Genomic DNA, 113,357 nt, shown 5'->3' with positions numbered 1-113,357 from the left:
AAGAAGCGCGAGCAGGAAATCCGCCAGCTCAAGCGCCACCTAAAGGCTGAGGCCGAGTACCTGGCCCAGGTGCTGCGCCTGGTGCGGGAGCCGGAGGGGCTGCGGCAGGTGCTGCGGGAGCTGGCCGCCGAGGGCCACGAGACGGTGTAGCCCCCTACCCCTGCGGCTGGTACAGCGGACTGGCCGTAAGGTGAAACACATCGTGCAGGGCCTGGCGGGCGGCGTGGTAGCCGCACATGCCGTGCACGCCCCCACCCGGCGGGGTAGCCGACGAGCAGAGGTAAAGCCCCGGCCTGGAGGTGCGGTAGGGCGAGGCGCGCAGGGCCGGCCGGGTAAAGAGTTGAGTTACATCCAGCAGCCCCCCATTGATGTCGCCGCCCACGTAGTTGGGGTTGTAGGCTTCGAGTTGGCGGGGGTTGAAGGTGTGCCGCCCGATGATTCGGTCCCGGAAGCCGGGGGCAAAGCGCTCCACCTGTTGCTCAATGGCCGCCGTCATATCTACTGCGGAGCCGTTCGGTACGTGGCAGTAGGCCCAGGCCGTATGCTTACCGGCCGGGGCGCGGGTAGCATCGAACAGGCTTTGCTGGGCCAGCAGCACGAAGGGCCGCGCCGGGTGGCTGCCGCGCGCGGCGGCGGCTTCCCCGGCCGCAATTTCCTCCAGCGTACCGCCCAGGTGCACGGTACCAGCCGCGCGGCACTCCTCAGCCGTGAACGGAATCGGCCCGTCCAGCGCCCAATCGACCTTGAACACGCCCATACCGTAGCGGTAGCGCCGCAGCTGCCACTGGTACACCGTCGAGAGGCTGTGCCCGGCAATCTGCAGCAGCTGGGCCGGCGTCACGTCCAGGAGCACGGCGCGGGCGGCGGGCAGCTGGCTGAGCGAACGAACGTAGGTACCCGTTTCAATCCGGCCCCCCAAGGCCCGGAAGTGGGCCACCAACGCATCGGCAATGGCCTGGGAGCCGCCTTTGGGTAGCGGCCAGCCCCGGCGGTGGGCCGCCGTGAGCAGCACCAGCCCAATGGCCGAGGTGGTGAGGTTGGATAGGGGCTGAATGGCGTGGGCGGCCATGCCGGCAAACAGCGCGCGCGCCTCCTTGGTCTGGAAACGCTTTGTGAGCCAGGTAGCCGGCTGCAGGGCCGCGAGGCCAAACCGGGCCATATCCAGCGGGTGGCGCGGCAGTTGCAGGGGACCCAGCACGTCGTTGGCCAGGCCGGGCCAGGCGGCTACCAGGGGCTCCAGCAGCCGCCGGTAGGCGCGCGCATCGGGCCCGAGGCGGCGGGCCGTGTCGGGCAGACTGTTCAGGACTGCGGCAGCTGTGCCGTCATCGAAAGGATGAGCCGCGGCCACAGCCGGGGTAATGTACTCCAGGCCGTACCGGTCCAGGGGCAGGGTCTGGAAGAAGGGTGAGCTGGCCGCCAGCGGGTGAATGGCCGAGCACACATCGTGGCGGAAACCGGGCAGCGTCAGCTCCGTGGTGCGCAAGCCGCCACCGAGCTGCTGGCTGCCTTCCAGCAACAGCACCGCCAGGCCCGCCTGCTGCAACTCAATAGCCGCCGCCAGCCCGTTGGGCCCAGCGCCCACCACCACGGCGTCGTATTCGGGGTTGCTCATGTATAGGGAAGGGCTAGCAGCCGATGTGCTTCAGCCGGGAAGGTCACCGGTCATACACAGCGAGAGAAGGTAGTATGCCTACGCAAAAATCCGGCAAGCAGAGGTTAAGCCAGAAACTCTGTTACCTGCCGGATAACTGCCGGGTCGCGCATGATGCGGTTGTGGCCCAGGCCGGTGGTAGGCCGGAAGTTGAGGCCGGGCCAGTTGACCGCTATTTCCTGGGCTTCGGCAAACGGAATGCTCTCGTCGTCGTGGTCGTGCAACAGCAGAGCGCGGCCTACCGGCAAAGTCCGGCCGGTGTGGATCAGGCTGAAGCTCTCGGCGTCGCGGCCGTGCTGCTCGCGTACGTAGCGGTTCATGCGCGCTACCACGGCCGCAGGCAGCTGCAGCAGCTGAGCAAAGCGCCGGGCCACGGCCGTGGTGCTACCGGGCACGGCTAGCAAAACCAGCCGGGGCAGCACGCCGCCCTTTTCCTTGTTGAAGCGCACCGGCACCCCGGCCGTGGCCGCCCCGCCCAGGGAGTGGGCCACTACCCCGTACACTTCGCCCAGCTCATCGGCCACGGCCTCCACGGCGCGGGCGTAGGCAGGCAGGGTCACGCGCGTACCAGCCGAGGCTCCGTGCGCGGGCGCATCCAGGGCCACCACCCGAAACCCGGCCGCCGCCAGCTCCCGGGCCATGTAGCCCCAGAAACTGGCCCGGTGCTCCCAGCCATGCACCAGCAGCACAGTACGATGACCCGCCGGGTTCCACTCATACGCCGCCACATGGCCGCGGGCGGTGGCTACCCCAAAGTGCCGGGCGCCGACCAGAGCAGCCGGCTCCCACTTTTTTTCCGGCAACCGGCGTGGGGAGGTGAATAGCTTCCAGGCCGCCCCGAAGGCCAGTTCCGTGGATATAGCCGCCAGCAGCCGGAACTTCAGGCGCAGGTAGCGGATGGCAGGCGGCGGCGAAGGGTAGCGCGCGGGGGCCGGGGGGCCGGGAACAGATGTCGTCATCAACCGCAAAGATGCGGCCCGGCGACGAATTGGAGCATCAAACACCCGCCCGCCCGGATCACAATAGTGGTTCCTCCTGTAATCCGTTTGCCTGGTTTTAACGTAAGTGGCTCCCCGGCCTCGGTATACCTGCTGCCCTCTATGATTTTATCTCTGTTCGATTTTATTGCTCAGTATTCACCGGAAGTAGCTTTCCTTCGAATTCAGTGGCGGGCGGGCACCCATAGCATGGCGCGCTTTCAGGCCAGCCTGAACTCGGTGGCCTACCTGCTGGAACAGGGCGACGTCCGGGATTTTATTATTGACCTGCACGAGTTGCCTTCTATCAGTATTGAGGACCAGATGTGGCTGACAACCCAGTGGATTCCGCGCGTGTCGGTGCCGGCCCTGCAGCAGGTGGGCCTGGTGTTGCCCGCCCGTGACGTGTACAACCAGCTGGTGGTGGAAAGCCTGATTCGCCTGGGGCGCCATTTTATGCACTACGACATTCAGTTCTTCCCTCACCTGCCGCCCGCTCTCGACTGGCTGGTGGGCCAGTACAACCCGGTGACTGAGGCCGAACTAGAAGCGGAATGGGCCGCCGGCCCGCTGCTCGACGCCGCCGAACGCCAGCGTTAGAGCCTGCGCGCAGCTACCCCAGCCGGGCCAGCAGCTCCTCTACCTGCCGCTCCAGCCGCGTCACGCGCTCCTCTACCAGGGCCGGTGGGCGCAGGTGGGTACTAAACACACCCTGCACTTCCCATACCTCCAGTACCTCCACAAAGGGTATATCCTGCACCGGGTAATCGGGGTTATCGGCGCGCAGGCGCAGAACGTTGTTGGGGCGGTGCTCCTGCAGGCGGCGTACCAGCAGCCGGTTCTGCAGCACCAGCGCGTACACCCGCCCGGCCTTCAGGCGCAGGGTTGCCTTGTCCACGGCGCAGGTTAGCAGCACATCCTGGTGGCGCAGCGTGGGCTGCATATCGGCCCCATGCAACTCGAAGGCCCGGGTAGTTGGCCCCAGCTGGTGCGGAAACGTCAGGGCCGGTAGCGCGTCGATATAGGCCGCGTTGTGGTGGCGCACAATGTATTCCAGCAGCTGGGCGGCGGGCACGTAAGGCGTCAGGCGCTGGTCCCGGTCGGCGGCCGATGGCGCCGCCGCGGCCGGGTCCGCAAGCAACGTCTGCTGGTATTGCTCAAAACCATAGAGGTCATTTACGGTGAGTTCTTTGGTCAGTAGCAAGTCAACAGAGAGGCCAAAATGTTGAGCAATCTGAATCAAAGTTTCCATTTTCGGCTCCGACCTTCCCTCCTCGTACGCGCCCACACTGGGCCGTGCCAGGCCAAATAACTCTGCGAAATTCGCTTGGCTCAGCTTTTTAACTGTTCTGATCTTGCGGATATTTTTACCTACGTACGACATGCAGTCAAAAAAATTATTCGCTCAAAGTTTGAGCACATCTTAAACTTTGCGTATGATTGCACCGTAAAGCTACTACAAACCCTCGCACTCTGGCTTCGAAACCTGCTATTTTTTTGAGCCATCCGAGTTTCTGCGGTGTCTGTTCCTACCCTTCCTACTCCTGCTACTATGACCAACCGCTACTATCATCTTGTCCGGACCTATATGCTGGAGCTGGGGTTCGAGCTGCGCCATCAGCAGGAGAGCAGCTGCCTGCTGGTGGTCAGCAAGCCGGAGCTGGGCATCGAAAACCTGGTGCTGAGCTGCGGCGACCCGCTCCTGATTCTGGAGCAGTACCTGCTGGAGCTGCCCGCCCCCAGCTGCGAGGTGTACCAGGCGCTGCTGCAGAAAAACCGCGACATTATTCACGGCGCTTTCGTGCTGGATGAATCGGGCCGCAAGGTTATCTTCCGCGATACGCTGCAGCTGGAACACCTCGACCGGCCCGAACTGGAAGCCGTGCTCAACTCCTTGGCCCTGCTGCTGAGCGAGTTCAGCGACGAACTGATTGCGTTTTCTAAACCGGGACGTGGGGAGGTGGGGGCGTAGCGATTTGGTTGATGTGCAAATAGGCTTTCGTCGTGTCGGCGCATCAACCAACCAAGTCCCTGAGTCCCCAGGCCCCCCAAGTCCTTAATCCCTACCCCTATGAACCTTTTCAACCGCCTCTTCAAGCTAGGGCAGGCCGAAGCCCACTCCGCCGTCAATCAGCTCGAAGACCCCATCAAGATGACCGAGCAGGCCCTGCGCGACCTGCGCCAGGACCTGGACCAGGCCCTGCACGCCCTGGCTGAGGTGAAAGCCCTGGCCATCCGCAGCCGCAACGACGGCGAGACGGAGCGCGCCCGTGCCCTCGACTACGAAAATAAGGCTGTGCTGCTGCTGCAGAAGGCCAGCCGCCAGGAGCTGGAAGCCGCCGAAGCCGACCGCCTGGCTACCGAAGCCCTGCGTCAGAAAACCCAGCACGAAGCCCAGGCTGCCCGCGCCAGCCAGGACCAGGCGAAGTTTGAGGCCTCGGCCCAGCAGCTCGACCACAACGTGCAGCAGCTCAAGCAAACCATTACCCAGTGGGACAACGAGTTGCGTACCCTGCGGGCCCGCGTAACGGTGAGCACGGCCACCAAAACCATCAACCAGCAGCTTACCCAGCTTGATTCGTCGGGAACCGTGGCCCTGCTGGAGCGCATGAAGGAGAAAGTAGCCACCGAGGAGGCCTTGGCCGAATCGTACGGGCAGCTGGCGCAGCAGGGCAAGTCGCTGGATCAGGAAATAAACCAGGCCCTGGGGCAGAGCGGCAGCGCCCAGGCCGCCACCGATTTGCAGGCCCTGAAGGCTAAGTTGGGGCTGGAATAAGCTGTTCGCACCTGTCTTTTATTCAGATAGTGCCTCGCGTTCTAGGACTACGCGAGACAATGCCCTGAGAATTCTGTCGGTACTGCTTGTAGCTGGGGGCATGGGGCTGCAAGCTGCCCATCTTTCTACCCATACTGGTGGCCGCTGGTTCGCGGTACGTGGCTTCTTGTTGAGTCTGATAGCCTACATTACCTACCTGAGTAAGCTGAACGCGAAAAACACCGAGCTCCGGCCGCCACCAGCTACTCGTCAGTTACAGCCTCGCTACTAATTTTCCTATCCTCGATTTAGCTTTCGCTTTTTCCCGATGACTGAATTGCTGCGCGCCGCTGCTTCTCCGCCCAACCTGCTGCCTACGGCGCTGCTGGTGTTCGTGCTGCTGTACTGGGTTACGGTGATTGTGGGCGTGCTTGACTTTAAAGCCGTAGATCTGGATACAAACCACGATTTCGACGCGGGCCACCACGGCCCGCCCGCCACCGACACGGGCGGCGTCATGTGGCTAAATCAGGTGCTGGCGTTTTTCAACCTGGACCAGGTGCCCCTGATGGTGCTGACGAGCCTGGTGGTGCTGCCGCTGTGGGTGGGCAGCATCCTGGCTAACTATTACCTCGGCAACACTTCCTTTTGGCTGGGGCTGGCCCTGCTGATACCGCTGCTGCTGGGGAGTCTGTTGCTGGCTAAAGTACTTACTATGCCTTTCGTGCACGTGTTTGCCCGCCTGGAGCACAACCACGACGCGGGCCTGCGGCCCGTGGGCAAGGTGTGCACCGTGCTGCTGCCCACGGGCCGGGAGCGGCTGGGCCAGGCCAGCGTGCCGGTGCGGCACGGCGCTCCGCTAGTGCTCAATGTGCGCCTGGCCTCTGCCGCTCCTGAGCTGCAGAAAGGCGACTCGGCCCTGGTTATCGACTACGACGAGCCGGGGCGCTGCTACCTCATTGAGGCCTACGAGGTGGGCTGAGCCACCCCGCAGAAATCAGCCGGCCGCTGGTAATCGTCGGCTTTTTCGGTTACTTGCGCTTCTACTATGAATCAGATATTTAAATCAGAAACCAGCTGGTGGCTGCTCGCTCCTCTCCTGCTGCTACTGCTGAGCATAGGAGACGATGCGCGCCGGCACGGGCAGTGGGCGACGGTTCTCCTGCTGGCCCTGCCGCTGGCCTTTATTGCATCCTTACTGCTACCAACCCGCTACATCATTACGGAAGCAGAACTAGCTATTGCGTGCGGCCCGCTGACCTGGCGGGTGCCCGTGCCCCAGATTAACCGCCTTACCCACAACCCGCTCAGCTCCCCGGCCCCGTCGCTCAAGCGACTGGAAATTCGCTACGGCAAGTATGACTTCGTGCGGCTCTGGCCGGCCGATCAGGCCGGGTTTCTGGCCGCGCTGCACCGGCTTAATCCTGCTATTCGTCATGATTGATTTGCTGGGTACCCTCAAAGCGTTTTGGCACTGGCTGGGCAGCCTGCTGCTCGACGGGCTGCTGGCCGACCTGTTTGCCTGGCTGGCCGAGTGGCTGTTTCCCTGAGCGGCAACCGGCCCGATCTGCGGCCCCCATCATCCACTATTCCCTACCCCCCGCCCGGGCCCGAAACCCGGTAGGCTCCCTGCCTTTGCCTTTTGTTAACCGGCGCCCCGCCGTGGGTGCTCTTTCTTTCCTGAGTCTATTTCCTACTCCTACCCCCTATTTCCATGCTGGAACAACTTTCCCTGGCGGTGATTGTCATCGTCGCCCTCCTCGTATTGGGTTTTCTGGCCCTGGTGGCCCGCATGTACCAGAAAGCGGTGCAGGGCGAAGCCCTGGTGCGCACCGGCCTGGGCGACACCAAGGTATCATTCAGCGGCATTCTGGTGGTGCCCGTCCTGCACAAGCTGGAGGTGATGGACATCAAGCTCAAAACCATTGTCATATCCCGGGCCGGCTCCGAGGGGCTGGTGTGCAAAGACAACCTGCGGGCCGACGTGAAGGTGAACTTCTTCGTGCGGGTCAATAAAACCGAGCAGGACGTCATCAACGTGGCCCAGAGCATCGGCGCCCACCGCGCCTCCGACCCCGCCGCCCTCGAAAATCTCTTCGATGCGAAGTTCTCGGAAGCCCTCAAAACCGTGGGTAAGCACTTCGATTTCATTGAGCTCTACAACTCCCGCGAGCAGTTCAAGCAGCAGATTCTGACCATCATCGGCACCGACCTCAACGGCTACGTGCTCGACGACTGCGCCATCGACTACCTGGAGCAAACCCCGCTCACGTCCCTGAATCAGGATAATATTCTGGATGCCGAGGGCATCAAGAAGATTATTGCCCTGACCTCGGAGCAGAAGATTCAGGCTAACCTGATTCAGCGCGAGCAGCAAAAAACCATCAAGAAGCAGGACGTAGAGGCCCAGGAAACCATTCTGCAGCTCGACAAGCAGCTCACCGAAAACCAGGAAAAGCAGAAGCGGGAAATTGCCAGCATCCGGGCCCGCGAGCTGGCTGAAACCGAGAAGATTCAGCAGGAAGAGCGCCTGAAATCAGAGCGCGCCCGCATTACGACTGAAGAGGAAGTACGCATTGCCGAGCAGAACCGCGACCGGCAGGTGCTGGTGGCCGAGCGCAACAAGCAGCGCACCGACGCCGTGGAGACCGAGCGCGTGGCTCAGGCCCAGGCCTTGGAAGCCAACGAGCGGGAGCGGATTGTAGCCCTGGCCCAGATTGAAAAGGAAAAGGCCCTGGAAGAAGAGAAAAAGAACATCCAGACCATCATTCGGGAGCGAATTACGGTGGAGAAGGCCACGGTGCAGGAAGAAGAGAAAATCAAGGACACCCGCGCCCAGGCCCAGGCCGACCGCGAAAAGCTGGTAGCCCTGACCGCTGCCAAGCAGCAGGCCGAAGCCGCTACGGTGGCCCTGGTAGGCAACGCCGACATGGAGAAGCAGGCCGCCGAGTTCCGCGCCAAGCAGGCCCTGATTGATGCGGAAGCTGAAAAAGCTGCCGCCGAGTTTAAAGCTCAGGCCATCCGGACCCTGGCCGAAGCCGAAGCCAGCAAAGCCGCCGCCGTAGGCCTAGCCGAAGCCCAAGTGATGCAGGCCAAAGCCACTGCCCGTCAGAAGGAAGGCGAAACCGAGGCCACCGTGCTCCAGCTCACCGCTACGGCCGAAGCCCAGGCCATTCAAGCCAAAGCCGGCGCCCAAGCCGAAGCCGACGAGAAGCTGGGTCTGGTAGCCGCCAAAATAAACCGCGAAAAAGGCCTTGCCGACGCCGACATCATTCAGGCCAAAGCCGACGCCGACCAGAAGAAAGGCCTGGCCGAAGCCGCCGTATCGGAGCAGAAATTCGCCGTCGAAGCCAAAGGCATCGAAGCCAAGGCCGACGCCATGAAAAAGCTCGACGGGGTAGGCAAAGACCACGAGGAGTTCAAACTGCGCCTCGACAAGGAGAAGTCGGTGGAGCTGGCCCAGATCAGCATCCAGAAAGACATTGCCGCCTCCCAGGCCGACGTTATCGGCGAGGCCCTCAAAGCCGCCAAAATCGACATTGTGGGTGGCGAAACGATGTTCTTCGACCAGATCATCGGCTCCATCACCAAAGGCAAGATGATTGACCGTGCCGTGCAGAACTCCGAAGTGCTGGGCACCGTGAAAGACGCCTTCTTCCCCCTCGACGGCGGCGGCGACTTCAAAACCAACCTCCGCCGCTTCGTGGACCAGTTCGGCCTGAGCAGTGAAGATATGAAGAACCTCAGCGTCTCGGCCCTGCTCTTGAAGATGATGAACCAAGCCGGCGACGACGCCACCCGGGCCACCATCACCCAGCTGGCCGGTACCGCCACGGCGCTGGGCATCGGGGATAAGCCAGCGCGGATGCTGGAGCTGAAGTAAGCGCTTACGGCGCTAAGGGGCGCCTCACCCCCTAGCCCCCTCTCCGAAAAAGGAGAGGGGGAACTAGCTCTATTTTTTATGGCATATCGGTTTTGGTTTGTACTGCTGATATTAATAGGAAGCTCCTACACTGTCCGTGCGCAGAAACACCCTCGTGCATCAGCAGAGGATAGCACCTTAACTGCATCCATCCACTGTGGGCCTCTTATTTCGCCTTCAAAAGTTATAACCTCGCTGAGTGAGCTGCCGGCCAACGTCCGCTATAAGCTGGCCTACTATATGAAGGACCGTCTGGGCGAAGCCGCCTATTCCCAGATCAGGTTTTTAGAAGGACGAGCTGTTGACATAGACAGCGTGTTAAGCCAGCCCAACGACATCAAGTGGAATGTGTGCAGCTATTATCTCTGCTTTGCTTTTCAGGATGCTATTGCCCAAGTGGGACTAGATAAATGGGGCCAGCCTGTTAATGACCTTACACTACCGGAAATAAGCCGACATCCGGAAAGAGGCCACTTGATTTCGAGAAGCGCAGCACTTCAGGTAGCACGGCGCAAAAAGGTACTCCGCAAAAGCAACCGGCCAGAGGACATTCGAGCTGAACTAAGCTATTCCTCCGAGTTGGGCGTGCTACGGTGGATCATCATTGTGCGTCAACGCAAAACTGACTTTGCGTCCAACGTCAGAAAAATTATTCTAAACGCTCACACCGGCGAGATACTACGCACCCGGAAATACAATTCTCGCTCGAACTTCTGATCATCTACAACTAGATTCTAGCCCTAATTACTACCTCTAAAAGCTACAACTAGAGCCCCCCTCCTTTTCGGAGAGGGGTTGGGGTGAGGCAACTAGAGCTAGGCCCCTACCCCATGGAACAACTCGAAACCGGCACCTACGAAATCCTCCGTAACCGCCTGCTCAAGAGCAGCACCGACTTGCGCCAGCGCCTCGACAAGCTGAACACCGAGCGCAAGCAGGTATTTGGGGCGGTGGATACGCGCCTGATCGGCACCGGCCGCATTACCACCGAAAACAACTGTGTACCCTGGGACATGGTGCCGGTGGGGCAACGGTTCATCTTCGGGTATAACGTGGTGCTGGGGCTGAAGGCGGAGCCGGACTTGGCCGACGTGTTTGGGGTGTATGAGTACGCGGAGCACGATTTCCGGCCGCTGGGGCTGGGGCTGCTGCAGAATCCGCAGTTTCTGGAGGAGTTTCGCAACCTGTACCGCTACTACAAGAATACCCAGTTCGTGAAGTTTGCGGTGCTGGGCACCCACCTGTTCATGGTGTTTCGGGTGGGCAAGAGCGCCTCGGATGTGAAGACGTTCAAGTGGCTCCTGCAGGGCGACACGCTCACCTACCTCGACAACCGCTCCGACCACGAGTACACCTTCCCGCCCCAACACGAGTTCCAATGGAAGCGCGCCACCCGCGACATGCAGCGCGGCGGCAAGCACCCCCACATCAGCATCGAGGACAAGGTGTTCGTGGAAACCATCGGGGGCGACCTAACCATCAAGGTGGAGGACAACACCAGCACCGGGCAGGGCATTCTGAGTGAGCCAGTCGATAACAAGGACCAGACCCTGGACGACTCCGAAATCTACTTTGCGGTGGTCGGCAACCTGATTCTGCTCAAGATCCGGCCCTACCAGGAGCAGCAGTACCGCTACTTCATCTTCAACCACAAGCTCAAAACAGCGCAACGTCTCGATGCTCTGGCCGATGCCTGCGTGCTGCTGCCCGACGGGCAGGGACTGATTTTCCCGCACGGCTTCTACCTGCAAACTGGCGACAACAAGCTGTTCGACAACGGCCTGCGGGAGATGCTGTTTGAAAAGCGCGTCGTGTCGCCGAACGGGGAGGACTTCCTGTACGTGTTCTACAACAAGGACCAGGGCACCTACCTGCTGCTGAGCTACAACCGCATTGCCCAGCGCGTCGATAACCCCATTGTGTGCCACGGCTACGCCCTGTTCGAGAACGGGGAGCTGTGCTACTTCCGGGCCGACGACGAGCCCAAGAAGCACCACGCCGTGCAGATCTGGCAGACGCCCTACACGGCCCCAGATTTTGAGCTGCCCGTCACCTCCGATTCCTACCTCTACAAGCTGGGCAACAAGGAAATTGTGCGGGCCATGAGCGAGGTGCAGGAGGTCCTGACGCTGACCAGCAAGGACGACTCCTACGCCGGCCTCTACCTCGACCTGATCCGCCAAACGACTAGCCTCACCGACGCCTACCACTGGCTGCGCGAGCCCGCGGCCCAGGCCCTGGCCGAGCCCCTGGGCGAAATCCGGCAGACGGCTACGGCCGCCGTGGAGGAGTTTGAGAAGGTGCAGAGCATCCGCAAGAACACCGCCCAACAAACCCAAACCGTTTTCCAGAAGGCCGACGAGCTGATGGGTCGTATCCGTCGCTCGGCGCCCGATACCGTGACGGAGTTTGTGCAGCTGCTGGGTGAGCTGCGTGGGGTTCGGGGCGAGGTAATTTCGCTCAAGGAACTGCGCTACGTAGAGCTGCCAGCCGTGGAACAGCACGCCACTGGCCTAGAGGAGCTGAGCAAGGAAGTGGCCACCCAAACCGTGGACTTCCTGCTCAAGCCCGATGCCCTGGCGCCTTACTCCCAGCGCGTGCAGGCTATTGCCGACGGCGTGGAACAGGTGCAGAAAACTGTGGAGGCCGACCAGCGCGAGCAGGAAGCCACCGCCGTGGCCCAGGAGCTGGAGCTGCTGATTGAGGTGGTGAGCAACCTGCCCATCCCCGACCCCACCCAGACCACGGCCATCATCGACAACATCTCGACGGTGTACGCCCGCTTCAACCAGATTCGGGCGGCGCTGAAGCGGCGGCGGCAGGCCCTGGCCGGCACCGAGGCCCAGGCTGAATTCACCGCCCAGCTCAAGCTGCTGGAGCAGGCCCTCACCAACTACCTCGACCTCTCGGACACGCCCGCCAAGTGCGACGAGTACCTGACCAAGCTCATGGTGCAGCTGGAGGAGCTGGAAGGCAAGTTTCCCGACTTCGACCAGTTCATTGAGCAGCTTACCACCCGGCGCGAGCAGGTAGTAGAAGCTTTCGAGTCGAAGAAAACGGCCCTGGTAGCCGCCCGCAACCAGCGCGCCACGGCTCTGCTGCAAAGTGCGGAGCGGCTACTGAAAGCGGTGCAGAGCCGCCTCACCCGCCTGGAATCGGTGGCGGATATCAACGGCTACTTTGCCGCCGACGTGATGGTGGAGAAGGTGCGCCAGACGGCCCAAGAACTGCTAGGCCTCGGCGACTCGGTGAAGGCCGACGACGTGCAGAGCCGCCTCAAAACCCTGCGCGAAGACGCCGTGCGCCAGCTCCGCGACCGGGCCGACCTGTTTGCCGACGGCGGCCAGACCCTCAAGTTCGGCCCCCACGCCTTCACCGTCAACACCCAGCCCCTAGAGCTGACCGTGGTGCTGCGCGACGGCGACCTGCACTACCACCTCACCGGCACCAACTTCTTCCAGAAAATCAACGACCCCGCCCTGCTGGCCGCTAGGCCAGTGTGGGAACAAACCGTTGTGTCGGAAAACCAGGATGTGTATCGGGCCGAGTTTCTGGCCTGGCGCATTCTGCAGGCGGCCCAGCACCCTACGCCCGCCGATGCGGAAGCGGGCCGCTCCGCCGTGCTGTCCGTAACGGAGCTAGGCCACCTCAGCGCCGCCGAGCTACTGGCCTACGTGCAGCAGTTCATGGCCGCGCGCTACCAGGAAGGCTACCTCAAAGGCGTGCACGACCACGACGCCGCCTTGCTGCTCACGGCCCTGGTGCGCCTCACCCGCACCGCCGACCTGCTCCGCTACCCCGCCGACACCCGCGCCGCCGCCGCCCTCTACTGGCTGCGCTTTGCCGACCCCGACCAGCGCGCCCACTGGGAGCGGCAGCTGCAGGGCATCGGCGTGCTCCTGCAGGTGTTCCCCGATTCCCAGGAGTTCTACGAGCTGAAAGCCGAGCTGCAAGCCGCCGTGGAAACCTTCGCCCAGCAAACCGGCCTCTTCACCCCAAGCCAGGTAGCGGAAGCCGGCGACTACCTCTTCGCTTCGCTAATTAAGAATGAAGAATTAGGAATTAAGAATTCTCTAACGCCAGAACTAACCAGCAACCAACAACTAACAACCAACAACAAATTCATCATTGCCGCCGAAGCCGCCGAGCTGTACCAGCAGTTCCAGAAGCAGCTGCAGGAGCGCCAGGCCACGGAGCTGTTCCAGCAGTCCATCGACCAGCTCCAGGACCAGCCGGTAGCGCAGTTTAACCTAGTACGGCAGTGGGTAAATAGCTGCCTCACCCCCCGGCCCCCTCTCCTTCAGAGAGGGGGAGCCACGGCGGCACAATCGACTGTTCCAATAGTCCATCCTCACCCAAAGAGTCTGGAGCCCCAATCGTCAGGCCGCCCCTCTCTGAAGGAGAGGGGGCCGGGGGGTGAGGCACTCGAATGCGCCGTCCTCCTGCTCACCCAAACCTACGACCCCGCCCGCGTCGTGCACACCCCTACCCTCGAAACGCTCACAAACCTCCAGGGCAGCCACCCGCGCATCCTCGAAAACCGCAGCTACCAGCTCAACTTCCCCGACTTCCGCCGCCGGCTTCTGCACTATGACCGGGTGCTGGTGCCGCAGTTCGAGCAGTTTCAGGAGCTGAAGAAGCAGCTGCTGGTGCGGGCCGCCCAGGACCTGCGCCTGGAAGATTTCCGCCCGCGGGTGCTTACCTCCTTTGTGCGCAATCAGCTGATTGATAAAGTATATCTGCCGCTGATTGGGGCCAACCTGGCCAAGCAGATCGGGACGGCGGGCGAGGGCAAGCGCACCGACCTCATGGGCCTGCTGCTGCTCATCTCGCCGCCCGGCTACGGCAAAACCACCCTCATGGAGTACGTGGCCAACCGGCTAGGCCTCATCTTCATGAAGATCAACGGGCCGGCCATCGGGCACGCCGTAACCAGCGTTGACCCCGCCCAGGCCCCCAACGCCGGGGCGCGGCAGGAGCTGGAGAAGCTGAATCTGGCCTTCGAGATGGGCGACAACGTGATGATTTACGTGGACGACATCCAGCACTGCAACCCCGAGTTTCTGCAGAAGTTTATCTCCCTCTGCGACGCCCAGCGCAAGATGGAGGGCGTGTACGAGGGCCGCGCCCGCACTTACGACTTCCGCGGCCGCAAGGTGGCGGTGGTGATGGCCGGCAACCCCTACACCGAAAGCGGCGACGTGTTTCAGCTGCCCGACATGCTGGCCAACCGCGCCGACATCTACAACCTCGGCGACATCCTGAGCACCGGCTCCGAGGAAGCCTTCCGCCTCTCCTACCTCGAAAACGCCCTCACCAGCAACGCCGCCCTGGGTCGCCTCGCCACACAAAGCCCCCAGGACGTGCCCGCCCTCATCCGCCTCGCCGAAACCGGGCAGCAGGACGGCCTGAGCTTGGAAGGCAACCACTCGCCCGAGGAGCTGAACGAGTACGTGGCCGTGCTGCAAAAGCTGCTGCGCCTGCGCGACGTAGTGGCCAAGGTAAATGCGGCCTACATTGCCAGCGCCGCCCAGGCCGACGCCTACCGCACCGAGCCGCCGTTCAAGCTGCAGGGTTCCTACCGCAACATGAACAAGCTAGCCGAAAAAGTGCGCCCCGTAATGAACGACCAGGAAATCACGGACCTGCTGGCCGCCCACTACGAAAGCGAAGCCCAAACTCTCACCAGCGCCACCGAAGCCAACCTGCTCAAGCTGCGCGAGCTGCTGGGCTGGCTCACCCCCAACGAGGAAGCCCGCTGGCAGGAAATCAAAGCCACCTTCCGCGACAACCTCCGCAACTCCGGCGCCGGCCAGCTCCTGCAGATGCTCGACAAGCTCGAAAGCATTGCCGGGGGCCTGAGTGGGATTCGGGAGGCGTTGAAACGGGAATAAGCACCACAGATGTCATGAAGAGTACTGATATCGTAGGTTTCATTCTTGTAGCGGTTCCTAGTGTGATTATCACGCTGGTTTCCCTGTTCAGAGTGCGTCAAAAGTTTCGACTACAAAGAACCGGCAAAACAGCGGCCGGCATAGTAATTTGGATTGAGCACGAAGCAGGCAAGTCCCCGGCCTTCTATCCGGTAGTCCGTTTCCAGAATGCTCAGCAGGAACTGGTAACAGTCCGCTCCAGCTTTGGCATCACGGCGGACCGCTATAAAGAAGGCGACCAAGTCACAGTGCGTTTTGATCCGGCCGACTCAAACAGCATGAGTATTGATGGAGAAGGACTAAGCTTCGGTGACTGGATGACTGTTGCCTTCGGTATTAGCGGTTTGGTATACGCCGTATGGAAATATTTCCCTTAGATAGCCTCCGCAACTCCGGCGCCGGCCAGTTACTGCGAATGCTGGATAAGCCCGAAGGCATTGCCGACAGGTTATGTGGCGTTCGAGGAGTGCTAAAAAATAAATAGATAAACCACTCTAAATATGTCAAAAGGCTACGCTGGCTTTTTCGTACTTATTCTGGTAATACCAGCAGCAATCTTGTACTACATCTACCAGAGAAAGCAGTGGTTTCAGAGGAATGGCTTTTTTGCTTCAGGTATAATAGTCAGGCTAGTAACAGATGAGAATGATGATGAGCCAGTTGCCCTTTATCCAGTGGTGAGGTTCCTAACCTCTCAACGAGGGTGGATAGAAGCACGATACGATGCTGGGCAATATCCTGCAGCCTATCATGTGGGTCAAACCGTTGAGCTATTGTATGACCCGGCGGACCCTAAAAAATTCATTATTGGGGCCGAGCCGTTTGGTATAGCGGATTGGTGGCCATATGCCGTAATTTTAGCAGTAATTGCTTATGGTATGTACATGAATATATAGCATCTGTTTTCATCCTAGACTCCACGCACTTGCAAGCCTATGCGCTATCCTAGCGCAGTCTATCCTTTGAAGATGTTTGGTAACTCAACATGGATCCTCTCGACGTAATAAAAGCGAAGCGTGTGCACCTAGCACGCTTCGCAAATCAGCAAGGTGCCGCTGGCGAAGTTCGTGCGCTGGATGATATGAGTAACTGGGTTTCTAGGCCTCGTGGCAAAGGATTAAAGGTGTTGTTAGCAGCTCTCCTTGAAATTGGTATTCAAATTAAAGCGAGCAGCTTTGATGCTATTGAGCTACCGCAAGCCCAGAACATAGATTTCATGAATGTAGACCAAGTGCGTGAGCTACTTCCACACATGATATTCATTGAAATAAAAACGGCCAATCAAGCACGTGTCAAACCTGACTTTTCGGGATTCTTTTTTGCTCTAACCGAAAGCGAAATAGCTGCTGCAGACGCACTAGGTTCCCGCCACCGGGTGGCGCTACGCAACAACCTTACAGGTGAAACTTACATGACCTCAGTGCCGGAAATCATTAGCCGAGCCAAGTCCTCCAGTTGGCAGTTATCAGTACAGCTTTAAACCTAAGTACATTAATCATAACAGGCTGCCCTCATAGTGATATCAACGGAAGCTCAAGTGGCGCTAGCGCTGTTGCTGCTGGGAGGGCTATTTCTGCTTAAAGCTAGACGTTTGCAACAACGGCTACAGCACTTGCTCGACCACGGCTTGGAGACCACAGCAACCATCATTCGTTTGGAGGAAAACCCTACCACCGACCACCGCACATTTTACCCAGTCCTGCGCTTTCAGACTACCAAAAAGCAGACGATAACAGCCAGTTACCCGCATAGTAGGGAGCGGCGCAACTTCCGGGTCGGTGATAAACTGTTGGTACGGTATGATGCTACTTCGCCCGCGCAGTTCCTCGTTCCCACATTTGTTGCCTCCGATATGCGTATTTATCAAATCCTAGGCTATGGCGCTGGTAGCGGGGGCATACTGCTGGCCTTGGCCGCTATAGTGTAATTGGATATCCAACAACGCCTTTCGCAATAATCTGCTGAACTCTTGTGCCGTGGCAGGCTTGATATCGACCTGACACGACCCTACCTTGCTACCCAGCTAACTCCTTTTCCAGATGGGCAAGCAATACCCCGCCATCAGCGCCGACATCGAGGCCTTTATCGAACAGCAGCACCTGTTCTTCGTGGGCACGGCCGCCGCAGATGGGCGCGTTAATATCTCGCCCAAGGGCCAAGACACCCTGCGCGTGCTCGATGCCAACCGCGTGGCCTGGCTGAACCTGACCGGCAGCGGCAACGAAACCGCCGCCCACCTGCTGGAGGTAAACCGCATTACCCTGATGTGGTGCGCCTTCGAGGGCCAGCCCAACATTCTGCGCCTCTATGGCACCGCCACCGTGTACCACCCCCGCGACGCAGAGTGGGCCGAGTTGCTGCCGCTGTTCCCGCCCCTACCCGGCTCCCGGCAGATAGTGATGGTAACGGTGGATCTGGTGCAAACCTCCTGCGGCATGGCCGTGCCCTTCTTCGACTACCGGGCCGAGCGCGACGAGCTGAACGACTCCATGGAAAAGCGCGGCCCCGAGCAGGTAGCACAGTACTGGCACAACCGCAACGCCCGCAGCCTCGACGGCAAACCCACTGGTATCTAAATCAGCCGCTTTGGTGCGCCTCTGCTGGCGCCAGATGCGGCTCGGCCGTAGCCTAAAACTCGAAAGTTTCGCAGTGCAGCACGGTGGGCTCGAACTCCAGCAAGTACTGCGCGTCTTCGGGGTAGTAGCGGGCCTGCTCGTACTGCTCGCCGGCAAAGCGTTTAATGCTCTCGTAACTGTCCTAGCGCGTTACCGTCCAGAAGTGGCAGACCTCCGCCTCTACCCGCCGCAACACCTGCACGCCCCGGTTGCCGGGCGTATTTTTATAGTCGGTAATGCCTGATTGCTGCAGGTACTGCAAATATGAATCGGCGTGATGGGCGGCCGTAACGCCGTGCCAGATACGGGTGATAAGCATACTACAAAGGGGTAGCAGACCAGAAGTGAGGCTCTGTCTGGCTTACTTACGTGAGTTGCCCGGCTGGGTAGCACCGCACGGTTGATGCGAGCCGGCCCCGTTCCTGGGGTTCAGGAGTTCATACCGGGGTAGCAGGCTTTCGGTAGCGCAGCTGCCAGGCCAGGCCTCGGCATCCCTGATGCTGGCCGCCCACCACGAAAAAACGCCCCGGTAAGTGCCGGGGCGTTTCGGGTTAAAATAAGTGTTCTGGCAGCATTACGGCATCCCCTTGCCGCCGGCGGCCCCGTACACCTGCCCGGTGGCGTAGCTGGCCTGTGGGTCGGCGAGCTGCACGTAGATGGAAGCCAGCTCCACGGGCTGCCCCGGCCGCTTCATGGGCGTGTCGCCACCGAACTTCTGGAGCTTTTCCTGGGTAGCGCCGCCGCTTACCTGCAGGGGCGTCCAGATGGGGCCGGGAGCTACGCCGTTCACCCGGATGCCCTTCGGGGCCAGCTGCTTGGCCAGGGAGCGGACGTAGTTGGTGGTGGCCGCCTTGGTCTGGGCGTAGTCGTAGAGGTCCTCGGAGGGGTCGGTGGCCTGCTCGGAGGTAGTGCCAATGATGGCCGAGCCGGGCTTGAGGTGGGGCAGCGCCGCCTTAATAGTCCAGAAGGGGGCGTAGATGTTGGTTTTCATCGTCGCGTCGAAGTCCTCGCTGGTCAGGTCCAGAATAGACTGGCGCTGCTGCTGCCGCGCCGCGTTATTCACCAGAATGTCCAGGCCGCCCAGCTGACGCACGGCTTCCTCCACCATGCGCTTGCAGAACGCCTCGTCGCGCAGGTCGCCGGGAATGGCCACGCCTTTCTGGCCGGCGGCCTTAATCAGGGCTATTACCTCCTTGGCGTCGGCTTCCTCGGCGGGCAGGTAGTTGATGGCCACATCGGCGCCCTCGCGGGCGTAGGCAATGGCGGCGGCCCGGCCCATGCCGGAGTCGCCGCCCGTAATCAGGGCTTTGCGGCCCTTCAGGCGGCCCGAGCCTTTGTAGGTTTTCTCGCCGTGGTCGGGCACGGGCTCCATTTTAGAAGCCAGCCCCGGCCAGGGCTGGGTCTGGCTTTTGAACGGGGGCCGGGGGTAGGCGGTGGTGGGGTCCTTGAGGGGTTCGGGGGCCGCATCAACGGCGGCGCTGGCCTCGGCCGGCAGTATGGGGCTCACAGCCGCTACGGCCAGGCTGGCGCTTAACCCGCTGATTATCTGACGACGGCTGAGTTTGTTTTCTTCTTTCATATCCACTTGCAACAGCGCTTTTTTAGATAGGTTGCCCCGCGGCAGGCGGCTCAGCCCGCTGGGTGGTGGTTTCGGTTCCGGGCGCCGGGCCGAAGGTTGGCGGGCGCTCCTGCGGCGGCAGCCGAAAGGCTACCCCTTTGCCAGGCGCTAAACTCCAGGAAATAGGATTATTTTCCTCGGCTCTTTCCTTCTGCCCAAAAACCAGCTACAACGGTGAGCAAGTCATCACTCATATTTCCATAACAATATTTTATCAACTTTTTATATACAAACGTTTCCGGTAACGTTTTCGGTCTTTTCATTTTATCTGGTTCCCGCCAAAGGATTTCTACCCCTTGCCTGGCCTGCTATCTTCCGGAGCCAGCACGCCAAAAGCCGCTCAGGGCCCTGTACGGGCCCTAGTTGGCTTATCGGCGGCCGGCATTCAGCTGATTGGATTTTTTTGATGAAAGGCCTGCCCCACCGATCTGTCTCAGCTTCGCTTCGCCATTCGGCGGAGTCTGTCGGCTGCTAGTTACTGCTTCACCTCATCTCCTGCTGCCTATGCCAACAAGCGCCTGACCTACCCCCTCCTTCTTTCCAAACTCCCACCGCATGAAAACAATGACTTCCTCTTCTGGTAATACCTCTACAAGACAAGCCGCCCCGGCGCGCAATGCAAAAACGGCCGTTGCTACCCTGCTGCTGAGCGTGCTGGGCCTGAGCTCTTTCGCCCAGCAGATTCCGCTGGTGTATTCCGCTGAAAACACCGGCACTACCTGCACCGCGCCGCCCCTGCCCAGCTTCGAGCAGCTACCCGCCATTGCTCCCCTGCCCGACCCGTTTATGTGGTCCGATGGCCGGGGCCGCTCCACTGCCTTCAGCGACTGGGAGTGCCGCCGCAACGAAATCAAGGCCGAAATTGAGAACTACGAGATAGGCCGGAAGCCCGCCAAGCCCGAAACCATTACGGCCAGCTACGCCGCCGGCACCACGGCCGGTACCGGCGTGCTCACCGTGAACGTGACGGTAAACGGGCAAACCCTGGTCCTGACCTCGCAGGTAGCCTTGCCCACGGGCACTGGTCCGTTCCCGGCCATTATCGGCATGAACAGCGCCAACGGCAGCCTGCCGGCCGATATTTTCACCAGCCGCAACGTGGCCCGCATCACCTTCAGCCACAACCAAGTAACCACCTACGGCAACCCCCTCATTACGGACCCTTACTACAAGCTCTACCCCGAGCAGAACCTCGATAACTCGGGCCAGTACAGCGCCTGGGCCTGGGGCGTGAGCCGGATTATTGACGGGCTGGAGCTGGTACAGGCCCAGCTGCCCGTTGACCTGAAGCACCTTGGCGTGACGGGCTGCTCCTACGCCGGCAAAATGGCCCTGTTTTCCGGGGCGCTCGATGAGCGCATTGCCCTCACCATTGCCCAGGAGTCGGGCGGGGGCGGAGCGCCGGCCTGGCGCGTTTCCGAAACCCTGGGCGCGGTAGAGAAGCTGGGCGCCACGGACTACCGCTGGTTTAAGAACGACATGAAGCAGTTTGAAAACACCAACGTGAACAAGCTGCCCCACGACCACCACGAGCTGATGGCCATGATTGCGCCCCGGGCCCTGCTGATAACTGGCAACACCGATTTCGAGTGGCTGGCCAACCCGGCGGCTTACGTATCGGCCCGGGCGGCGCACGAGGTGTGGAAGACCTTCGGTATCGGCGACCGGTTTGGGTTCTACATCGACGGGGGCCATGGCCACTGCGCCATTCCTGCCACCCAGCGCCCGGCCATCGAGGCCTTCGTGGACAAGTTTCTGCTGGGCAACACCAGCGTCAACACCAACATCACCACCCACCCCTACCCCGCCCTCGACTATCAACGCTGGTACAAGTGGTGGGGCACCAGCAACGCCGTGCTGCCGGCCGAGCCCCTGGGCAAACGCCTCTGGCTGGAAGCCGAATGCGCCACGGTGGGCTCGAACTGGGAAGTTATGTCGAGTGCTGATGCGTCGGGCGGTAAGTACGTGCGGGTGAAAAGCGGCCTGACCAGCCCCACCACGGCCCCTACCGGTGCCATTTCCTACCTGACTATCCCCTTCACCATCGACAGCGCCGCCACCTACAATTTGGTGGCCCGCCAGAACGTGCCGGCCGGCGAAGAGTACGGCTACTGGCTGAAGGTTGATAACGAGGCGTTTCAGTCGGTGGGCAGCCAGCTGGTAAACAACGGCGGCTTCGAGAACGGCCTGACCGGCTGGACGGCCCTGAACACGACGGGCGCGACCATCACGGCCAATACTGTGGCCGCGGAGGCTCACAGCGGCACCGGCTCCATGAAAGTAGTGAACCCCACCGCCCAGCCCGGCAACCAGTGGCGGGTGCAGGTAACCAGCGCCGCCTTCCCTACCACCGTGGGCAAACAGTACACCATTTCCTACTGGGTGAAGGCCGCCACTGCCGGGGGCTCCATCCGCCTGTCCACGGGTCCCTCGGGTGCCCAGTACCAGGCCGACCAAACCATTGACACGGAGTGGAAGCAGGTTTCCTGGACCATCGCGGCTTCTATAGCTTCCACTACTTTCCTGTTCGATATGGGCCAGGTAGCCAACACGTACTATATTGATGACGTGAGCGTGAAAGAAGTGAATGCCGGCGGCGGCTGGAGCTGGACCAAGCTGAAAGACATGGTACTGCCCGTGGGTCCGCACACGCTCACCATCGCCTACAACACCGGCGGCGGAGCCCAGCTGGATAAAATGGTGCTGGCTACCTCCATGGCTTCCATCAGCGGCCTGGGGTCAACGGCCATTAACTGCACCGTTAGCTCAAACGCCAGCAGTCTGGCCGGCATCGGCATTGACGTGTACCCCAATCCGGCTCACGACAAACTCACGGTGAAGCTGGGCACCAACCAGCTCCACATCAGAAGCATTGAAGTGGTGGACCTGATGGGCCGGGTTCTTTCGCGGGTGAGCGTAGGCAAGCAGAGCCTGCTCAGCATCCCCAGCGACAAGCTGAAGCCCGGGGTGTACCTGATGCGCTTTACCGGCGACAAAACCAGCACCCAGCGCATCGTGATTCAGTAGAAAGCCGCGGCGACTGGCTCTCCTGGCTTTTCTGAATTATCCCGAGAAGCAGAGTTACCCTTCGTTTCTCTGCCAACACAAAAAACGGCCCCGATGTAGTATCGGGGCCGTTTTTTGTGTTGGCCCGGGCTTGCTCCGGCGGCCGGCCAGGTTAGCGGCCGGCGCGGTGGCCCCGCAGCCGGTGGCCCAGGCGCCGAAACCACAGTCGGGCTTTGGTAGGGCGCTGCTTTCGGGGGCGGAAGTGGCGCAGGCGGGTTGTGGCCGTTGTGCGGCGGGCCTTGCGCAGGCGGGCGGCCTGGGCTGCTGCGCCGGCCGCGGCCGCCTTGCCGGCGCCGGTAGAGCCCGTGGGCGCCAGCACGCCGGCCGGTAGGTTGCCCACGAATTGCAGGCTCAGGTAGGGCTGGTAGCTGTTACCGGCCTCATCGGTGGCCGAGGATAGCTCCGGCCGCACCTCACTGGCCCGCACTTGCAGGCGGTTGTTGGCTATGCCAAACTCCCGCAAAGTTTGCACGGCGGCCCAGGCCCGCGACTCGCTCAGCCGCGGGGGGGCATGGTAGCCGTCGAGGCTGTCGCTATAGCCCTTCACCTGGAAGCGCGCCCGCGGGAAAGCCCGCAGAATGCTGGCCAGGCTCTGCAGTTGCTGCCGCGCCGCCGCGGGTAAGGTGGCCTGACCCGCCTGAAAATAGGCCCGGTCCACCGGAATCCAGCGCGAGTCGGGCCCCAGGGCTTGGGCTGCTTGGCTGGTGCCGGCCAGCAGACGGTAGAGCTGGTACTCCGTGGAGTGGGTGGTTACGCGCTGGCTGGTTCCGTCGCCGAGCAGCAGCAGCACGGGCTGGCCGGGGGCGGCAGGGTAGTCGAGAAAGTGGTGGGGCCCAACGGCGTAGGCGCCCGGCGTAGCAGGCGGAGGCGGAGCCGCCGCGGCGGGCAAGTCCACGTACTTCGCGGGAGCGGCCGGCAGGGCTTCGCCGGCCCGGGGCGTGGGGAGCAGCGCCGGCTGCAGGCCAGGGGCCGGCGCAACGGCAGCGGCAGCCGGCCCGGAGGCAACGGCCGGCGAGGAATTCAGCCGTCCTATGCCAAACCCCAGGGCCACCGCCGGCAGCAGCAGCAGCACCCAGTTCTGCGGAGCGGCGGCCTGGCGCCGCATCACCCGCCACGCGGAGCGGAGGCTGGGGCGGCTTGCTCCGGGCGGCAGGGCAGCAGCGTCCGGCGCCGAGGCGGCGCGGGGCGAAGGGGGCAGCTGCGGCACGGCGCCCGGCTGGCTCTGCAGCCACTGGCTGAGGCTTGCTGCGTTTAGTTGCCGGGCGGAGGCCTGTTCGCGCAATACCCCCAACGTAGCCACCACTACCACATCTACCAGCCTGGGCATGGCCTCTTGGGGCAAGCCGCTCCTCTGGCTTATAAAGGCCGTGCGGCTGGCGTAGCTGGGGCCCAGCAAGGCTTCCAGGAGGGTAACACCGCGCCCCCGCCAGCCGGCCGCTCCGTCGGCCGACAGCACTACCTGCCAGGTGGGGGTAGGAACTCCCTCCAGCCAATTCCAAAGGGCCTCGGCCCCACCCGGCTGCTGGCTACGCCCCGCAAAGGCCGGAATGACCAGCTTCAGCAGCTGTGCGGCGGCTTGCTGAAGCGCCGGGCCCTCCGCCTGCACAGCGGCACCTAGCGCCCCCAGAACCGGGCCGGCCAGGGCTGATTGGACAAGAGCTTCGAGCGTTTGATCCTGATGCATGTGCACTACTACTACCCGCTCGCGCGGCCGGTATAAGACTATTTTAGCTAAATATCGCAATACATTCCAGTATAAGCAATAAATAATCCTTGCATAATTATCATTCAACCCAGTACAGCAGCCAGCGTTCCGGTTTCACTTTCCCGCCTTATTTCCCCCAAAAGCTGCAGAGCGAGCGGACGCGTAGCCCAGCCGGTTCACGGAGCGCCTTACAGCGCGGGCTGAAACACATTGTGAAAGCCATTGGGGAGTATTCTCGCCTCCGCACGCGAGAGGTACCAACCCGCGCCGCACAGCTCTGCGGCCGAGCTTCCACGCGCTTTACCGGGAACCGTTTTGGGCGCTTGCTGATTTCTGCGCACCCTCTATATTTGTCGTAGGCGGGCGCATCAGCCCCCTTATTTTCGTCTCATTTTCCAATACTACTTCCGGCTGCTGTAACTCCCCTGATTCTACTAAACCTAGAGGACTGGCAGCATCATCCGTCCCCGCGGAAAGCCTGTCGGTTCCTGGTTACACCCGGAATTCTATTCTTTCTACCGTCCTTGCACGCTAGTCCACTTTTCTACTATCCGATCAGATAACATCCGCCCAACTTAATGTATACCATTCTTTTTATCCTACTTGCCCTTCCCGGCTGATACGGCCGGACTGTAACCAGCCCCCGCATTTCCCCGGCTCCAGAGGCTTTGCGGTGACCCGCACGGGGTACTCCCATCCTATCTGCATTCAGGGCAGGGGCCGTACCCCGGCCTGGTTCTGCACACGCTAAAGTCTGCCAGATTATAGCTTCTCCTCCAGGCATATTTAACCTAACACCACTTCTCCATTTTTCACCAGTTACTCTATGGAGCATATGCTACCCCCTGCATTTTCCCGATTGCGCAAGCAGCTGTTCGGCTACCCCCTCCGGCGCATAAAACAACCCCGGCATTTCCGCCTGGTAGCCAGCCTTCTGGCCGGGGCTGCTATGGCCTTGTCCGCGTCCACGGCTTTGGGCCAGTGGCTACCCGATAAGGAGTGGGACCGGGTGTACGGCGGCTACGAAACCGAGCGCCTCAACGTGGTTATCCCAACCGCCGACGGGGGCTACCTGCTAGGACAGCATTCCCAATCGGGCGCAGGGGGTACACGCACGCAACCCTCCCAGGGGGAGGCCGACTATTTTATCGTGAAAATAGGCCCCAACGGGGTAAAGCAGTGGGACCGGCGCTACGGAGGCACCGGCCAGGACAACATCACCTGCATCAAACAGGCTCCGGATGGCGGCTACTTTCTGGGCGGCACTACCTGCTCAGAGAAATCGGGCGACGTTTCCCGGCCGCACGTAGGGCACCTGGTTCAGGGTGAGTCAATCGAGGATTTCTGGGTAGTGCGCATTGATGCCCAGGGCAACAAGCTCTGGGACCAGCGCGCCGGGGGCGTGGCCTACGACATGGCCCGGGCTATGTGCCTGACCCCCGACGGGGGCGTGCTGGTGGTGGGCTCTTCCAGCTCGAATTTTCAGCAGGTTTTCGACTTTTATCTGGTCAAATTCAATAGCGAAGGCATCGTGGAGTGGGAAGAGAAATTTGGCGGCCCCGACGAGGATCAGGCCTTTGACATCCAGCCCACTGCCGACGGTGGGTACCTGCTGGCTGGCTACTCCGACTCGCCCCCGGGCGCGCACAAGACCTACTCCAGCCAGGGCAAACACGATTACTGGCTGGTGAAGGTATCGGCCGATGGCAAGCGGCAGTGGGACCGGGGCTACGGCGGAAATGACGTTGAGCATCTGACTAGCCTCACCCCGATTTCCGATGGGGGCTGGCTGCTGGGCGGGTCCTCCTCGTCCGGAGTTTCGGGCGACAAAACGGAACCCTCGCGGGGCAACACCGACTACTGGGTTGTGCGCCTGGATGCCCAGTACAACAAGGTTTGGGACAAAACCCTGGGCGGGACCGGCGACGACCGCCTGACCACGGTTGCCCTGACGCCGGGCAACGGGTGGCTGCTGGGTGGCACCACCAGCTCGGAGACATCGGGCGACAAAACCCAGGCTCCACGGGGCATGCGCGACTACTGGGTGGTGAGCCTGGCGCCCCAGGGAACCAAGCGGTGGGATGCCCGCTACGGCGGGGACTACGACGAGCTGATGACCGGCATTCTGACTACCCCCGACAACGGCATCCTGCTTAGCGGCACGTCCCTGTCAGCGCGCTCGGGGGACAAGTCCATCAATAATATCGGGCTCGGCAGCGGGTGGCTGGTGAAGTTATCGGGAGGCGGATTCGTGACTTCCACCCGGGCTTCTCACCACGAAGCCAACGCTTGGCAGGCCTACCCCAACCCCGCGCAAAAGCGCCTCTACGTCCGGAAAGCCCACGGCAGCGCCGGGCCGGTAACGCTGGAACTGCGCGACCCCACGGGCCGCCTGCTCCGGCAGCTTACTACGCCTGCGAGCAGCCTGGTTCCGGCCGAAATACCCCTGACGGACCTGGGACCGGGAATGTATTTGGTGCAGATCCGCAGCGCCGACGCCCCCGCCCAGACGCTCCGCGTCACGGTGCAATAGGGCGGTCGGCACCGCCCTCACTTCCCATAAAAAAAAGCTCTGGCGGTTGCCAGAGCCTTTTTTTATGGGGAGCAGCCCTTTTGGTTGGGCTGAGTGGACGCTTCCGGAAGGCAAGCAACGCTTCCTGGCCACTGACCCTAGACCAGGGAGGCTTCGCGCTGGCGCAGGCGGCGGTGCAGGGCCGTGTTGCCTTTGCGTAAGGCGGCCTGCAGACCTTCGGCGGCCAGGCGGCCGGTTTCGGCGGCGCCGTTCATGAAGCCCTGGTACCAGGCGCTGCAATGCTCCCCGGCGAAGAACAGGTTACCCACCGGCCGACCCTCAGCGCCGGCAATGGTGCTGTACTGGCCCGGCAGAAAGCAGGCGTAGCTGGCCAGGGTGTGGGGGTGGGAGGGCCAGTGCATGCGCTCGGCGCGGCCGTTGTAGTGCCCCCGGCAGGCCGGCCAGGCGGCTTCCAGCACCGGCAGATACCGGCCGGCCTGCGACTGGGCCGTGCCCGACCCCAGGCGCACACCTTCCTGCCCGCCCAGGTACACGGTGTACGCCGATTTGGTGGTGGGCTGCAGCTGCCCGCTGTCCCAGCCGCTTTGCGCGGGCAGATCCGAGAAGAGGTAGCCTGTGTAGCCCTCGGTGCGCCAGGGGCGCCCGTTGAAGCCCAGAAACAGCTTGGCGTTGGTGCCGTACCCCAGGTTCTGAATGGCGTTGGTTTTCCAGGTGGGCAGGGCTACCTGCAGCTCTACCTTGCGCAGCACGGTGAAGGGCAGGGTCAGCACCACGTAGTCGGCGGTAACTTCCAGGCGGCGCCCACCGCTCTGCTCAAAGGTGAGCACGTACTGCTGGCTGGAGTTCTGGGCCAGCTTCACCAGCTTGTGCTGCAGCGTAATCTGGCCGCTGAGTTGCCGGGCCAGGGCGTCGGTAAGCTGCTGGTTGCCGCCTTTTATCTTGTACCGCTCGTCGCTGATGCCGAAGATATCGAAGGTGCCCTTGTGCGTATCGGCCGAAAACAGCCACAGGAAGTTAATGGCCGACTGCTCGTGAACCTCGCGGCCGTACTCCGTAAGGTAGGCTACCTCCAGCAGCTCCCGGATCAGGCCGCGCAGGCCAATGGAGTCGAAGTAAGCGGCAATGGAGAGCTGATCAAAGCGGGCCGCGGCGGGCGTCAGGTTGTCGAAGGTGATGGTGCCCGGCAGGGCCCGGATGTCGGTGTCAATCTGGCGGGCGTAGGGCCGGAAGGCCTCAATCACCTCGGCCACGGTGTACTGCCGCCCGCCAAAGAAGTAGGCGTCCTTTTTAAGCACGGTTTCACTGGGGGCCTCCACATCATAAAGGGTCAGGCCAAACTCCTGGGCCAGCTGCAGCATGTCGCGGTGGCCGCTGTCAATGAACTCGCCGCCCAGCTCGGTAGTCAGGCCGGGGGCCATCAGGTCGGAGGCCGTGAAGATGCGGCCGCCGGCGCGGTTGCTGGCCTCGTAAACCGCGGCGCGCACTCCCGCTTTTTTAAGCTGATAAGCGCAGTTGAGCCCGGCCACGCCGGCTCCTACCACCACAATGCTGGGCTGAGTGCTTTTGCCATCGAGGCTGCTTTGGCCCCCGGGGGTAGCGGGTGCTACTACCTCGGCCTCGCAGGCCGTTAGCAGCCCCCCGGCTCCCACCAGCAGGCCCATTTTGGCCGTGCTGGCCAGAAAGTCGCGGCGGGTGTGGGTAGTGGCCAGGTCGGCCAGCTCTTCGGCCGATGGGGCACCGGGCTCATTAGCCGCGACGGCCAGCCCGAAGGCGCGCTGCAGGGCGCGGAGCAAGGGCGTGCGCGCTTTGAAAAGAGGAGTAGGCGTGTTTTGCATATAAGAATGATACAGGTGGATACATTCGCTAAACATAACCATTCTCTATTAGATAAAATCAAGACCTCACCATTTAATTTTGCAGCCCGCTGCTGCGCTGGCTTCCAGCATGGCGGCGGGCTACATAGGCAGCACTTGCCCAGGGCGAGCGGGGCAGTATTTCTCCGGGGTTGCCACGCTCCGGTGGGGTAGGCAGGCAACGGTTACCGAGGTTAAGGGCGTCTGCAGGGATGTAATCTGTTTTCCTTTTCCCTTTTGCGCTTATGCTCCATCTGCTTCGCCTTGGCTTTTTCGTTACGCTGCTGCACCTGCTGTTCCCCCAGCCGCTGGCTGCCGTTCCTACCCCCACCCGACTAGCCAACGGTACCCCGCTTCTTACTACTACCGACGGGGTGCGGCTGCACGCCAACATCTCGGGCCGGGGCCTGCCCTGCGTGTTTGTGCACGGCGGACCGGGTGCCTGGAGCGGTATGCCCCAGGCCCTGGCCGGCCCCAGCCTCGAAGACCGGCTCCAGATGATCTGGCTGGACCAGCGGGGCAGCGGCCGCTCCCAGAATGCGCCCGACCATAATTACTCCCTCGACCGCATGGTGCAGGACCTGGAAGAGGTGCGCCAGCAGCTGGGCCTGGAAAGCTGGGTTGTTATGGCGCATTCGTTTGGGGGCACTATTGCCACCGAGTACGCGGCCCGCTACCCCCAGCGCGTGCGCGGGCTGGTGCTCATCAACTGCACCCTATACCTGCACGAGGCCATGACCAGCACCCTGACGCACGGCCTGCGGTTTGTGCAGGTGCCCGACCCCGCTTTCTTCCTGGATGAAAGCAAACCGCTGGATGCGCGCTTTGGCGCGCTAATGCCTCATCTGACGGCCCAGCAGGGCTGGCAGAAGCTACAGTACCAAACCGAGGCCGGCCACCAGAAGGTAACCGCCGCCGACCAGGGCAACCCCGGCACCGGCGAGTTTGGCGGCTACGGCTTTCGCCTGCCCGACTACCATAAGGATTTTACGTTGCTCACGCCTGCCATCAGCGCCCCCGTGCTGGTGATTACGGGCACTACCGACTACTGCGTGGGGCCAGAGCACTACCGCCTGTTCCGCTTTCCCAACCAGCAGGTAGCGCAGCTCCAAACCGGCCACGTCCCGTTCGTAGAGGCGCCCGCCGCCTTCCGGAATGCTGTGCAGCGCTTTGTTAAGGGCCTGAGCCGCAAGGGCGCCTAAGCATTTTCCCTACCCCCCTTTCGCCCGCAACCAGCGCCGGCACTTGCCGGGCTGGTTGCGGCTTTTTGTTGGTGGCTGGAGTGGGGTGGGGCTTCGCCCACACCGGCCCCCGGGTTGTCTTTACCGCCTAACAGCCGGGACGCTCCCCACTCGTAGCCGGGCCAGGGACGCCTTTTTTGTGCACGATTTCAGGAAGGTTACCGCAGAAAAAGCCAGGATGAAAATTTCTTTTCGTCACTCAAGGGTCGTTTACCCGTATGTACTGCTGGCTGGTAACTACCGCTTAGCTAGCCGTTTGGCGCCGGTGCCTACTACGGGCGGCGGGCGGCCGAAGCACACGGCAAGGAGCTCCGCCACGCGTGCCGCCCTACCGCTGGGTCAACATCTGGTGGATGTTCTGCGTAAAACGCTTCAAAGGAAAGTATGACTATTTCATTTCTTTCCCGAAGAACCAACGCACCACATGATTGATATTCAAGATACTATATACACCAAGGAATATCTTTCTTTTATAAATAAGAAAGAATTTCCGTGTGTAGCGGCCAAGACCGCCCTGACCTGGAATCAGCTTCACTGCCTGGTGGTTGACCACCTGGCCTGCCCCAAAGACGACGCCGCCATCCTGGACTTTATTTACCAGTTTGTGGATGACTACCGCCAGTCGGACAATCTTTACCACAGCGCCGCCGTCATCTTCAAAGGCCCCGAAGCGCCCAACGAGGCTTTGTTCGAGGAGCTATTCTGGCAGCGTCTGCAGGCGCTTTCCAACCTGGATGCCCAGCGCTACCACTACGACCGCCGGGTAGTGGCCGACCCCGCCTCGCCCGATTTCAGCTTCAGCCTGAAAGAGGAGGCGTTCTTCGTGATTGGGCTGCACCCCGGCAGCTCCCGCCCGGCCCGGCAGTTTTCCTACCCTACCCTGGTGTTCAATGCCCACGCCCAGTTTGAGCAGATCCGGGCCAACGGCCGCTACGAGAACCTGCGCGACACCATCCGCACCCGCGACGTAGCGTACTCCGGCTCCATCAACCCCATGCTCCAGGATTTTGGCGAGGCCTCCGAAGCCTACCAGTACACCGGCAAGGCCTACAACGAAGCCTGGAAATGTCCCTTTTTAAGTCAGCATGAATCAGTTAACCATCATTCCGCCGCGTAGCGGCACCGCCTTTGTGCTGCGCAAAGGCCAGAAACTGAAAGTAGTAGATATTGAGGGCGAGCAAGTATCGGACTTTGTCTGCTACAACCTCGCAGACCGGGCCGAGTACCTGTCCTCGGGCCGCACCATCGACTATGCCGAAACCATCTTCCTGACCAAGGGGCACCCTTTTTACTCTAACCGCAGCAACATTATGTTTGAGCTGGTGGAGGACACCGTGGGCCGCCACGATTTCCTGCTCACGCCCTGCAGCGCCGACACGTTCCGCATCATTTATGGGCATCAGCACCCGCACCGGGGTTGCTTCGGCAACCTCTGCGAGGCCCTGCAGGAGTACGGCATCAGCCCCGATGCCATTCCCATCTGCTTCAACATTTTCATGCACGTAACCGTGGACGGCACCACGGGCAAGGTGGATGTGCTGCCGCCCAAAAGCAAAGCCGGCGACTACGTGATTCTGGAAGCCAAAACCGACCTGCTCATCGGCATGACGGCCTGCTCGGCGGAAATGTCGAACAACTACGCCTTCAAGCCCATCGGCTACCAGATTCTGGATTAAGCCGCCATACAACCCGCAAAGCCCGGTGAGCAAGCTCCCGGAGAAGGTCAGGAATCTGCTTCAGCCCCGTAGCTGACGTAGAATTCTGCCTCTCTCCGGAAGCCTACTCACCGGGCTTTTATTTTGGTAGGCCGGGCCGGCGCCTGGTAGATGCCTATGCCGCGTAACTCAGGCCGACAGGTTACTCGGTCCGGAGCTGGTAGCAGCGGCCGGAATACCCGTCGTCAGGAAAACCCGGAACGTGGTGCCCTTACCGACGGTACTTTCTACTTCAATGCGGCCCCCGGCCTGGTTTACCAGTCGGTTTACCAAGTACAGGCCCATGCCCGAGCCCGCCACCTCCGGATGAAACCGCCGGAACAGCTGAAACAGCTCCTGCTCGTAGCGCACCAGGTCAATTCCGCGGCCGTTATCCTGCACACTCAGTACCAGCGCATTGCCTACGTGGGCAGAGCTTACCCGGACATGAGGCGGCCGGCCGGGCTGGGCGTAGCGCAGGCTGTTGCTGAGCAGATTATAGAGCATGCTGTGCAAACTGGAGCGGGTCATGCGCACGGTGGGGGCAGCCTGGAAATCGAGGGCAAACGTGGCGGCGGGCTCCGAGAGGCGCTGCTGCAGGCTGCGGACAATTTCCTCGGTGAAGGACCGTAGCTCTATGGTTTCGGTGGGCACCTGTTCCAGCTGGCGCTGCAGCTGCACTACCTCCGTCAGCCCCTGAATGGTGCTTAGAATCTGCTGCAGGGCCTCGGCAAACATATCCAGCATGGGTACTGCCTCGGCGTCAGGAAACCTAACGGTGCGTCGAAGCTCCTGAAACAGGCCGGTCATGTTATCAATGGGCTGCTTTAAATCGTGGGAGGCCGTGTACACAAAGCTGTCCAGATCGGCATTGATGCGGCTGAGCTGCTCGTTTTTTCGGGTGAGCTCCTCGTTGGCCCGGGCCAGCTGCTCGCGCTGCTCATCGGCGTGCTGGCGGGCGCGCAGCAGCTCCTGCTCATACTTGCGGCGCTCCGTAATATCAAACAGGGTTACGCGCACGACCAGGGGCTGGCCGTTGGTATCACGCAGCAGCACGGCGCTCATCAGCACGGGCAGGGTCGTACCATCTTTGCGCCGCAGCAGGTAGCTCAGCTCGCGCACCTGGTTTTGCAGCAGCAGCAGGGGCGCGCAGTACATTTCGTAGTGCAGGCGCCCCCCCACCGTAAACAGCTGCTGCAGGCACTGGCGGGCTACCAGCTCGGGGGCAGTATAGCCCAGCCAGCCCAGCAGGGTTTGGTTGAGCTTGACCAGCGTACCATCGGGCAGGCAGCTGCAGTAGCCGCAGGGCGCGTGCTCGTACAGGTCTTCCAGGTTTTCCTGCGTCAGGCGCAGGTCCAGCTCGGGCAGCGGCTCATCGGCAGCGGCGGCGGTACTCATTGGCTGGGGGCGGGCGCCGGGCCCAAATAGTGGTGAATGGCCGCCACGGTGGCCTGTGGGGCGCTCAGGTGAGGGCAGTGGCCGGAAGTGTTCAGTACCACCAGCTGACTGTTGGGCAAGTGCTGCTGCAGATAAGCCCCCACGGCCAGGGGAGCCAAAGCATCCTGAGAGCCCTGCAGAATAAGGGCCGGCGTACGTAGCTGGGGTAGCTCGGCCCGGTTGTCGGCCAGAAACGTGACCCGCGCGAAATGACGGGCAATGGTGGGGTCCGTTCGGCAGAAGCTGGCATTCAGCTCCGCCGTCAGCTCGGGCTGCTCGGGGTGCCCCATAATAACCGGCGTAATGGCCCCCGACCAACCCAGGTAGTTGTTGTCCATGGCTTCGAGCAGCTCGTCAATATCGGCCTGCTCGAAGCCACCGGTATAGCCAACATCATTGACGAAGCGGGGCGACGGGGCAACCAGCACCAGATGCGAAAACCGGTCGGGCTCCCGAATGGCGGCCAGCACGCCAATCATGGCACTCACGGAGTGGCCCACCAGCACTACCCGCGTCAGCTTCAGCGCGGCCAGCACGGCCAGCACATCCTCGGCATGGGCGGCCAGGGTACTGTAGCGGGCGGGGTTGTACGCAGCCAGATCGGAGTGCCCGGCCCCTACCAGGTCCAGCAGCACCGTCTGGTAGCTTGCCTCAAAGGCCGGCGTCACCATCCGCCACATTCGCTGGTCGCAGCCAAAGCCGTGCACAAACACAATGGCCCGTTGCCCAGCCCCTGAAACCGTGACGTTGTTGCGTCGGAGAACATCCATAGCCGAGAAATCAACCCAGTAAAAAGGCAGGGCCGGCGCGGTGGCCGCACTGGCTCCGGCCTCTGCCTCCGTCCTCTAAGGTAGCAGTTCCGGAACAAGGCCATCGGGTTGGCACCGTTTTTTGCTGCCTGGGCCCGGGGAAAGCGCCGGAATCTTGGCCGCAAGAAAACAAAAGCGCCCCGGCGGCGGGCCGGGGCGCTGGGTGCGGGCATTACTGCGGGCGGCCTAGCTGGGCATGGTGCTGTAATGGTTATCAATTGCCTGATCCATTGCGTGCTGGAAGGTGGTCAGGAGCTTGCTGCGCTCCACATCCGGCATGCTTTGCAGCATCTGCTCAAAGGTGGTTCGGTACACGTGGGCCATGAAATTGGCGCCGTAGGTAGTAAAGAACCCATCATGAACTTTGCTGAACGCCTCCTTTTCGGCCGAAGATATTGAGAGCGACAAGGCCAGCCATTCCTTGGCGTTGTTAGCAAGGCTGAGTTGTAAATCCTGGTCCATAAAACCGGTTGTAAAGTAAACGAAAGCAGCAAAACCTACTCCTGCCGCCGGTAGGGTCGGTACGTGGAGGGCTGCGGCCGGGGAGCCAGCGGCCCTACCCCGCCATGCGCCGCGTAGTAGGCGGCAATGGCCGTTTCCAGGGCCGCTTTGTCGTGCAGGGGCAGGGTAGCAAATACATCCTGCGCGGCCAGCGGAGCTACCACGGCGCTCAGCCGGCAGCAGTCTATGCCCAGCGGATGCTCAATGAAGAGCCGGGCACCATCCTGAGCCACACGTTGGTGTTGGTAGCGCCAGGCCTGGCTGAAACTGGGTCGGCGGGCCTGACTGGTTTCGTCGGTGGGGGCAAAGCCTAGGCCTCGCAGGTACAGATCGGTCATGAGGATACAGAGAAAGAAATCAGTCGGAAGAAGATACGTCTGCCGCCCAGTTCACTTGGCGGAATAAAACCAGGAGCTCCGCTTCGGAAGCCACCCGGCCCTGGAAATTGTACAGCAGCTGGCCGTTTACTACCTCCAGCAACGTCAGCTCCTGGTCCTGCTGGTAGAGCACGATGGTTTCGTGGCCGCAGGAACTAGGGCGGCTGTACCGCTGCTGGCCGGGCGGGGAGGAAAATGCCACGAAGCCAAGTGCCTGCAGCAGCGCAGCCGTGGGCTGATAGAAAGTCATAACGGGGGCGAGGTCAGGAGGAAAGGCCGCGGGAAGGCAGGAAGTGGTACGCCCGGAAAGCAGATAGGCCCGCTGAATAGGATACTGCTCCTGTATGCAAGCAGTAGCACAGCACTTAAGTTCAACTTTTTTCGGCGGCCCTGTTATTCAGAGAAGGATTGACAGGCTCCGCCCGGGTCCCGGCCCCACCCGGCGGGCCGGAACGGAGCCCGCCACTACCTATCCCGCAAAACTCACCCGCCGCGGAGACAAGTACGGAGCGCAAATTCAGTATTTTAACCCTATCTACTTGATTTCTTGACTACTAGATTTACAGAACTGAGTTTCCCAGCGCATAGCTTCTGCTTTCGCACCCGGTGATTGTGCTGTTTGTGTACTCCTAACGCGACTTGTATGCACACGATACCCCAAACTTCTCTGCCGACTGGGGCGCACGGCTTCACGGCCGTCAACCTCGATTCGATGACGGCTACTCAGGTGGCCGGCACCCTCCCGGGCCGCGGCCCGCAGCCCCGCCCGCGCCTGCTCATCGACTGCGGCACGCTGCAGTGCCTGCGCACGCTGGGCGTCAGCTACGTGGTTTCGGAGCTGCTGGTGCTGCGCAAGGCCGGTGCCGATGTGTGGCTGCACAACGTGGGGCCGGTGCTGGCCCGGTGCCTGCACCTGCTGCAGCTCAGCCGCCTGTTTCCTACCGCCGGTACCGGGGTCTAAGTCCTGCCCTCCTGCTCCGGCCCTAAGCGCCGCTCAGGGCCTCCATGGCTACCCCCACCCCGGGCCGGAACCGCCACGCCGCGGCCCTTACATTGCTCCAACGCCGCCTTCCTGCTCTGCTTCGGCCCTAATGAGCTGCAGCTCCAGTTTATCCAGGGGCTTGTGAATGAGGCGCGTTACCAGCGGGTTCTGCTCCGCCCGGGTCATGTCAGTCTGGGCCAGGGACGAGGTCAGGATGTAGATGCGGGTGTGGCTGAGCACCTGGGGAGCCGCCGGCTGCAGGGCCTCCAGAAACTCCCAGCCGTTCATGACGGGCATGTTCAGGTCCAGCAGAATCACTTTGGGCAGGTGGGCCGGGGGCGCCTGCTGCAAATAGCCCAGCGCCTCCTGCGCCGATTGGAAGGCCGTAATACTATCCGCAAATTCCTCGCGCTGCAGCAGCAGGCGCATCAGGAAGATACTAGTCGAGTCGTCGTCAATTAAAACAGTGTGCATACAGAATGCCTAGGGTAAGCGTAAAACGAAGCGGGTACCTACCTCTACTTCGCTGTGCACGGAAATATGGCCGCCCATTGCTTCTACGTGCGTTTTAACCAGATACAGGCCTAGCCCGCGCCCGCCAGGCTGGGTGTGGAAGCGTTTATACAGCCTGAAAATATCAGGGCCGGCCTTCTGCGCATCAAACCCGGAGCCGTTATCGGCCACCACTACCTGCACGGCCGGCTCGGGACCGACGGCGGCAACCGCCGTAATATCTACGCGCAGGGGGCGGTGCTCTGAGCGGTATTTTATGGCGTTGGACAGCAGGTTAAAGAAAATACTGTACAGATACGCCCGGTTGCCACGCACGCATAGCCCGGGCGCAATGGCGCAGTACACCTGCCCCCCGCACTGCTCCAGCAGGTCCTGCAGGTTGGCAACCACCTGAGCCACCGCTTCGGCCAGGGGCACCGGCTCCGGCTCCGACACTTCCTGCTTGTCGCGGATGCTCAGAATGGTGTTCATGTCGTGCAGAACCGTGTCCAGCTGCTGGGTGCTCAGCTGCAGGTGGCTGAGCAGGGGGGCATACTCGGGCGCGTTGCCGGCCTGGGCTACCAGCAGATCCAGCAAACCCAGCATGTTGGTAAGCGGGGCCCGCAGGTTGTGCGACACAATATAGGCGAACTGCTGCAGATCCTTGTTCTGGCGGTAGAGCTGCTCGTGGGCCTTCACCTTGTCGGTGATGTCGGTGAAATAGACGGATAACCCTTCCTGCGAGGGAAAAACCTTGATTTCCAGCCACAGCTGCCGCGGCTCGAAGAAAGCCTCAAAGTGCACGGCCTGGCCCGTAGCCACGGCGTGGCGGCACTGGCGGTAAAACTGGTTGAGGTCTTCGTTTTTGAATACCTGCCAGATGATGCGCCCCAGCAGCTGCTCGCGGCCCAGGCCCAGCAGGCGCTCTACTTCGCTGTTGATGAAACTGAAGGTCCAGTGCTTATCCAGCAGAAAAAACGCATCCGTAATGCTTTCAAAAACGGTGTGCAGGCGTTTGGCCTGCTGCTCAATAATGGCGCGGGAAGTGGCTTCGGTAGTAATGTCCTGGGCTATCATGTGCACGCCCGCAATCTGCCCGTTCACCCATAGCGGCACCTTGGTAACGTGCAGCACCCGCGGCTCGGCTCCCAGCAGCTGCACGCTCACCTCAAACACTACCTTGGTGCCCCGAAAAGCCTCAGCCAACTTTTCCTGAAACAGGGGCGCTTTATCAGGTGGCAGAAAATCCCGGAACGGCCGGTCCAGAACCTCCGCCCGCGTTCTGCGGACAGCTTCCAGAAAAGCCGGGTTGGCATCCAGAATAACTCCGGCCGCGTCCTGAAAAAGAATAAGATCGGGGTTGTGCTCGAACAGCGAGCGAAACCGCTCCTTCCCTTCCAATAGTTGTCGTACGCCGCGGTTCATAAGTCCCAGGACAAGTAACTAAAACAAGATACGGCAGAACTTTAGGGTTTTTTTCCGGAATAGCAAATGCCCGGTCCGGGCGCCAACGCACGCGGCCCGGCAAATTGTACAGCAGTGGCCCTTTCGCGGCCTGCGCACGCCCGGCTGCTACTATTCCCCGTTTGGCTTCCCCACCCGGCCCGGCCGGAGCTGCACCACGGCTCGCCCCGTACCCCCGTAGCCCCGTAGCCCATACGTTTCCCTGGCTGCCAGGGCGAAGGCGCCGCCCAAAGGTTCAGCAAAAACTGTGGGGCCACTACCGCCGGGCCCGCGGCAGCTACCTCCACCATAACTCCGGAAGCCGCCCCCGGGTATAGCTAGTCTGGTGTTCCTTGTCGGTTTTTTTGGTTCCTGTGTATGACTCACCCCGCTCCCGCTTCCGCCACTATTGTTATTACGGGCGCTTCCAGCGGCATTGGCCGGGCCACGGCGCTGGCTTTTGCCCGCCCTGGCATCCGGCTGGTGCTGGCAGCCCGCCGGGCGGCCGTGCTGGCTGAGGTGGCCGCGGAGTGCGCCCAGCGGGGCGCCCGCACACTGGTAGTTCCCACCGACGTAACCGATGCGAGGGCCGTACACCACCTGGCCGAAGCCGCCGCCGCGCTGGGCGGCGGCCAGATTGATGTGTGGGTGAACAACGCCGGCAGCGGCGCCATTGGGGCGTTTGAAGCTACCCCGCTGGCCGCCCACGAGCAGGTGCTGCGCGTTAATCTGTTCGGCTATCTGTACGGGGCATATGCCGTGCTGCCCTACTTCCGGCGGCAGGGGCACGGCACGCTCATCAACGTGGTATCGTTGGGGGCCTGGCTGCCGGAGCCGTACACGGCGGCCTACAGCGCCAGCAAGTATGGCCTGCGCGGCCTCCTGGACGCGCTCCGGACGGAGCTCAGCGCCGAGCCCCACATCCACGTCTGCGACGTGCACCCGGCCTATATTGATACGCCCGGCTTTCAGCACGGGGCCAACTACACCGGCCGCCTGATTAAGCCCGCCCCGCCCGTGTTTCCGGCCCAGAAAGTAGCCGAGGCTATTGTGAGGCTACCTTACCGCCCCCGCCCGAGTACCATGGTAGGCTGGTCGGGGCCGGCGCTGCGGCTGCTGTACACCCTGGCCCCGCGGGCCACCCGCTGGGCCGGCATGCGCCTGTTCCTGGGCTACCTGCGGCAGGCCGAACGGGCCCCCGTGTCCGAAAATAGCTTGTTCAGCCCCCTGCCGGCGCCGCACGGCGCCTCTGTTTCCGGGGGCTGGCGCAAGATGGCCGCGCCGCGTAGCCGCCGCGCCTGGTGGGGGGCAGCCGTAATAACCGCCGCCGCGGGCCTGCTGGCCTGGCAGCAAGCCAGGAAGTCCGGTACTGCGGAGGCGTGCCCCCCGGTTTCCTGAGCCGGCTGACACTACGAACCTTCCTCCCCCGCTGAGGGGGAGGCAGCTGGTGCGTAGGTCAGCACGTAGGCCGGGGGTAGATTCAGCAGCACGTGCTCTTCGCGCACAGGCCGGAAAAACCGCTCGAACAAGCGCTTGTTCTGCAGGGAGTACTGGAACAGCACCAGCTTGCCATCGGGCCGGAGCAGCTGGGCAGTGTGCTCCAGAATGCGCCACCCCAGCCGCCGGGGCAACGAGGAAAACGGCAGGCCGCACACCACATAATCGGGGGGGGCTACCCCCAGCTCCTGCAGATACTGCCCGGTTTTATCGGCGGAGCCGTGCACGACGTGGACGCCCGCGTGGCCGGCGTAGCGCTGCCGCAGCAGTTGAGCAAACCGCCGGTTGGCTTCTATCAGTACCAGCACCGTTTCGGGCCGACGGCGGCACATGAGTGCATCGGTAAAAACGCCCGTGCCGGGTCCGTATTCTATAATACAGCCGGCCGCGGCGAAGTCAATGGGCTGCATCACCTTACCCGTCAGGGCCGGGGAGCTGGGGATAAGGGAGCCCACAGTGGCCGGGTTCCGGAAGAATTCTTCAACAAAAGGGGAAAGCATGACTGGCGCTGGGAGGGTTTGAAGGATGTAGGGGGGTAGGAAGTTAGGTGGCGTAAGGGGTTGACAGCTTTCTGTTGCAGCGCATAAACAACTTGTAGTCAGAACTCAACAAACAAAGTGCGGCATCTTGAGTGCTTGCCCGAATGTCATTCCTCGGCCCCTGGCTTGATGCGCCACATGCTCGGAATGACGTTCTTTTACCTACCCCCCCGCACCTTCCATGAACCGCGCCAGGTAGGGGCCGGTGCGGCTTTGCTGGTGGCGGGCTACCTCGGCGGGCGGACCGGCGGCTACCACCTGGCCGCCCTCGTCGCCGGCGCCGGGCCCGATGTCCAGCACCCAGTCGGAGGCGGCTACCACGCGCATGTCGTGCTCCACCACGATGACGGTGTTGCCGGCTTCCACCAGGCCGTCGAGCTGAACCAGCAGCTTTTCCACGTCGGAGGGGTGCAGGCCGGTGGTAGGCTCATCGAGCACGTAGAGGGAGTTGCCGCGCTGGGCCCGCTGCAGCTCCGTGGCCAGCTTGATGCGTTGGGCCTCGCCCCCACTCAGCTCGGTGGCCGGCTGACCCAGGCGCAGGTAGCCCAGCCCTACCTCGCGCAGCACCGTAAGGGCCCGCTGAATAGTGGGCTCCTCCTCGAAAAACTTCCAGGCCGCGTCCACGGTCAGGCCCAGCACCTCGGCAATGTTCTTGTCGCGGTAGGTTATTTCGAGGGTTTTGGCGTTGTAGCGGGCACCGTGGCACACCGGGCAGGGCGCATACACGCTAGGCAAGAACAGCAGCTCCACCATCACAAAGCCCTCGCCCTGACAATTCTCGCAGCGGCCCTTGGCTACGTTGAAAGAGAAGCGGCCGGCATCGTAGCGGCGCTTGCGGGCGGCGGGGGTAGCGGCAAACAGCTTCCGGACGTGGTCGAAGAGGCCGGTGTAGGTAGCCATGTTGGAGCGCGGGGTGCGGCCGATGGGCCTCTGATCGACGCGCACCAGGCGCTTGATGTGCTCCATGCCGCTCACGATTTTGCCACCGGTTTCGGGCGGCGCGGCCCGCTCCAGCGGGTCGGCTTCTTCCTCCTCGGCTTCCACGGTTTGCCCCAGGCATTCGGCCACTAACTCTACCAACACCTGACTTACCAGGCTGGATTTGCCCGAGCCCGACACGCCCGTAACGGTGGTGAACACGCCCAACGGAAACTCCACCGTCAGGTTGTCGAGGTTGTTGCGCCGCACGCCCGCCAGGCGCAGCCAGCCCGTGGGCGTGCGAGGCGGCGGGGCCTCTACCCCCTCCCCTGTCGCAAACAGGAAACGGCGCGTCTGGGACGCGGCTACCTCCGCCAGCCCGGCGGGCGGACCGCTGTACAGGATTTCCCCGCCCTGCTCCCCGGCCGCGGGGCCCACGTCCACCAGCCAATCGGCCTGCCGGATGACGTCGAGGTTGTGCTCCACTACGAACAAGGAGTTACCGGCCTGCTTGAGGCTGTGCAGGGCTTTCAATAGAGCTTCGGTGTCAGAAGGGTGCAAGCCGGCCGAGGGCTCATCGAGCACATATACTACCCCAAACAAGTTGGAATACAGCTGGGTAGCCAGCCGCAGCCGCTGCAGCTCCCCCGGCGAGAGAGTGGGCGTGCTGCGCTCCAGCTGCAGGTAGCCCAACCCCAGCTCCAGCAGCACGCTCAGGCGAGCACACAGGTCCTGGGCGATGCGCTGGGCCACAATGGCCTGCTCGGGGTGGGCGGCATCCTGCTTTTTGCGCCCTGTGGCGTTACCCTCGGCATAGGGCTTCAGCAATTGAGCCACCCGCTTCAAGGGCAGCCCCGACATATCGGCAATATCCAGCCCGGCAAACGTCACGGCCAAGGACTCGGGCCGCAGGCGCTTGCCCTGGCAGGTGGGGCACTCGGTGCTGAGCATGTACTGCAGGGCGCGCTTTTTCATGAGCGGGCTCTGGGTGTTGGCGAAGGTGTGCAATACGTGGCGCTTCACCCCCGTGAACGTACCCATGTAGTTAGGCGGCTCCTTGCGCTTAAGGGCCCGCTGGGTTTCCTCGGGGGTGTAGCCGGGGTACACGGGCACCACGGGCTGCTCCTCCGTGAACAAAATCCAGTCGCGCTGCTCCTGGGGCAGCTCGCGCCAGGGCACGTCCACGTTGTAGCCCAGGGTCACGAGGATGTCGCGCTGGTTTTGGCCGCCCCAGGCCTGGGGCCAGGCCGCAATGGCCCGCTCCCGAATGGTCAGCGACGGGTCGGGCACCATGGTTTGCTCCGTCACCTCATAGATGCGGCCCAGGCCGTGACACTGGGGGCAGGCGCCTTCGGGCGTGTTCGGCGAAAAACCCTCGGCGTACACAATAGGCTGCCCGGCGGGGTAGTCGCCGGCCCGGGAGTAGAGCATGCGCAGCAGGTTGGAAAGCGTAGTAACCGAGCCCACCGACGAGCGGGTGGTAGGTGTGCCGCGCTGCTGCTGCAGGGCCACGGCTGGGGGCAGACCCTCAATGGCATCTACCTCGGGCACGGCCATTTGGTGGAACAGCCGCCGGGCGTAGGGCGAAACCGACTCCAGGTAGCGGCGCTGGGCCTCGGCGTAGAGCGTGCCGAACGCCAGACTGGATTTGCCCGAGCCCGACACGCCGGTAAACACCACCAGCGCATCACGGGGAATTTCTACATCAATGTTTTTGAGGTTGTGCTCCCGGGCGCCGCGCACCTGCACGAAGCCAGTAAAGGATGAGTCGGGGGTAGGAGTTTGCGAAGATTTCGCCATAGCGGAGGAGTAGTAGGCAGCCGAGCCGGGCCAGCGGGCGCCAGCTTCGGCCCCAAGCGCGGTCAGTCTCTGCTGTTACCTTTTTCCGGCCCGCAGGGTTGTAGCCTGCTTCGCGGCTGTTCCTGGTCAAGACGAAATGCCTGAAGCCGCTGAAGCGCCCTTGCGGGTTTAGCCTGGCGTTCTAAAATCATCTGAAACGCTTGCTTTCTACGCCGCTGGCAGCACCCGGCCCAGCACCTGCTCCAGCACGGCCAGGGGTACTACCTCGCCCTGCAGCAACACCCGGTGCGCCTGCCAGAGCAGCAGCTGCCGGGGGTAGCCGCCTTCGCTGGTCAGGCAGTACAAGGGGCCGCCGGGCGCGGCGGGGTAGAGGTAGAAACCCGCGCGCTGCTCGGTAAAGCCGTAGCGCAGCAGCGCCTCGTGGAAGTAGCTCATGGGGCTGACGGGGGTAGGAAAAGTGCGAAAGATGCATACGCACCCGGTTACAAGATGATGGCATCGGAACCGGTGATGAAACTTCGCCGCCGCCGGATGGGTATAGGCAGGTATGATGACCCAGCACTCCACTTCCGCCCTTGCCGCTGCTGAGCTCATCCTGATGGACGAGTACACGCAGTTGGATTTTGAACTTCTGGAACAGCTCGAGTACGAGCTTCACCCGGCCCTCGATGAGCAAGAGGACCAGGACGACCGGATAGCAGCCTAACGGTTTTGGTCCGATAGCGGGGGTAGCCCGCGTGGCCACTACCCACATCACCTTGCCCTGCCGTGCCTACCCGCGCCGTAGGCTATTTTTCCCTGTCCCTTGGTTTGATGACGAGCAAGGACTGATACTACCCTGGTAGCATTGCCGTGCTACACAGGGCAGCCGGGTGCTGGCAACTTTAGCTTACCCGGTGCTGCTTTTCAATGAGGAACGAGCCGAGGCAGCCGTACAGAAAGGCTGGCTTACTCTGCAAACTATGGATGGAAAGGTACGGGGCAGTGTGCCAGAGCCGGATGTGTATAGTGCTGCCGCTATGACACTGCTTATTGAACGGAAACAAGGCACATACAAAATAACGTCAGTAGCTGTCTTCGACTGATTTAATGTTAGTCAAGCAGGCCTCTAGCCCAGCGACAACCGCAACAAACTCTCAGAATTCAGGCAGTAGCGCAAGCCGCTGGGCTCGGGCCCGTCGGGGAAAACGTGGCCCAGGTGGCCGCCGCAAACGTTGCACAGGGCCTCGATGCGCTCCATGTGGTAGCTGGAATCGAAGGCGTAGCGGATAACGTTTTTGGCCGCTGGCTGGGTGAAGCTGGGCCAGCCCGATATGGCGTGGTACTTCGTGGCCGAATCAAAGAGCACGGTGCCGCAGCCGGCGCAGGTGTACACGCCCGGCTCGTAGGAGCGGCAGTAGGCGTTGCGGTAGGGCGGCTCGGTGGCTTTCTGGCGCAGCACCTGAAATTGGGCGGGGCTTAACTGCTCCTGCCACGCGGCCTCGGGCAGCTCCAGGCGGCGCGGGGGCTCGGGGTTGCTGTATTTGGCAAATTTCAGAACGTCTATCCAGCGGATCATACTACCTTTACGTTGAGGTTACAGCTTAACCTGCTTACTTTCAGATGGTAAGCGAGGCACACCCGCTACGCTCATTCTGTCTGTGCATGGAACTTCTCTACGACTCGCCCCCGCTTTCCATTTCCTTTGACCCCGACCATGCCTGGCTATACGTGGAATGGCGCGGGGTGCACGACGCGGCCTCGGCCCAGTCGGGTGGCCACTTGGTGCTGCGGCACTTACACCAGCGCCCCTGCCACAAGATGCTCAACGATAACAGCCAGGTAACCAGCAGCTGGGAAGAAGGCGCCCGGTGGGTAGGCGGTGAGTACTACCAGGCCCTGGCCGATGAAGGCATGCAGTTTGTGGCCTGGGTGTGCCCGTCCAACTGGTCGGCGCGCAAGTCTATGGATACGGCCATGCAGTTTGTCACCAGGCCCATGGTAGTACTGTTCGATGATGTAGCCACGGCCTACGCCTGGCTGCTGCGCCAAGCGTAACGGAGGGTGGCCGCCCCACCGGGGGTAGGTCCTACCCCGCTTCTGCCGCCGAAACCTCGGCCAACACGTCCATCACCTCCCGAAACAGGGGCCGGGCCCCTACGCTGGGCTGCACGCACTGCTGCTGCAGCGCCCACAGCGCCTGCGCCGCGGCTGGCACAGCGGCAAAATCCGTGCGCTCCAGCAGCTCTTCCAGCAAACACCCGAAGGCCCGCACCTCCAGGCGCTGCAGGGCCAGGGCAACAGCTGGCTGGCCGGCCGTGAAAAAGCCAGCCGCGCCGAAGTCGCTGAGCAGGGCCTGGCCGGCGGGACTAGTGAGGATGTTGTGGGCGTACACGTCGCCGTGCAATATACCGCGGGCGTGCAGGTGAGCCACTGCCCCGGCTACCCCTTGGGCAATACGCAAAGCCGCTTCGGGCGCGAAATGGGCGCCGGGGGCGTACACGTCGCGGGTGCAGGAGGCGAAGCTGGGCGGACCGGCCAGGATGCGGAAGGCTGGGTCAATCAGCGCCAGCACCAGGCCTTCGGTGCCGGGGGAGTTGGTTAGCCGGCCCTTCACCCCAATCAGGTTGGGGTGGGTGCCGGCGCTGATGCAGGCCACCATTTCGCTGTGGGGGAGCCCGTCGCTGGTTATCTGGCCCTTGAAGACCTTGACGGCTACGGCCTGCGGAGCAGAAGCCGCCGGCTGCCACTGCGCCCGCGAAATCACCCCCGAAGCGCCTTCGCCCAGCTTGTGCTCTATAATCAGCTCATTCCAGTTGATGGCCTGAATAGGACTACGCGCTTCCGCCGCGGCCTGGGCGGGCTCGCTGAAGGGGTTGCCGGCAAACGCCAGCCAGCTCAGGCGGGGCATAGCCAGAAGCCACTCCGGCAGGCTGGTGAAGCGGTTGGCCGCAATCCGGAGCAGCTCCAGGTTGGTGCAGCTGGCCAGGGTTTCGGGCAGTTCCCGGAGCTGGTTGCCGGCCAGCATCAGCTTCTGCAGGTGCGGGCAGCTCCCAATTTCCGGCGGCAGTTCCGGAAGCTGGTTGTCGGTCAGAATCAGCCAGCGCAGCTTGGGCGGTAGGGCCGCGGCGGGCAGGGCCTGAATCTGGTTGGCCTTGAACCCGATCATACTCAGCTCCGGACACTCGCCCAGCACCTCGGGCAGGGCAGTGAACTGGTTGTCGGAGCAGAACAGGATACGTAGCTTCTGCAGCCGCCCCAGGTCCGGGGGTAGGGCCGAGAGACGGTTGCCGCTCAGGTTCAGGACTTCCAGGGTATCGGCCAGGTCGAAGATTTCGCGGGGGAACTCTCTTAGCCCTTCGGATAAATCGAGGCGGGTGGCGCCGGCCAGCTCCCCGGCGCGTAGTTGAGCAAGCGTGTGCATGCGGCAAAGGTGAGAAAGGAAGACCGGACGGGCATCATGGCCTGCTGCAATGCAGCCCCGCCTGTTCTCCTGAGCCTAAGTAAAAAACCTCTACCGCCGGCTATTTAGATAGCATTATAACGAAGCAGGAGAGGTCCTTCGCTGCGCTCAGGAGGACAGACGTTTTTGGTTAGCCGGTTAGCCGACTTCTCCTACCCCTTGCCTTCTCCCCAACCCTTTACGAGCTGCAGGAGAGGGTAGCGCTGCCGGGCTTGTCGCGGGCCCAGTCGGGGCGCTTGGCGGCCAGGTCGTGGTGCTCGGGCTGCTCATCGAAGGGCTTTTTCAGCACTTCCATTAGCCGGCTGAGCAAACTCAGGTCGCCGGTTTCGGCGGCTTCAATGGCCTGCTGGGCCAGGTAGTTGCGCAGCACGTACTTGGGGTTGGCCGCCAGCATCTTCTCCCGGATAGTCTCCGGCGAGGCCTGCTCCTGCTGCAGGCGTACAAAATAGCGTTGCAGCCAGCCCAGTAGCGCCTGCTCTTCAGCCGGAGCCATGGAGTAGGCAGCGGCCGCCAGCAGCTCCCGCCACTGCGCGTCGCCGTTTTCCGGAGCCGCCAGCACGGCCGGGGCGGTGTGCGACAACTGCCGGAAGAACACGGTCATATCCACTTCCGACTCGGCCAGGGCCTGCTCCAGCGCTTCAAACAGCGCCTGGTCTTCCTCCGGGTTGCCGGCCGTGAGCCCGAGCTTGCCCAGCATTATCTCGTAGCGGGTAGTACCCAGGGTGTTGATGTACACATCCAGCGACGGATTCAGGGCCTCTACCCCACTGACCAGGGGCAAAATGGCCTGGCCCAGCTGCATCAGGTTCCACAGGGCTACCCGCGGCTGCTGCCCGAAGGCGTAGCGCCGCCCCCCAAAGTCGGTGGTATTGGGCGTCCAGTCAGGGTCGTAGGGCTCCAGCCAGCCGTAGGGACCGTAGTCGATGGTCAGGCCCAGAATGCTCATGTTGTCGGTGTTCATCACCCCGTGCACAAACCCCACCGACTGCCAGTGCGCAATCATGATGGCCGTGCGGCGGCAGACTTCCTCAAACCAGCGGGCGTACACCTCCGGCGAAGGCTCGCCCAGCTCGGGGTAATGGCGCCGGATGACGTAGTCGGCCAGGGCGCGCAGGTTGTCCATCTCGCCGGTGGCCAGGAAAATCTGGAAGTTGCCGAAGCGCACGAAGGTAGGCGCCACCCGGGCCACAATGGCGCCGGGCTCGGGGCGGGCGTTGCCATTGTAGAACATGTCCCGGATTACCTCGTCGCCGGTGGCTACCAGGCTCAGGGCGCGGGTGGTGGGCACGCCCAGGTGGTACATAGCCTCGGAACACAGAAATTCTCGCACCGAGGAGCGCAACACGGCCCGCCCATCGGCGCGGCGCGAGTAGGGAGTGGGCCCGGCACCTTTCAGCTGAACTTCCCAGGTAGTACCATCCACGGCGGTCAGCTCGCCCAAAGAAATGGCCCGACCGTCGCCGAGCTGCCCGGCCCAGTTCCCGAACTGGTGGCCGCCGTAGCGAGCCGCAAAGGGTTTCATGGTAGCGGCCTGCCGGTTGCCGGCTAAGACCTCTACGGCCGGGCCGCGCTCCGGCGGGCGCTGCAGCCCCAGGAAGGCTGCCAGCTCCTCGGACCAGGCCAGCAGGTGGGGGTCCGGCACGGGGGTAGGGTCCACGCGTGAGTAGTGGTAGCCGGGCACCTGGCGCGGGTTTTTGTCCATGGAAGCTTCACCGCGCAGCTCTTCTACAAAGGAGTTCCGGAACGAAGCCTGATCTATTGATTGGGGGGTAGTAGTCATAGGAAGAAGAAGCTGGTAGTGTCGGCAAGTGCCGACAGCCATGACATCGAAAACGCGAAACTAACCCACAAGTTTCCACCGTCGGGTTCAGCAAACCCGCCAGCTAAACCGTAGCAGCGGCCTATGAGTTGGGCCTCAGCACCTGTACTGAAGCCTGCGCTTCCGACCCCGGTGTAACGCCGGAGGCATCCACCCGGTCGGTTTTATGCTGGCGTATGTCCGGCTGGGTTCAGGCAAACAAAGGGAGTAGGCGGATGCTGCTCTAGAGGCATGAACGGCAATCAAGCGGGCACATGTAGCGTCGGACCGGGGCAGCTGAAACAAAGCTCGGCCATAACCCCTACCCCGAAATCACGCTACAACCCTCTTACCACCCTACCCCTCCCTGACTATGGCAACGCAAAAGCTGCGCGGCAACGACCTGCGCAAGATTGGCTACCCCGAAGGCCGCGCCACTACCCTGGCCCTGGATATTCTGGAAGACCGCCAACTCAAGAAGATGGACAAAGGCAGCGCCCTGGCTCTGCTTCAGAAAATAAAGGAAGACCCCTACGCCTACCTCCGCGACTCGCTGTGGCGCGAGCTGGCCAAGGAATTCGTGCCCGACCCCAGCCGCGACGTAACCCTGAGCCTCGAAATCAAGGACTACCGCCGCTACGGCGAGGCCTTTATTGAGGATGGCGCCCGCAAGCAGATGGACACCGCTATGAAGCTCCCGGTAACCCTGGACGGGGCCCTCATGCCCGATGCTCACCAGGGCTACGGGCTGCCCATTGGCGGGGTGTTGGCCGTAGATAATGCCGTGATTCCCTACGGGGTGGGCATGGATATTGGCTGCCGCATGGCCCTTTCGGTGTTTGAGCTGCCCCCGCGCTACCTCGATCAGCGCACCCAGGAATTGAAAAAGCTACTGCACAACCACACCCGCTTTGGGGCTAAGGAAGTGTTTAAGAATCCCGCCGACGACCCCATTCTGGACCGGCCCGAGTTCCGGGAAATTCCGGTGGTGAAGGGCAAGCGGGAAGCGGCCATCAACCAGCTTGGCTCCTCGGGCTCCGGCAACCACTTCGTGGAGTGGGGCATTGTGGATATTACCACCGAAGACAACGAGCTGGGCGTGCCCATTGGCCAATACCTGGGCCTGCTTTCCCACTCCGGCTCCCGGGGGCTGGGTGCGGCCATTGCCCAGCACTACACCAAAGTAGCCATGCAGAAGTGCCCCCTGCCACCCGAGGCGCGTTACCTGGCCTGGCTCGACCTCGACAGCCAGGAAGGCCAGGAGTACTGGCGGGCCATGAACCTGGCCGGCGACTACGCCTCGGCCTGCCACCGCGACATTCACCGCCGCCTCAGCCTGGCCCTCGGCGAAAAGCCCCTGGCCAAAGTGGAGAACCACCACAACTTTGCCTGGAAGGAAACCCTGCCCGACGGGCGCGAGGCCATTGTGCACCGCAAGGGCGCTACCCCGGCCGGCCAGGGCGTGCTGGGCGTAATTCCGGGCTCCATGACGGCTCCTGGTTTCATTGTGCGCGGCCGCGGCGAGCAGGACTCTATTCAGTCGGCTTCCCACGGGGCGGGGCGGCGCCTCTCGCGTACTCAGGCCAAGCAACAGGTAAGCGAGGGAGAACTGCGCCGCCTCCTGCGCGACCAGGGCATCGAACTCATCGGGGGCGGCCTCGACGAAGCACCCCAGGCTTACAAGGACATTCACCAGGTAATGGCCCACCAGCAGGACCTCGTGGACGTGCTCGGCTCCTTCCGCCCCCGCATTGTACGCATGGATGCCGGTGGCGGCGGCAAAAGCAAATACGGCGGCGAATAACCAGTATAACTTCAAACGCATGCCGCGTATTTCGCGGGATTTGGTAGGCACCCCTGCCTAATTCAGGTTGCGGAATATGTGGCTAAAGCTAGAATTAGAACTAACTCCCCTCCTCAGATGAGGAGGGGTTGGGGGTGGTTGAAAAACTAGAGCTAGTATTTGTTCAACGCTCTGGTCAACCACCCCTGGCCCCTCCTTATCCAAGGAGGGGAACTAGCTCTAGTTCTAATTCATAGCTCATAACTTGAAATACCTACCTTAAGGACCTAAGCCCCTCCTGACTTCCAAAGCCTTACCCTACTCTCTCCTCTGCCTATGCGTTTTGCTACTCTCCTGACGAGCCTGATCCTGGCCACCATCCTGTTATCAGCCTGCACCCGCACGCCTGGCCCTACCTCTTCCACCGCGGCCAAAGCTCCCGGCGAGCCCCTGCTGAGTGCTATTCGGGAAGATGAAGTGAAGCGCGACCTGTTCGCCCTGGCCGATGACAACTTTCGGGGCCGCCGCGCCGGCACTCCCGATGAGCTGCGCGCCGCCGTGTGGGTAGCCGAGCGGGCCCGCGAAGCCGGCCTGGAACCGGCCGGCGACGATGGCACCTACTTTCAGTTTTACCCGCTGCGCCGCGTAACGGTGGCCGCTTCTACCCGCCTTACCATCGGCGGCAAACCCCTGGCCCTTTGGAAAGATGCCTGGGTAACCTCGCCGCTCAATGCCCGCCTGGATGGGCCGGTAGTGTGGCTCAACTCCCTGGCCGACACGGTGCGCCGCGACCTGCGAGGCAAAATTGTAGCCATGCCCCTGCAGGCGCCTACCCCCCTCCCGGCTCCCAAGATGAGCCTTTGGGCCATGCGCTACACCCTGGCCGGCATTGGGCAGCAGAGCGCCGCCTTACGCAGCCGCGGAGTGGCCGGCATTGTGCTGACTGCCGATGCTACCGCCGAGCCCAGCCTGGAGTTTGTAGGCCACCGCTATGAAGATGGCCTCTACCTGTTGCCTTCCATGCCTTTGCCTGCCTCCTCCGTGCCGGTTCTGCTGGTGCGCCAGGCCGTGGCCACCCAGCTGCGGGCCAAGGGGGCTCGCCTGCAGGCCGAGCTAGCTGCCAACGACTACCTCTACCCTTCCATGAACGTGGTAGCCCGCGCCCCCGGCACCGACCCGGCCCGCCGCGCCGAGCACGTACTATTCAGCGGCCACCACGACCACGACGGCATCGGGACGCCCGTAGCCGGCGACTCCATCTGGAACGGGGCCGATGATAACGCGACGGTAAGCGTGGCCCTGCTGGCTATTGGTCGGGCCTGGAAGCAGCGGCCGGGGGCGCGCTCAGCCCTGTTTGTGTGGCACGGGGCCGAGGAGCGCGGTCTGCTGGGCTCCCGCTGGTACGCCGAGCACCCCACAGTAAACAAGGCCTCCATCGTGGCCGTGCTCAATGGCGACATGATGGGCCGCAATGCTCCTGATTCGGCCGCTTTGCTGGGCTCCATCCCGCCCCACCGCAACTCCAAAGCCCTAGTTGACATGGCCCTGAAAGCCAACCAGGACCACACCAAATTCAACCTCGATACCTCTTGGGACGAGGCCAGGCACCCCGAGGGATGGTACTTCCGCTCGGACCACCTGCCCTACGCCCGCGCGGGCATCCCGGCCATCTTCTTCACGACTCTGCTCCACCCCGATTACCACACCCCCCGCGACGAGGCTTCGCGCATCGACGTGGCCAAGCTCACCCGCATGACGCGCTGGATGTACGCCACTGGCTGGGCCGTATCGGCCGCCCCGCAGCGCGTTACCGTGGACCCCGACTTCAAGCTGGAGCGCTAAGCCGGTGCCGCACCACTGGGTCGGTAAAAGCCGCCGCCTACTCCTGCTAGCTGCCCAAACCCAGGCAATGCCACCTGGGACGCCGGGAAAAGCAACCGTTACTTGCATACCCTACATCCCTCGTTTATGCTTACTCCCTGGCTTCCTACCGGCCTTCTAACTACCCTGCTGCTGGGCTGCACCGGCTCCAATCCGCCTACCCCTCCTAAGCCGGCCAAACACGCCCTGCTGGTTTTCTACAAGACGGCTGGATTCCGGCACGAGTCGATTCCGGCGGGGCTGCGCGCCATTCAGCAGCTCGGCGCGGAGCACGGCTTTGCAGTTGACACTACCAACGCCGCCGCTCGCTTCACCCCGGAGCAGCTGCAACCTTACGGGGCCGTGGTGTTTCTGAATACCACCCAGGATGTGCTCAACCCGGTCCAGCAGACGGCTTTCGAGCAGTACATCCGGGCGGGTAAGGGCTTTGTGGGGGTGCACGCGGCTACCGATACGGAGTACGACTGGCCCTGGTACAACGGGCTGGTGGGCGCCTATTTCAGTAGCCACCCCGCTGTTCAAACTGCAACCGTGCGCGTCGTTGATAAGCAGCACCCGGCCACCGACTTTCTACCGGCCACTTGGTCCCGCACCGACGAGTGGTACAACTTCAAGAGCATCCGGCCGGGCCTGACCATTCTGGCTACCCTGGATGAAACCACCTACTCCGGCGGCACCAACGGCCCCACCCACCCCATCGCCTGGTACCACTCCTACGACGGGGGCCGGGCCTTTTACACGGCTGGGGGCCACACTGCGGAAAGCTACACTGAGCCCCTGTTCGTGCGGCATCTGCTGGGCGGAATCCGCTACGCGCTGGGCCAGCCGTAGGGCGCCGAAGCCAGTAGAACAAGACCCTGGTTTGTCGCGCCTCTCTTTGTGATTACACAATTATTTATCTACATTATGCAATAAAAAAACCAACGCTAGCTAGGTGCTGCCGGGGTTTCTTCCACCATCATTTTTCTGTGTCATGAAGAATATATTGGTACCCACGGATTTTTCACCCACGGCCCATCACGCCTTTGAGGTGGCCCTCCAAATGGCCCAGCGCACCGGGGGCAACCTCAGCCTGCTGCACGTGGTGGACCTGCCCGAAACGGCCCGGTTTGCCACCACCGGCGGCCTGGCCGGGGGCGGAGGACTTAACAATGTGTACACCCTGAAGCTGCTGCAGGTAGTAAAGCACCGCATGCACGAGCTGATAGCTGAAGCCGCCCGCACGGCCCCCGGCGTGCTGGTCCGCGACGTGGTGCACACCGCCGACTTTGAGGAAGCTATGCTGGAAACCATTGCCGAGCGCCAGATTGATTTGGTGGTGATGGGAGCCAAAGAGCACAGCTCCTGGGAGCAGTTTTTCAGCGGTTCGCGCACCGAGCACATGGTGCGCCGCGCACCCTGCCCGGTGCTGACGGTAAAGCACCCTACCCCCCACTTCGAGGTGCGCCACATTGTTTTCGCGTCGGACTTTTCTTCCGAAGCCGATCTGGCCGTCCGCAGCCTGCGCCAGGTACAGGAAATATTCCCGGAGGCCCTGCTGCACCTGCTGGACGTAGTGCCTGATGCCGGCCAGCGCGCGGCGGCCACGATGCGCATTCACCGCTTCGCCGACCGCCACCAGCCCACCCACTACGAGCCGGACGTGTTCGACGCGCCTAACGCCAGCACCGGCATTCCGCGCTTTGCGGAGCAGGCCCACGCCGATCTGGTGGTGATGCTCACCCACGGCCGCACCGGCATCGGGCATTTACTGCAGGGCAGCATCTCAGAGAATGTGGCCCTGCATGCCGCCCCGCCGGTGCTCACGCTGCACGCCCACTAACGCACCCTCAACTGCGCGGCCGGCAAGCCCTACAGGCTGTAAAGGCCTCAACACGTTTTCCCCTGGCACCGTCCGCCAAGCCTGGCGCAACTTTCCGCCCTCTACTGACAGCCGCCGGGCCGCCCAGCCCGGCCTTGCCCACTGCGTGCGCTTCCCTGCCCGCCGCAAACAGGGTTAAGTGTATTATACTAACCTGTTGCATCCACTGCCCTGGATGGCGGCAGTTAAATTACGGGTTTTCCCACGGGCAAATACGTAGAAATCCGGGAGCTAAAGCTGGCCGTGATTTGTCTATCTTTCAACCAGAATAACCCAATAAAATCTTAGTTCTTTCAAATCATGAACACCCCGACCGCTACTACCACCGATTTACAGTTACACCTGGTGCCCGCCGGCTGTCGGCTTGATTTCGCGCGCTTGTCCGGCCGCTTTGCTTACGTGTACCGCCGCCAGGCCAACCAAACCTGGAAGTGCATTGCCCACAACGCCTGCAGCCCCCACCTCGACCGTGCTATACCCTCCACTGGCAGTGTAGTGGAGTACATGGTGTGCTACTGCGACGCGGCCGGCAACATCACCGATTCTACCCCTGTTGTGCAGACCCAGCCGGCCGCCCCAGCGTCGCACGGCCAGCTGGTAGGCCTGGCCCTGGGGGCCCGCGCCGCCCGCCGGGCCTGATTATTCGACCCGGACTCACAACAAAGCCCTGGCAACGCGTGTTGCCAGGGCTTTGTTGTGGGGTAAGCCGCTTTCGGGCTTACAGATTCTTCAGCCACACCTGGCGCAGGGCCAGCTGGGCGGGCGTGGCGGCGGGGTCCTGCGTGAAGATGTAGCGCTTCACGTCCTCGGTGCTGCCCAGCTTCACGCGTACCGTCTGCTCCTGACCGTTGCGGCTGATGGTGAGAGGCAGCTCGGAGCCGGGCTGGCGGCTGCCTACCCGGCGCAGGGCCGTGAAGTCGTTGCGCACGCCATCTACAGCCACCAGCTGGTCGCCTACCTGCACACCGGCGGCCTGCAGCGGCCCGCCTACCCGGGTGAAGTACACGCTGGTTTCGCGCGGGGCCAGGCCCACGGGGCCCATGGTAGCCACCTGCTTGCCGGTGTGCACGATGGGCTCGTAGCGCACCCCAATTTTGCTATAGTACTCCTGCAGGGGCAGGGGCTCGGCGTTCTGTACGTAGCGCTGGAAAAAGTCCCCGATTTCAGGATACGTCATCTTGGTGAAGTCCTGGAAGAAGTTTTTCTCGCTGATGGGCTTGTTGGGACCGTACTGCTTGGCCAGCTCCAGCAGCACGTCGCGCAGGCCGCGTTTGCCCCCGCTCAGCTCCAGCAGGCGCAAATCCAGCAAACCAGCCGTGAGGGCCCCGCGCTGGTAGATGTTGCCGTACTGGCGCTGCCCCTCGTCGCTGAAGGAGTTCAGGCCCAGGCGGCTGAGGCTGTAGGTGGTATCGGTGCGGGTGCGGTCGTACTGCACCTTGTCGTGGAGCATGCTCAGGTAGTCATCCAGGGGCACGAGGCCGCCGCGCAGCTGCATCATGTGCGAGGCCCACTCGGTGGTGCCTTCGTACAGCCACAGGTGCTCGGAGCCGGTGGGCTGCACGAAGTTGAAGTGCTCAATTACCTCGGAGTGGATGTTGAGCGGGGTCATGACGTGGAAAAACTCGTGGGCCGCTATGTCCACTACCCCCTGCGCCGACTCGGGCGTGAGCTCCTGCTCAGTCAGCACGTACTCCGAGCTGTAAGAGTGCTCCCAGGCCCCGGCCGAGCGGTCGGCGAAGTGATACAGGAAAGCGTAGCGGTTCACGAGCAGTTGCCCGCCGAAGAAGCTCTGAGCGGCACTGAGCATTTTCTGCATGTAGCCCAGCAGGGGCTCGGCCTGTACCTTATCGGTAGCCGAGTAGCAATACAGGGCCACGTCGGCGTTGCCGAGCTTGGTGCTGGCCTCCGTGAGGCGGCCCAGCAGAATGGGCGAGTCCACGGCGTGGTCGTAGTCCTGGAGGTGGTAGTAGCCGTCCTTATCGGCCTGGAGCACCGAGCCGGCTTTCCAGCCGCTGGGGTACTCCAGCTTCAGGCGCAGAGGCTTGTCCTGCATGCCCTGGGGGTAGCCCAGCAGGGTTTGGCCGTTAAGCAGGGCGTGGTCGGTTTCCAGCGAGGAGCCGCACATGCGGTAAATGGTGTGCTCCTTAACGGGCGTATCCCATGTTTCGGCAATGGTGTAGCGGATTTCGCGGGTTTTCTCGGGCTGGCTGAGCTGCCACTGGTTGGTGCCGATCTGCTTGCTTTCCAGGGGCTTGCCTTTGTCGTCGAAAGCCTGAAAGTTGCTCACGAAGCGGCCCATGTCCATGACCTGGTAGGTGCCGGGCGCAGTGGCGGCAAACTGGTAAACGGCTTGTTCTTTCTTGAGTTTGGGCAGCTGCAGCTTCACCTGAAAGGCGTTGCTGTTGACGGCCGGGTCCATGCTCACGGTATAGGTCAGCTCGCGGGGGGCTTTGGCCAGCACGGGCGCGGCCAGGGCCAGCAGGGCGGCCACGGCAGCCGGACGGAAAAAGGAAGTCATCTGATACGGAAACAAGGGGTGAAAGTGGGCTACAGACGCGCGGCCGGGGCCACAGTTGCGTCGGCTGCCCGAAGCTAACGGTTTGCCGTAAACTACCGGGGTAGCCCGGCTCAACATAACCTCGCCGGCCTAATTCAGTACACCCCGGTATGCTCCGGCCGGAGTCCTCCTTTTTAGCCCCCTTTCCCCATGACCCATACCCCACCCCCCGACAATAACCCCACCCAACTGCTGCGCTACCGCCTGCAGATACCTTCCCTCACCGACGCCGACAGCATTGGGCAGGTCCGCCAGGTGCTGATGGGCCTGGGCCTGCTGGTTGACCGCATTGAGTCCGGCGAGGCGGAAGTTGCCGTAGCCTCGGCCCAGGACCCCGGCCGCGAAACCATGCAGCAGGCCCTGCAGGCCGCCGGATTTGCCGTGCAGGATATTACCGCCGAAAGCAGCTAGGCCGGGTGGCAGGAGCCGCACTTACGGACCTAACCGCTATATTTTGGCGGTAGTTGTTTTTCTTTTTGCTGCTGGTTATGTCCTCACTGCTTAAACTCCCTTTGGTTGTTATCCTGCTTACGGGCGCGGCGGTAGGCGCGCGGGCCCAAACTGGCCGGACCCTTACCGGGACCAGCAACGCCGAATACATCAGCCGCGAAATGGACAAAGGCCGGGGCCGGGGTGGTGCCGTAGTGACTACCGGCAGCCCGTATCTGCTACCTGCCTGGACCCAGGGCAACGTCCTGACTACGCGCGGGCGGGTGCCCCAGGCCTGGCTGAAGTACGACCTGGCCGAGGACGGCCGCTTGTTGTGGCGGCGGGCCCCTGCCGACTCCCTGGAGCTGTCGGCGGCCGACGTGCAGGAATTTTCCCTGGGCGACCCGGCCCAGGGCGGCCCGTTTGTGTTTCGGCAGTACCCGGCGGCGCAAAAGCTAAAGCGGGCTTCCCGCAATCCGTTTTTTGAGGTTCGCTACGATGCCGACCGCACCGGCCTGCTGCGGCAGCGCACCCGCATGCTGGTTCAGAAGGGCACCAGCCCGTCCTTGGCCACGCGGCCCAGCAACGTATGGCAGGAAACCACGGCCTACTACCTCAAGCAGCCCGACAATACCCTGCAGCCCATCCGGCTCAGCGAAAAGGCCGTTCTGGCGGCCCTGAGCCCAACCCACACGGCGGCCCTAACCCAGTATATAGCCCAGCAGCAGCTCGACCTGGCTCAGGAAGCCGACCTGATTAAGCTGCTTACTTACTACAATACCCTGTAAGCGGCAGGAGGGCCGGAGCGGAGGGGCACCTCTTCCGCTCCGGCCCTCCTGCCGGATATTCAGCCACCGGTCAGCTAATCCCAACAACCCGCTCCCTTGCTGCTGCCGGGGCAGGCCCGGGCCCTGATTGAACTGCAACAGCAGTTTCAACGTACTTTTGAACTCTGGGGCGCCAGCTGAAGTGACCCCCACCGTTCCTGTTTTTGGCTTAACTGTGTCCGACTTCCCTGCTTCTACGTCCTATTCTGCAGACGCGCGGAGCCTTACGCCCCCGGAAGACCTGCTGGAGGGCCTGCTAGCCGTGTCCTTAACGGGGGTGGCCCTCTACAAACCGGTTTACGCAAGGCCCGGCAGCCCGGAAATCATCGACTTTACGTTTGTCCTGCTCAACCCCAAGGCCCGGCAGATACTGGGCCTCACCGAGCTACCTACCCAAACCTACCTGCAGCTCTACCCCCATACCCTGGCTACGGGCGTGTTCGAGTTTCACTGCCAGGCCTTTGCCTCCGGCAGACAGCAGCAGTACAGCGTTAATTACCAGGGCGACGGGCTGGATAACTTCTTTCACCTGTCGGCCCGGCGCGTGGGCGAGGGCCTGCTGGTGAGCTTCACGGACACGGCCGAGCAGTCGAGAACGGCCGTGGAAGAAGCCCTGCGCGAAAGCCAGGCTCGGGAAAAAGCGGCGCGCGCCGAGGCCGAGACGCAACGCAACCAGCTGCACAGCCTGTTTATGCAGGCGCCGGCCATGATTACCATTTTTGAGGGGCCAGACCACGTTTTCCGGCTGGTAAACCCCTTGTATCAGGAGCTGGTGGGCACCCGACTGCTGCTGGGCAAGCCCATTCGGGAGGCCATGCCCGAGCTGGCCGGCCAACCTATTTTTGACCTGCTCGACGAGGTGTACCGCACCGGCGAAACTTTTCGGGCCACCGAAATGCAGGTGCAGCTTGACCACGACAATAGCGGCCGGCTGGGCGAGCGATACTACAATTTCATTTACCAAGCCACCCGCAGCCAGGCCGGAGAAGTAAACGGCATTCTGGTGTTTGCCTACGACGTAACTGAGCAGGTGCTGGCCCGCCAGCGGGTGGAGCATAGTGAGCGGCAGCTGAGCTATGCCAACGAGGAACTGGCGGCTACCAACGAAGAGCTGGCCGCCACGAACGAGGAACTGCTGGCGGCCAACCACGAAATCCTGATTAACACCTCGGAGCTGGAGCGCCGCGTGGCGGCTCGCACCAAGGAAGTGCTGCACGCCCAGGCCGATGCCGAGCGCCGGCGCGTCCGCCTCGAGCAGCTGTTTATGCAGGCGCCGGCAGCCATTTGTATTCTGCGCGGGCCGGAGCTGGTATTTGAGCTGGTGAACCCCGGCTACCAGGGGCTGTTCCCCGGGCGTGCGTTGCTGGGCCGGCCCATCCTGGAGGCGCTGCCGGAAATTGCCCGCCACCCGGTGTATCACACGTTCCGGCAGGTGTACGCAACGGGTGAAATGCACCAGGAGCTGGGCATGCTGATTCCGCTCAGCCACCCCGACGCCGACGCCCCCCGGGACCGGTACTTCAACTACATCCAGCAGCCCCGCTACAACGAGAACGGCCAGATCGATGGCGTCATCGTGTTTGCCTACGAAGTGACGGAGCTGGAGCAGGCCCGCCGTCAACTGGAGCAGAGCGAGCTGGGTTTCCGCACCCTGACCAATGCCATTTCCAACCTCGTCTGGACAACCAGCCCGGCTGGGCAGGCAGACTACTACAACGAGCAGTGGTACGCCTTTACCGGCAGCACCCCGGAGGAGGCGCTAGGCAAGGGCTGGACCCGGTACTTCCACCCCCAGGACTTGCCGTTCATGCTCCGGCAGTGGAACATCGCTCTTACCGAAGCAACCCCTTACCAGGTAGAGGCCCGGCTCCGGCGGGCCAATGGTACGTACCGCTGGTTTCTGGTGCGGGCCCTACCCCTGCACGATGAGCAGGGCCGGATAGTGCGCTGGTTTGGCACCAACACCGATATTCACGAGCAGAAAGAGCTGGCCGAGGCCCTGCAGCTGGCCAGTCGCAAGCTGGCTACCTCCAACAAAGAGCTACGGGCCGCCAACGAGCAGGCCCGGCTATCCAACCGCCAGCTGGAGCTCACCAACCAGCAGCTCACCCGCATCAACAGCGACTTGGACAACTTTGTGTACACGGCCTCGCACGACTTACAGCAGCCCGTGCACAACATGGCCGGCATCTTTGAGGAACTCAAGCGCACGGCTACTTTCCACGACCCCGAGGCGGAGCAGCTCATGCACATGTTCGAGGATGCCCTGGGGCAGATTCAGCGCACCATTCAGGGGCTGGCCCAGGTGGTGCAGGCCGAGCGGCAAACGCAGGGCGTACCCGCGGAGGTAGTGGCGCTGCTGCCGCTAACCCAAAGCGTGCTGCAAAGCATGCGCAACCAGATAACGGAGCAGCAGGCGCAGGTAGAGCTGGATTTTGCGGCCGTGCCGCAGCTGCTTTTCGGGCGGCTTAACCTGCAGAGCATCCTCTACAACCTAATCAGCAACGCCCTGAAGTACGCCCACCCCGACCGCCCCCCGGTGGTGCTGGTATCGGTTCGGCTTACGGCCGGGGGTAGCCCCCTGCTGCTGGTGCAGGACAATGGCCTGGGCATGGACTTATCGCGCTTCGGGCCCGAGCTGTTCAAGATGTTCCGCCGCTTCCATGACCACGTGCCCGGCTCCGGGCTGGGACTTTACCTCGTCAACCGCATTGTGCAGCAAGCCGGCGGGCACGTGGAGGTAAGCAGCACCCTGGGCACCGGCACCACCTTCCGGCTGCACCTGCCTGCCTCCCTGGTTCCGGCACTCTGACTTCCTGTGCCCACCCGAACCCCCTACACCACAACGGCCCCGCCAGATGGCGGGGCCGTTGTGGTGTAGGGGGTTCGGGTGGGCCGGCTATTTATCCTTAAGCGGGTCGTGGCCCCAGTTCATGAGCGAATAGCGCCAGCGGGAGGTTTCCACGTCTTTCTTGTCGTGGGGGCCCTGGGCCAGGTGGCGGCTGATGTAGCTGTGCACCTTGTGCATGTGCTCCTCGTCGGCGGAAGTGAGGTCGGCCTTTTTCTTGCGCAGAATCTCAATGATTTTCTCGCCGGAGTGGCGCCCGATGCTGGTGCCGTCGCCGCTGTCCTGGCCCACGGATTTCGACTCGTCGGTTTTCAGCCACTTTTCCAGCTCCGAAGCCGTCATATTGACTTCCTGCTTGAAGTCGGAGTAAATCGTTTCGTCGGAGGGGTCTGAGGGTTTGGTTGCCATAGCAGGGGTAGTAAAGATGAAAGAACAGGCGGCACCGTAGCGCCGTCAACTACCTTTAGCTCAACGTCAACTACCCGGCCCCCGTTGCCGGCGGGCCGTGCATAGTTTCGGTCAGTAGCCCGGGCGTGGGGCCGCTACCGCAGCGCCGACTCGTCTTCGTGGGAGCCGTCGGGGCGGGCCGGGGCGGGGCCGCCGTTGAGCAGGAACTCGCGCAGGCGGTTGACGTGCTGCTTGATTTCCTCCAGCTTTTCGGCCTGCTGCACGCTCCAGGCCCCGGTGCCGTGCGAGGCCATGCTGGTGAGCAGATTTTTGCGCTCCTCCATCATGCGCAGGGCCACCCACAGGGTTTCCTCCATGGCATCCTGCGACTTTTCCAGCAGGGCATCGGCCGTGAAGGAGTGCCCCGTGTGGCAGCGGTAGCGCAGCACGCTGCCGTGGTTGAGCTCCCACAGAGCCCCGCCGCAGTCGGGGCAGGTGATGGGCACTTGCTGCCCCAGCTTGCGAACATCCTCTATGTTTCCCACGATACGTTCGGCAATAGCCGCTTCTACTTTCAGGTCCTCAGGGATGAAAGCCGAGCCCGGCGCAGGCGTGGGTATGCCCACTAGCTCCTGCAGCACCCGCCCCATCATGTCAATGGGTAGCACGTAATCAACCTCCACGTTGCGCATAGCGCTTTCCGGCATGCTGGGGTATTCGGCATCGGCCGGGTCCTGCACCAGGGCCACGCCCCCGCAGCGCTTAATAAAGTCTAGGCCGGCCGTGCCGTCGTGGAGCATGCCCGTGAGCACCACCCCTACCACGTTGGGCCCGAAAGCCACGGCCGCCGAGCGGAACAGGGCGTCGGCGGCGGGGCGGTAATTATTTTCCCGCGGCCCCTTGGTTACCAGCACCTGGGTTTCTTTTACCAGCAGGTGGCGGTCGGGCGGGGCCAGGTACAGGGTGCCAGCCTGCAGGGTTTCCTCGTGCCGGGCCAGGGTGCAGCGCAGGCCGCTGTGCTGACTGAGGCGTTCCACCAGGGGCTCACCCGAGGAATCGGGGGCCAGGTGCTGCACCACCAGCACGGCGGCCGGCAGCGTGGCCGGCAACTGCTCCACCAGGCGCGTGAGGGCCAGCATACCACCGGCGGAGGTTCCAATAACAATGACGTGGGAGGGAGTTGGCACAGTAAAAAAAGTAAATCGGTGGAAACCCTGGCAGAAACTCCCCAAGCTACGGGGTTACTACGTGCCTGGGCCGGGCCAAGTATATGGTTGAGCTTTAGTTTTTCGGGAAAAACCCGTGTCTTGCGCTTGCCAACCGCACTGGTACAATCCTTTTACTTTTGTAGCCAGAGCCCCTGCAGAGCCCCACCCGGCCAGCCGCTCCCGCGCCGTTGCGGCCTTTTGCTTTACCATCCATGACTCCTGATTTTACCCCATTGGCTCCCGACCACGCGGAAAGCCTCCCCCTGCCGGATGGCCCCGGCGCGGAAGCGGCCGCCCACCCGGTGGAAGCTTCGCCCAAGCCCCACTCGGGCAAAGGCACCCAGCCTGCTTCCGAGAAGTTTCCCATCGTGACGCTGGGCGGCTCGGCGGGCTCTTTCGAGGCCTTGGAGCGGTTTTTTACCCACCTCACTCCGCATTCGGGGATGGCCTTCGTGGTGGTTACCCACTTGCCGCCCTCCCAGCCCAGCGAGCTGCCCGCCGTGCTGCAGCGCTTTACAGCCATGCCCGTGGCGGAGGCAGAGGACGGGATAAAGGTGCGGCCCAACCACGTGTATGTAATTCCGCCCGACCGGGACCTGAGCCTGCTGCACGGTACCCTCTACCTGCTGCAGCCCACGCAGGCGCCCAACCGGCGCATGCCCATCGACTTTTTCCTGCAGAGCCTGGCCAAGGACGCGCGCGAGCGTGGCATCTGCGTGATTCTTTCGGGCCTGGGCGCCGACGGCAGCATTGGCCTGAAGCTGGTGATGGAAAACTTCGGGATGGTGATGGTGCAGGACCCCGCCACGGCCCTGTTCGACTCCATGCCGCGGGCGGCCCTGGCCACCGAGTTTGTGGACTTTGTGCTGGCCCCGGAGTTGATGCCGGCCAAGCTGCTGGACTACGTGGACCGCCCCCCCCTGGCCCGCCCCGTGCGCGAGCAGGAGGAATCGGCGGCCAAACCGGCCCACGCCCTGCAGAAAATCTTCCTGCTCATCCGCCAGCAAACCGGCCACGATTTCAGCTACTACAAGCGCAACACGGTATTCCGGCGCATCGAGCGGCGTATGAACTCCCACCAAATCAAGGAGTTTACTGCCTACGTGCGCTACCTCCAGGAAAACCCCCAGGAGGTGGAGCAGCTGTTCAGGGAGCTGCTGATTGGGGTCACGAAGTTTTTCCGCGACCAGGAGGCCTTCGAGAGCCTGAAAACCCACCTGCGCCCCGTCATTCAGGCCAAGCCCACCGACGGCACCATCCGGGTGTGGGCCCCGGGCTGCTCTACCGGCGAGGAGGCTTACTCCCTGGCCATGACCCTGCTGGAGCTGCTCGATGAGGTGGACAACGCCCGCTACCTTAAGCTGCAGATTTTCGCGACGGATATTTCGGCCGAAGGCATCGACTCGGCGCGGATGGGCCTCTACACCGAGAACATCATGGGCGACGTGAGCCCGGAGCGGCTGCGGCGCTTTTTCCATAAGACGGACGGACACTACCAGATCCGGAAGGAAGTGCGCGACGTGGTGGTGTACGCCCTGCACAACATCAATAAGGATGCACCCTTTACCAAGCTGGACCTGCTCTGCTGCCGCAACCTGCTGATTTACCTCTCGGCCGAGCTGCAGAAAAACCTGATGCCGGTGTTTCACTACGCCATCAACCCCGGCGGTTTGCTGTTTCTGGGGCCTAGTGAAAACCTGACCTCCTTCCAGGATTTGTTTCAGCCCCTGGACGTAAAATGGAAGATTTCGCGCCGCACCGAAACGGCTTCTTCTCTTCCGCGCCTGGTTAATTTTCCCTTTGCTATGTCGCGGCAGCACTTGCCTTCGCCGCACCCTTCTGTTGCTATGTCTACTACCATTACGGGTCGCCGCGACGGGGGGCCTTTTGCCGCTCAGGTGCAAAAAACGCTGCTCGCCACCTACGCGCCCCCGGCCGTGGTTATCAACCCCAAGGGCGAGATTCTGTACGTGCACGGCCGCACGGGCAAATACCTGGAGCCCGCCCCCGGCCTGAGCGGCATGAACCTCTTTGATATGGCCCGCGAGGATTTGAGCTTCGAGTTGAGCGGGGCCGTGCACCGGGCCACCCAAACCCGCCAGAGCGTGGTGCTGGACCAGGTGCGGGTGAAAACCGAAGGGGGCCAGCAGCTGCTCCGCCTCACGGTGAAGTACCTGGAGGAGCCCGACACCCTGACCGGGTTGCTGCTGGTGGCCTTCGAGGACCAGCCCACCCCGCGCAAGGTGCGCCTGGGCAAGGGCACCCCGGGCAGCGACCTGAGCCGCGACGCAGTAGTCACGGCCCTCGACAAAGAGCTGCAGTACACCAAGCACCGCCTTCAGACCACCATTGAGGAAATGGAAAGCTCCCTGGAGGAGCTGAAAAGCACCAACGAGGAGTTGCAGTCGGCCAACGAGGAGCTGCAGAGCACCAACGAGGAGGCCATGACCAACAAGGAGGAAATGCAGAGCCTGAACGAGGAGCTGATGACCCTGAACATGCAGTACCTGGCCAAAACCGACGAGTTGTCGCAGGCGGCCAACGACATGAAGAACCTGCTGGACGCCACCGAAATTGCCATTATCTTTCTGGATAATAGCATGAACATCAAGCGGTTCACCCCTCCGGTCAGCCGCATTGTGCACCTGATGCCCGCCGATGTGGGCCGCCCGCTCAGCCACTTTGCCGCCAACCTGCGCTACCAGCACCTGCTCCGCGACGTGCAGCAGGTGCTCGACCGCCTGACCAGCGTGGAAACCAATATTCAGGCTACCTCCGGCGAGTGGTACACCATGCGCATCCTACCCTACCGCACCCTCGACAACTACATCAACGGGGCCGTGATTACGTTTACGGAAGTGACGGGCCTGAAAAAGCTGGAAGCCGAGCTGCAGGAAAGCGTGCAGATGGCCGCCAGCCTGAAGGAAACCGTGCGCCAGCCCGTGGTGGTGCTCAACGCCGACCTGAATGTGGTGTTCGTGAACCACTCTTTCGCCCAGATTTTCGGGGCCACGATGGCCGAGCTGCAGGGCGCCTCGCTGACGGTGCTGGCCAGCGGGGCCCTGAACCAGCTGCCGCTGCTGGAGCCCCTGCGCCAGCTGCTCACCGCCGACCCTGACGACGAGGCCCCGGAGTTTGACCAGCTGCCGCTGGAAGTAGCTCAGCCGGCCCAGCCCTCCCGCCAGATGGTGTTTTACGGGCGCCGCCTGCTCTACGAAGGCCAGCGTACCGGCCGGGTGCTGCTGGGCATTGAGAGGGTGGAGCCCCTGGGACCCGACTCAACCCGGCTGTAACGCCCGGTTGAGCTGGCCATACGTGTTCAGGGCAACGCAGGGGCGGCGGGGCAGCAAGCGCCGGTGGCAGGCAAGGCAGTGTCTTTTCTTAGGTTTCAGAACGCATGAGTGAGTCAGAAAACGAGCCGACCCCGGGTACCAGCCGCACGGAGGCGGCCATGCGGGAGCTGCGCCTGCGGGCCGAGCGGCGCCAGCGCGTAACCAGCAGCCTACCGCCCGGTACGCCCGCCACCGTGCAGCAGCTGGTGCAGGAGCTGCAGGTGCACCAGATTGAGCTGGAAATGCAGTACGAGGAGCTGCTGACGGCCCAGGCCGAAATGGAAAGCAGCCGCAACCAGTACGCCGACCTCTATGAGTTTGCCCCGGTGGGCTATTGCACCCTCACACCCCAGGGCGAGATTGAGCAGCTCAACCTGCGGGCCAGCCAGCTGCTGGGCGTGCCGCGCCAGCACGCCGTGGGCCGCCGCCTGGCCGTGTACGTGGCTCCCCACTTCCGGGCAGAGCTGGCCACCTACCTGGAGGCCCTAACCCAGCTTACCCAGCCCCCGCCGGTTTTCGTGCAGCTGCTGACGGCCCCGCACGCGCCCCAGCAGGTGCGCCTAGAGGGCACCCTGGCCGCCGGCCCTACCCCCGCCGGCCCGCCCAGCCTGCGCCTGGCCCTGATTGACGTGACGGAGCAGCACCAGGCCCGCCTGGCCCTGGAGCGCAGCGAGCAGCGGTTCCGCATTCTGTTTGAGCGCAACCAGGATGGTATGTTGCTCCTGCGCGACAACCACTTTCTAGACTGCAACGAGGCCGCCCTGCGCCTGCTGGGCCTGCGCACCAAGGAAGACCTGCTGGGCCGGCACGCCGCGGCCTTCTCGCCGGAAAAGCAGCCCAACGGCCAATTTTCGATGCTGCAGGCCAACGCCTACTGGGACGAGACCCTGCGCCGGGGCTTCTGCCGCTTTGAGTGGTGCCGCCTGCGCAGTACCGGCGAGGAGTTCTGGGAAGACATCCTGCTCACCACCATCCTCGACCCCAAAAGCGACACGCCGCTGGTGCTCGCCACCTGGCGCGACATCACCCAGGAAAAACAGGCGGCCATTCGCATCCGGGAAAACGAAGACCGGCTCCGCATGGCCCTCAGCGCCTCCGAAACCGGCGTCTGGACCATTGACTACGCCACCGACCAGGTGTACTGGGACTTACGCTCCCAAACCATTTTCGGCCGGCCCTTTGACCCGCGCCCTACCCCCTTCCAGGTTGTCAGGGATGCCATTCACCCCGCCGACCTTGCCTGCGTTACCGAGGCCCTGCAGCGCTCGGCGCGGGAGCAGGCCCCCTTCGACCTGGAGCACCGCATTGTGTGGCCCGACGGCACGGTACGTCACGTATCGGCCGTAGGCAAAATCGTGCAGAGCACGCCCGGCCAGCCGGGGCGCTTTGTGGGGCTCATGCGCGATATTACCCAGCGCCGCGAGGCCGAGGAGGAGCTAAACTACAAAACCCAGCTGCTGGAGCACATTCTGGTGCATCTGCCCGTTATTCTGAGTCGGCTGGCGGCGGATGGCACGTGCCTGGAGGTAGTGGGCCACGGCCTGCGCCGCCTCCATGTGCAGGACAATGAGCTGGTGGGCCGCAGCGTGTTTGAGGTGTTTCCGTCCCTGACGGAGCCCACCCGCCGCCTGCTGGCCGGCGAGCAGGTAGCCTTTCTGGATGTAGCCGCACTCGGCGGCCAGACGCTGTACTACCAGAACTACGGGTTCTTCGATGCGCAGCGCCAGCAGGCCGTGCTGTTTGCCATTGATGTAACAGAGGCCGAGCAAGGCCGTGTGCAGCTGCAAGCCGAAAAGGAATTCACCCAGAGCCTGCTTAATAACACCGTGGACTGCGTGGTAGCCCTGGATACGGACCTGCGCATCACGGCCTGGAACGCCCGCATGGTGGCCCTGGCCGGCGTGCCCGAGGCCGCGGCTCTGGGGCGTTTCTTTGCCGAGGCGCACCCCAGCCTGGGCCTGATTCCGGAGGTAGTAGCCCGCGTCCGGCAGGCCCTGGCCGGCGAGGCCTCGGCCCTGCTGAACTGGACCGGCCCCAGCGGCACGCTCACCCTCGACCTCAACTTTGTGCCCCTGCGCCACCAGGAAGCCGTTACGGGCGTGCTGGTAGTCGGCCGCGACGTGACGGAACGTAACCACATGCTGGCCGAGGCCACCCGCCTGAAGCTACGCCAGCAGCAGGAGGTGCTTTCGGCCATCCTGACCACCCAGGAGGAGGAGCGCCGCCGCATTTCCGAAAGCCTGCACAACGGGGTGGGCCAGTTGCTGTACGCCACCCGCCTCACCCTCGATACCCTGCCGCCTTCGGAGCAGCTGCGTACCTGCCAGCAGCTGCTCAGCGACGCCATCCGCTCCACCCGCGCCATTTCCTTTGAGCTCACGCCCAGCATCCTGGAAGACTTCGGGCTGGAGCTGGCCCTGCGCGAGCTAGTCAAGCGCATTCCGCCCCAGGCCCTGACCATCGACCTGAATCTTTCGGGCCTGGAGGCTGCCCTGCCCCGCCCCCTGGAAACCACCGTGTACCGCAGCGTGCAAGAGCTGCTCAACAACGTGATAAAGCACGCCCAGGCCCGGGAGGTATTTGTGCAGGTGGCCCGCGAAGACGGCATGCTGCACGTAAGCGTGGAAGACGATGGCGTGGGCGTGGAGGACACCAGCGAGGCCGGGCCGGGCAACGGCATCGGGCTGGCGGGTATTCGCACGCGGGTGGGGCTGCTGGGCGGCACCTTCACGCTGCAATCCAGGCCCGGGCGGGGCACTAGCATTACGCTTACTTTCCCGGTAACGGGCTAGTTTCCTACCCCTCGTAAGCACAGCACCCCCTGCCGCACCAAGTGCGGCAGGGGGTGCTTCTATAACACGAATGGGTGCGCGCTGAAACTACTTCTCGCTGGGCTTGGCCTGCTGGTGCAGGTTGGCGGCCACCAAGCTGTCGGGGATGATGTTGCTGACGGCTACCTGCACTTTGTTCATGAAGCCGGAAACCACCTTGTCTTTGCCGGCTTTCAGGGCTTCGTAGCCGTCCTTGGCTACGTCGGCGGGGTCGGCGCGGTGGCCTTCCTTTACCAGCTTGGCCTCGGTCATGTCGGCTTTGTTAAAGAAATCGGTGTCGGTAACGCCGGGCAGCAGGGCCGTAATGGTCACGTTGGTTTCCTTGGTTTCCTCCCGGATGGCTTCCGTGAACGAGGTAACAAAGGCCTTGGTGCCGTGGTACACCGACTGCAGCGGGCCCGGCAGCTCCCCCCCAATAGAGGACACCTGCAGAATTTTGCCCTGGTTGCGGACTACCATTTCCTGCAGGAATTTCTTGGTAAGCACCACGTAGGCCCCAATGTTGAGCTGAATAATATCCAGCTCCCGGTTGATGTCGGTTTCAATGAACTCGCCGTACTGGCCCTGGCCGGCGTTGTTCACCAGCACCTCTATCTGCAGGTCTTTAGCCTTCACGGCCTCGTACACCGCAAAGGGAGCCTCGCGCTGAAACAGGTCCTGGGCAATGGTTTCTACTTCTACGCCGTACTGCTGGCGCAGCTCGGTGGCTGTTTGCTCCAGCTCCTGCGTGCTGCGCGCCACCAGCACCAGGTTGTAGTGGTCCTGGGCCAGCAGCTTAGCCAGCTCATAGCCAATGCCGTTGGTGGCGCCCGTTACCAGGGCGTAGGATGAGGTGGTCGTCATAGTGGGGGGGGGCAGAAGTGAAGTGGGCAATAAGGTTTCGCTCGGTGCCATTTTACGAGCTCACGGCAAGGCAGTTAGCGAATCCCCCGATTATGTACGTTCTGGTTCAGCTGCGGGGGGCGGCAGCATACGGAGCGTAAAAATCGGGGTTTTCGCGGGGGCGAAATCCGTATAAACCCGGGAGCTAAAGGCCTGGGTAGCCCGTTTAGGCACCTATCAGCTTCGGGCACCTGCCCCATCCATTCGCCCTCCTTGCCCCGTATGCCTATTCCTACCCCTCTACCTGATCTGCAGCTTCATCTGGTGCCGGCCGGCCGCCGCCTGGAGTTTACCACGAAGGCGGGCTGCTTTGCCTTCGTGTACCGCCGCTGCCAGCAGGAAGACTGGCAGTGCGTGGCCTGCAACGCGCGCAGCCCCTTTCTCGACATGGCTGTTCTGCCGCCCGGCGCGGCCCCGCAGTACGTGGTTCGCTACCACAATGCGGCCGGCGCGCCCCTGGGCGCTACGGCCATGGTGCAGTCTCACCCGGTAGCCATGCCCGTCCGCACCAGCTGGATCAACCTCTAAAAGCAGCTTCCCAGCGGGCGGGCCTGCTACCCCCTGCCCGCCCGGTAACGCTTCTGCGGCCCCCCCGGCCGGCCCGGGGTGCAGCGGGAGGCAGCACCAACGCGAAGCGCCTGCGTTACGTACCCAAGAGCGCGCGGCCTGCCGTTGTGGTCTGCTTTATACTCCATGCCTGAACCTGATATCCTGCTTATTGGGGGTGGCGCGGCCGGCTTACTGGCGGCCCGCACCCTGGCCCGCGCCGGGCGTCGGGTGCTGCTACTGGAAGGCCGTAACCGCCTGGGCGGACGCATTGATACATCCCGGGAGGGTGGCTTTGCGCAGCCGGCCGAAGGTGGGGCTGAGTTTCTGCACGGCGACGTACCGCTCACGCGCCAGCTGCTCGCGGAGGCCGGTATGGCCTGCCACGATACAGCCGGCACCACCTACGCGGTGGAAGCGGGCCGCGCCCGGCCCACCGCGTCCTTCTTCGACGACATGCCCCTGCTGCTGGAAAAACTCCGCGAGCTTCCGCACGACGTGGACCTGAACTCCTTTCTGGTCCGCTACTTTCCCGGGCAGGAGCACCGCACCCTGCGCGAGCAGGTACGGCGCTTTGCCGAAGGCTACGACGCGGCCGATGCCAGCCGGGCCAGCACCTTTGCCCTGCGCGAAGAGTGGAGCGGCACCGGGGCCGAAGACTCGCCCCGGCCGGAGGGGGGCTACGGTCGTCTGGTAGCGTGGCTGGGCCAGCAGGCGCAAGCCGCCGGGGCGGTCATTCAGCTGAACACTGTAGTAACCGAAATTCATTGGCAGCCGGGCCAGGTACGTGCGCGCTGCGCCGATGGAAAGCTGGTGCAGGCCCGCCAAGTGCTGCTTACCGTGCCCCTGGGCGTGCTGCAGGCCCAGCCCGGGCAGGAGGGCTACCTGCACCTGAAGCCCGAGCTACCCCAGCACCGGGCGGCCGCGCAGGCCCTGGGGTTTGGTCCCGTTATTAAGGTGCTGCTGGAGTTTGATGCGCCCCTCTGGCAGCAGGCGGCTCCGCTGCTGGCGCAGCCCCTGCCCAACCTCGACTTCCTTTTCTCCGATGCCCCGATTCCGACCTGGTGGACCCAGCTCCCGGACCCGCGCCCGGTCCTGACGGGCTGGCTGGCCGGTCCGGCGGCCCACCGGCGCCGCCACACCCCCGACGCGGAGCTGCTGGCCGAAGCGCTGGACTCCGTGGCCTACCTGCTGGGCACTACCCCGGCTTTCCTGCGGGAGCACCTGCGGGCCCACCGCGTCGTGAACTGGGCCGCCGATCCGCTGGCGCGCGGAGCCTACTCCTACTCGGCCCTGCACGCGGCGGCTCACCGCGCCACCCTGGCTACTCCCGTGGCCGACACGTTGTTTTTTGCAGGGGAAGGCGTGTATCATGGCCCGTACATTGGCACGGTGGAGGCCGCTCTGGTCAGCGGAGCGGCGGCGGCCCGGCAGTTGCTGCGCTGACCAGAGCGGCTGGAAGCCGCCCGTCATTCCACCACCACAAGCAGGCGGAGAAGCTACGGCCGCCAAACCTGCTTCCCCGCCTGGGTTGCCCTAGCAGGCAACGTGTGGTAGGCCCTGGCTTACAGCAGGCCCACGCCCGTGCCCGCCAGCTCGGCCCGCACGGCTTCCGGCCAAATGCTCACCTGCACCTGCCCGATGTGCGCTTTGCGCAGCATAAACATACACACCCGGCTTTGCCCAATGCCGCCACCAATGCTCTGGGGAAGCTCATCCTGAAGCAGACGCGAGTGGAACGACAGCGCCTGCCGGTCTTGGCAGCCGCGCAGGGCCAGCTGGCGCACCAGCGCCTGCTTATCCACCCGGATACCCATCGACGATACTTCGAAGGAGGTTTCCAGCACCGGGTGCCAGAGCAGAATGTCGCCGTTGAGGCCGCGGTAGCCGCCCTCCGTTTCCGTGCTCCAGTCGTCGTAGTCGGGGGCACGGCCGTCGTGGGGCTCGCCGTGGCTGAGCTCGTGGCCGATGCCCATCAGGAATACGGCGCCGTACTGCTTTACGGCCGCATGCTCCCGCTCCTTGGGCGTCAGGGCCGGGTACTGCTGCAGCAAATCTTCGGTGTGCAGGAAGGTAATTTTTCCGGGCAGCATCGGGGTGATTTCCGGGTACTCGGCGCTAACGCGGGCCTCAGTGGTTTTCAGCGCTTCGTAAATGCGCTCCACGGTGGCTTTCAGAAACGCCGGGGTGCGCTGCTCGGGGGTAATGTGCTTTTCCCAGTCCCACTGGTCCACGTAAATAGAATGAATGGGCGAGTAGTCCTCGTCGGGGCGCAGGGCGCGCATGTCGGTTAGCAGCCCGCGGCCGGCCTCAATGCCCAGCTCCTGCAGGCGCACCCGCTTCCATTTGGCCAGGGAGTGCACCACCACCGCGCGGCGCTCATCCAGGGCCTTAATGGGGAAGCCCACCGGGCGCTCAATGCCGTTCAGGTCATCGTTGATACCGGTACCGTCCAGAACGGCAATCGGCGCCGACACTTTGCTGAGCTGCAGCCGGGTGCTGAGTTCTTTGGCAAAGGTTTCTTTTACGAAGCTGATGGCTTCCTCCGTTTTCAATAATTCCTGCGCGGTCATGAGAAGTGCGTTTAGGTGTTTGGGAAATGATTTTTGTTTTGAAAAGGCACACGAATTCCCCTCTCCCGGCGGGGAGTTTTTTTTGGAATTCCGGAAATTAGTTGTGCGCAGGATACCCGGTTTCACTCTGGCCGCTCTGGGGAACAGAATCGGACTGCAGGCACAAAAAAAGCCTTCCGTGGCAGCGGAAGGCTTTGAAAGAAAATCAGTTACTGATTATTCATTTTTCCAAAGGAGCAATAGCCTTCCAGTCTCGAATAAGAGTATTATTCGAGTTATTATTCTGGAGATTATTGCGGAAATGACGCATTTGCAAAGTCAGTTTTTCGTCAGATATACTACAAGTATAACCGACGTTAAGTATTTATCCTACTTAATCCGCTAATTAATTTATCAGGTGGTTTTCTGGTCGTTTCCTGTCAGGAGTTCCGGCTACCGCTGTAGCAGGCGTCTGGCCCCCGGCTGAACCGGGTGGGTAGCGGCTAATCAAGCGCAGCCGCCGCCAAGACAGTACGCGCCCCCCCTCCACTGAGTTCAGCAATGAGAGAGACGGAAACCCGCCGCGAAGCGCCGGGTCCGGCTTTAGTCCACCCCGTTCAGGGCGTCGCGCACTTCGCGCACGGCCTGCACTACCGACAGCGGTACCGGCGTTTCGGGCTGCAGCAGCTTCAGCAGGCGCAGGTACTTGGCGCGCCCTTCGTTGCGTAGCAGGGGCGGCACCTCGTACACGAACACTTTGAAGGGCTCCACCTTCTGCACCCCAATCAGCAGGAAACGGTCGGCGTGCAGCGCGTCGGCGTAGAAGGCGGCCTGCCGGTCGTAGTCGTACTGGGTGCACTGCTCCACAAAGTGGTTATGGTCGCGGGCCATGGTGGTTTTGAAATCCACGATGGTGTAGGGCTGCCCGGGCTGGTTTACCACCAGATCGGCGCGCAGCTTGCAGAGCGTGTCCGTAACGGGCTCCGTGAAAATACAGCTGGGCTCGGGAATACCGGCCTCCAGCAGGGCGTTTACCTCGGGGTGCAGCTTCACGCCGTCCACCATCCACCAGATCAGGGTGTCGTTGATGCCGGGCTGCCCGGGCTCATACAGATTCGGCTCCAGCAGGGCCGTATGGAAGGCCGTGCCCAGGCCCAGGGCCCCGCCTACGCTGGTATGGGGGCGGGGGGCGCGGCCGTTAAGCGCGTCGCGCAGGCGCGAGAGGTCGGAGTTGGCAATGGCCGGCAGGGCGCGGTAGTCATCGTAGGGGATGCGCAGCAGATCGGGGCGGGCGGGCAGGGTAGTAGTGGAATCAGTCACGCAGAAGGAACAGCGGAGCCCGCAAAAAGGCTCCGAAAAAGAACAAAGCAGGGTTTAAGAGAGGGAGTATAAACATTTTTTGGCAGACTCGCCCCGGGAGTTCCCAGGCCTTCAATCCCGAGGTGGGGGTAGAAAAGCCGCAGGGTGCCGGAGGCAGGCAGAAACGGCAGGCAAGAACTACCTCTCTCCCCGGGCCTGGGGCCAAGCCCCACGCCCCATGGCAACGACCACCACAATGGTAGGGCGCACTGCTTCGGTACGCCTATCAGGCAGAACTCACGAACGGCTTTCAGCCATTGGGACGGGGCTGGAGCAGCTTGGCAATCAGGCCGGTCCAGCCGGTTTGGTGACTGGCCCCGAGGCCCTGCCCCGTGTCGCCGTGGAAGTACTCGTGAAAAAGCAGGTAGTCCCGGAAGTGCGGGTCCTGCTGCAGCTGCTGGCTGGGGCCGAAGCAGGGCCGTCGGCCATTGGCGTCGCGCAGAAACAGCCGGGTGAGGCGCTCCGTCAGGGCCTGCGAAATTTCCAGCAGCGTGCTGTAGTGGCCCGAGCCGGTAGGGTATTCCACCTTGAAATCGGGGCCGTAGTAATGGTAGAAGCGCTGCAATGACTCCACGAGCAGGAAGTTCATGGGCATCCAGAGGGGGCCACGCCAGTTGCTGTTCCCGCCGAACAGGGAGGTAGTCGATTCGCCGGGCTGGTAATCGACCACGGCTGCGTCGTGGCCTTCGCGCTCAAACACAAACGGATGCTGCAGGTGGTAGCGCGAAAGGGCCCGCACCCCGTATTCCGACAGAAATTCGGCCTCATCCAGGGCGCGGCGGAGCAGCTTCTTCATGCGGTGCCCGCGCAGCAAGGAAAGCAGGTGACTCTGGCCCTTGCCGGGCTCCTGCCACCGCGACACGAGGGCCGCGAGCTGAGGCCGGTGGTCCAGAAACCAGTTCAGGCGGTACACGAAGCGGGGCATCAGCTGGAGAGTGTCCTCATCCAGCACCTCCACGGCAAACAGCGGAATCAGGCCCACCATAGACCGCACGCGCAAGGGTAGGCGACCGTGCTCCGGGGTGTGCAGCATATCGTAGTAGAAGCCGTCTTCCTCGTCCCACATATCAATCTGCTCATCGGCCAGGTTGGTCATGGCGTGGGCAATGTAGAGGAAGTGCTCGAAGAACTTGCTGGCCATATCCTGGTACACGGGGTTGTGGCGGGCCAGCTCCAGGGCCATGCGCATCATATTCAGGGCAAACATGGCCATCCAGGCCGTGCCATCGGCCTGCTCAATGTAGGCGCCATCGGGCAGCGGGGCACTCCTGTCAAACACCCCAATGTTATCCAGGCCCAGAAAGCCGCCCTCGAACACATTGCGGTTGTTACGGTCCTTGCGGTTTACCCACCAAGTGAAGTTGAGCAGCAGGCGGTGGAACACGCTTTCCAGAAACGCGGTGTCGCCCTGGCCGCCGCGCTGCTTTTTGTCCATTTTGTACACGCGCCAGGTGGCCCAGGCGTGCACGGGCGGGTTCACGTCGGAGAAGTTCCACTCGTAGGCCGGCAGCTGGCCGTTGGGGTGCATATACCAGTCTTGGCAAAGCAGCTGCAGCTGCTTCTTGGCAAACTCGGCATCGACCATGGCCAGCGGCAGGCAGTGGAAGGCTAGGTCCCAGGCCGCGTACCAGGGGTACTCCCACTTGTCGGGCATGGAAATGATGTCGGCGTTGTTGAGGTGGCCCCAGGCGTGGTTGCGGTTGCGCAGCCGTTCGGCCGGCGGGCGCGGCAAAGCGGGGTCACCCTGTAGCCACTCCGCCACATCGTAGTAATAGAACTGCTTGCTCCAGAGCATGCCGGCCAGCGCCTGGCGCTGTACGTTGCGGGCGTCGGGGTTGGTCAGGCCGGTTTGCAGCTGCTCGTAGAACTCATCGGCCTCGGCCTGGCGCTGCTGCAGCAGGGTAGCAAAATCAGCGAAGGGAGCGGCCAAACCGGGGGCGGCCAGCCGCAGCCGCACCACCCGGCTCTGCTGGGCCGGTATGGTCAGCTGGTAGTGGGCGGCGGCGCGGGTGCCTTCCTGGCTGGGGTTCACGGCGGTTTGGCTGCCGTGCAGGAGGTAGTCGTTGATGCCGTCTTTGCAGTAGGCGCTGGCGTTGGGGGTACCGTAGAGGCGCTGAGTATTGGTTTCGTTGTCGCAGAAAAGCAAGTCCGGACCGTGGCCCTCCACCTGGTCGCAGTACAGCTGCAGGGCCGGCAGTTTCTGGTGCTCCACCTGAATATGGCCGGCGTCGGTGCCTTTGAGCTGAGGCTTGTAGTCATCGTAGCCCCAGGCCCAGGTGTTACGAAACCACAGGTGGGGTAGCACATGCAGCGGCGCGGCCTGGAGGCCCCGGTTGTGCACCGTTATCTGCAACAGCAGGTCGTCGGGGCCGGCCTTAGCGTACTCCAGAAAGATGTCGAAGTAGCGGTTTTCGTGGAAGATGCAGGTATCCAGCAGCTCAAACTCGGGCTTGAGGCGGCTGCGGCGGGCATTTTCCTGCACCAGCCACGCGTAGGGGTAGGCGTGCTGCGGATACTTGTACAGCATGCGCATATAGGAGTGCGTGGGGGTGCTGTCGAGGTAGTAGTACAGCTCCTTCACGTCCTCGCCGTGGTTGCCCTCCGGCCCACTCAGCCCAAACAGCCGCTCCTTGAGTATGGGGTCGTGCCCGTTCCAGAATGCCGGCGCCAGGCACAGCAGCTGCTGGTTGTCCGAGACGCCGCCAATGGCGTCTTCGCCCCAGCGGTAGGCCTTGCTGCGGGCCATGTCGTGGGTGAGGTACGTCCAGGCATTGCCTTCGGCCGAGTAATCTTCGCGCACGGTACCCCACTGCCGCTCCGATACGTAGGGCCCAAAGCGGTACCAGGCCGCCTCACCCTCCTGCGCCTGCTGCTGCCGTTGTTGTTCCTGAGTCATAAGGGGGTAGCGGGCCCGCGGTGAGGTAGTTTCATCCGCCGCGGGCCCGTAGAGGTAGCTGATTTAACCCGAATTACGCATCAGGCTCCGGGTTGCTCCGGAGCCAGGCCCCTAGTCAACCATTATCCGCAAAGCCCGGATACAGGGTCATCCCACCGTCGGCGAAAATGGTGGTGCCGGTTACGTAGTCCGCCTCATCCGAGGCCAGCCACACGGCTACTTTCCCGATGTCGTCGGTTTCGCCTATGCGGCCGTACGGAATTAGGGTCAGCAGTTTTTCGGCCGCTTCCGGGGTTTCCCAGGCTTCGTTGTTGATGGGGGTTTTGATGGCGCCGGGCCCGATGCTGTTCACCCGGATTTTGTGCGGGGCCAGCTCCTGGGCCATGCTTTTCATCAGCTGCATAATGCCGCCCTTGCTGGTGGCGTAGTTGACGTGGCCGGCCCACGGAATCACCTCGTGCACCGAGCTCATGCAGATGATTTTGCCCGTGGCCCTGGATATTTCCGGCTGCGGGCCCCGGCGCACAAACTCGCGGGCGGCCTCGCGGGCGCACAGAAACTGCCCGGTCAGGTTCACGTCAATCACCTTTTGCCACTGCTCCAGGGTCATTTCCAGGAAGGTGGCATCCTGCTGAATGCCGGAGTTGTTTACCAGGATGTGCAGGGTCTGGAACTGCTCCCGAATCTGGGCGAACATGGCCAGCACTTCATCTTCCTTGCTGACGTCGGCCTTCACGGCCACAGCCTTGCCGCCGGCTTTTTCAATGTCGGCCACCACGGCCTTGGCTTCCTCGGCGCTGTGGGCATAGTTAACCACAACCGTGGCACCTTCGGCCGCCATGGCCTTGGCTACCCCCGCCCCGATGCCGGAGCTACCGCCCGTAACAAGGGCCACCTGGTGTTGAAGACGCTGCGAAGAAGGAGTGTTTGCCATATAGCTCGAAGGAGAAGGTCAGTGGAACATCTCCTTTTTAGACTGGCAAACGGCCGCTTTAGTTACACGAATATGCAGGGGGTAGGGCGGCTTGCCTTTTGGGAAGACGGTCAGGAAAAGGGGCGTGTCAGGCTTGATCAAGTGTCCGCGCAGCCGAAGTGTCTCTACCGCTGGCTACTCCCTGGAAGCGCACTCAACGAAGCGGTAAAGATGCTTTGTCTGCGCGGACGCCAGATCAAGCCTGACAATCAGGATTAATTCTTCCTGCTCAAATCATACTAACAAACATTCGTTTGTGTTGATTAAAACAGTATCTTGCCACCTCCGTCCCCCATCCTAGCCTTCCGCCCATGTTGTTCAACCCTGAAATGGAACGCCTGTCGCTGCCGCAGCTGCGGGTCTTGCAGAACGAGCGCCTGAAAGAGCAGGTGCAGTATGTGTACCAGCGCGTTCCGTTCTATCGGCAGAAGTTCGACGAGCTGGGCATCAATCCTGCCTCCTTCAAGGGCCTGGAAGATCTGGGCAAGCTGGGTTTCACCAAAAAGGCTGACTTCCGCGACAACTACCCCTTCGGGCTGTTTGCGGTGCCCCAAACCGAGGTGGCGCGCCTGCACTGCTCCAGCGGCACGACGGGCAAGGCTACGGTGGTGGGCTACACGGCCGACGACCTGCAGGTTTTCGCGGAGGTAGTGGCCCGCTCCCTGGCCGCGGCGGGCTGCCAGCCGGGCATGAAACTCCAGAACGCCTACGGCTACGGCCTGTTCACGGGCGGGCTGGGCATTCACTACGGGGCCGAAAAGCTGGGCCTGACGGTTATTCCCGTGTCGGGGGGTAGCACCGACCGGCAGCTGCAGCTCCTGCAGGATTTCCAGCCCGAAGTGCTGTGCGCTACCCCCTCCTACGCCCAGGTACTGGCCGAAGAGCTGAAGCGGCGCGAAATCCCGCTGGAAGCCATTAACCTGCAGTATGCCGTGCTGGGCGCCGAGCCCTGGAGCGAGGCCATTCGGGGGCAGGTGCAGCAGGGGCTGGGCGTGCGGGCCACCAACATCTACGGCCTCAGCGAGATTATGGGGCCGGGCGTGTCGCAGGAAGATGCCGAGGAGCGCGGCACGGGCAGCTACATCTGGGAAGACCATTTCTACCCCGAAATCGTCAGCCAGGAAACCGGCGAGCCGGTGGCCGAGGGCGAGTACGGCGTGCTGGTGCTGACTACCCTCACCAAAAAGGCCATGCCCATTCTGCGCTACTGGACCGGCGACATAACCAACCTCACCTACGAGCACTCCCACAAGCGCACCCACGTCAAAATGGGCCCCATCCGGGGCCGCGCCGACGATATGCTGATTATCCGGGGCGTCAATTTCTTCCCGACCCAGGTCGAGGACATCATCAGCAGTATGGAGCAGGTGAGCCCGTATTATCAGGTTGTAGCTTCGCGCCGGGGTAGCCTGGATGAGGTGGAAGTGAACGTGGAAATAGATGAGGTGCTGATGCGGGAGCTGGGCCTGGAGGCCCTGACCGACGAGGTAGTGCAGCAGCACGACTGCCTGAAGACCCTGAAAGGCGCGTTTGCCAAGAAAATCAAGGACAACATCGGGCTCAGCATGAAGGTCACGCTGCTGGGCTTCGGGCAGCTGCCGCGCAGCGAGGGCGGCAAGCTGAGTCGGGTCAAAGATTTGCGCAATCTTTAGCCGGCCGTTGGCGTACGGCTACTGACCTCCTACCCTTTCCCCCCATGCTTACAACCCGCAAATCCAACAAGCGCCAGCTCATTCTGGAAGAAGCCGCCAAGCTGTTCAAGCAGAAAGGCTTCGGGGGCACCTCCATGCGCGACCTGGCCGGGGAGGTGGGCATCGAGGCGGCCAGCATGTACAACCACATCCGGTCCAAGGACGAGATTCTGGAGCTGATCTGCTTTCGGGTATCGAGCACCTACATTTCCCAATTGGCCGAAATAGAAGCCACCGACGCGCCGTACGTCGAGAAAATAAAGGCCCTGATCCGGCTGCACATCCGCCTCATGATTGAGGATGGCGCGGCCGTTTCGGTAGCCAACCACGACTGGAAGTACCTGCCTGAGCCCGCCCTCACCGAGTTCAAGCAGGCCCGCAAGCAGTACGAAAAAGGCTTCGCCGCCCTGATTGAGCAGGGCATTGCTGCCGGCGAGTTTCAGCCCGTGAATGTGTCGGTGGCCTTGTTCACCATTCTTTCGGCCGTGCGCTGGGTGGAGCTCTGGTACCGCCCCGGCCGCGAGCTGTCGGCCGAGGAGCTGGAAGCCAATATTATTACCATGCTCCTCACCGGGCTGGAGAAAAAATAAGTTATCAGTTGTCGGTCGCCGGTTGTCAGTGCTGTTCCAGAAGAACACTGACAACCGGCAACTGACAACTCGCAACAGATACCCATGAGCCGTTTTCATAAAGTCAAAATCAAGAGCATCGTCCGGGAAACCCCGGATTGCGTGAGCGTGTCGCTGGATGTGCCCGCCGACCTGCGCGAGACGTTCAGGTTCACCCAGGGCCAGTACCTCACCTTCCGCCGCGAGCATGAGGGCGAAGAGCTGCGCCGGAGCTACTCCATCTGCAGCAGCCCCCTGGACAATGAGTGGCGGGTAGCTATTAAAAAAGTACCGGAAGGTCGTTTCTCCTCCCTGGCGGTAGAAAAGCTGCGGGTGGGCGAAGAGTTGGAGGTGATGCCGCCCATGGGCCATTTCTACACTGAGCTGCACCCCGAGCAGCAGAAGCTCTACGTGCTATTCGCGGCGGGTTCGGGCATTACGCCGGTTATGTCCATCATCAAAACGGTGCTCCTGACCGAGCCCCACAGCCGGGTGTACCTGATCTATGGTAACCGGGGACGCAACTCTATTATCTTTAAGGAGGAAATTGAGGCCCTGAAAAACCGGTTCGTGGACCGCCTGAGCGTGTACCACATCCTTAGCCGCGAGCAAGGCGACACCGATCTGCTCTTCGGCCGCATCAACGCCGACAAAGCCCGCCTGTTCCTGGAGAAGATTGTGCCGGCCGAGGCCATCGACGAGGCCTTCATCTGCGGCCCCGAGGAGATGATCAACGACGTGAGGGACGTGCTGGCCGAAGCTGGAGTAGCCCCCGAAAAGATTCACTTCGAGATGTTTGGCTCCGCCGGCAGCGCCCAGCGGGCCGCCGCCCGCCAGGCCCAGCGCCCTGTTGGTGAGGACGACAAGCACAGCCAGGTAACCGTCCAACTAGAAGGCACCAAGCGCATCCTGGAAATGTCGTACTACGGCGACACGATTCTGGACGCCCTGCTGGAAACCGGTGCCGACGCGCCCTACTCCTGCAAAAACGGCATGTGCAGCACCTGCCGTTGCCGCGTAACAGAAGGCACCGTGGAAATGGACGTGAACTACTCCCTCTCCGATACCGAAGTGGCCAAAGGCTACGTCCTCTCCTGCCAGGCCCGCCCTACCTCGGAGAAGGTATCAGTAGATTTTGACCAGTAAGCAGCAAAAATAGGACGTCATGCTGAGCTTGCCGAAGCATCTCTACCTGTTTCTTTCAGGAATACTACTAGTCAGTAGTTGCGCTAAGGTTGGAAACAATCCGAAAGCCGAGCTGAGGATAGTAGCGGGCAAACCGTTTGTGTTACTTACCGGCCAACGACGCCGAATGGTGCATGACCCGCTGTCTGCTCTTTTCAACAAAACATTTGAGGATAGCATTCTACTGCCATTACCACAAACAGACAGAGGAACTTTGCCAGGTCATCTTATTCTACATAAACGAGGAGATTATGGCTATAAAGGCGAAATCACACTGGATGGCGGTATCTTGAAAGTACATTTATTCTACAACGATACCGATTATGGTAGCAATAGTCCGGTTAGTTGGAACGGGGAATACCAGTTAATTAGACAATAAGGCTACACTGACAACCCAAACTTTTCTCTACATTTAACTAACGAATGTTAGTTAAGCTTTGTTAAAGAGGCATGGAAACGCTAGAACTCACCCAGGAAGAACAGTTTCAGGCCCGCATTGATGCGGATGTGCGCATTGAACCCAAGGATTGGATGCCCGATGCCTACCGCAAAACCCTGATCCGGCAGATTTCGCAGCATGCGCACTCTGAGCTGGTGGGCATGCTGCCGGAAGGCAACTGGATTACGCGGGCTCCTTCGCTCAAGCGCAAATCCATTCTGCTGGCCAAGGTGCAGGACGAAGCCGGCCACGGCCTCTATCTCTACTCCGCCGCCGAAACCCTGGGTGCCTCCCGCGACCAAATGCTGGCCGACCTGCACTCGGGCAAAGCCAAGTATTCAAGCATTTTCAACTACCCTACCCTCAGCTGGGCCGATATGGGCTGCGTGGGCTGGCTGGTAGATGGTGCTGCCATCCTGAACCAGGTGCCCCTGTGCCGCACGTCCTACGGCCCCTACGCCCGCGCCATGGTGCGCGTGTGCAAGGAAGAAAGCTTCCACCAGCGTCAGGGCTTCGAGATTATGCAGACGCTGTGCGAAGGCTCGCCGGAGCAGAAGGCCATGGCCCAGGAAGGCCTGAACCGCTGGTGGTGGCCCACGCTGATGATGTTCGGCCCCAAAGATTCCGAGTCGCCGAACACGGAGCAGTCGATGAAGTGGCGCATCAAGCGCTTCACCAACGACGAGCTGCGCCAGAAATTCGTGGACATGATGGTGCCCCAGGCCGAGTTCCTGGGCCTCACGGTGCCCGACCCCAACCTGAAGTGGAACGAAGCCAAGCAGGGCTACGATTTCGGCGACGTGGACTGGGAGGAATTCTGGAACGTGGTGAAGGGCAACGGCATGTGCAACCAGGAGCGCCTGCAGGCCCGCGTACAGGCCCACGAGGAAGGCGCCTGGGTGCGCGAAGCCGCCCTGGCCCACGCCGAAAAACGCAAGCAGCGCGAAGCGGCCCTGGTGGCCGCCTAGTTTTCACCGGTACCCGTTCTGCTGAGCTAGCTGGGGCATTTGGCTTGAAACGCTGAGTTCCCACCCACCTCTGGCTCGCGAGATGCTTCCGCTAAGCTCAGCAGAACGGATAATTTTCTTTGAGGGCATCCACCTCCTACCCCCCTTGCCCCTCATAAACTCTTACCCGCCTACCCTCTCACCCTACCTTTTACATGTCGCAGAAAGAATGGCCGCTCTGGGAAGTTTTTATCCGCAGCAAGCAGGGCCTCGACCACAAGCACGTCGGTAGCCTCCACGCCGCCGACGCCGAAATGGCCATCCAGAATGCCCGCGACGTGTACACGCGGCGCTTGGAAGGCGTAAGCATCTGGGTGGTGGAGAGCAAGCACGTACACGCCTCCAACCCCGACGATTCGGCCGCTTTCTACGAGCCGGCCAACGATAAAATCTACCGCCATCCGACCTTTTATCAGGTGCCGGATTCCATCAAGCACATGTAACCGATGACGGATTCCCCGATGCCCACGCAAGCCACCCCGGCTCCTACCCCCGAAACCCAGGCGAACCTGTTTGCTTTTGTGCTGCAGCTGGCCGATACCAGCCTGATTCTGGCCCACCGCCTCTCGGAGTGGTGCGGCCACGGCCCTATTCTGGAGCAGGACCTGGCCATGGCCAACATTGCCCTGGACTTGCTGGGTGAGGCCCGCAGCTACTACCAGTACGCCGCCGAGCTGGAAGGCAAAGGCCGCACGGAGGACGACCTGGCCTACTTGCGCAGCGCCGTGGAGTACCGCAATCCGCTGCTGGTGGAGCAGCCCAACGGCGACTTTGCCGGCACCATCGTGCGGCAATTTATCTACGACTGTTTCCACTATCACCTGCTCCTACAATTGCAGTCGGGCCCGGACGCGCAGTTGGCAGCCATTGCCGAGAAGTCGGTGAAGGAAGCGGCCTACCACATCAAGTGGAGCGCCGAGTGGGTAATTCGCCTAGGTGATGGTACCGAGGAAAGCCGCCGCCGGGTGGAAAAGGCCATCGAGAACCTCTGGCGCTACAGCGGTGAGTTGACTACCCCTTCTGCTACCGAAAAGGCCCTGCAAGCTGCCGGTTTTGTGCCCGACTACGCAGCCATCCAGCAGCAGATTGACGCTCACGTAACCCGCGTATTCGAGGAGGCTACCCTGCCCGTGCCCCAGGGCGTGTTCATGCAGAAAGGTGGCAAAGACGGCCGCCACTCCGAGCACCTGGGCTACCTCCTGGCCGAGCTGCAATATCTCCAGCGTACCTACCCCGGCTTGCAATGGTAGAGCACCTGGCAGCACCGACTGAGGAGCACATCTGGCAGCTGCTGGAAGAGGTTTCCGACCCGGAAGTGCCCGTGCTCAGCATTCTGGACCTGGGCATTGTGCGCGCGGTGCGGGTGGAGGGCGAGGAAGTCCACGTCACCATCACGCCTACCTACTCCGGCTGCCCGGCCATGAACACCATTGCCACCGAAATTCGACTGCGGCTGCTTTCGGATGGCATTACCAAGCTGCACATTCACAACAAGCTCAGTCCGGCCTGGACCACCGACTGGATGTCGCAGGCGGGCCGCGAGAAGCTGGAAGCGTATGGCATTGCGCCCCCCGTTGATGGTACTGCCACCGGCCACATGCTCAACCTGTTCGGGGCCGACACGGCTGTGCGCTGTCCGCTTTGTAAGTCGGAGCACACCCACCTGGTGAGCCAGTTCGGCTCCACCGCCTGCAAAGCTCACTACCAGTGCGACGACTGCCTGGAGCCCTTCGACTACTTCAAATGCCACGCTTAAGCTGGTGCACTATTACAAGCACGTCATGCTGAGCGGAGTCGAAGCATCTCTACCGCTTCGTTAAGTTACTGCTGCAACGAAGCGGTAGAGATGCTTCGGCTCCGCTCAGCATGACGGCCGATTTTATTTTCTCCCACCCTACTTCTCATGTCCGACTCTCCTTCCCTGCTTTTCTCCCTTGATGGCGGCGTAGCCACCATCTGCTTTAACCGGCCCCAGGTTTTCAATAGCGTCAACAAAGAGGTAGCCCTGGCCTTGCAGCAGCATCTGCGCGAGTGCCAGCAGAACCCCGCGGTGCGCGCCGTGCTGCTCACCGGCACCGGCAAAGCCTTCTGCGCTGGCCAGGACCTGGCCGAAATCACGGGCCCCGAAAGCCCCGAAGTAGCGGAGATTGTAGAGAAGTTGTACAACCCCATCGTGGAGCTGATTCGGGGGGTGGAGAAGCCGGTAGTAGCGGCCGTGAATGGGGTAGCGGCCGGCGCAGGCGCCAACCTGGCTTTGGCCTGTGATATTGTGGTAGCCAAGGAATCGGCCTCGTTTATTCAGGCGTTCAGCAAGATTGGCCTGATTCCGGACAGCGCCGGCACCTTCTTCCTGCCCCGCCTCATTGGCATGCAGCGCGCCTCGGCCCTCATGATGACCGGCGACAAGGTCTCGGCCGCCGAAGCCGTGCAGATGGGCATGATTTACAAAGCCTTCCCCGACGAGACCTTTGAGCAAGAAGCGCAGGCCCTGGTGAAGAAGCTGGCGGCCATGCCCACCAAAGGCTTGGCCTATACCAAGCAGCTCCTAAACGTATCGTTCAGCAACGACCTGACCCAGCAGTTGCGCTACGAAGCTGACTTCCAGTTGCGGGCCGGCAACACATCTGACTACCGCGAGGGGGTAGCGGCTTTCATGGAAAAACGTCAACCTAGCTTTACGGGCCAATGATTGTCGGTATCATCGGCAGCGGCGCCATGGGTGCCGGCATTGCCCAGGTAGTAGCCACCGCCGGCCACACAGTCCGCCTTCTCGACCAGAACACCCAGGCCCTGCAGCGCGCCGGGCAGTCTATTCAGAGCAGCCTGAACAAGCTGGCCGAGAAAGGCAAGCTGACAACGGAAGACGCAACAGCCACCTTCAGCCGCCTCCATCTCACCGAAGACATTGGCACATTCAATGACTGCGGACTGGTGCTGGAAGCCATTGTGGAAGACTTGGGCGTAAAGCAACAGCTGTTTCGGGAGGTAGAAATGCTGGTGTCCGAAGACTGCATCCTGGCTAGCAACACCTCGTCCCTGTCCATTGCTTCCATTGCCTCCGCTTGCCAGAAACCGGAGCGCTTCATCGGGATTCACTTCTTCAACCCGGCGCCTATTATGCAGCTGGTGGAGGTGATTCCGGCGGTGCAGACGCGGGCGGGTCTGGCCGAGCAGGTGCGCGACCTGGTGCAGAGCTGGGGCAAGCTGCCGGTGCTGGCGAAGGATACGCCGGGCTTCATCGTGAACCGCGTGGCGCGGCCCTTCTACGGCGAGGCCATCCGGATTCTGGAAGAAGGCATTGCCGATATGGCGACCATCGACTGGGCTATGACCGAGTTGGGCGGCTTCCGCATGGGCCCGTTTGCGCTCATGGATTTCATCGGCCACGATGTCAACTACCGCGTCACAGAGTCGGTCTTCACGTCCTTCTTCTTCGACCCACGTTATAAGCCCAGTTTCACCCAGAAGCGCTTATTCGAGGCTGGTTACTACGGCCGGAAGTCGGGCCGCGGCTTTTACGACTACCGCGAAGGTGCCACTGCCCCCGTCCCTACCCCCGACGAGCAGCTGGGCCGCCTGATTCTCAACCGCATTCTGGCCATGCTCATCAACGAAGCCGTGGATGCGCTGGCCCTGAACGTGGCTTCCCCCACCGACCTGGAGCTGGCCATGACCAAGGGCGTCAACTACCCCAATGGCCTGCTGGCCTGGGCCGATGCGCTGGGACTGGATACCGTCCTGACCACGCTTGATAGTCTTTACGAAGAGTACCACGAGGACCGCTACCGGGCCAGCCCGCTCCTGCGCCGCATGGTGCGGGCCGGCCAAACCTTTTTCCAGCATGAGCCAACCGCAAGCAACCAGCAGTAGCAGCAAAGCCGAGGCCGTAAAAGACCGCATGCTGCATCATGATGCGTTCAGCAAACTGCTCGGGTTGGAAATAGATGAAGTCGGACCCGGCTACTGCCGCCTGCATTTCACCGTGCGCCCCGACATGCTCAACGGCTTTGCGGCCCTGCACGGGGGCGTTACGTTTTCAGCGGCCGATTCGGCGTTTGCTTTTGCCTGCAACAGCCACGGCCGCCAAAGCGTGGGCCTCACCGTCACAATTGACTACCTCGAAGCTGGCAAGCTCGGCGACGTGATTACCGTGGAAGCCCGCGAAGAAAGCCTCAAGCACAAAGTAGGCGTGTATCAGATTCGCGCTACCAATCAGCACGGCACGGTACTGGCCCTGTTTAAGGGTACTGCCTACCGCACCAACAACGAAATACTGTAATGTCAGTTGCCGGTTATCAGTTTTCAGCTGTGAGCCATGTATAAAAGGTCCGGCACAGCAATGGAATACTGACAACCAGCAACTGGTAACTCACAACTGACATGAATCAAGCCTATATCATTGACGGTATCCGGACGCCCATCGGAAACTTTGGGGGTACGCTGGCCGCCGTCCGACCCGATGACATGGCGGCCCTGGTAATCCGGGAACTGCTGCAGCGCAATGCTTCTGTCGACCCGGCCGCCATTGCCGATGTACTCATGGGCTGCGCCAACCAAGCTGGCGAAGACAACCGCAACGTGGCCCGCATGGCCTTGCTGCTGGCTGGCCTGCCTACCTCCGTGCCCGGCGAAACCGTCAACCGCCTCTGCGCCTCGGGCCTCTCGGCCAGCATTGCCGCCGCTCGCGCCATTCAGAGCGGCGACGGGGACTTGTTCATCTCCGGGGGGGTAGAGAGCATGACCCGCGCCCCTTACGTCATGTCGAAGCCCAGCAAGGCCTTTGGCACCGACTCCAAAATGTATGATTCCAGCTTCGGGTGGCGTTTCATCAACGAGAAGCTGGAAGAACTATACGGCACCGACGCCATGGGCGAAACGGCCGAAAACCTAGTGGACCAGTACCACATCAGCCGCGAAGACCAGGATCAGTTTGCCTACGAATCGCACCAGCGCGCCGGCCGTGCCCGCGACTCCGGCCGCTTCGCCGAGGAAATCGTGGCTGTGCCTATTCCCCAGCGCAAGGGCGAGCCGGTGCTATTCGCGGAGGACGAGTTCATCAAGTCGAACACTACCCTCGACGGACTGGCCAAACTCCGCCCGGCGTTCCGCAAGAATGGCTCCGTTACGGCTGGTAACTCCTCTGGCCTGAACGATGGCGCGGCGGCCTTGCTGCTGGCTTCAGAAGACGGTATCAAGCAGCATAACCTCACCCCGCGGGCCCGCATCGTGAGTATGGGGGTAGCGGGCGTAGAGCCGCGCACCATGGGCATCGGGCCAGTGCCGGCCTCGCAACTGGCCCTGAAAAAGGCTGGCCTGACCCTCGACCAGATAGACCTGATTGAGTTCAACGAAGCCTTTGCCGCCCAAACCCTGGCCTGCGTCCGGGGGCTGGGTCTGGAAGGCTCCGACCCGCGCATCAACCCCAACGGGGGCGCCATTGCTCTGGGCCATCCGCTGGGTATGAGCGGGGCGCGCATTCTGAACACGGCGGCTCTGGAGCTGCACAAGCAAAACAAGCGCTACGCCCTTATCACGATGTGCGTGGGGGTAGGCCAGGGCTACGCGGCCATCATCGAGAAGGTATGATTTACTCGTTCAACGGTATTGTTCCGGTGGTGCATGAGTCGGCGTTTGTGCACCCGCAGGCCACGGTAACGGGCAACGTTATCATCGGCCGCAACGTGTACATCGGGCCCGGCGCGGCTATTCGCGGCGACTGGGGCCAAATCATCATCGAGGACAACTGCAACGTGCAGGAGAACTGCACCGTGCACATGTTCCCCGGCACGACCACCCGGCTCAAGGAAATGGCCCACATCGGTCACGGCGCCATTATTCACGGCGCCACCGTGGGCCGCAATGTGCTGGTAGGCATGAACGCTGTGCTCATGGACCGGGTGGAAATCGGCGACGAAAGCATCATCGGGGCCCTCAGCTTCATTAAGGCCGACGAGGTGATTCCGCCGCGCAGTCTGGTGGTTGGTAATCCGCACAAAATCATCCGGCAAGTCAGCGACGACATGCTGGCCTGGAAAACGGAAGGCACGCGCATCTACATGCAGCTCCCTGCCGACCTCCACGCCACTCTGCAGCCCTGCGAGCCCCTCCGCGAAGTTCCCACCGACCGCCAGGTGCAGCAAGGCAGCTACCAAACCTGGGCCGAACGCAAAACCGACGGATAATCTTGAAAAACTAGAAGGCCGTCATGCTGAGCGCAGATGAAGCATCTCTCTCAGTTCGTCTGATTTTAATACAGTCCACTTGCGATATGATTGAGATAGAGGATCAAGCCCCTGCAATTAGACGAATAGTCAATTCTGAACTTGTCCTTCACCACTTCGGCTATTGGCCGAGTTTTCATGATGCGACCATTAGCAGAATGACTTTTAAAGTCCACCCTTCGCGCGGCGCATCAATAACGGTTGTAATTGCCGCTTGTGAAACGACTGATGAGGTTGAAGCACAAGGTTATTACAAACAGATAAAGCATTGTGACATTGAACTCCAGTTCATAGGTATTCATGAAATGGTCTTCGATTTTGACCATCAACCGGTCATTTTTGGATTAGACTTCAAGGTAAGCGGCCCTACTAGCGGCATAAAATGCGGATTTGCTTCTTCTGCTGGGTCTGAAGTAATAGTTGCTGAAGAAGTACTGGTGCTGCGCTTAACCCCTACGAACGGGTAGCAATCCGTCTCCCACCTCCTACCCCCCTCCCCTTCTAAACCTTCTACCTTCCTACCCTCCCATATGACTCCCATCCTTGAAAACTACGCGCTGGGCCGCTGGATGCCCGGCACGGGCGAGCAGCACGAGCTGCACGACGCTTCCACCGGCGAGGTTATTGCCATTGCCAACGGCGAAGGGCTGGACTTTGCTTCTATGCTCGATTACGCCCGCCGCACCGGCAACCCAGCCCTGCGCAAAATGACCTTCCATGAGCGGGGTCGCATGATTAAGGCCTTGGCTCTGCACCTCGACAGCAAAAAGGAAGACTTCTACACCCTCAGCTACCGGAGCGGCGCCACCCGCGCCGACTCCTGGATTGACATTGAAGGCGGCATCGGCAACCTGTTCGCTAATGCCTCCCTGCGCCGCAAATTCCCCGATAAGCCGTTCTATGTGGAGTCGGACCCGATTGCGCTGTCAAAGGCAGGCAATTTTATGGGCCACCACATACTGGTGCCCAAGGAAGGCGTGGCCGTGCACATCAACGCCTACAACTTCCCCATCTGGGGCATGCTGGAGAAGATTGCCGTGAATTTGCTGGCAGGGATGCCCGCCATCATCAAGCCGGCCGTGCCCACCGCCTACCTCACCGAGGCCGTGGTACGCGAAATCATTGCCTCCAACATTCTGCCCGAAGGCGCTTTGCAGCTGGTGTGCGGCACCGGCCAAGGCATCCTGGACCATGTCACCTACCAGGATGTAGTGACCTTCACGGGCTCGGCGGAAACCGGCCGCAAGCTGCGGGCCCACCCGCGTATCATTGCGGAAGCCGTGCCCTTCACTATGGAAGCCGACTCGCTGAATGCGGCCGTGCTGGGGCCGGATGCTGTGCCGGGCACCGTAGAGTTCGACTTGTTTATCAAGGAAATCCGCAAGGAAATGACGGCCAAAGCCGGGCAGAAGTGCACGGCCATACGCCGGGCCATCGTGCCGGAAAACCTGCTCGAAGATGTGCAGATTGCCCTCGGCAAGGCCCTGGGTCAGACTACCGTGGGTCATCCGCAGGCGGAAGGCGTGCGCATGGGGGCGTTGGTAAACATGACCCAGGCCAACCGTGTGCGGGAGCAAGTGCGCGAGCTGGCCAAGAATACGCCCATCGTGTACGGCGACCTGGACAACGTGCAGGTGATTGGCGGCGACTGCAAAACCGGTGCCTTCATGTCGCCGATTGTACTGCTGAACCCCGAGCCGTTCAAGTTCACCGACTCCCACGAGGTAGAAGCCTTCGGGCCCGTTGCTACCCTCATGCCTTATAAGAACCTCGACGAGGCCATTACCCTCGCTAACATGGGCAAAGGTTCTCTGGTATGTTCCGTGGCTACCAACGACCCGCGCACGGCTCAGGAGTTCGTGCTCGGCGCGGCCACGCACCACGGCCGCATTTTGGTCATTAATGAGGAGGTAGCCAAGGAAAGCACCGGCCACGGTTCCCCCCTACCCCTGCTCATCCACGGAGGCCCCGGCCGCGCGGGTGGCGGTCAGGAAATGGGTGGTATGCGCGGCGTAGAGCACTTTATGCAGCGCGTGGCCATTCAGGGCTCACCTAGTATGATTACCGCCATTACGGAGGTATATCAACCCAAAGCCAAGCAAACGGAGCGCGACAAGCACCCCTTCCAGCACTACTTCGAGGAGTTGGAAATCGGCCAGACCTACACGACGCACCGCCATACCGTCACGGAGTCGGACATCACCAACTTTGCTCAGGTTTCCGGCGACAATTTCTACGCCCACGTGGATGCCACTTCCCTGGAAGGCACGCTGTTCACGGGCCGCGTGGCCCACGGCTACTACATCCTGAGCAAGGCCGCCGGCATGTTCGTGGACCCGCGCAAGGGCCCCGTGCTGCTCAACTACGGCCTCGATGAGTGCCGCTTCACTAAGCCTGTGTACCCCGGCATGACCATTGGGGTGAAGCTCACGGTAAAGGAGAAAATCGGCCAGGAAAAGCGCGATGCCGAGGACGTAGCCAAAGGCATTGTACGCTGGCTGGTGGACGTATCCGATGAAACCGGCGAAACCGTAGCCGTAGCCACCATCCTGACGATGGTGAAAAAGAAAAATCAGGAGTAAGTAAACCATCTGTCATCCTGGGCGGAGCGAAGGACCTTGTTACATTTGAACAAGCTGTGAGAACGAGCACCATTTATACGTGATAGGGTCCTTCGCTCCGCTCAGGATGACAATTATCGTTCTACATGACCACAGGAACCGTTACCACCCACACTTCCCCGGAAGGCATTGCCACGATCAGCTTCTTCCACCCCAGCCACAACTCTCTGCCCGGTGCCCTGCTGACCCAGCTGGCCGACACCATTACGCGGGTAGGCCAGGAAGAAAGCACCAAAATCATCATCCTGAAAAGCGAAGGTGCCAAGACTTTCTGCGCCGGTGCCTCCTTCGATGAGTTGATGGCTATTGAAAACGAGGCGCAAGGCCTGGAATTCTTCTCGGGCTTCGCGAAAGTGATTAATGCCTGCCGTACGTCGTCCAAAATCATTGTTGGCCGGGTGCAGGGCAAGGCAATTGGCGGCGGCGTAGGCGTGGCCGCTGCCACCGACTACTGCTTTGCTACCCCCCAGGCCAGCGTAAAGCTTAGCGAGCTGGTGGTTGGCATCGGTCCGTTTGTGGTTGGTCCGGCCGTGGAGCGCAAGATTGGCAATGCCGCCTTTGCCCAACTGGCCCTGGACGCGGCCGAATTCCGCTCAGCGGAATGGGCCCAGCAAAAAGGACTGTACGCTGAGGTGCTGGAAACCGAAGAAGCCCTCGACGCGGCCGTGCTGGCCTTTGCTACCAAGCTCGCCGCCTACAACCCCGAGGCCCTCACGGACCTGAAGCGCGTCATCTGGCAGGGCACGGAGCACTGGGAGCAGCTTCTGGTGGAGCGCGCCGGCATAAGCGGCCGCCTGGTGCTGTCTGACTTCACCCGGCAGGCCATCCAGAAGTTCAAGAGCAAATAGCCCTATAACTCTCAGGTGCGGGTCGGCGGTGCCGCCGGTTCGCGCCAGGCGCCTACCCCACCGAAAAGCAAAAGCCCCCGGCTGCCTGTGGCAACCGGGGGCTTTTGGTGGTGATTCCGCTGGGATTCGAACCCAGGACCCATACATTAAAAGTGTATTGCTCTACCAGCTGAGCTACAGAATCATTTCCTTTCCGAAGCGCGGTGCTTTCTGGAAGGGAGTGCAAAAGTAGAGGCAAAGAATCATTCCTGCAAGCTCCGTGTGTATTTTTTGCTCTGCGGACCGATTTCAAAACGCTAACCCACTTACAACCAGACCAAAAAATTACTGGGTTGTTCTATTGTGTTTCGAACCAGTAAGCTTTGAAGCGATAATGCGTCTGGAAATATCTAATAGAAGTGCCCCTCTCCCGGGTATGGCCGGAAAAGGGGCACCCTCTAGTGCATTGTTTTCTGAGCCCTACGCTACACGAACAGCGTAGTGGCGTTGTTCACGAAGTTCCGGGCAATGCTTTTCACCGTGGTGGGGTCCAGCGGCTCATCGAAGGCCTCGGAAGCAGGGGCAGCATTTACCCCCGAAGTTGCAACAACAATGGGCAGCGTAGCTTGCGTGGTGTTTGCTTCGCTTGGGTAGTCAGCAGCCGGGTTACCGGGGCCGTACACTGGGGTCGTAGAGGGGTTGGTGGTTGGCGAGGGGCCGCCGTTGTCGGTACCCGAAATCCAGCTCTTCGGAATACGGTTCAGGTTGCTCAGGTCGCCGGGTACGCTGGTCGCGTTGGCATTGCCGGTTTCTACCCCGCGGCGCACGGTGCGTACGTGCGAGGAGTGACGAGCTTCTACGGAGTGAATGTTCAGGGCTGATTCCAGGATGTCCTTGTTGGGCATCAGCACCGGGGCACCGCCTTTGTAGGCCCGCACGCCAGTATCCACGAAGGACTGCGCAACACCAAGGAACAGCTTGTAATCGGTGAACACAGCCGCAAACGGGCCGCCATTGGTGCCCCGGCCGCCAGAGTAGTCGAAGGCAGCGCGGGTGGGGTCGGCAATGGCATTGGAGCCCAGCACCTCGCGCAGCACTTTAATGTGGCCCGACTCATCGTTGCGGATGGTGGTGAAAGCCGGCCGGTCGGCGCTGGGGATGAGGTTAGTTGCCTTCAGGCCGCTGTCGTAGTAGTAGAACTCCAGATACTCCAGGCTCAGTGCCAGGTTCAGTACCTGAATGATTTCGGGCGTGAGAGCCGAAGTCTGGCCGTAAGCGCGCTGGAAGATACCGCTCAGCAGGCCGGGCAGCACAGCGGCCGTTACGGCCTTACCGGCCATGCCAAAGTGACGGAACACGCGGCGGCGGGGGTCCAGCCGTTCGTAAACTTCCGGGTCAACTTTTTCGATGTCAGAAATTAGTTTCAGTAAATCCATGATGGAGTGAATGGCTAAGGAGGGGGTAGGAAAACGGTAGTGCAGAAAGCGGAAGCCGGGGCCTAGCTGAAGCTGTTGGCGCTGAGCTTGGAGCCCGCTTTCAAGAACTGGTTGGCAACACTCAGTACTTGCTGGGGCCGCAGCGACTTTTCTTTGCCCGTGCCCGTACCCGCGCCCGGAGCCGAGGTTTCGGAAGTTGGGGTGAACAGGTCCACTACATCGCCGGCCACGAAGCTGTTGTACTGGCGCAGGTCGCGGATGAGGGCGGCGTGACGCGCTTCTACCGAAACAATTTTACCGGCCAGCACCAGGTTGGCCGCCGACGTGATAAAACGGCCAGCGCCGTTGTAAGCCGCTACCCCTAGGTCTTCGAAGGCCTGTGCGTTGGTGAGCACGCTGTTGCGGTCATTGAAGTTGATAGCCCCGAACTCCGGCTCCAGCGCCTTAATGGCGTTGGTGTTGAGGGCCCCGCGGAAGAAATCAACGTGGGCTCTTTCGTGCAGGGCCAGGTCGTCGAGAATCTGCTTTTCGGCGCTGTTGGCGCCCAGGCCTTTGTAATAGTCGCCGTTTTTAATCTGGGCGTAGAAGGCAGCTTCCAGCTGTTCCAGGGCGTAGGCGTAGTTTAGAATGCCGGTGTCGCCGGAGCCTACGTCGAGCAGGTTGTCATTGACGTTGTCGGAGTCATCGTCGCAGCCAGTCAGCAGCAGCCCACCCAGGGCAAGGCTGGCACCCGTGTAGCGCAGAAAGTCACGGCGCGGTACCCCGGCCGGAGTAGCAGCCGACTCAGGGGTCTGGGAAGGGGAATTTGTCATCATAGGAGGTAGCGAGTATCAAGGTGAAACACGCCCCGTTGTACGCCGATGCCTTGGAAAACACCCTCCTATTCCATCAAAATACGTGTTTATTTCAAACAAACACGTACTTATACGTAGAAATAGCTAAAAAAATATTAGCATTTAACTATTATCCTAATTGTTTGACAGTCTGGTCGTTCATAAGCTCAACGTCTTCTTCCTATTAGCCGACTACTCTGCCGGATTCCACTGCCCGCTGTCTCCCAAATAGTAAACGGAGCTGTGGCCAGCCTCGCGTAAAACCCAGTTTCCGGGCTGGCCCAGCCAGTGCAGGCGCCCATCCTCATGAAAGCGGTTGGCAAAGTCGAGGGAGCATACGTCCAGGGTTTCTACTCCCACCTGGTTAACCCGCAAATGCTCCACGTACTGCAGCGCCAGTTTTCCGGAATCCAGGCAACTGGGGTGCAGGGCCAGGTTGTGCGCCGGCGAGGTCATGGCGGCCGAAGGATACAGCAAGCCATCAAACGCCGTTCCCAGCTCACAGGCCTCCGCTACGGCTACTGAGAGGCGGTAGTGGTGGCTGTTGTGCCTTGAAACCGGCTTGGTGAACACGCGCGTAAGAAAGGCCGCTACCAGGCGGGCCGGCTCGGGCAGAGCGGCGCGGGCCTGCCCGAGCACTTGGTTGCGGTCGGCGTGCGGATCATCGGGGCACTGATCAGGCTCGTGGAAGCTTACCAGTCGCAGGGGCTCCCGACTGATCCAGCGGCTGATAACAATCAGATCATCGGGCTGCACACCCGCCTCAAAAAAGGGCGGGTGCCAGGTGGCGCTGGCGTAAAACATGGGCTGCCCCGCCCGGTTAGCCCGCTGATCGTGCTGCACCCGCCCGGCGGGCGGATAGGAAACCTCCGACCAGTACACGGGAGGCTTTTGGCGCACTACCCCCCGGTACAGCACAATCCCGGCCGGAAGCTCAATGCAGCGCACGGGATGGTTTGTGAGTAGCCGCCGGATGCGCCCGGTCAGCTCCGAAATGGAGTGCCGCCGCAAACACAGGTGCCGCAACGCCACCAGCTGGCGACGGACGTCTGTTACATCACGAAGCAGGGAAAAAGTCATATGCGGGTGGGTGTATAACCGGTACAGCCCCGCCCCACCCCGCGGGAAGGCGGCGGAGAGCGGGGCTGCAACCACACGGTATTGCCTTGAAGAAAGCAGGTAGCCGGGAAACCCGGCCTTTTCGTGGCCAGGCAGGCGCTGGGCATTCAGCCTCCGAAGGCTGACCACCAGTGTCATGCTTCAGAAAAAAACCCGGGCTCCTGTGGTACCTAACGGGCGCTTACCTAGCGCCCGGGCGGCGGTACGCCCGCGCATCACCCGTATAAGTACCCTTGGGTGCGGCCGGGCGGCGGCCCCGCAGCCAGTACAGGCCCGCAACCAGCGCTACCCCGGCGCCTACGGCCCACAGTGGCACCCGGCGCTCAGGGGCCGGTGGCAGGTACACCACCCCAGTAGCATCGGCGGTAGCCGGCCGACCCACGTAGCGGCCCTGAGCCGGCACGGCCAGTTCTTCAAATTCCTGAGCCAGGCGGCTCAGCTCGCGCTGCAGCACTTCGCCCTGCATCGGAACGCCGTGGCCGGTGGCTGCTACCAAAGGTTGCAGCTCCGCCAGCAGAGTTACCGACCGGTGCGCCTCGGGCCAGTTGGGAGTAAAGTAAGCCGGCGGGCCGTTCACTTCCTGCCGCTGCTGCCACACCGCAATTGCCGACTCCTGCTTGGTCGTCACGAAGGCGTCGCCGGCCAGCAGCAGACGGTCCTGCTCGCGGTAGAACGACACGTGGCCGGGCGTATGGCCCGGGGTAAACAGCCAGCGCCAGCCCGGCAGGTGGGGCACCGTGCCATCGGGGGGCAGGGGCTGCACCCGGTTGCCCAGGTTAAGCGGCGCTTTCGGATACAGAAACGACATGGCCGCCATGGCGCCTCCGCCTACCGTGGGGTCGGGCGGGGGGTAGGCAGAAAGGCCCGTGAGATAAGGCAGCTCTAGCGGATGAGCGTACACCGTAACGGTAGGCCAGAGCTTAAGCAGGTAAGGCAGCGCGCCGACGTGGTCGAAATGGCCGTGGGTGAGCACAATAGCGGCGGGCGGGTTACCGGCCCCGAACAGGTATTCGGCAGTGTGCCGGACTTTGCTACCGGAGCCGGGCAGACCGGCATCTACCAGCACCCAGGAGGTAGTAGGCTGCTCCTGAGCCCGCACGTAGAAGAGGTTAGCGAATACGTCGCGCCGCCCCCAGATGCCGGGTACAACCGGAAACAGGGCGGGTGTGTTGGCGCGGTTTGCAGTGGGTTTTTCTTCTGATGAATTCGTCATGGGAGGGAGAGAATAAGAGTAGAACAAATCGACTGCGCCAGGCAGTTACGCTCACGGAGCGGCCGGGGCACAGCCGCACAGCACCTCGCGGGTAGGGCCCGCTACTTTGTAGTCAGGCAACGACACTTCCTTCATGTAAATAACCTCGAGCTGACGCAGTGGCGGATGTGTGGGGTCTTCGTGCCAGATGCGCAGCAGGTAATTGCAGTAATAGGGCCGCATGTACGAGTTATCCACGAACAGATAATTCTCGGAATACTTGCGCCACCGGTCGTTGCGGAATAAAGCCACCACGGAGGCCGGCTTGCGGGAAGTGGTGGGCCGGCCCTGCCGGTTCAGGTCCAGGTGCTGGCCGGTGGTGGTGGTGCCGTCCAGAATGTACCAGCCGTCGTCCTTGAACACGGAGGGAGCAAACATGCCCCAGTGCTGGTCGGTCCGGATGAGGTAGCCCAGCCACCGCATAGAGGGCCGCATAGCCCATTCGGGGCGCACAATGCTGTCGAGGTTCCACCAGCACACGTAGGCCAGCAACCCCAGCACCAGCCCTTCGCGGGTGGAGCGGAGCAGGGCACGGGCGCCGGCGGAAAGCTCGAAGGCCGTTTCTATCCGCAGGCGCACGGCGCCACGCAGCCCCACCAAACGGCTGCCCCAGGGCTGGCGCAGGCGGGCCGCTACCCGGGGGCCCAGGCGCTGGTAGGCAGGCACCAGCCGCCGCTCCAGCCAGTCCATGGCGCTACCGGGCAGCAAGCCCAGCACGGAGGCCATATTAATCAGGAAAAACAGCCCCACGAACAAGGTCAGGCTGATGCCCAGATGAAAGCCGTACATCACGCCTACAAATAGCAGCCGCCACCACGGCACCCGCCACGGGATAAACAGCACGAAGGGCAGCAGCAGCTCCGTGTAGAAGGTAACCCAGGTCAGTGCCTGCATCAGCCCCGGATAGGGGTACAGCAGCCGGCCGCCGGGCAGCAGCACCTGGTCGAGGCTGAGGGCGTAGTAGAGGGCCGTGCCTTGCTCACGCCACTCGGGACTGCTCTTGAGCAGGGCCGTGCACCAGTACACCAGGGCCAGCTGCACCACATAGGCCAGGGTGGCGGCACTGGCATACTGCATGGTTGCGGGCAGGGGCTTACCGCGGGAATCCAGGGAATACACCCGGCCCCAGGGCAGAAAAAATCCCCAAAACAGGAGCATGCGCAGCAGGTCGTCACCGCCCTGCAGAATCAGGGGGTTACGGTTTTGCACCGATACCAGCAGCACCCAGGAGAGCAGCGTCATCAGCCGGGTTCGGTAACCCAGAAATAAAGCTACGGCCGCGGCCGCCGCCAGCAAGAACAGCACGGCTTGCACCTGCCAAAGCCCACTGCTGGCGTGCAGAGAAAATTGGTAGGGCGTCCAGTTATGCTGTAGCAGCACGGGCAGCGGCAGCACACCCATATTGGAGTAGTGCGCTTCCAGATCAGTGCTTCGGATACCGATATCCAGCAGCAACACAACGGCTACGGCGGCTCGCAACAGAGCCAGGGCACGCAGATCTACTTCAAAAGGGCGCCGCAACACCGAGTACAAAGCTGGCATGCCGTATCCGGACAAGGGGAAAAAAAAGGATCAGAGAATTAGTACGAACAAGCAGAGCAACACGAACGGCCTGTGGCATAATCATACCGAGCCTGATAAAGGGCCTGAAAAGCTACCCTTAGCGCTGGGCCAGGGCTTCAGGCCTCTTATCAGGCTCGGAAATACCTACTGCTGCGGGAGCTTAGTACGTGGTGCTGCCGCTAGTCGTGCGACCTGAGGTGGTGCCGCCGCTGGTGGTGCGGCCCGAGCCCGAGGTGGTGCGCGTAGAGGACGATTTCTTTTTGTTGGACATCCGGCCGGAGCCCGAGGTAGAGCGGCCCGAAGCCGAGGTAGTAGAGCCCGACGTCATGGTGCCGGACGTGGAGCCGGAACCCGACATGCTGCCCGAGGTCATGGTGCCGCTGGTTGAACCGCTGGTCATGCTGCCCGAGGTCGTGGTACCGCTGGTGGTGCCACCCGACGTCATGGTGCCGGTTGTGCTGCCGCTGGTAGTAGTGCCACTGGTGCTGCCACCACCCGTACCGCCTGTGGTAGTGCCCTGGTCGGTGGTGGAGGCGGCCGAAGTTGCTTCAATGCCGGCCGTAGCAACAAAGGCGGCCATAAGGGCAGTGCCGAGGAAAACAGTTACTTTTTTCATAGCGCAGAAAGAGTGGATGGTTGGGAAAAGAAAAGAAATAAGAAAAACGGACGGGTTACAGCCTCTTACTGGCCGCCGGTAGTGGAGCCCGTGCTGCCTCCGGCACCGGAAGTAGTACCGGCGCTGCCGCTGGTGGTGCCCACCGGAACGGTAGTTTCTGGCGAGCCGGCTCCTTTGGTTTCATCCGGCCGGGATTGAGCGTTGTTTTCGCCCGCCTGAGTGCCGGCTGTCAGCGAATCGGAGGTGGCATCGGGGTAGCCGTTGATATCGGCGCTGCCGTTGCTGTCCACGTCGCCACTGGCTTCGGTGGTGGTTTCCGTATTGGCGTCACGGCCTTTGTCGCCGTTACAGCCCGTTAGGCTGAGGCCGGCGCCCAGGAGAACCGCGGCCAGCCAGAATGTGCGTGCTTTAAGCATAAAAAGTGTCCAGAAGTGAGAAAAAGCGAACCTGAGCCTGACCGCTTTTTGCCGGAAAACCGCGTAGCAGCAAACTGCCACGCATTTTCCCTTGGCTATACGGACAAACTTTCCAGGCAAGTGAAATTCTTGAGAAAGAATTTATACGGGTTTTGCTGAAAAAACACGGATGTGACTAATACGGAGCAGCCCGCTTGGCCGGCTATATCTGAGAATAAAAACTCGGGTAGCCTTATCCGCCGGCCCCGGTCAGCCTTACCTTGTGTACGCAACCTGCGTATGTGCAAACAGGGAGTTTACCGCAAGTTGGCGGCGGCTTTTATGGGGTCCGCTCCGCCGCGGGTGGCAGCAGGCGCGGCAGGCCCTACTTCGCCTCCTTGTGCTCATCAGGTTTAATTTGCGCTGTTATGATTCGAGTTTTTTTAGTTGACGACCACACGATTCTGCGTGAGGGCCTACAAGCGGCGCTAGCTCCCGAGCCCGGCCTGACGGTGGTAGGCGTAGCCAGCAATGGCCAGGAGCTGCTGGATATGCTGCCGGGTACTCCTGCCGATGTAGTAGTGCTGGATGTTAACATGCCGGTGCTGGATGGGCTGGCTACTACCCGCCGCCTGCGGGAGGAATTCCCCAACGTGCGAATTCTTATTTTATCCATGGTGAGCCATGAGCGCAACATCGCTCAGCTACTAGATGCCGGTGCCAGTGGCTTCGTACTCAAAAGCGTGGACAAGGCCGAAATCGTTCTGGCCATTCAGACTGTGGCTGTTGGCAAAGCCTACCTGTGCAGCGAGCTGGGACTTAACATGCTGCGCAAGGTTCTGAGTCAGACGGGGGGTAGCGGCGACGAGCAGCCTCTGAAAAAGCAGGGCGACTTATCAAACCGCGAACGGGAGGTGCTGCAGCTTATTGCAGAGGGCCTGACAACCAATGAAATAGCCGAAAAGCTATTCACCAGCAAGCGCACCATCGAAACCCACCGCCAGAACATTATCGAGAAAACCCAGGTCAAGAACACGGCCGCCCTGATCAAATACGCCATGGAAAACGGCCTGATCAAGGGAGCCTAAGCTTCCCCGATCAGGCCGCGCGCCTCTCCTGCGGTAAGGCGGTACTACTGGAGCCACGGGCTACGCATAGAGGCGGGGCTGAATGGGTAGCGTGTACCGTTCGCCGCTGGCCAGCAGGTGCAGCTCCACCCCGCGCAGCGTAAAGGGCGTGTTGGGCGCTATTTCATGAATGTTGGTAGAACTGCAGGCGCGGGCATCCAGTATCACTACCAGGCCGCTGCCCAGCACTTCCAGCTCCTGCCCCTCCGTTACCAGCACGGCCGTATCTTCCTCTAGTCCCATGCCCACGCAGGCCGGATTCGTGGCCAGAATCTGGGCCATCCGCACAATGCGGCCCCGGGCCACGAAGTGAGTGTCCACGGCCACATCGTGCAGTAACTCCAGGCCGGTGGTAATATGAATTTCCCCCTTCAGGTAGCCGGCATCGTTGCGCCCCTGGTACACCATGGGCGTGCTCATGGCCGTGGCCCCGGCGCTGGTGCCGGCAACAATAAAATTATCGTAGGAGTAGCGCTCCTGCAGGCGATGTTGCAGGTAGCTTCCGCCTAACAAAGCCGTTAGGCGCAGCTGGTCGCCCCCGGTAAAGAGGACGCCCCCGGCTTCCTCCAGTACCCGAAGGCGGGCTTCGTCGTTGGCCTCGGAGCGGCTCTTAATATTGAGCACCTCAACAGCCGGCCCCCCCAGGCGCTGAAAAGCCCGGACATAATCCTGGGCAGATTCTTCGGACTGCTCCGAGGCGGTAGGAATTACGACCAACGGGCCCCGGTCGCCTATTTCCTCGGCCAGACGACGCAGGATGGCTTCGGGGGCAAAGTTTACGTTCCGAGCAGCTTTCTCATCATCTTCGGGCGCATCTCCTTTGTGCTCGTGGCCGCCAATGAGCAGAAGTTTACCTTGCGGAACGGGGCAGGAAGTAGCAGAAGTACGTTTTTTTGCGGCCATGAATCAGAAGGCAAGTGAGTAATATGCCCCAGGAAAGGCCCGCTTTTGTGGGCATTTCCCGGGGCAGGCGTTTACCGCTTGGTAGCAGCAGGCTTATTCAGCCTTGGCGTTAATGTAGTTTTTGGCCAGCTCATTGAGCTTGGTATCCGTGTGCTGCTCCTCACTGAGGGTTTGCTGCAGCAGCCGGGCTACTTCCTGGTGGCCGAGGCGCTCAGCGTAGTGAGCCGCCGTACCATAGCCCGAAATTTCGTAGTGCTCAATGCGTTGGGCCGCTGCAATCAGGGCGGCGTCCATTACCTCATCGGTAGCCCGCTCCGACATGGTTTCCTGGCCTTCGGCAATCAGGCCTTCCATGGCCTTGCAGGTATGGCCGCTCAGCTTCAGGCCCAGCGTCTGCCCAATTTGCTCAAGCCGGTCCACTTGCTTTTCGGTTTCGCGCAGGTGGGTTTCGAAGCCCTGGCGCAGGCGCTCGTCCTTGGCTTTGCTGGCCATTTTAGGTAGCGCTTTCACCAGCTGACTTTCGGCGCTGTACAGGTCTTTGAGCTGCATTTCCAGCAGGTCATCGAGGGTTTCAAGTTTGTCGAACATAGGAGTAGGATAAGGAGAACAACCACGCAGTCCTGTTGACTGATGTCCTATTCATACGACTAACTTCCGGCCTGTGTTAAAGTCGAGCTAGGTATCGAGGGCGGCTCCAAGGCACGGCAGTTTGGGGGGTATGATGAGGGCAGGCGCGCTTTAGTAAGCCAGATGGTAGTGGCCCGGAATGTACTACGGAACAGAAACCCGTGTTTTAACCGGGCAGGCCCCACCCCTCTGCTTGCCATTCACGGAAATTCAGCATTGCGCACCAGCAAATCAGCCGAGTACAAGAAAACCTACTGCTTGTGCATCTTTCACCCTTGCACGCCGGCCCTTCAACCAACTCGGTATGTCCGGCGCGGCACCCTCCCCGCGAGCCTGATTCGGCAATAGCAGCCTGAGCTGCCCTTTTGATTTTTATGTAAATCTTTAACTATCAGCCTAATAAACCGCACATAACAATAGTTCAGTGGCAGAAGCGCAAAAGAAAAAGCCCCGCCGGCTAAGTGCCGACGGGGCTTTTGGTGGTGATTCCGCTGGGATTCGAACCCAGGACCCATACATTAAAAGTGTATTGCTCTACCAGCTGAGCTACAGAATCATTTGTTTCTTTGCAAACGGCGAACGTTTTTCGCTGATTGTGGCACAAAAGTAGAAGCCCAAATTTAATCGTGCAACTGTTTTGCTGAAAAAAGTCCTTCTTTTTTTCCTTTTCCTGTCGCCTGTATTTCAAGCTGCTCAGGCCCAAAAAGTTACTCCTAAGCTCCTGCGCGCAGATTCGTTGTTTGAAACGGGTAACGTAGAGCAGGCTTACCCCCTGTACCGCCGGGCGCGGGAGCAGGAGGGGTTGCAATCGGCCCGGCAGCTGCTGCGCATGGCCTACGTGCAGGAGGGCCTGGGGCACTATCCGGCTGCCTTGTATTATCTGAGTCTGGCCCAGGCCTGGCAGCCCCACCACACTACCTGGGCAAAAATGGTGGAGCTGGCCCAGGAGCACCGCCTCACGGGCTACCCCAATACGTGGCGGCAAAACCTGGCTATTACCGTGCAGCGCTACTACTACCGCCTGCTGCAGGTGCTGCTGGTACTGGCCGTGGTGGGGGGTACCCTGCTGCTGGTGCGGCGGCGCACCGCCGACCGCGCCTGGTGGGCTGCCTACGCCATTTATCTGGTGGTAGTGGGCTTGTACCTGAACTTGCTGGGCCCGGCCCGGGTAGGGCTGGTAGCGCGGGCCCGGGCCCCGCTGATGGCCGGGCCCAGCGCGGGCGCGGCCTGGCTGACTACTGCCGCCGCCGGTGACCGGTTTGAAGTGCAGGGCCAGCAGGACATCTGGTACCGGGTGCACTGGCAGGGCCGCGACGCCTACATCCGCCGCCCCGATCTACTCCTGGTAGAATAAAACAAAAGCCCGCGCCTCCTCAGCCGCGGGCTTTTTGATTTGCTTGAAGGCAGGTTGGGCTACAACGTGAAATCGGGCTCTTCCTTGCGGAAATGATTCAGCACCAACTTATCGGCCAGGCCGGGGAGCCACTTGTTCAGGAAGACCGTCAGCTTGCCCTGGCCGGTAAGCACCAGGTCGCGGCGGCGCTGCTGCACGGCCTGCACCAGGTGGTCGGCTACCTCCTCGCTGCTCATCATCTGCTGCTCGTTGCGCGGCGATTCGCCCTGGGCCGAGCCGTCGGCGGCCAAAGCCACGTTGCGGATGTTGGAAGCCGTGAAGCCGGGGCAGGCCAGCAGTACGTGCACGCCCTGGGGCAGCAGCTCGGTGCGCAGGGCCTCCAGGAAACCGTGCATGGCAAACTTCGAGGCCGAGTAGCCGGTGCGGCCGGGCAGGCCCCGGTAGCCGGCTATACTGCTGATACCTACAATAGAACCCTTTGCCTGCGTAATATGGGGTAGGGCGAACTTGGTAGTGTAAACGGTGCCGAAGAAGTTGGTTTGCATCAGCCGCCGGATAACGTCCAGGTCGGCGTCGCGGAACAGGGCGCGCATGCTGATGCCGGCGTTATTAATCAGGATATCCAGCCGGCCGAAAGCGGCCACTGTTTCCTGCACGGCCCGCTCCGAGTCGGCCTCTACCCCCACGTCGGCCCGGATGGCCAGGTGCTCCACGCCCAGACCCGCCAGCTCGCGGGCGGTATCCTGCAGGCGCGCTTCGTCGCGGCCGGTAATGGCGACGCGGGCCCCGGCCCGCCCGAATGCCAGGGCGGTGGCCCGGCCAATGCCCGACGTGCCGCCGGTAATCAGTACAACTTTATTTTTCATGAGGGGAAAGTAAGCCTTGAATCCCGGTTGGGAGAGCGGCAAAACTACGGCAATTTCCGGCAGCCAAACGAGGCGGCGCAGGCAAGCCTTGCCCCCTCCCTACCCCACGAAATCCGCGTAACCCGCAAAATCCGGTGAACTCCGTGCGTATCTTTGCCGCCGTGAGTAAAGCAGCTAAAAAAATCCCGGCGGAGGCGCTCCGCAACATTGAGATTCAGGACATGGTGGCCGAGGGCAAGTGCATTGTCCGCCACGATAACCTCGTCATTTTTGTGACCCAGGTAGCCCCCGGCGACGTGGTGGACCTGCGCGTGACCCGCAGCAAAAAGAACTTCCTGGAGGCCGTGCCCACGCACTTCCACAAGTACTCAGAGCTGCGCGTGACGCCCTTCTGCGAGCATTTTGGCGTGTGCGGGGGCTGCAAATGGCAGCACATCGGCTACGATACCCAACTCCGCTTCAAGCAGCAGCAGGTAGAGGACACTCTGCAGCGCATCGGCAAGGTGGAAATTCCGGCGGTGCTGCCCATTATGGGCTCGCCTTCCCAGACCTACTACCGCAACAAGCTGGAGTACACCTTCAGCTTCATGGGCTGGCTGACCGAGGAGCAGATTCAGGACGAAACGACCCAGTACGACCGGCGCGTGCTGGGCTTCCACACGCCCGCCCGCTTCGATAAAATCATCGACGTGAACCACTGCTGGCTGCAGCCCGACCCCAGCAACCAGATTCGCCTGGCCATCCGCGACTACGCGCGGGAAAACATGCTGCGCTTCGGCAACATCATCAAGCAGACGGGCCTGCTGCGCAACCTCATCATCCGCACGGCCGGCACCACCGGCGAGCTAATGGTGATTCTGCAGTGCTACCGCCAGCACCAGGCCATTGAGCCCCTGCTTGACTACATCTACGAGCGGTTCCCGCAGATTACCTCCCTCAACTACGTGCTCAACGACAAGGGCAACGAAACCTTCCACGACCTGGAGGTGGTGTGCTACAAGGGTAAGCCCTACATCGAGGAGGAAATGGAAGGCCTGCGCTTCCGGGTGGGGCCGAAGTCGTTCTACCAGACCAACTCCGAGGGCGCTTATAACCTCTACAAAATCACCCGCGACTTCGCCCAGCTCACCGGCACCGAGCTGGTGTACGACCTCTACACCGGGGCCGGTACCATCGCCAACTTCGTGGCCCGCCAGGCCAGGCACGTCATCGGGGTGGAGTACGTGGAGCAAGCCGTAGCCGATGCCCACGTTAACTCCGAAATCAACGGCACCACGAACACCGAGTTCTACGCCGGCGACATGAAGGACGTGCTCAACGCGGAGTTCATCGAGAAGCACGGCCGCCCCGATGTAGTCATCACCGACCCACCCCGCGCCGGTATGCACGAGGATGTAGTAGCCCGTCTGCTGGAAATGCGTGCCCCCCGCATCGTGTACGTGAGCTGCAACCCCGCCACCCAGGCCCGCGACCTGGAGCTTCTGGACTCCGCCTATAAAGTGGTGAAAGTGCAGCCCGTAGACATGTTCCCACACACCCACCACGTAGAGAATGTGGTGCTGCTGGAACTGAAGTAGCAAGAAATTCCTGTCATCCTGAGCGGAGCGAAGGACCTTATCACGTTGGAACAAGTCGTTGTTACGAGTATAGTTCTAACGTGAAAAGGTCCTTCACTCCGCTCAGGATGACAGAATAGTTTAGCTTTATTCGCTATGCCTTACTATGTCTATATCACTACCAATCCAGCCAAAGCTGTATTATATATTGGCATTACCAACAATATAAAAAGCCGCCTGGCTCAACACTATATCAACCGCGGAAGCAAGGATACATTCGCCGGCAAGTATTACTGTTATAACCTGTTGTACGTAGAAGAATACTTCGATAGTAAAGCTGCCATCGCCCGCGAAAAGGAACTGAAAGGTTGGACGCGGGCGAAGAAGGAAGCGTTAATAGTCACTGAAAATCCACAATGGAATTTCTTGGAGCCCTAAACCATCTGTCATCCTGAGCGGAGCGAAGGACCTTATAGCAGCAGAACAAGTCGTTGTTACGAGTATCGTTCTGACGTAATAAGGTCCTTCGCTCCGCTCAGGATGACAGGAAAAACAACTGCATGGACTACACCAACGACCCTGAACTGAACGGTAAATACCTCGGCACCATCACCAAGGACTTTGCTACCGTATCGGATACCCTGAAAGAAGCTTCTTACCAGATCCGGAAGCGGGAGATTTCCAAGTATCCCATTTTCATCTTCGCCCGCCAGGAGGTGCCGCTGGGCGGCCTGCTGGTGAATGCCGACGAACTGAACCTAGAGTGGCACGTTTTCGCCAGCTACGCCGAGATGCTAGTGCAGCAACACGTTATTGGTCTCGATAAAATCGAGGACTTCCAGCAGACCTACAAGGATGCCGACGAATACTGCTGCCTGTTCGTGCTGGATGAGGAGTTTACTAACTTCGTGTACATCCCCTACCCCGAGGATTAACCGAAACGTCTGTCATGGCGAGGAGGCACGACGACGCCATCCTTCCTCTCTTCCGTGACAAGTTTAATAATGTGACAAGCCCTTGCGTCCGTGGTGGATGCAAGGGCTTGTCACGTTTTCGGGGGTAGCACGTTGTACGGGACGGATTGCTTCGCCTCCGGCTCGCAATGACGGGGGGGTTACCCGAAGTGCTGGAAGCCTTGGGCGCGTAGCGGTACCGGCTGGCCGGCTTTGGTGATGAGGTTGGCGCCTTCGCTGCGGTCCACCATGTGGCCGATGATGGTGATGTCGGGGTGGTTTTTGAGTTTGTCGTGGGCCGAGAGGGGGACGGTGAAGAGCAGCTCGTAGTCCTCGCCGCCGTTGAGCATGCACATGATGGGGTCGAGGTTGAACTCCTCAGCTACTTCCAGGGTGGGGTTGGCAATGGGCAGGTTCTCGGAGAAAATGCGGGCCCCAGTGCCGCTGGCCTGACACAGGTGCAGCACCTCGGAGGCCAGCCCATCCGACACGTCAATCATGCTGGTGGGCACCACACCCAGGTCGCGCAGCTCGTGGACTACGTCCATGCGGGCCTCGGGGCGCAGCTGGCGCTGCAGCACATAGGGATATTTGCTGAGCTCGGGCTGGGTTTCGGGGTCGGCCTGCCAGGCTTGCTTTTCGCGCTCCAGCACCTGCAGGCCCAGAAATGCGCCGCCCAGGTCGCCGGTAACGCAGAGCAGGTCATTGGGGCCGGCTCCGCTGCGGCGCACGGCCTGGCCGGCTGCTACCTGCCCTAGGGCCGTAATGCCAATAGTCAGGCCCGAACGGCTGGCAGTGGTGTCGCCGCCCACCAGGTCCACGTTGTAGGCCTCGCAGGCCAGGCGCATACCTTCGTACAGCTCCTCAATGGCTTCCACCGTGAAGCGGCTGGGTACGCTCAGGGCTACTACCAGCTGGGTGGGTAGGGCATTCATGGCGGCCACATCCGATACGTTTACGGCCACGGCCTTATAGCCCAGGTGCTTCAGGGGGCAGAAGGTGAGGTCGAAGTGCACGCCTTCCACCAGCAGATCGGTGGTAACGACGACCTCCTGCCCGGCCGGCGGGGCTAGAATAGCGGCGTCGTCGCCGATGCCGAGGATGGTGCTGGGTTGGCGGAGCTGCACGGTTTCCTGAATCCGACGAATCAGGCCGAACTCACCTACTTTATCGAGGGGCGTCATAGGTTCACAGATTTTCTCAGATGAAGCCGATTTTGCAGGTTGCGTTGGTTCAGGGCAAGCGCAAAAGCAGCGGGGCGCAAAGGTACGCGGCCGGATGGTAGTACGAACACCCATTTGCTGATGTTAACGGTCAACCCCGCCTGCCTGTCCCGGCAGCATACTACCGGTTGCTTTACTGGTTTAGCACGAACGGGCAGTGGTATTTTTTGTGGGCTTCATTGCCTAATGAGCCTTTTTTGCTAAATATTCGTTGGCCTACTACTTTCCATTTTGTTGTTTTTTATGAAGCGCCTCACTTCACTATTCCTGGTTCTGGCTACCCTTACTACTATCAGTTGCAACCGTACTCCTAAAAGCATTGACCCCGCTTCGGCCCAGGCCGTGAAGGTGCAGCTGGATATTCTGCGGGACACGGTGGATGCTCGCTGGCATGAGATGCAAACCTCCGACGATGCCAAGCTCCGCGCTACCCAGCAGCTGCTCCGGGAGCTGACCACCCAGCCGGGCGCCGACCGCACCCGCTTGGCCCAGCTTCAGTACGCCAACGACCGGTTGGCCCAGCGCCGCTATACCCAGCAAAGCATGGCCGAATCGGCGCTGATTGATGCCTATGATACGGCCCAGGACTCGCTGCTCCGGGTGGTGTACGCTGTAGCCCTGCCTGCTGACCAGGAGCCGGCGGCGCCCGTCAAAACCCTCACCGACCAAATTCAGTCGGCCGACGCGCAGTTGGTTAACTTCCGGATTCGCTACGACCAGGCGGCCAGCCGCTTCAACAACTACCTGCAGGTGCACACCGCCGAGCTAGAGCAACTTGGGGGCAAGTACAGCAAGCTTAAACCTCTCCCCCTCTTTACCCTGCAAAACTAGGCTCGCCGCTTCCTACCCCTCATTCCACGACAAAGCCCCGGACCAAGCTCTTTGGTCCGGGGCTTTGTTGTGGAATGAGGGTAGCCGCGCTACAGCTTCGCCATTTCGTCGCGCACGAAATCGGCGAGCGTGCGCAGGTATTCCGTGCTGAAATCGAAGCGGATGCCGGCGGCGGCATAAATCTCGCCGATGGGGGCCGTGTAGCCCAGGGCCAGGGCGCGCTGGTAGCCCTGCAGGGCCGCCGCGGGGTCCTGCCGGAAGTTGCGCCATACGGCAATGGCTCCCAGCTGGGCCATGGCGTATTCAATGTAGTAGAACGGCACTTCGTAGAGGTGCAGCTGCTTCTGCCAGAGGTAGGGCTTGATGTGCTCCAGGCCCTGCCAGCTCACGGTGCGCTGGTTGAACTCATCGAAAATCTGGGTCCAGCGCTGGTGGCGGGCTTCCACTGTATGTCCCGGATTTTCATACACCCAGTGCTGAAACTTATCAATGGTGGCAACCCAGGGAAAGGTTTCGAGCACACTTTCCAGGTGGGTTTTCTTGGCCCGGCGCAGCTCGTCCTCATCCGTGAAGAACACGTTCCAGTGGTCCATGCTAATGAGCTCCATGCTCATGGAAGCCAGCTCGGCCACCTCGGATGGCGGGTGCTTGTCGGCGCTCAGGGGTAAGCGGCGGGTCAGGAAGGAGTGCACGGCGTGGCCGCCTTCGTGCAGCATGGTCACCACGTCGCGCAGGGAGCTGGTGGCATTCATGAAGATGAACGGCACCCCGGTTTCGTCGAGGGGGTAGTTGTAGCCGCCGGGCGCCTTGCCCTTGCGCGACTCCAGATCAAGGTTGCCCATTTCGCGCATGGTGCGCAGGCACTGACCCAGGAACGGGTCCAGGCGGTCGAACACCGTAACGGTCTTTTCGAGCAGCTCCTCGCCGGTTTCAAAGGGCCGCAGCGGAGCCTTGCCCGAAACGTCCACGTCCAGGTCCCAGGGGCGCAGCTCGGGCAGGGCCAGGTCCTGGCGGCGCTCCAGGTCAAGGTCGTCAATCAGGGGCACCACCGTTTCCCGAATGGCCCGGTGAAAGTCGAACGTATCCTGCGGGGTATAATCGAAGCGTCCCAGGGCCGCGAACATATAGTCGCGGAAGTTCGCGAAACCGGCGTTTTGGGCTACCTGGTGGCGCAGGCCAATCAACTCAGTGTACAGCGCATCGAGGGGGGTAGCATCCTGCAGGCGCCGCTCCTGAATAGCCCGCCAGGCCTGCTCGCGCACGGCGCGGTCGGGGCTTTTGAGGCGGTCGGCGGCGCGGGGCAGGGTCAACTCCTCGCCGTCCAGCGTCACGGTCATGGCCCCGGCAATGGCCGCGTATTGCTGCTGCTTGGTGCTGATTTCGGTTTTCAGCGGAATGTTCTCGGCCCGATAGATTTCCAGGGCCTGGCGCACCGAGCGCACAAAGATGCGGTACCGAGCCGGGTCCAACTCCCCGAGAAACTCGGAAGCCATCATCTTCTCGTTCAGGGCGTGGTCGTAGGGGGCTACGTTGGGCTCAATTTCGCTCACGAAATACTGAAAGGCCTCGGCCTGGGCTTGGTCCTGGGTGTCGCAGGTCATGCGGATGTAGCGCCAGGCCAGGTCCTCACTCAGCACCGATTCCAGCTCCGAGCGGTTCAGCAGCCACTGCTCCAGCTCCGGGGCCGAGCGAATGACCCGGTCGCGCAACTCAATAAAGTACGGTTCAATGGCGGCCCATTCCGTCACGGTGAACGACTCAGGGAGGTATTGGCGGGGCGGACGCTGGGTTTCAGTTGCCAGGTCGGCCGCGGGGGCAGAGTATGTCATAGCTTACGTAAAAAAGGCAGACCACAAGGCACGCCGCAAAGGGATAGTACTTTGAACGCGCCTGTCAGGTTCGAACAATGTAGCAACATATTGGCTACCAGCTAACCTGAACAGCAATAACCGTTGCTCAGGGCCGGTTGTTCGGCTGCGGGCCGGCAAAACAAGCCGTGGCGAAAAGCAGGCTGGCTCCTTGCCTACCCCTGCCTTCCGCCCGAACCCCTGGGCCAGCTAATCTATTTCAATCACTACGTCGGCCGTGAGCGGATGGCCGACACAGGTCAGCACGTAGCCTTGTTTTATTTCGGAGTCGGAGAGGCCTTCCCGCTCATCGAGGTGAACCTTGCCCGAGAGGCACTTGCCCCGGCAGGCGGTGCACAGCCCCGCCTGGCAGGAGTACGGCAGGTCGATGTCCTGGTCGAGGGCCGCTTCTAGGATTGTCTGGTTGGGCGCTACGGCTACCTGGTACTCCGAGCCTTCGTAGTGAATGGTCACGGTGTAAGCGCCCGGCGTGTCATCAGCGGCGGTCGATACGTCGCCGTGCCCGCTGGGCTGGGCGGCGGCCGTTTCCGAGGCATCGGCGGCGGCCACAAAACTCTCGCGGCGGATGCGGCTGGCCGGCACGCCCAGCAGCTCCAGGGCGGCGTAGGCTTCCGTCATCATCCCCTCGGGGCCGCAGAGGTAATACTCGGCCTGGGCGGCCGGAAACTGGTGGCGCTGCTCCAGAATACGCAGCAGCATGGTGCGGTTGAGGCGGCCAGTGTGCTGGTGGCCCGAGGTGGGGGTAATGGGCTGGCTGTACACGTGCTCTACCTGCAAACGGCCGGCGTACTGCTGCTCCAGGCGCCGCAGCTGCTCGGCAAAAATCACCGACTGCTCGTTGCGGTTGCCGTACACCAGTAGCACCTGGCTCCGGGGCTCCTCGCGCAGCACGGCTTTCAGCATGCTCATCAGGGGCGTGATGCCAGAGCCGGCCCCTACCAGCACAATGGAGCGGGCCGCGTTGGGCTGGGGCGTGAGGGTGAAGTTGCCCAGTGGGGCCATTACCTCCACCTGCTGCCCTACCCGCACGGTATCGAGCAGGTAATTGCTCACCAGCCCCCCTGATACGCGCTTTACCGTAACGGCTAGGCGCGGAGCCTCGGCGGGCGTGCTGCTGAGCGAGTACGCCCGGCGCTCCTTTTTGCCGCCGGGCCCGCAGGGTAAAATCAACGTCAGGAACTGGCCGGGCTGGCAGGCCACGGCCTGGCGGTCCGGATGTTCGAAGTGAATGGTAACGGCGTCGGGCGTTTCGTGGGTTAGCTCAACAACGTTCAGGGTAAGGTAGGCACTGCTCATTACAAAAGGACTTCGGGGGAGGTAGAAACCTGAGGGTTCAGGGAAAGAGGGGCAAAAATACAGGATAATGTGGCGTACGCCGTAGCTTGCGCCGCGTTGAGCTTACGTACAAAATCTTGCGTCGGCAGGGCCGAATCCACGGCCCTGCCCGTAGCCCTTTTGCTTGCTGAGGCTTGGTAGCTGCAGCGTAGCTCACGCGTATTGTTCACGGCTGCTACCGGGCGGCCTTTCCTGCCTTGTTATTATTTCTCCATGCTTGCTTCCCTGCTTGAGCGTCATCAACACGAATTCAGCCCTGTGCTGCCCGTTGATCTGAACGCCCCCGATGTAGCCCGCCTCGATTTTACGGCCGCCAACCCCGTACTCCAGAATGCCGACCTGCGCGACACCGCCGCTTTTGAGGAGCTGGTAGGCCGGCTGCTGGAAGCGCAGAACGCTCACATTGGGGTAGGCGGCTACCTCGAAAACCGCGTTATCTACCGGCGCAGCCCCGGCCTGTTCGGCGACCCGGCCGTGCCCGCTCGCTCCCTGCACCTGGGCGTGGATGTATGGCTGCGGGCCGGTACACCCGTGTTGGCCCCGCTGGACGCGCTGGTGCACAGCGTGCAAGACAACGACCACTTCGGCGACTACGGCCCTACCGTTATCCTGCAGCATCAGCTGGAGGATACCGTTTTCTATACCCTCTACGGCCACCTCAGCCGCCGCGAAACCCTGCTGCTGCGCCCCGGCATGCGCATCGAAAAAGGCGAAACCTTCACGGAAGTAGGCCCCGCCCCCGAAAATGGCGACTGGCCGCCCCACCTGCACTTCCAGGTTATTGCCGATCTGGAAGGCCGTTCCGGCGACTTTCCGGGGGTAGCCTTACCGGAGGAGCGGGAGAAATGGCCCGCCTTGTGTCCTGACCCCAACCTGATTTTACAGAGCCAGTGGCTGAATCAATAGGTTTTTAGCCCGCAGAGGGCGCTGAGTCCGCTGAACGACTCTGCGCCTTCTGCGGGCTAACACTTAATCGAACTTGATGGCCACGACGGGCTTGATGCGCGAGATAAGGTAGGTCGGAATCAGCACGGCCAGCAGGGAGGTCAGGAAGGTGGCCGCGTTCAGCACCACAATCATGAAGGGGTCCCAGTGAATCGGCACGCGGTCCATGTAGTAGTTCTCGGGGTCCAGCGGAATGGGGTGGAAGAAGTACTGAATGGCGCAGAAGCCCAGCCCGATCAGGTTGCCGTACACCATGCCCCGCACCGTCAGGCTCAGACCCCGGAAGAAAAACATACTCCGGATTTGGTTGTCTGTGGCCCCAATGGCCTTGAGCACTCCAATCATGTTGGTGCGCTCCAGAATCATGATGAAGATAGTGGCGACCATGTTAAACGTAGCCACGAAGATGATCAGCACCAGGAAAATTACCACGTTACGGTTCAGCAGCTGCAGCCAGTCGAAAAGCTGAGCGTACTGGTCCGTAATTTTGTCCAGCTTCAGGTCGTAGCGCAGGTTCTCGTAGAGGTTGTCGGCGACGGGATCGAGGCGGTTGAAGTCCTTTAGGGTGATTTCCAGGCCACCCACCAGCGAATCGGACCAGCTGGTCAGGTCGCGCACCTGCTGAATGTCCCCGATGACGTAGGCTTCGTCAAACTCGTCGAGGCCGGTTTGGTAGATACCGCGCACGGTGAACTGGCGCACCCGGGGCGGGTTCTGAATAAAGTAGAACAGGGCCTTGTCGCCGGGCTTGAGGCGGAGCTTGTCGGCCACCTTGCGCGAGAGCAGCACGTCGTTGCTGGCCGCCGTGTCGGAGAACGTCAGGAACTTGCCGGCCACCATGTTCTGGCGCATGGGCGAGCGGCCGCTTTTCTCGTCGATGCCCTTCAGCACCACGCCCAGCACTTCCTCCTTGGTTTTGATGATGGCCGTTTTGCGCGCAAAAGGCTGAATAGAGGCCACCTGCGGATTCCGCTGCAGCTCCTGCACCAGCCGCGGCCCACTGATGGGCTCCACCTCCAGCGAGTTGTTGGTATCGTACTTGCTGATTTGCAGGTGGGACCCGAAGGAGAAGATCTTGTTCTGGATTTCGTTGCGGAAGCCCTCCAGAATAGCAAACGACACCACCATCACGGCCAATCCCATGGCAATGCTGATGATGGCTATCTTTGTCACCGACGAGGTAAACGAACCTGCATCGGCCCCATC

Annotated in this window: 99 protein-coding genes and 2 tRNA genes (1 of these 101 cut by a window edge); 57 read left to right on the top strand and 44 right to left on the bottom strand. The window is 61.7% G+C overall.

The features are described 5' to 3' along the window. Positions 1 to 150 carry the final stretch of a J domain-containing protein gene (locus tag GGU46_RS18715; RefSeq protein ID WP_183405092.1) on the top strand. 864 nt of this gene lie to the left of the window's left edge, so only the last 150 of its 1,014 coding nucleotides appear in the window; its start codon lies beyond the left edge, outside the window; its stop codon occupies positions 148 to 150. A gap of 4 nt (positions 151 to 154) precedes the next feature. Here GGU46_RS18715 and GGU46_RS18710 read toward each other — a convergent pair whose 3' ends face one another. Both GGU46_RS18710 and GGU46_RS18705 read right to left on the bottom strand, forming a co-directional pair. Then, positions 155 to 1,612 (bottom strand): phytoene desaturase family protein, encoded by a 1,458-nt coding sequence (locus tag GGU46_RS18710; protein WP_183405091.1) that lies wholly within the window; start codon positions 1,610 to 1,612, stop codon positions 155 to 157. 104 nt (positions 1,613 to 1,716) lie between these two features. Further along, positions 1,717 to 2,610, bottom strand: coding sequence for an alpha/beta fold hydrolase (locus tag GGU46_RS18705; RefSeq protein ID WP_183405090.1), 894 nt, complete (start codon positions 2,608 to 2,610; stop codon positions 1,717 to 1,719). Between the two features lie 141 nt (positions 2,611 to 2,751). Between GGU46_RS18705 and GGU46_RS18700 the strand changes: the two genes are divergently transcribed. Then, on the top strand, positions 2,752 to 3,228 hold the full coding sequence (locus GGU46_RS18700; protein WP_183405089.1) for a hypothetical protein: 477 nt from the start codon (positions 2,752 to 2,754) through the stop codon (positions 3,226 to 3,228). Between the two features lie 13 nt (positions 3,229 to 3,241). On the opposite strand, the gene GGU46_RS18695 is transcribed toward GGU46_RS18700, so the two are convergent. Then, complete coding sequence (locus GGU46_RS18695; protein WP_183405088.1) at positions 3,242 to 4,012, bottom strand: XRE family transcriptional regulator; 771 nt, start codon at positions 4,010 to 4,012, stop codon at positions 3,242 to 3,244. 168 nt (positions 4,013 to 4,180) lie between these two features. On the opposite strand from GGU46_RS18695, the gene GGU46_RS18690 reads away from it, so the two are divergent. The 12 genes from GGU46_RS18690 to GGU46_RS18635 all read left to right on the top strand — a co-directional run bounded on the left by GGU46_RS18690 (position 4,181) and on the right by GGU46_RS18635 (position 17,814). After that, positions 4,181 to 4,600, top strand: a complete 420-nt coding sequence (locus GGU46_RS18690; RefSeq protein WP_183405087.1) for a CesT family type III secretion system chaperone — start codon at positions 4,181 to 4,183, stop codon at positions 4,598 to 4,600. 99 nt (positions 4,601 to 4,699) lie between these two features. Continuing rightward, on the top strand, positions 4,700 to 5,404 hold the full coding sequence (locus GGU46_RS18685) for a PspA/IM30 family protein (protein ID WP_183405086.1): 705 nt from the start codon (positions 4,700 to 4,702) through the stop codon (positions 5,402 to 5,404). A 307-nt stretch (positions 5,405 to 5,711) separates the two neighbouring features. Beyond that, the gene (locus GGU46_RS18680; RefSeq protein ID WP_183405085.1) at positions 5,712 to 6,365 is read left to right on the top strand and encodes a hypothetical protein; all 654 of its coding nucleotides are present in this window, start codon (positions 5,712 to 5,714) and stop codon (positions 6,363 to 6,365) included. A gap of 66 nt (positions 6,366 to 6,431) precedes the next feature. After that, a complete protein-coding gene (locus tag GGU46_RS18675) occupies positions 6,432 to 6,827 on the top strand; it encodes a PH domain-containing protein (protein ID WP_183405084.1) in 396 nt (131 codons plus the stop codon). Between the two features lie 270 nt (positions 6,828 to 7,097). Next, a complete protein-coding gene (locus GGU46_RS18670) occupies positions 7,098 to 9,266 on the top strand; it encodes a flotillin family protein (protein ID WP_246399099.1) in 2,169 nt (722 codons plus the stop codon). Between the two features lie 279 nt (positions 9,267 to 9,545). Further along, a complete protein-coding gene (locus GGU46_RS18665; RefSeq protein ID WP_183405083.1) occupies positions 9,546 to 10,022 on the top strand; it encodes a hypothetical protein in 477 nt (158 codons plus the stop codon). A 113-nt stretch (positions 10,023 to 10,135) separates the two neighbouring features. Beyond that, positions 10,136 to 15,199, top strand: coding sequence for a DNA repair ATPase (locus GGU46_RS18660; RefSeq protein WP_183405082.1), 5,064 nt, complete (start codon positions 10,136 to 10,138; stop codon positions 15,197 to 15,199). A gap of 14 nt (positions 15,200 to 15,213) precedes the next feature. Continuing rightward, entirely contained in the window at positions 15,214 to 15,615 is a 402-nt protein-coding gene (locus GGU46_RS18655; protein ID WP_183405081.1) for a DUF3592 domain-containing protein, read from the top strand. Positions 15,616 to 15,738: 123 nt separating this feature from the next. After that, entirely contained in the window at positions 15,739 to 16,134 is a 396-nt protein-coding gene (locus GGU46_RS18650) for a DUF3592 domain-containing protein (protein ID WP_183405080.1), read from the top strand. A gap of 89 nt (positions 16,135 to 16,223) precedes the next feature. After that, on the top strand, positions 16,224 to 16,718 hold the full coding sequence (locus GGU46_RS18645) for a hypothetical protein (RefSeq protein ID WP_183405079.1): 495 nt from the start codon (positions 16,224 to 16,226) through the stop codon (positions 16,716 to 16,718). Between the two features lie 36 nt (positions 16,719 to 16,754). Beyond that, positions 16,755 to 17,165 carry a DUF3592 domain-containing protein gene (locus GGU46_RS22630; RefSeq protein ID WP_183405078.1) on the top strand — a complete coding sequence of 137 codons (411 nt, stop codon included), beginning with the start codon at positions 16,755 to 16,757 and terminating at the stop codon, positions 17,163 to 17,165. A gap of 112 nt (positions 17,166 to 17,277) precedes the next feature. Further along, positions 17,278 to 17,814 (top strand): pyridoxamine 5'-phosphate oxidase family protein, encoded by a 537-nt coding sequence (locus GGU46_RS18635; protein ID WP_183405077.1) that lies wholly within the window; start codon positions 17,278 to 17,280, stop codon positions 17,812 to 17,814. A gap of 181 nt (positions 17,815 to 17,995) precedes the next feature. On the opposite strand, the gene GGU46_RS21920 is transcribed toward GGU46_RS18635, so the two are convergent. Together GGU46_RS21920 and GGU46_RS18625 are read right to left on the bottom strand one after the other, a co-directional pair. Next, positions 17,996 to 18,172 (bottom strand): hypothetical protein, encoded by a 177-nt coding sequence (locus tag GGU46_RS21920; protein ID WP_215906393.1) that lies wholly within the window; start codon positions 18,170 to 18,172, stop codon positions 17,996 to 17,998. 255 nt (positions 18,173 to 18,427) lie between these two features. After that, complete coding sequence (locus tag GGU46_RS18625) at positions 18,428 to 19,432, bottom strand: SDR family oxidoreductase (protein ID WP_183405076.1); 1,005 nt, start codon at positions 19,430 to 19,432, stop codon at positions 18,428 to 18,430. A 594-nt stretch (positions 19,433 to 20,026) separates the two neighbouring features. On the opposite strand from GGU46_RS18625, the gene GGU46_RS18620 reads away from it, so the two are divergent. Further along, positions 20,027 to 22,498, top strand: coding sequence for a glucuronyl esterase domain-containing protein (locus tag GGU46_RS18620; RefSeq protein WP_183405075.1), 2,472 nt, complete (start codon positions 20,027 to 20,029; stop codon positions 22,496 to 22,498). Positions 22,499 to 22,649: 151 nt separating this feature from the next. Here GGU46_RS18620 and GGU46_RS18615 read toward each other — a convergent pair whose 3' ends face one another. Further along, positions 22,650 to 24,221 carry an OmpA family protein gene (locus GGU46_RS18615; RefSeq protein WP_183405074.1) on the bottom strand — a complete coding sequence of 524 codons (1,572 nt, stop codon included), beginning with the start codon at positions 24,219 to 24,221 and terminating at the stop codon, positions 22,650 to 22,652. A gap of 856 nt (positions 24,222 to 25,077) precedes the next feature. Here GGU46_RS18615 and GGU46_RS18610 point away from each other — a divergent pair. Continuing rightward, on the top strand, positions 25,078 to 26,775 hold the full coding sequence (locus GGU46_RS18610) for a T9SS type A sorting domain-containing protein (RefSeq protein ID WP_183405073.1): 1,698 nt from the start codon (positions 25,078 to 25,080) through the stop codon (positions 26,773 to 26,775). A 137-nt stretch (positions 26,776 to 26,912) separates the two neighbouring features. Here GGU46_RS18610 and GGU46_RS18605 read toward each other — a convergent pair whose 3' ends face one another. Then, positions 26,913 to 28,610: a flavin monoamine oxidase family protein gene (locus GGU46_RS18605; protein WP_183405072.1), complete on the bottom strand. Its 1,698-nt coding sequence runs from the start codon at positions 28,608 to 28,610 to the stop codon at positions 26,913 to 26,915. A 263-nt stretch (positions 28,611 to 28,873) separates the two neighbouring features. Here GGU46_RS18605 and GGU46_RS18600 point away from each other — a divergent pair, with 263 nt between their 5' ends. The 3 genes from GGU46_RS18600 (at position 28,874) to GGU46_RS18590 (ending at position 31,545) form a co-directional block, all read left to right on the top strand. Further along, positions 28,874 to 29,830 carry an alpha/beta fold hydrolase gene (locus tag GGU46_RS18600; protein WP_183405071.1) on the top strand — a complete coding sequence of 319 codons (957 nt, stop codon included), beginning with the start codon at positions 28,874 to 28,876 and terminating at the stop codon, positions 29,828 to 29,830. Between the two features lie 463 nt (positions 29,831 to 30,293). Beyond that, on the top strand, positions 30,294 to 30,986 hold the full coding sequence (gene gntA, locus GGU46_RS18595) for a guanitoxin biosynthesis heme-dependent pre-guanitoxin N-hydroxylase GntA (protein ID WP_183405070.1): 693 nt from the start codon (positions 30,294 to 30,296) through the stop codon (positions 30,984 to 30,986). Then, positions 30,955 to 31,545, top strand: a complete 591-nt coding sequence (locus GGU46_RS18590; RefSeq protein WP_183405069.1) for a DUF1989 domain-containing protein — start codon at positions 30,955 to 30,957, stop codon at positions 31,543 to 31,545. Before gntA ends, GGU46_RS18590 begins: the two co-directional genes overlap by 32 nt. 168 nt (positions 31,546 to 31,713) lie before the next feature. Here GGU46_RS18590 and GGU46_RS18585 read toward each other — a convergent pair whose 3' ends face one another. The 5 genes from GGU46_RS18585 to GGU46_RS18565 all read right to left on the bottom strand — a co-directional run bounded on the left by GGU46_RS18585 (position 31,714) and on the right by GGU46_RS18565 (position 34,937). After that, on the bottom strand, positions 31,714 to 32,961 hold the full coding sequence (locus GGU46_RS18585) for a sensor histidine kinase (RefSeq protein ID WP_183405068.1): 1,248 nt from the start codon (positions 32,959 to 32,961) through the stop codon (positions 31,714 to 31,716). Next, positions 32,958 to 33,770, bottom strand: coding sequence for an alpha/beta fold hydrolase (locus tag GGU46_RS18580; protein WP_183405067.1), 813 nt, complete (start codon positions 33,768 to 33,770; stop codon positions 32,958 to 32,960). The genes GGU46_RS18585 and GGU46_RS18580 overlap by 4 nt, the downstream gene beginning before the upstream one ends. A 225-nt stretch (positions 33,771 to 33,995) precedes the next feature. Further along, complete coding sequence (locus GGU46_RS18575; protein ID WP_183405066.1) at positions 33,996 to 34,271, bottom strand: hypothetical protein; 276 nt, start codon at positions 34,269 to 34,271, stop codon at positions 33,996 to 33,998. A gap of 35 nt (positions 34,272 to 34,306) precedes the next feature. Next, complete coding sequence (locus GGU46_RS18570) at positions 34,307 to 34,648, bottom strand: hypothetical protein (RefSeq protein ID WP_183405065.1); 342 nt, start codon at positions 34,646 to 34,648, stop codon at positions 34,307 to 34,309. Positions 34,649 to 34,667: 19 nt separating this feature from the next. Further along, the gene (locus GGU46_RS18565; RefSeq protein WP_183405064.1) at positions 34,668 to 34,937 is read right to left on the bottom strand and encodes a hypothetical protein; all 270 of its coding nucleotides are present in this window, start codon (positions 34,935 to 34,937) and stop codon (positions 34,668 to 34,670) included. A gap of 393 nt (positions 34,938 to 35,330) precedes the next feature. On the opposite strand from GGU46_RS18565, the gene GGU46_RS18560 reads away from it, so the two are divergent. Beyond that, positions 35,331 to 35,648 (top strand): STAS domain-containing protein, encoded by a 318-nt coding sequence (locus GGU46_RS18560; RefSeq protein ID WP_183405063.1) that lies wholly within the window; start codon positions 35,331 to 35,333, stop codon positions 35,646 to 35,648. 87 nt (positions 35,649 to 35,735) lie between these two features. Here GGU46_RS18560 and GGU46_RS18555 read toward each other — a convergent pair whose 3' ends face one another. Together GGU46_RS18555 and GGU46_RS18550 are read right to left on the bottom strand one after the other, a co-directional pair. Then, complete coding sequence (locus tag GGU46_RS18555) at positions 35,736 to 36,143, bottom strand: response regulator (RefSeq protein ID WP_183405062.1); 408 nt, start codon at positions 36,141 to 36,143, stop codon at positions 35,736 to 35,738. A gap of 9 nt (positions 36,144 to 36,152) precedes the next feature. Beyond that, positions 36,153 to 37,586 carry a sensor histidine kinase gene (locus GGU46_RS18550; RefSeq protein ID WP_183405061.1) on the bottom strand — a complete coding sequence of 478 codons (1,434 nt, stop codon included), beginning with the start codon at positions 37,584 to 37,586 and terminating at the stop codon, positions 36,153 to 36,155. 396 nt (positions 37,587 to 37,982) lie between these two features. Here GGU46_RS18550 and GGU46_RS18545 point away from each other — a divergent pair, with 396 nt between their 5' ends. After that, positions 37,983 to 39,002, top strand: a complete 1,020-nt coding sequence (locus tag GGU46_RS18545; protein WP_183405060.1) for an SDR family oxidoreductase — start codon at positions 37,983 to 37,985, stop codon at positions 39,000 to 39,002. Positions 39,003 to 39,013: 11 nt separating this feature from the next. Here GGU46_RS18545 and GGU46_RS18540 read toward each other — a convergent pair whose 3' ends face one another. The 3 genes from GGU46_RS18540 to GGU46_RS18530 form a co-directional block, all read right to left on the bottom strand. Next, positions 39,014 to 39,601 carry a class I SAM-dependent methyltransferase gene (locus tag GGU46_RS18540; protein WP_183405059.1) on the bottom strand — a complete coding sequence of 196 codons (588 nt, stop codon included), beginning with the start codon at positions 39,599 to 39,601 and terminating at the stop codon, positions 39,014 to 39,016. A gap of 201 nt (positions 39,602 to 39,802) precedes the next feature. Next, on the bottom strand, positions 39,803 to 42,358 hold the full coding sequence (gene uvrA, locus GGU46_RS18535; RefSeq protein ID WP_183405058.1) for an excinuclease ABC subunit UvrA: 2,556 nt from the start codon (positions 42,356 to 42,358) through the stop codon (positions 39,803 to 39,805). Positions 42,359 to 42,565: 207 nt separating this feature from the next. Further along, positions 42,566 to 42,793 carry a hypothetical protein gene (locus tag GGU46_RS18530; protein WP_183405057.1) on the bottom strand — a complete coding sequence of 76 codons (228 nt, stop codon included), beginning with the start codon at positions 42,791 to 42,793 and terminating at the stop codon, positions 42,566 to 42,568. A 112-nt stretch (positions 42,794 to 42,905) separates the two neighbouring features. Here GGU46_RS18530 and GGU46_RS18525 point away from each other — a divergent pair, with 112 nt between their 5' ends. Continuing rightward, positions 42,906 to 43,064, top strand: coding sequence for a hypothetical protein (locus GGU46_RS18525; protein WP_183405056.1), 159 nt, complete (start codon positions 42,906 to 42,908; stop codon positions 43,062 to 43,064). 402 nt (positions 43,065 to 43,466) lie between these two features. Here the strand turns inward: GGU46_RS18525 and msrB are convergent, their stop codons facing one another. Beyond that, positions 43,467 to 43,916, bottom strand: coding sequence for a peptide-methionine (R)-S-oxide reductase MsrB (gene msrB, locus GGU46_RS18520; RefSeq protein WP_183405055.1), 450 nt, complete (start codon positions 43,914 to 43,916; stop codon positions 43,467 to 43,469). Between the two features lie 86 nt (positions 43,917 to 44,002). On the opposite strand from msrB, the gene GGU46_RS18515 reads away from it, so the two are divergent. Beyond that, positions 44,003 to 44,395, top strand: a complete 393-nt coding sequence (locus tag GGU46_RS18515) for a hypothetical protein (RefSeq protein WP_183405054.1) — start codon at positions 44,003 to 44,005, stop codon at positions 44,393 to 44,395. A 31-nt stretch (positions 44,396 to 44,426) separates the two neighbouring features. Here GGU46_RS18515 and GGU46_RS18510 read toward each other — a convergent pair whose 3' ends face one another. Continuing rightward, positions 44,427 to 45,761 (bottom strand): leucine-rich repeat-containing protein kinase family protein, encoded by a 1,335-nt coding sequence (locus GGU46_RS18510; RefSeq protein ID WP_183405053.1) that lies wholly within the window; start codon positions 45,759 to 45,761, stop codon positions 44,427 to 44,429. 217 nt (positions 45,762 to 45,978) lie between these two features. Beyond that, positions 45,979 to 47,580, bottom strand: a complete 1,602-nt coding sequence (locus GGU46_RS18505) for a protein adenylyltransferase SelO (RefSeq protein WP_183405052.1) — start codon at positions 47,578 to 47,580, stop codon at positions 45,979 to 45,981. Positions 47,581 to 47,971: 391 nt separating this feature from the next. Between GGU46_RS18505 and GGU46_RS18500 the strand changes: the two genes are divergently transcribed. The 5 genes from GGU46_RS18500 to GGU46_RS18480 all read left to right on the top strand — a co-directional run bounded on the left by GGU46_RS18500 (position 47,972) and on the right by GGU46_RS18480 (position 53,762). Continuing rightward, on the top strand, positions 47,972 to 49,402 hold the full coding sequence (locus GGU46_RS18500) for an RtcB family protein (RefSeq protein ID WP_183405051.1): 1,431 nt from the start codon (positions 47,972 to 47,974) through the stop codon (positions 49,400 to 49,402). A gap of 315 nt (positions 49,403 to 49,717) precedes the next feature. Further along, positions 49,718 to 51,223 (top strand): M28 family metallopeptidase, encoded by a 1,506-nt coding sequence (locus GGU46_RS18495; RefSeq protein WP_183405050.1) that lies wholly within the window; start codon positions 49,718 to 49,720, stop codon positions 51,221 to 51,223. Positions 51,224 to 51,349: 126 nt separating this feature from the next. Beyond that, on the top strand, positions 51,350 to 52,093 hold the full coding sequence (locus tag GGU46_RS18490; protein ID WP_183405049.1) for a ThuA domain-containing protein: 744 nt from the start codon (positions 51,350 to 51,352) through the stop codon (positions 52,091 to 52,093). Between the two features lie 142 nt (positions 52,094 to 52,235). Then, positions 52,236 to 53,084 carry a universal stress protein gene (locus tag GGU46_RS18485; protein WP_183405048.1) on the top strand — a complete coding sequence of 283 codons (849 nt, stop codon included), beginning with the start codon at positions 52,236 to 52,238 and terminating at the stop codon, positions 53,082 to 53,084. A 339-nt stretch (positions 53,085 to 53,423) separates the two neighbouring features. After that, positions 53,424 to 53,762 (top strand): hypothetical protein, encoded by a 339-nt coding sequence (locus tag GGU46_RS18480; RefSeq protein ID WP_183405047.1) that lies wholly within the window; start codon positions 53,424 to 53,426, stop codon positions 53,760 to 53,762. Positions 53,763 to 53,841: 79 nt separating this feature from the next. Here the strand turns inward: GGU46_RS18480 and GGU46_RS18475 are convergent, their stop codons facing one another. Continuing rightward, complete coding sequence (locus GGU46_RS18475; protein ID WP_183405046.1) at positions 53,842 to 55,641, bottom strand: M61 family metallopeptidase; 1,800 nt, start codon at positions 55,639 to 55,641, stop codon at positions 53,842 to 53,844. A gap of 189 nt (positions 55,642 to 55,830) precedes the next feature. Here GGU46_RS18475 and GGU46_RS18470 point away from each other — a divergent pair, with 189 nt between their 5' ends. The 3 genes from GGU46_RS18470 (at position 55,831) to GGU46_RS18460 (ending at position 59,748) form a co-directional block, all read left to right on the top strand. Further along, on the top strand, positions 55,831 to 56,091 hold the full coding sequence (locus GGU46_RS18470; protein WP_183405045.1) for a hypothetical protein: 261 nt from the start codon (positions 55,831 to 55,833) through the stop codon (positions 56,089 to 56,091). Positions 56,092 to 56,168: 77 nt separating this feature from the next. Further along, on the top strand, positions 56,169 to 56,897 hold the full coding sequence (locus GGU46_RS18465) for a hypothetical protein (RefSeq protein WP_183405044.1): 729 nt from the start codon (positions 56,169 to 56,171) through the stop codon (positions 56,895 to 56,897). Positions 56,898 to 57,111: 214 nt separating this feature from the next. Beyond that, positions 57,112 to 59,748, top strand: coding sequence for a PAS domain-containing protein (locus GGU46_RS18460; protein ID WP_183405043.1), 2,637 nt, complete (start codon positions 57,112 to 57,114; stop codon positions 59,746 to 59,748). 87 nt (positions 59,749 to 59,835) lie between these two features. Here the strand turns inward: GGU46_RS18460 and GGU46_RS18455 are convergent, their stop codons facing one another. Further along, a complete protein-coding gene (locus GGU46_RS18455; RefSeq protein WP_183405042.1) occupies positions 59,836 to 60,192 on the bottom strand; it encodes a DUF3140 domain-containing protein in 357 nt (118 codons plus the stop codon). 134 nt (positions 60,193 to 60,326) lie between these two features. Beyond that, on the bottom strand, positions 60,327 to 61,358 hold the full coding sequence (locus GGU46_RS18450) for a chemotaxis protein CheB (protein WP_215906392.1): 1,032 nt from the start codon (positions 61,356 to 61,358) through the stop codon (positions 60,327 to 60,329). Positions 61,359 to 61,591: 233 nt separating this feature from the next. Here GGU46_RS18450 and GGU46_RS18445 point away from each other — a divergent pair, with 233 nt between their 5' ends. After that, positions 61,592 to 64,672 carry a CheR family methyltransferase gene (locus GGU46_RS18445; RefSeq protein WP_183405041.1) on the top strand — a complete coding sequence of 1,027 codons (3,081 nt, stop codon included), beginning with the start codon at positions 61,592 to 61,594 and terminating at the stop codon, positions 64,670 to 64,672. Between the two features lie 104 nt (positions 64,673 to 64,776). After that, positions 64,777 to 67,503: a PAS domain S-box protein gene (locus tag GGU46_RS18440; protein WP_183405040.1), complete on the top strand. Its 2,727-nt coding sequence runs from the start codon at positions 64,777 to 64,779 to the stop codon at positions 67,501 to 67,503. 87 nt (positions 67,504 to 67,590) lie between these two features. On the opposite strand, the gene GGU46_RS18435 is transcribed toward GGU46_RS18440, so the two are convergent. After that, positions 67,591 to 68,385, bottom strand: coding sequence for an SDR family NAD(P)-dependent oxidoreductase (locus tag GGU46_RS18435; RefSeq protein ID WP_183405039.1), 795 nt, complete (start codon positions 68,383 to 68,385; stop codon positions 67,591 to 67,593). A gap of 261 nt (positions 68,386 to 68,646) precedes the next feature. Between GGU46_RS18435 and GGU46_RS18430 the strand changes: the two genes are divergently transcribed. Beyond that, positions 68,647 to 68,952, top strand: coding sequence for a hypothetical protein (locus GGU46_RS18430; protein ID WP_183405038.1), 306 nt, complete (start codon positions 68,647 to 68,649; stop codon positions 68,950 to 68,952). Positions 68,953 to 69,117: 165 nt separating this feature from the next. Beyond that, the gene (locus GGU46_RS18425; protein WP_183405037.1) at positions 69,118 to 70,416 is read left to right on the top strand and encodes a flavin monoamine oxidase family protein; all 1,299 of its coding nucleotides are present in this window, start codon (positions 69,118 to 69,120) and stop codon (positions 70,414 to 70,416) included. A 119-nt stretch (positions 70,417 to 70,535) separates the two neighbouring features. Here the strand turns inward: GGU46_RS18425 and asnA are convergent, their stop codons facing one another. From asnA to GGU46_RS18405, 4 genes are all read right to left on the bottom strand, one after another. Further along, the gene (asnA, locus tag GGU46_RS18420; protein ID WP_183405036.1) at positions 70,536 to 71,543 is read right to left on the bottom strand and encodes an aspartate--ammonia ligase; all 1,008 of its coding nucleotides are present in this window, start codon (positions 71,541 to 71,543) and stop codon (positions 70,536 to 70,538) included. Between the two features lie 582 nt (positions 71,544 to 72,125). Then, positions 72,126 to 72,842, bottom strand: coding sequence for a PD-(D/E)XK nuclease-like domain-containing protein (locus GGU46_RS22510; RefSeq protein ID WP_183405035.1), 717 nt, complete (start codon positions 72,840 to 72,842; stop codon positions 72,126 to 72,128). A 289-nt stretch (positions 72,843 to 73,131) separates the two neighbouring features. Next, on the bottom strand, positions 73,132 to 75,777 hold the full coding sequence (locus GGU46_RS18410; protein ID WP_183405034.1) for an MGH1-like glycoside hydrolase domain-containing protein: 2,646 nt from the start codon (positions 75,775 to 75,777) through the stop codon (positions 73,132 to 73,134). A 115-nt stretch (positions 75,778 to 75,892) separates the two neighbouring features. Then, the gene (locus tag GGU46_RS18405) at positions 75,893 to 76,711 is read right to left on the bottom strand and encodes an SDR family oxidoreductase (RefSeq protein WP_183405033.1); all 819 of its coding nucleotides are present in this window, start codon (positions 76,709 to 76,711) and stop codon (positions 75,893 to 75,895) included. A 350-nt stretch (positions 76,712 to 77,061) separates the two neighbouring features. Here GGU46_RS18405 and GGU46_RS18400 point away from each other — a divergent pair, with 350 nt between their 5' ends. The 15 genes from GGU46_RS18400 to GGU46_RS18330 all read left to right on the top strand — a co-directional run bounded on the left by GGU46_RS18400 (position 77,062) and on the right by GGU46_RS18330 (position 91,370). Then, positions 77,062 to 78,402: a phenylacetate--CoA ligase family protein gene (locus tag GGU46_RS18400; RefSeq protein WP_183405032.1), complete on the top strand. Its 1,341-nt coding sequence runs from the start codon at positions 77,062 to 77,064 to the stop codon at positions 78,400 to 78,402. Between the two features lie 44 nt (positions 78,403 to 78,446). Next, positions 78,447 to 79,031, top strand: a complete 585-nt coding sequence (locus GGU46_RS18395; protein ID WP_183405031.1) for a TetR/AcrR family transcriptional regulator — start codon at positions 78,447 to 78,449, stop codon at positions 79,029 to 79,031. A gap of 84 nt (positions 79,032 to 79,115) precedes the next feature. Beyond that, positions 79,116 to 80,195 carry a 1,2-phenylacetyl-CoA epoxidase subunit PaaE gene (paaE, locus tag GGU46_RS18390; RefSeq protein WP_183405030.1) on the top strand — a complete coding sequence of 360 codons (1,080 nt, stop codon included), beginning with the start codon at positions 79,116 to 79,118 and terminating at the stop codon, positions 80,193 to 80,195. A 489-nt stretch (positions 80,196 to 80,684) separates the two neighbouring features. Next, on the top strand, positions 80,685 to 81,641 hold the full coding sequence (gene paaA, locus GGU46_RS18385; protein WP_183405029.1) for a 1,2-phenylacetyl-CoA epoxidase subunit PaaA: 957 nt from the start codon (positions 80,685 to 80,687) through the stop codon (positions 81,639 to 81,641). Between the two features lie 194 nt (positions 81,642 to 81,835). After that, entirely contained in the window at positions 81,836 to 82,123 is a 288-nt protein-coding gene (paaB, locus tag GGU46_RS18380; RefSeq protein WP_183405028.1) for a 1,2-phenylacetyl-CoA epoxidase subunit PaaB, read from the top strand. 18 nt (positions 82,124 to 82,141) lie between these two features. Further along, entirely contained in the window at positions 82,142 to 82,930 is a 789-nt protein-coding gene (gene paaC / locus GGU46_RS18375) for a 1,2-phenylacetyl-CoA epoxidase subunit PaaC (protein ID WP_183405097.1), read from the top strand. Next, positions 82,924 to 83,436, top strand: a complete 513-nt coding sequence (gene paaD / locus GGU46_RS18370; RefSeq protein ID WP_183405027.1) for a 1,2-phenylacetyl-CoA epoxidase subunit PaaD — start codon at positions 82,924 to 82,926, stop codon at positions 83,434 to 83,436. The genes paaC and paaD overlap by 7 nt, the downstream gene beginning before the upstream one ends. A 147-nt stretch (positions 83,437 to 83,583) precedes the next feature. Next, entirely contained in the window at positions 83,584 to 84,369 is a 786-nt protein-coding gene (locus GGU46_RS18365; RefSeq protein ID WP_183405026.1) for an enoyl-CoA hydratase-related protein, read from the top strand. After that, positions 84,366 to 85,550, top strand: a complete 1,185-nt coding sequence (locus GGU46_RS18360) for a 3-hydroxyacyl-CoA dehydrogenase NAD-binding domain-containing protein (RefSeq protein WP_183405025.1) — start codon at positions 84,366 to 84,368, stop codon at positions 85,548 to 85,550. The genes GGU46_RS18365 and GGU46_RS18360 overlap by 4 nt, the downstream gene beginning before the upstream one ends. Continuing rightward, on the top strand, positions 85,522 to 85,959 hold the full coding sequence (gene paaI / locus GGU46_RS18355) for a hydroxyphenylacetyl-CoA thioesterase PaaI (protein WP_183405024.1): 438 nt from the start codon (positions 85,522 to 85,524) through the stop codon (positions 85,957 to 85,959). Before GGU46_RS18360 ends, paaI begins: the two co-directional genes overlap by 29 nt. 101 nt (positions 85,960 to 86,060) lie before the next feature. Further along, positions 86,061 to 87,266 (top strand): 3-oxoadipyl-CoA thiolase, encoded by a 1,206-nt coding sequence (pcaF, locus tag GGU46_RS18350; protein WP_183405023.1) that lies wholly within the window; start codon positions 86,061 to 86,063, stop codon positions 87,264 to 87,266. Then, positions 87,263 to 87,862: an acyltransferase gene (locus tag GGU46_RS18345; RefSeq protein ID WP_183405022.1), complete on the top strand. Its 600-nt coding sequence runs from the start codon at positions 87,263 to 87,265 to the stop codon at positions 87,860 to 87,862. The genes pcaF and GGU46_RS18345 overlap by 4 nt, the downstream gene beginning before the upstream one ends. Positions 87,863 to 87,885: 23 nt before the next feature. Continuing rightward, positions 87,886 to 88,368, top strand: coding sequence for an Imm50 family immunity protein (locus tag GGU46_RS18340; protein WP_215906391.1), 483 nt, complete (start codon positions 87,886 to 87,888; stop codon positions 88,366 to 88,368). A gap of 63 nt (positions 88,369 to 88,431) precedes the next feature. Next, positions 88,432 to 90,483 carry a phenylacetic acid degradation bifunctional protein PaaZ gene (gene paaZ / locus GGU46_RS18335; RefSeq protein WP_183405020.1) on the top strand — a complete coding sequence of 684 codons (2,052 nt, stop codon included), beginning with the start codon at positions 88,432 to 88,434 and terminating at the stop codon, positions 90,481 to 90,483. A gap of 125 nt (positions 90,484 to 90,608) precedes the next feature. After that, entirely contained in the window at positions 90,609 to 91,370 is a 762-nt protein-coding gene (locus tag GGU46_RS18330) for an enoyl-CoA hydratase/isomerase family protein (RefSeq protein ID WP_183405019.1), read from the top strand. A gap of 108 nt (positions 91,371 to 91,478) precedes the next feature. Here the strand turns inward: GGU46_RS18330 and GGU46_RS18325 are convergent. From GGU46_RS18325 to GGU46_RS18290, 8 genes are all read right to left on the bottom strand, one after another. Next, positions 91,479 to 91,554: transfer RNA gene (locus GGU46_RS18325), tRNA-Lys, on the bottom strand. A 280-nt stretch (positions 91,555 to 91,834) separates the two neighbouring features. Then, on the bottom strand, positions 91,835 to 92,785 hold the full coding sequence (locus GGU46_RS18320) for a ferritin-like domain-containing protein (RefSeq protein WP_183405018.1): 951 nt from the start codon (positions 92,783 to 92,785) through the stop codon (positions 91,835 to 91,837). Between the two features lie 62 nt (positions 92,786 to 92,847). Then, positions 92,848 to 93,600, bottom strand: a complete 753-nt coding sequence (locus GGU46_RS18315) for a ferritin-like domain-containing protein (RefSeq protein WP_246399100.1) — start codon at positions 93,598 to 93,600, stop codon at positions 92,848 to 92,850. Positions 93,601 to 93,810: 210 nt separating this feature from the next. Continuing rightward, entirely contained in the window at positions 93,811 to 94,698 is an 888-nt protein-coding gene (locus tag GGU46_RS18310; protein WP_183405017.1) for an RES domain-containing protein, read from the bottom strand. Between the two features lie 220 nt (positions 94,699 to 94,918). Beyond that, a complete protein-coding gene (locus GGU46_RS18305; protein WP_183405016.1) occupies positions 94,919 to 95,950 on the bottom strand; it encodes an MBL fold metallo-hydrolase in 1,032 nt (343 codons plus the stop codon). Positions 95,951 to 96,001: 51 nt separating this feature from the next. Continuing rightward, positions 96,002 to 97,531: an HTTM domain-containing protein gene (locus GGU46_RS18300; RefSeq protein WP_183405015.1), complete on the bottom strand. Its 1,530-nt coding sequence runs from the start codon at positions 97,529 to 97,531 to the stop codon at positions 96,002 to 96,004. Positions 97,532 to 97,712: 181 nt separating this feature from the next. Continuing rightward, positions 97,713 to 98,168, bottom strand: coding sequence for a hypothetical protein (locus GGU46_RS18295; protein WP_183405014.1), 456 nt, complete (start codon positions 98,166 to 98,168; stop codon positions 97,713 to 97,715). A 65-nt stretch (positions 98,169 to 98,233) separates the two neighbouring features. Continuing rightward, complete coding sequence (locus GGU46_RS18290; protein ID WP_183405013.1) at positions 98,234 to 98,584, bottom strand: hypothetical protein; 351 nt, start codon at positions 98,582 to 98,584, stop codon at positions 98,234 to 98,236. A gap of 407 nt (positions 98,585 to 98,991) precedes the next feature. Here GGU46_RS18290 and GGU46_RS18285 point away from each other — a divergent pair, with 407 nt between their 5' ends. Further along, positions 98,992 to 99,651 (top strand): response regulator, encoded by a 660-nt coding sequence (locus GGU46_RS18285; RefSeq protein ID WP_183405012.1) that lies wholly within the window; start codon positions 98,992 to 98,994, stop codon positions 99,649 to 99,651. A 60-nt stretch (positions 99,652 to 99,711) separates the two neighbouring features. On the opposite strand, the gene GGU46_RS18280 is transcribed toward GGU46_RS18285, so the two are convergent. From GGU46_RS18280 to GGU46_RS18270, 3 genes are all read right to left on the bottom strand, one after another. Then, entirely contained in the window at positions 99,712 to 100,593 is an 882-nt protein-coding gene (locus GGU46_RS18280; protein WP_183405011.1) for a cyanophycinase, read from the bottom strand. A 93-nt stretch (positions 100,594 to 100,686) separates the two neighbouring features. Next, positions 100,687 to 101,181: a YciE/YciF ferroxidase family protein gene (locus tag GGU46_RS18275; protein WP_183405010.1), complete on the bottom strand. Its 495-nt coding sequence runs from the start codon at positions 101,179 to 101,181 to the stop codon at positions 100,687 to 100,689. Positions 101,182 to 101,700: 519 nt separating this feature from the next. Next, positions 101,701 to 101,776: transfer RNA gene (locus GGU46_RS18270), tRNA-Lys, on the bottom strand. Between the two features lie 180 nt (positions 101,777 to 101,956). Between GGU46_RS18270 and GGU46_RS18265 the strand changes: the two genes are divergently transcribed. Beyond that, a complete protein-coding gene (locus GGU46_RS18265) occupies positions 101,957 to 102,574 on the top strand; it encodes an SH3 domain-containing protein (protein WP_183405009.1) in 618 nt (205 codons plus the stop codon). Between the two features lie 59 nt (positions 102,575 to 102,633). On the opposite strand, the gene GGU46_RS18260 is transcribed toward GGU46_RS18265, so the two are convergent. Further along, positions 102,634 to 103,440 (bottom strand): SDR family oxidoreductase, encoded by an 807-nt coding sequence (locus GGU46_RS18260; protein WP_183405008.1) that lies wholly within the window; start codon positions 103,438 to 103,440, stop codon positions 102,634 to 102,636. A 161-nt stretch (positions 103,441 to 103,601) separates the two neighbouring features. On the opposite strand from GGU46_RS18260, the gene rlmD reads away from it, so the two are divergent. The 3 genes from rlmD (at position 103,602) to GGU46_RS18245 (ending at position 105,931) form a co-directional block, all read left to right on the top strand. Then, positions 103,602 to 105,017 carry a 23S rRNA (uracil(1939)-C(5))-methyltransferase RlmD gene (rlmD, locus tag GGU46_RS18255; RefSeq protein WP_394353404.1) on the top strand — a complete coding sequence of 472 codons (1,416 nt, stop codon included), beginning with the start codon at positions 103,602 to 103,604 and terminating at the stop codon, positions 105,015 to 105,017. A 135-nt stretch (positions 105,018 to 105,152) separates the two neighbouring features. Beyond that, positions 105,153 to 105,434 (top strand): GIY-YIG nuclease family protein, encoded by a 282-nt coding sequence (locus tag GGU46_RS18250; protein WP_183405007.1) that lies wholly within the window; start codon positions 105,153 to 105,155, stop codon positions 105,432 to 105,434. A gap of 122 nt (positions 105,435 to 105,556) precedes the next feature. Beyond that, positions 105,557 to 105,931, top strand: coding sequence for a hypothetical protein (locus GGU46_RS18245; protein ID WP_183405006.1), 375 nt, complete (start codon positions 105,557 to 105,559; stop codon positions 105,929 to 105,931). Between the two features lie 179 nt (positions 105,932 to 106,110). Here GGU46_RS18245 and thiL read toward each other — a convergent pair whose 3' ends face one another. Then, positions 106,111 to 107,133 (bottom strand): thiamine-phosphate kinase, encoded by a 1,023-nt coding sequence (thiL, locus tag GGU46_RS18240; protein WP_183405005.1) that lies wholly within the window; start codon positions 107,131 to 107,133, stop codon positions 106,111 to 106,113. A 282-nt stretch (positions 107,134 to 107,415) separates the two neighbouring features. Between thiL and GGU46_RS18235 the strand changes: the two genes are divergently transcribed. Continuing rightward, positions 107,416 to 108,003 (top strand): hypothetical protein, encoded by a 588-nt coding sequence (locus GGU46_RS18235; RefSeq protein ID WP_183405004.1) that lies wholly within the window; start codon positions 107,416 to 107,418, stop codon positions 108,001 to 108,003. Between the two features lie 89 nt (positions 108,004 to 108,092). Here the strand turns inward: GGU46_RS18235 and GGU46_RS18230 are convergent, their stop codons facing one another. Together GGU46_RS18230 and GGU46_RS18225 are read right to left on the bottom strand one after the other, a co-directional pair. After that, positions 108,093 to 109,832, bottom strand: coding sequence for a M3 family oligoendopeptidase (locus tag GGU46_RS18230; protein WP_183405003.1), 1,740 nt, complete (start codon positions 109,830 to 109,832; stop codon positions 108,093 to 108,095). Positions 109,833 to 110,060: 228 nt separating this feature from the next. Then, on the bottom strand, positions 110,061 to 111,167 hold the full coding sequence (locus tag GGU46_RS18225) for a ferredoxin--NADP reductase (protein WP_183405002.1): 1,107 nt from the start codon (positions 111,165 to 111,167) through the stop codon (positions 110,061 to 110,063). Between the two features lie 252 nt (positions 111,168 to 111,419). Here GGU46_RS18225 and GGU46_RS18220 point away from each other — a divergent pair, with 252 nt between their 5' ends. Next, positions 111,420 to 112,112, top strand: coding sequence for a peptidoglycan DD-metalloendopeptidase family protein (locus GGU46_RS18220; protein WP_183405001.1), 693 nt, complete (start codon positions 111,420 to 111,422; stop codon positions 112,110 to 112,112). A 63-nt stretch (positions 112,113 to 112,175) separates the two neighbouring features. Here GGU46_RS18220 and GGU46_RS22505 read toward each other — a convergent pair whose 3' ends face one another. Continuing rightward, positions 112,176 to 113,324 (bottom strand): ABC transporter permease, encoded by a 1,149-nt coding sequence (locus tag GGU46_RS22505; RefSeq protein ID WP_317171936.1) that lies wholly within the window; start codon positions 113,322 to 113,324, stop codon positions 112,176 to 112,178. Positions 113,325 to 113,357 lie beyond the last annotated feature (33 nt).

This window comes from Hymenobacter latericoloratus, assembly GCF_014199535.1.
In the GTDB taxonomy this organism is placed as follows: domain Bacteria; phylum Bacteroidota; class Bacteroidia; order Cytophagales; family Hymenobacteraceae; genus Hymenobacter; species Hymenobacter latericoloratus.
The sequence above is the reverse complement of the archived record's forward strand: the minus strand, read 5'-3'. Positions and strand labels throughout refer to the sequence as shown.

Excerpts from the sequence above, each read along its gene's own strand:
- GGU46_RS18635 (WP_183405077.1), top strand. The coding sequence starts at position 17,278 with ATGGGCAAGCAATACCCCGCCATCAGCGCCGACATCGAGGCCTTTATC.
- GGU46_RS18465 (WP_183405044.1), top strand. The coding sequence starts at position 56,169 with ATGTCCTCACTGCTTAAACTCCCTTTGGTTGTTATCCTGCTTACGGGC.
- GGU46_RS18710 (WP_183405091.1), bottom strand. The coding sequence starts at position 1,612 with ATGAGCAACCCCGAATACGACGCCGTGGTGGTGGGCGCTGGGCCCAAC.
- GGU46_RS18685 (WP_183405086.1), top strand. The coding sequence starts at position 4,700 with ATGAACCTTTTCAACCGCCTCTTCAAGCTAGGGCAGGCCGAAGCCCAC.
- GGU46_RS18505 (WP_183405052.1), bottom strand. The coding sequence starts at position 47,580 with ATGACTACTACCCCCCAATCAATAGATCAGGCTTCGTTCCGGAACTCC.
- GGU46_RS21920 (WP_215906393.1), bottom strand. The coding sequence starts at position 18,172 with ATGCTTATCACCCGTATCTGGCACGGCGTTACGGCCGCCCATCACGCC.
- GGU46_RS18220 (WP_183405001.1), top strand. The coding sequence starts at position 111,420 with ATGCTTGCTTCCCTGCTTGAGCGTCATCAACACGAATTCAGCCCTGTG.
- GGU46_RS18690 (WP_183405087.1), top strand. The coding sequence starts at position 4,181 with ATGACCAACCGCTACTATCATCTTGTCCGGACCTATATGCTGGAGCTG.
- GGU46_RS18525 (WP_183405056.1), top strand. The coding sequence starts at position 42,906 with ATGATGACCCAGCACTCCACTTCCGCCCTTGCCGCTGCTGAGCTCATC.
- GGU46_RS18470 (WP_183405045.1), top strand. The coding sequence starts at position 55,831 with ATGACCCATACCCCACCCCCCGACAATAACCCCACCCAACTGCTGCGC.
- GGU46_RS18285 (WP_183405012.1), top strand. The coding sequence starts at position 98,992 with ATGATTCGAGTTTTTTTAGTTGACGACCACACGATTCTGCGTGAGGGC.
- GGU46_RS18605 (WP_183405072.1), bottom strand. The coding sequence starts at position 28,610 with ATGCAAAACACGCCTACTCCTCTTTTCAAAGCGCGCACGCCCTTGCTC.
- paaE (WP_183405030.1), top strand. The coding sequence starts at position 79,116 with ATGAGCCGTTTTCATAAAGTCAAAATCAAGAGCATCGTCCGGGAAACC.
- GGU46_RS18395 (WP_183405031.1), top strand. The coding sequence starts at position 78,447 with ATGCTTACAACCCGCAAATCCAACAAGCGCCAGCTCATTCTGGAAGAA.
- GGU46_RS18410 (WP_183405034.1), bottom strand. The coding sequence starts at position 75,777 with ATGACTCAGGAACAACAACGGCAGCAGCAGGCGCAGGAGGGTGAGGCG.
- uvrA (WP_183405058.1), bottom strand. The coding sequence starts at position 42,358 with ATGGCGAAATCTTCGCAAACTCCTACCCCCGACTCATCCTTTACTGGC.
- GGU46_RS18435 (WP_183405039.1), bottom strand. The coding sequence starts at position 68,385 with ATGACGACCACCTCATCCTACGCCCTGGTAACGGGCGCCACCAACGGC.
- GGU46_RS18645 (WP_183405079.1), top strand. The coding sequence starts at position 16,224 with ATGGATCCTCTCGACGTAATAAAAGCGAAGCGTGTGCACCTAGCACGC.
- GGU46_RS18610 (WP_183405073.1), top strand. The coding sequence starts at position 25,078 with ATGCTACCCCCTGCATTTTCCCGATTGCGCAAGCAGCTGTTCGGCTAC.
- GGU46_RS18570 (WP_183405065.1), bottom strand. The coding sequence starts at position 34,648 with ATGACCGATCTGTACCTGCGAGGCCTAGGCTTTGCCCCCACCGACGAA.
- thiL (WP_183405005.1), bottom strand. The coding sequence starts at position 107,133 with ATGACGCCCCTCGATAAAGTAGGTGAGTTCGGCCTGATTCGTCGGATT.
- GGU46_RS18670 (WP_246399099.1), top strand. The coding sequence starts at position 7,098 with ATGCTGGAACAACTTTCCCTGGCGGTGATTGTCATCGTCGCCCTCCTC.
- GGU46_RS18485 (WP_183405048.1), top strand. The coding sequence starts at position 52,236 with ATGAAGAATATATTGGTACCCACGGATTTTTCACCCACGGCCCATCAC.
- GGU46_RS18585 (WP_183405068.1), bottom strand. The coding sequence starts at position 32,961 with ATGAGTACCGCCGCCGCTGCCGATGAGCCGCTGCCCGAGCTGGACCTG.
- GGU46_RS18295 (WP_183405014.1), bottom strand. The coding sequence starts at position 98,168 with ATGAAAAAAGTAACTGTTTTCCTCGGCACTGCCCTTATGGCCGCCTTT.
- GGU46_RS18545 (WP_183405060.1), top strand. The coding sequence starts at position 37,983 with ATGACTCACCCCGCTCCCGCTTCCGCCACTATTGTTATTACGGGCGCT.
- GGU46_RS18565 (WP_183405064.1), bottom strand. The coding sequence starts at position 34,937 with ATGACTTTCTATCAGCCCACGGCTGCGCTGCTGCAGGCACTTGGCTTC.
- GGU46_RS18330 (WP_183405019.1), top strand. The coding sequence starts at position 90,609 with ATGACCACAGGAACCGTTACCACCCACACTTCCCCGGAAGGCATTGCC.
- GGU46_RS18230 (WP_183405003.1), bottom strand. The coding sequence starts at position 109,832 with ATGACATACTCTGCCCCCGCGGCCGACCTGGCAACTGAAACCCAGCGT.
- GGU46_RS18365 (WP_183405026.1), top strand. The coding sequence starts at position 83,584 with ATGTCCGACTCTCCTTCCCTGCTTTTCTCCCTTGATGGCGGCGTAGCC.
- GGU46_RS18280 (WP_183405011.1), bottom strand. The coding sequence starts at position 100,593 with ATGGCCGCAAAAAAACGTACTTCTGCTACTTCCTGCCCCGTTCCGCAA.
- paaD (WP_183405027.1), top strand. The coding sequence starts at position 82,924 with ATGGTAGAGCACCTGGCAGCACCGACTGAGGAGCACATCTGGCAGCTG.
- GGU46_RS18600 (WP_183405071.1), top strand. The coding sequence starts at position 28,874 with ATGCTCCATCTGCTTCGCCTTGGCTTTTTCGTTACGCTGCTGCACCTG.
- GGU46_RS18305 (WP_183405016.1), bottom strand. The coding sequence starts at position 95,950 with ATGACGAATTCATCAGAAGAAAAACCCACTGCAAACCGCGCCAACACA.
- GGU46_RS18625 (WP_183405076.1), bottom strand. The coding sequence starts at position 19,432 with ATGAAAGAAGAAAACAAACTCAGCCGTCGTCAGATAATCAGCGGGTTA.
- GGU46_RS18345 (WP_183405022.1), top strand. The coding sequence starts at position 87,263 with ATGATTTACTCGTTCAACGGTATTGTTCCGGTGGTGCATGAGTCGGCG.
- asnA (WP_183405036.1), bottom strand. The coding sequence starts at position 71,543 with ATGACCGCGCAGGAATTATTGAAAACGGAGGAAGCCATCAGCTTCGTA.
- GGU46_RS18580 (WP_183405067.1), bottom strand. The coding sequence starts at position 33,770 with ATGGATGTTCTCCGACGCAACAACGTCACGGTTTCAGGGGCTGGGCAA.
- GGU46_RS18445 (WP_183405041.1), top strand. The coding sequence starts at position 61,592 with ATGACTCCTGATTTTACCCCATTGGCTCCCGACCACGCGGAAAGCCTC.
- GGU46_RS18515 (WP_183405054.1), top strand. The coding sequence starts at position 44,003 with ATGGAACTTCTCTACGACTCGCCCCCGCTTTCCATTTCCTTTGACCCC.
- GGU46_RS18455 (WP_183405042.1), bottom strand. The coding sequence starts at position 60,192 with ATGGCAACCAAACCCTCAGACCCCTCCGACGAAACGATTTACTCCGAC.
- gntA (WP_183405070.1), top strand. The coding sequence starts at position 30,294 with ATGATTGATATTCAAGATACTATATACACCAAGGAATATCTTTCTTTT.
- GGU46_RS18290 (WP_183405013.1), bottom strand. The coding sequence starts at position 98,584 with ATGCTTAAAGCACGCACATTCTGGCTGGCCGCGGTTCTCCTGGGCGCC.
- GGU46_RS18315 (WP_246399100.1), bottom strand. The coding sequence starts at position 93,600 with ATGATGACAAATTCCCCTTCCCAGACCCCTGAGTCGGCTGCTACTCCG.
- GGU46_RS18560 (WP_183405063.1), top strand. The coding sequence starts at position 35,331 with ATGCACACGATACCCCAAACTTCTCTGCCGACTGGGGCGCACGGCTTC.
- GGU46_RS18675 (WP_183405084.1), top strand. The coding sequence starts at position 6,432 with ATGAATCAGATATTTAAATCAGAAACCAGCTGGTGGCTGCTCGCTCCT.
- GGU46_RS18700 (WP_183405089.1), top strand. The coding sequence starts at position 2,752 with ATGATTTTATCTCTGTTCGATTTTATTGCTCAGTATTCACCGGAAGTA.
- GGU46_RS18665 (WP_183405083.1), top strand. The coding sequence starts at position 9,546 with ATGAAGGACCGTCTGGGCGAAGCCGCCTATTCCCAGATCAGGTTTTTA.
- paaZ (WP_183405020.1), top strand. The coding sequence starts at position 88,432 with ATGACTCCCATCCTTGAAAACTACGCGCTGGGCCGCTGGATGCCCGGC.
- GGU46_RS18480 (WP_183405047.1), top strand. The coding sequence starts at position 53,424 with ATGAACACCCCGACCGCTACTACCACCGATTTACAGTTACACCTGGTG.
- GGU46_RS18655 (WP_183405081.1), top strand. The coding sequence starts at position 15,214 with ATGAAGAGTACTGATATCGTAGGTTTCATTCTTGTAGCGGTTCCTAGT.
- GGU46_RS18680 (WP_183405085.1), top strand. The coding sequence starts at position 5,712 with ATGACTGAATTGCTGCGCGCCGCTGCTTCTCCGCCCAACCTGCTGCCT.
- GGU46_RS18425 (WP_183405037.1), top strand. The coding sequence starts at position 69,118 with ATGCCTGAACCTGATATCCTGCTTATTGGGGGTGGCGCGGCCGGCTTA.
- GGU46_RS18660 (WP_183405082.1), top strand. The coding sequence starts at position 10,136 with ATGGAACAACTCGAAACCGGCACCTACGAAATCCTCCGTAACCGCCTG.
- GGU46_RS18405 (WP_183405033.1), bottom strand. The coding sequence starts at position 76,711 with ATGGCAAACACTCCTTCTTCGCAGCGTCTTCAACACCAGGTGGCCCTT.
- GGU46_RS18310 (WP_183405017.1), bottom strand. The coding sequence starts at position 94,698 with ATGACTTTTTCCCTGCTTCGTGATGTAACAGACGTCCGTCGCCAGCTG.
- GGU46_RS18360 (WP_183405025.1), top strand. The coding sequence starts at position 84,366 with ATGATTGTCGGTATCATCGGCAGCGGCGCCATGGGTGCCGGCATTGCC.
- GGU46_RS18500 (WP_183405051.1), top strand. The coding sequence starts at position 47,972 with ATGGCAACGCAAAAGCTGCGCGGCAACGACCTGCGCAAGATTGGCTAC.
- GGU46_RS18440 (WP_183405040.1), top strand. The coding sequence starts at position 64,777 with ATGAGTGAGTCAGAAAACGAGCCGACCCCGGGTACCAGCCGCACGGAG.
- paaC (WP_183405097.1), top strand. The coding sequence starts at position 82,142 with ATGCCCACGCAAGCCACCCCGGCTCCTACCCCCGAAACCCAGGCGAAC.
- GGU46_RS18620 (WP_183405075.1), top strand. The coding sequence starts at position 20,027 with ATGAAAACAATGACTTCCTCTTCTGGTAATACCTCTACAAGACAAGCC.
- GGU46_RS18555 (WP_183405062.1), bottom strand. The coding sequence starts at position 36,143 with ATGCACACTGTTTTAATTGACGACGACTCGACTAGTATCTTCCTGATG.
- msrB (WP_183405055.1), bottom strand. The coding sequence starts at position 43,916 with ATGATCCGCTGGATAGACGTTCTGAAATTTGCCAAATACAGCAACCCC.
- GGU46_RS18490 (WP_183405049.1), top strand. The coding sequence starts at position 51,350 with ATGCTTACTCCCTGGCTTCCTACCGGCCTTCTAACTACCCTGCTGCTG.
- GGU46_RS18245 (WP_183405006.1), top strand. The coding sequence starts at position 105,557 with ATGGACTACACCAACGACCCTGAACTGAACGGTAAATACCTCGGCACC.
- paaB (WP_183405028.1), top strand. The coding sequence starts at position 81,836 with ATGTCGCAGAAAGAATGGCCGCTCTGGGAAGTTTTTATCCGCAGCAAG.
- GGU46_RS18615 (WP_183405074.1), bottom strand. The coding sequence starts at position 24,221 with ATGCATCAGGATCAAACGCTCGAAGCTCTTGTCCAATCAGCCCTGGCC.
- GGU46_RS18530 (WP_183405057.1), bottom strand. The coding sequence starts at position 42,793 with ATGAGCTACTTCCACGAGGCGCTGCTGCGCTACGGCTTTACCGAGCAG.
- GGU46_RS18275 (WP_183405010.1), bottom strand. The coding sequence starts at position 101,181 with ATGTTCGACAAACTTGAAACCCTCGATGACCTGCTGGAAATGCAGCTC.
- GGU46_RS18235 (WP_183405004.1), top strand. The coding sequence starts at position 107,416 with ATGAAGCGCCTCACTTCACTATTCCTGGTTCTGGCTACCCTTACTACT.
- pcaF (WP_183405023.1), top strand. The coding sequence starts at position 86,061 with ATGAATCAAGCCTATATCATTGACGGTATCCGGACGCCCATCGGAAAC.
- GGU46_RS18695 (WP_183405088.1), bottom strand. The coding sequence starts at position 4,012 with ATGTCGTACGTAGGTAAAAATATCCGCAAGATCAGAACAGTTAAAAAG.
- GGU46_RS18250 (WP_183405007.1), top strand. The coding sequence starts at position 105,153 with ATGCCTTACTATGTCTATATCACTACCAATCCAGCCAAAGCTGTATTA.
- GGU46_RS18340 (WP_215906391.1), top strand. The coding sequence starts at position 87,886 with ATGCTGAGCGCAGATGAAGCATCTCTCTCAGTTCGTCTGATTTTAATA.
- GGU46_RS18550 (WP_183405061.1), bottom strand. The coding sequence starts at position 37,586 with ATGAACCGCGGCGTACGACAACTATTGGAAGGGAAGGAGCGGTTTCGC.
- GGU46_RS18590 (WP_183405069.1), top strand. The coding sequence starts at position 30,955 with ATGAATCAGTTAACCATCATTCCGCCGCGTAGCGGCACCGCCTTTGTG.
- GGU46_RS18705 (WP_183405090.1), bottom strand. The coding sequence starts at position 2,610 with ATGACGACATCTGTTCCCGGCCCCCCGGCCCCCGCGCGCTACCCTTCG.
- GGU46_RS18650 (WP_183405080.1), top strand. The coding sequence starts at position 15,739 with ATGTCAAAAGGCTACGCTGGCTTTTTCGTACTTATTCTGGTAATACCA.
- GGU46_RS18260 (WP_183405008.1), bottom strand. The coding sequence starts at position 103,440 with ATGAAAAATAAAGTTGTACTGATTACCGGCGGCACGTCGGGCATTGGC.
- GGU46_RS18400 (WP_183405032.1), top strand. The coding sequence starts at position 77,062 with ATGTTGTTCAACCCTGAAATGGAACGCCTGTCGCTGCCGCAGCTGCGG.
- GGU46_RS18225 (WP_183405002.1), bottom strand. The coding sequence starts at position 111,167 with ATGAGCAGTGCCTACCTTACCCTGAACGTTGTTGAGCTAACCCACGAA.
- GGU46_RS18430 (WP_183405038.1), top strand. The coding sequence starts at position 68,647 with ATGCCTATTCCTACCCCTCTACCTGATCTGCAGCTTCATCTGGTGCCG.
- GGU46_RS18475 (WP_183405046.1), bottom strand. The coding sequence starts at position 55,641 with ATGACTTCCTTTTTCCGTCCGGCTGCCGTGGCCGCCCTGCTGGCCCTG.
- GGU46_RS18510 (WP_183405053.1), bottom strand. The coding sequence starts at position 45,761 with ATGCACACGCTTGCTCAACTACGCGCCGGGGAGCTGGCCGGCGCCACC.
- GGU46_RS18495 (WP_183405050.1), top strand. The coding sequence starts at position 49,718 with ATGCGTTTTGCTACTCTCCTGACGAGCCTGATCCTGGCCACCATCCTG.
- GGU46_RS18300 (WP_183405015.1), bottom strand. The coding sequence starts at position 97,531 with ATGCCAGCTTTGTACTCGGTGTTGCGGCGCCCTTTTGAAGTAGATCTG.
- paaA (WP_183405029.1), top strand. The coding sequence starts at position 80,685 with ATGGAAACGCTAGAACTCACCCAGGAAGAACAGTTTCAGGCCCGCATT.
- paaI (WP_183405024.1), top strand. The coding sequence starts at position 85,522 with ATGAGCCAACCGCAAGCAACCAGCAGTAGCAGCAAAGCCGAGGCCGTA.
- GGU46_RS18320 (WP_183405018.1), bottom strand. The coding sequence starts at position 92,785 with ATGGATTTACTGAAACTAATTTCTGACATCGAAAAAGTTGACCCGGAA.
- GGU46_RS18575 (WP_183405066.1), bottom strand. The coding sequence starts at position 34,271 with ATGGACCAGGATTTACAACTCAGCCTTGCTAACAACGCCAAGGAATGG.
- GGU46_RS18540 (WP_183405059.1), bottom strand. The coding sequence starts at position 39,601 with ATGCTTTCCCCTTTTGTTGAAGAATTCTTCCGGAACCCGGCCACTGTG.